General features: G+C 41.5%; 74 protein-coding genes. 9 read left to right on the top strand and 65 right to left on the bottom strand.

Translation table 11 applies throughout. From position 1 onward, the window contains the following. Window positions 1-204 precede the first annotated feature (204 nt). The 13 genes from JWH17_RS11180 to JWH17_RS11240 all read right to left on the bottom strand — a co-directional run bounded on the left by JWH17_RS11180 (window position 205) and on the right by JWH17_RS11240 (window position 15,591). The gene (locus tag JWH17_RS11180) at window positions 205-915 is read right to left on the bottom strand and encodes a Bax inhibitor-1/YccA family protein (protein WP_205222706.1); all 711 of its coding nucleotides are present in this window, start codon (window positions 913-915) and stop codon (window positions 205-207) included. Window positions 916-1,102: 187 nt separating this feature from the next. Continuing rightward, window positions 1,103-2,533 (bottom strand): sugar transferase, encoded by a 1,431-nt coding sequence (locus tag JWH17_RS11185; protein ID WP_205222707.1) that lies wholly within the window; start codon window positions 2,531-2,533, stop codon window positions 1,103-1,105. 17 nt (window positions 2,534-2,550) lie between these two features. After that, complete coding sequence (locus tag JWH17_RS11190; RefSeq protein ID WP_205222708.1) at window positions 2,551-3,468, bottom strand: glycosyltransferase family 2 protein; 918 nt, start codon at window positions 3,466-3,468, stop codon at window positions 2,551-2,553. Between the two features lie 27 nt (window positions 3,469-3,495). Further along, entirely contained in the window at window positions 3,496-4,320 is an 825-nt protein-coding gene (locus tag JWH17_RS11195) for a glycosyltransferase family 2 protein (RefSeq protein WP_205222709.1), read from the bottom strand. Between the two features lie 8 nt (window positions 4,321-4,328). Next, complete coding sequence (locus tag JWH17_RS11200) at window positions 4,329-5,381, bottom strand: glycosyltransferase family 2 protein (RefSeq protein ID WP_205222710.1); 1,053 nt, start codon at window positions 5,379-5,381, stop codon at window positions 4,329-4,331. A gap of 12 nt (window positions 5,382-5,393) precedes the next feature. Further along, a complete protein-coding gene (locus JWH17_RS11205; protein WP_205222711.1) occupies window positions 5,394-6,353 on the bottom strand; it encodes a glycosyltransferase family 2 protein in 960 nt (319 codons plus the stop codon). A 71-nt stretch (window positions 6,354-6,424) separates the two neighbouring features. Beyond that, the gene (locus tag JWH17_RS11210) at window positions 6,425-8,500 is read right to left on the bottom strand and encodes a lysylphosphatidylglycerol synthase domain-containing protein (RefSeq protein ID WP_205222712.1); all 2,076 of its coding nucleotides are present in this window, start codon (window positions 8,498-8,500) and stop codon (window positions 6,425-6,427) included. Window positions 8,501-8,542: 42 nt separating this feature from the next. Continuing rightward, a complete protein-coding gene (locus JWH17_RS11215; protein WP_205222713.1) occupies window positions 8,543-9,520 on the bottom strand; it encodes a lysylphosphatidylglycerol synthase transmembrane domain-containing protein in 978 nt (325 codons plus the stop codon). Then, window positions 9,517-10,275, bottom strand: coding sequence for an acyltransferase (locus JWH17_RS11220; protein WP_205222714.1), 759 nt, complete (start codon window positions 10,273-10,275; stop codon window positions 9,517-9,519). The genes JWH17_RS11215 and JWH17_RS11220 overlap by 4 nt, the downstream gene beginning before the upstream one ends. Window positions 10,276-10,340: 65 nt before the next feature. Continuing rightward, window positions 10,341-11,369, bottom strand: coding sequence for a hypothetical protein (locus JWH17_RS11225; protein WP_205222715.1), 1,029 nt, complete (start codon window positions 11,367-11,369; stop codon window positions 10,341-10,343). 467 nt (window positions 11,370-11,836) lie between these two features. Then, complete coding sequence (locus JWH17_RS11230) at window positions 11,837-12,841, bottom strand: SGNH/GDSL hydrolase family protein (protein WP_205222716.1); 1,005 nt, start codon at window positions 12,839-12,841, stop codon at window positions 11,837-11,839. Between the two features lie 43 nt (window positions 12,842-12,884). Then, window positions 12,885-13,652, bottom strand: a complete 768-nt coding sequence (locus JWH17_RS11235; protein WP_205222717.1) for a sialidase family protein — start codon at window positions 13,650-13,652, stop codon at window positions 12,885-12,887. Between the two features lie 49 nt (window positions 13,653-13,701). Further along, complete coding sequence (locus JWH17_RS11240; RefSeq protein WP_205222718.1) at window positions 13,702-15,591, bottom strand: hypothetical protein; 1,890 nt, start codon at window positions 15,589-15,591, stop codon at window positions 13,702-13,704. Window positions 15,592-16,858: 1,267 nt separating this feature from the next. Between JWH17_RS11240 and JWH17_RS11245 the strand changes: the two genes are divergently transcribed. Then, window positions 16,859-17,071: a hypothetical protein gene (locus JWH17_RS11245; protein WP_205222719.1), complete on the top strand. Its 213-nt coding sequence runs from the start codon at window positions 16,859-16,861 to the stop codon at window positions 17,069-17,071. Between the two features lies 1 nt (window position 17,072). Here JWH17_RS11245 and JWH17_RS11250 read toward each other — a convergent pair whose 3' ends face one another. The 8 genes from JWH17_RS11250 to JWH17_RS24080 all read right to left on the bottom strand — a co-directional run bounded on the left by JWH17_RS11250 (window position 17,073) and on the right by JWH17_RS24080 (window position 30,055). Beyond that, entirely contained in the window at window positions 17,073-18,581 is a 1,509-nt protein-coding gene (locus JWH17_RS11250) for a glycosyltransferase family 2 protein (protein WP_205222720.1), read from the bottom strand. A gap of 316 nt (window positions 18,582-18,897) precedes the next feature. Further along, on the bottom strand, window positions 18,898-20,952 hold the full coding sequence (locus JWH17_RS11255; protein ID WP_205222721.1) for an HAD family hydrolase: 2,055 nt from the start codon (window positions 20,950-20,952) through the stop codon (window positions 18,898-18,900). A 22-nt stretch (window positions 20,953-20,974) separates the two neighbouring features. Further along, window positions 20,975-23,353, bottom strand: coding sequence for a spermine/spermidine synthase domain-containing protein (locus JWH17_RS11260; protein ID WP_205222722.1), 2,379 nt, complete (start codon window positions 23,351-23,353; stop codon window positions 20,975-20,977). A 54-nt stretch (window positions 23,354-23,407) separates the two neighbouring features. Then, window positions 23,408-24,310: a glycosyltransferase family 2 protein gene (locus JWH17_RS11265; protein WP_205222723.1), complete on the bottom strand. Its 903-nt coding sequence runs from the start codon at window positions 24,308-24,310 to the stop codon at window positions 23,408-23,410. A 148-nt stretch (window positions 24,311-24,458) separates the two neighbouring features. Beyond that, complete coding sequence (locus tag JWH17_RS11270; RefSeq protein WP_205222724.1) at window positions 24,459-25,943, bottom strand: alginate O-acetyltransferase AlgX-related protein; 1,485 nt, start codon at window positions 25,941-25,943, stop codon at window positions 24,459-24,461. A 368-nt stretch (window positions 25,944-26,311) separates the two neighbouring features. Then, a complete protein-coding gene (locus JWH17_RS11275; protein ID WP_205222725.1) occupies window positions 26,312-27,766 on the bottom strand; it encodes an MBOAT family O-acyltransferase in 1,455 nt (484 codons plus the stop codon). 18 nt (window positions 27,767-27,784) lie between these two features. Continuing rightward, window positions 27,785-29,722: an asparagine synthase (glutamine-hydrolyzing) gene (gene asnB, locus JWH17_RS11280; RefSeq protein ID WP_205222726.1), complete on the bottom strand. Its 1,938-nt coding sequence runs from the start codon at window positions 29,720-29,722 to the stop codon at window positions 27,785-27,787. Window positions 29,723-29,923: 201 nt separating this feature from the next. Beyond that, window positions 29,924-30,055 carry a hypothetical protein gene (locus JWH17_RS24080; protein WP_269755845.1) on the bottom strand — a complete coding sequence of 44 codons (132 nt, stop codon included), beginning with the start codon at window positions 30,053-30,055 and terminating at the stop codon, window positions 29,924-29,926. A gap of 156 nt (window positions 30,056-30,211) precedes the next feature. Here JWH17_RS24080 and JWH17_RS11285 point away from each other — a divergent pair, with 156 nt between their 5' ends. The 6 genes from JWH17_RS11285 to JWH17_RS11310 all read left to right on the top strand — a co-directional run bounded on the left by JWH17_RS11285 (window position 30,212) and on the right by JWH17_RS11310 (window position 37,543). After that, window positions 30,212-30,889 carry a hypothetical protein gene (locus JWH17_RS11285; protein WP_205222727.1) on the top strand — a complete coding sequence of 226 codons (678 nt, stop codon included), beginning with the start codon at window positions 30,212-30,214 and terminating at the stop codon, window positions 30,887-30,889. 30 nt (window positions 30,890-30,919) lie between these two features. Beyond that, window positions 30,920-32,101, top strand: a complete 1,182-nt coding sequence (locus tag JWH17_RS11290) for a glycosyltransferase (RefSeq protein WP_205222728.1) — start codon at window positions 30,920-30,922, stop codon at window positions 32,099-32,101. After that, window positions 32,101-33,978 carry an asparagine synthase (glutamine-hydrolyzing) gene (asnB, locus tag JWH17_RS11295; RefSeq protein WP_205222729.1) on the top strand — a complete coding sequence of 626 codons (1,878 nt, stop codon included), beginning with the start codon at window positions 32,101-32,103 and terminating at the stop codon, window positions 33,976-33,978. The genes JWH17_RS11290 and asnB (JWH17_RS11295) overlap by 1 nt, the downstream gene beginning before the upstream one ends. A 57-nt stretch (window positions 33,979-34,035) precedes the next feature. Beyond that, window positions 34,036-35,562 carry an FAD-dependent oxidoreductase gene (locus JWH17_RS11300; protein ID WP_205222730.1) on the top strand — a complete coding sequence of 509 codons (1,527 nt, stop codon included), beginning with the start codon at window positions 34,036-34,038 and terminating at the stop codon, window positions 35,560-35,562. 189 nt (window positions 35,563-35,751) lie between these two features. Next, on the top strand, window positions 35,752-36,561 hold the full coding sequence (locus JWH17_RS11305) for a class I SAM-dependent methyltransferase (protein ID WP_205222731.1): 810 nt from the start codon (window positions 35,752-35,754) through the stop codon (window positions 36,559-36,561). Further along, the gene (locus JWH17_RS11310) at window positions 36,554-37,543 is read left to right on the top strand and encodes an NAD-dependent epimerase/dehydratase family protein (protein ID WP_205222732.1); all 990 of its coding nucleotides are present in this window, start codon (window positions 36,554-36,556) and stop codon (window positions 37,541-37,543) included. Before JWH17_RS11305 ends, JWH17_RS11310 begins: the two co-directional genes overlap by 8 nt. On the opposite strand, the gene JWH17_RS11315 is transcribed toward JWH17_RS11310, so the two are convergent. The 36 genes from JWH17_RS11315 to JWH17_RS11490 form a co-directional block, all read right to left on the bottom strand. Continuing rightward, entirely contained in the window at window positions 37,530-39,131 is a 1,602-nt protein-coding gene (locus tag JWH17_RS11315) for an alpha/beta hydrolase (RefSeq protein WP_205222733.1), read from the bottom strand. The genes JWH17_RS11310 and JWH17_RS11315 overlap by 14 nt on opposite strands. 558 nt (window positions 39,132-39,689) lie before the next feature. Further along, the gene (locus JWH17_RS11320; RefSeq protein ID WP_205222734.1) at window positions 39,690-40,289 is read right to left on the bottom strand and encodes a hypothetical protein; all 600 of its coding nucleotides are present in this window, start codon (window positions 40,287-40,289) and stop codon (window positions 39,690-39,692) included. Window positions 40,290-40,411: 122 nt separating this feature from the next. Beyond that, complete coding sequence (locus JWH17_RS11325) at window positions 40,412-41,548, bottom strand: nucleotidyltransferase domain-containing protein (RefSeq protein WP_205222735.1); 1,137 nt, start codon at window positions 41,546-41,548, stop codon at window positions 40,412-40,414. A gap of 12 nt (window positions 41,549-41,560) precedes the next feature. Beyond that, a complete protein-coding gene (locus tag JWH17_RS11330) occupies window positions 41,561-42,406 on the bottom strand; it encodes a hypothetical protein (protein WP_205222736.1) in 846 nt (281 codons plus the stop codon). A gap of 29 nt (window positions 42,407-42,435) precedes the next feature. Next, the gene (locus JWH17_RS11335) at window positions 42,436-42,711 is read right to left on the bottom strand and encodes a PqqD family protein (RefSeq protein WP_205222737.1); all 276 of its coding nucleotides are present in this window, start codon (window positions 42,709-42,711) and stop codon (window positions 42,436-42,438) included. A 61-nt stretch (window positions 42,712-42,772) separates the two neighbouring features. Continuing rightward, window positions 42,773-46,474, bottom strand: coding sequence for a glycosyltransferase (locus JWH17_RS11340; protein ID WP_205222738.1), 3,702 nt, complete (start codon window positions 46,472-46,474; stop codon window positions 42,773-42,775). 347 nt (window positions 46,475-46,821) lie between these two features. Then, the gene (locus JWH17_RS11345) at window positions 46,822-47,166 is read right to left on the bottom strand and encodes a hypothetical protein (protein WP_205222739.1); all 345 of its coding nucleotides are present in this window, start codon (window positions 47,164-47,166) and stop codon (window positions 46,822-46,824) included. 120 nt (window positions 47,167-47,286) lie between these two features. Continuing rightward, window positions 47,287-47,862 (bottom strand): hypothetical protein, encoded by a 576-nt coding sequence (locus JWH17_RS11350; RefSeq protein ID WP_205222740.1) that lies wholly within the window; start codon window positions 47,860-47,862, stop codon window positions 47,287-47,289. A gap of 96 nt (window positions 47,863-47,958) precedes the next feature. Continuing rightward, the gene (locus JWH17_RS11355; RefSeq protein WP_205222741.1) at window positions 47,959-48,918 is read right to left on the bottom strand and encodes a UDP-glucuronic acid decarboxylase family protein; all 960 of its coding nucleotides are present in this window, start codon (window positions 48,916-48,918) and stop codon (window positions 47,959-47,961) included. Between the two features lie 44 nt (window positions 48,919-48,962). Beyond that, on the bottom strand, window positions 48,963-49,937 hold the full coding sequence (gene galE, locus JWH17_RS11360; RefSeq protein ID WP_205222742.1) for a UDP-glucose 4-epimerase GalE: 975 nt from the start codon (window positions 49,935-49,937) through the stop codon (window positions 48,963-48,965). Between the two features lie 23 nt (window positions 49,938-49,960). Continuing rightward, the gene (locus JWH17_RS11365; RefSeq protein ID WP_205222743.1) at window positions 49,961-51,058 is read right to left on the bottom strand and encodes a glycosyltransferase family 4 protein; all 1,098 of its coding nucleotides are present in this window, start codon (window positions 51,056-51,058) and stop codon (window positions 49,961-49,963) included. Between the two features lie 11 nt (window positions 51,059-51,069). Then, window positions 51,070-52,446 (bottom strand): hypothetical protein, encoded by a 1,377-nt coding sequence (locus tag JWH17_RS11370; protein ID WP_205222744.1) that lies wholly within the window; start codon window positions 52,444-52,446, stop codon window positions 51,070-51,072. A 235-nt stretch (window positions 52,447-52,681) separates the two neighbouring features. Next, window positions 52,682-54,109: a surface carbohydrate biosynthesis protein gene (locus JWH17_RS11375; RefSeq protein ID WP_205222745.1), complete on the bottom strand. Its 1,428-nt coding sequence runs from the start codon at window positions 54,107-54,109 to the stop codon at window positions 52,682-52,684. 86 nt (window positions 54,110-54,195) lie between these two features. Beyond that, window positions 54,196-54,894, bottom strand: coding sequence for an acylneuraminate cytidylyltransferase family protein (locus JWH17_RS11380; protein WP_205222746.1), 699 nt, complete (start codon window positions 54,892-54,894; stop codon window positions 54,196-54,198). 11 nt (window positions 54,895-54,905) lie between these two features. Next, a complete protein-coding gene (gene neuC, locus JWH17_RS11385) occupies window positions 54,906-56,033 on the bottom strand; it encodes a UDP-N-acetylglucosamine 2-epimerase (RefSeq protein ID WP_205222747.1) in 1,128 nt (375 codons plus the stop codon). Window positions 56,034-56,505: 472 nt separating this feature from the next. Then, window positions 56,506-57,582 carry an N-acetylneuraminate synthase family protein gene (locus tag JWH17_RS11390; protein ID WP_205222748.1) on the bottom strand — a complete coding sequence of 359 codons (1,077 nt, stop codon included), beginning with the start codon at window positions 57,580-57,582 and terminating at the stop codon, window positions 56,506-56,508. Window positions 57,583-57,658: 76 nt separating this feature from the next. Beyond that, a complete protein-coding gene (locus tag JWH17_RS11395) occupies window positions 57,659-58,588 on the bottom strand; it encodes a putative nucleotide-diphospho-sugar transferase (protein WP_205222749.1) in 930 nt (309 codons plus the stop codon). A gap of 143 nt (window positions 58,589-58,731) precedes the next feature. Beyond that, the gene (locus JWH17_RS11400) at window positions 58,732-59,571 is read right to left on the bottom strand and encodes a hypothetical protein (protein ID WP_205222750.1); all 840 of its coding nucleotides are present in this window, start codon (window positions 59,569-59,571) and stop codon (window positions 58,732-58,734) included. Window positions 59,572-59,599: 28 nt separating this feature from the next. Next, a complete protein-coding gene (locus JWH17_RS11405) occupies window positions 59,600-60,451 on the bottom strand; it encodes a lipopolysaccharide kinase InaA family protein (protein WP_205222751.1) in 852 nt (283 codons plus the stop codon). A gap of 331 nt (window positions 60,452-60,782) precedes the next feature. After that, entirely contained in the window at window positions 60,783-62,588 is a 1,806-nt protein-coding gene (locus JWH17_RS11410; RefSeq protein ID WP_205222752.1) for an ABC transporter ATP-binding protein, read from the bottom strand. Between the two features lie 646 nt (window positions 62,589-63,234). Continuing rightward, window positions 63,235-64,398: a glycosyltransferase family 4 protein gene (locus JWH17_RS11415; protein ID WP_205222753.1), complete on the bottom strand. Its 1,164-nt coding sequence runs from the start codon at window positions 64,396-64,398 to the stop codon at window positions 63,235-63,237. An 87-nt stretch (window positions 64,399-64,485) separates the two neighbouring features. Beyond that, entirely contained in the window at window positions 64,486-65,601 is a 1,116-nt protein-coding gene (locus JWH17_RS11420) for a glycosyltransferase (RefSeq protein WP_205222754.1), read from the bottom strand. Between the two features lie 36 nt (window positions 65,602-65,637). Then, on the bottom strand, window positions 65,638-66,594 hold the full coding sequence (locus tag JWH17_RS11425; protein WP_332468407.1) for a glycosyltransferase family 2 protein: 957 nt from the start codon (window positions 66,592-66,594) through the stop codon (window positions 65,638-65,640). A 26-nt stretch (window positions 66,595-66,620) separates the two neighbouring features. Next, on the bottom strand, window positions 66,621-68,735 hold the full coding sequence (locus JWH17_RS11430) for a hypothetical protein (protein WP_205222755.1): 2,115 nt from the start codon (window positions 68,733-68,735) through the stop codon (window positions 66,621-66,623). A gap of 17 nt (window positions 68,736-68,752) precedes the next feature. Further along, complete coding sequence (locus tag JWH17_RS11435) at window positions 68,753-71,275, bottom strand: glycosyltransferase (protein ID WP_205222756.1); 2,523 nt, start codon at window positions 71,273-71,275, stop codon at window positions 68,753-68,755. Window positions 71,276-71,292: 17 nt separating this feature from the next. After that, a complete protein-coding gene (locus JWH17_RS11440; RefSeq protein ID WP_205222757.1) occupies window positions 71,293-72,753 on the bottom strand; it encodes a glycosyltransferase family 4 protein in 1,461 nt (486 codons plus the stop codon). A gap of 48 nt (window positions 72,754-72,801) precedes the next feature. Beyond that, window positions 72,802-73,899 carry a glycosyltransferase gene (locus JWH17_RS11445; protein ID WP_205222758.1) on the bottom strand — a complete coding sequence of 366 codons (1,098 nt, stop codon included), beginning with the start codon at window positions 73,897-73,899 and terminating at the stop codon, window positions 72,802-72,804. 56 nt (window positions 73,900-73,955) lie between these two features. After that, window positions 73,956-74,339 carry an IS1595 family transposase gene (locus JWH17_RS24620; protein ID WP_205222759.1) on the bottom strand — a complete coding sequence of 128 codons (384 nt, stop codon included), beginning with the start codon at window positions 74,337-74,339 and terminating at the stop codon, window positions 73,956-73,958. A gap of 60 nt (window positions 74,340-74,399) precedes the next feature. After that, window positions 74,400-75,740 carry an O-antigen ligase family protein gene (locus JWH17_RS11455; RefSeq protein ID WP_205222760.1) on the bottom strand — a complete coding sequence of 447 codons (1,341 nt, stop codon included), beginning with the start codon at window positions 75,738-75,740 and terminating at the stop codon, window positions 74,400-74,402. A 237-nt stretch (window positions 75,741-75,977) separates the two neighbouring features. Further along, window positions 75,978-77,846 (bottom strand): polysaccharide biosynthesis protein, encoded by a 1,869-nt coding sequence (locus tag JWH17_RS11460; protein ID WP_332468408.1) that lies wholly within the window; start codon window positions 77,844-77,846, stop codon window positions 75,978-75,980. A gap of 133 nt (window positions 77,847-77,979) precedes the next feature. Next, entirely contained in the window at window positions 77,980-79,104 is a 1,125-nt protein-coding gene (locus tag JWH17_RS24345) for a glycosyltransferase (RefSeq protein WP_205222762.1), read from the bottom strand. Between the two features lie 9 nt (window positions 79,105-79,113). Beyond that, entirely contained in the window at window positions 79,114-80,247 is a 1,134-nt protein-coding gene (locus JWH17_RS11470) for a glycosyltransferase family 4 protein (protein WP_332468410.1), read from the bottom strand. A 2-nt stretch (window positions 80,248-80,249) separates the two neighbouring features. Continuing rightward, window positions 80,250-81,155, bottom strand: a complete 906-nt coding sequence (locus tag JWH17_RS11475) for a GDP-mannose 4,6-dehydratase (RefSeq protein ID WP_369125056.1) — start codon at window positions 81,153-81,155, stop codon at window positions 80,250-80,252. 2 nt (window positions 81,156-81,157) lie between these two features. Next, window positions 81,158-82,192 carry a GDP-mannose 4,6-dehydratase gene (gene gmd / locus JWH17_RS11480; RefSeq protein WP_205222765.1) on the bottom strand — a complete coding sequence of 345 codons (1,035 nt, stop codon included), beginning with the start codon at window positions 82,190-82,192 and terminating at the stop codon, window positions 81,158-81,160. A 566-nt stretch (window positions 82,193-82,758) separates the two neighbouring features. Beyond that, window positions 82,759-85,020, bottom strand: coding sequence for a glycosyltransferase family 4 protein (locus tag JWH17_RS11485; protein ID WP_205222766.1), 2,262 nt, complete (start codon window positions 85,018-85,020; stop codon window positions 82,759-82,761). Continuing rightward, window positions 85,017-85,682 (bottom strand): hypothetical protein, encoded by a 666-nt coding sequence (locus JWH17_RS11490; protein WP_205222767.1) that lies wholly within the window; start codon window positions 85,680-85,682, stop codon window positions 85,017-85,019. Before JWH17_RS11490 ends, JWH17_RS11485 begins: the two co-directional genes overlap by 4 nt. An 811-nt stretch (window positions 85,683-86,493) precedes the next feature. On the opposite strand from JWH17_RS11490, the gene JWH17_RS11495 reads away from it, so the two are divergent. Continuing rightward, the gene (locus JWH17_RS11495; protein WP_205222768.1) at window positions 86,494-86,859 is read left to right on the top strand and encodes a hypothetical protein; all 366 of its coding nucleotides are present in this window, start codon (window positions 86,494-86,496) and stop codon (window positions 86,857-86,859) included. A gap of 136 nt (window positions 86,860-86,995) precedes the next feature. Next, on the top strand, window positions 86,996-87,721 hold the full coding sequence (locus JWH17_RS11500; protein WP_205222769.1) for a hypothetical protein: 726 nt from the start codon (window positions 86,996-86,998) through the stop codon (window positions 87,719-87,721). A gap of 145 nt (window positions 87,722-87,866) precedes the next feature. Here the strand turns inward: JWH17_RS11500 and JWH17_RS11505 are convergent, their stop codons facing one another. The 8 genes from JWH17_RS11505 to JWH17_RS11540 all read right to left on the bottom strand — a co-directional run bounded on the left by JWH17_RS11505 (window position 87,867) and on the right by JWH17_RS11540 (window position 96,549). Next, the gene (locus tag JWH17_RS11505) at window positions 87,867-89,072 is read right to left on the bottom strand and encodes a glycosyltransferase (protein ID WP_205222770.1); all 1,206 of its coding nucleotides are present in this window, start codon (window positions 89,070-89,072) and stop codon (window positions 87,867-87,869) included. Next, on the bottom strand, window positions 89,069-90,118 hold the full coding sequence (locus tag JWH17_RS11510; protein WP_205222771.1) for a class I SAM-dependent methyltransferase: 1,050 nt from the start codon (window positions 90,116-90,118) through the stop codon (window positions 89,069-89,071). Before JWH17_RS11510 ends, JWH17_RS11505 begins: the two co-directional genes overlap by 4 nt. A 213-nt stretch (window positions 90,119-90,331) precedes the next feature. Then, entirely contained in the window at window positions 90,332-91,237 is a 906-nt protein-coding gene (locus JWH17_RS11515; protein ID WP_205222772.1) for a sulfotransferase family 2 domain-containing protein, read from the bottom strand. Continuing rightward, a complete protein-coding gene (locus JWH17_RS11520; protein WP_205222773.1) occupies window positions 91,234-92,559 on the bottom strand; it encodes a sulfotransferase family 2 domain-containing protein in 1,326 nt (441 codons plus the stop codon). The genes JWH17_RS11515 and JWH17_RS11520 overlap by 4 nt, the downstream gene beginning before the upstream one ends. A 20-nt stretch (window positions 92,560-92,579) precedes the next feature. Then, on the bottom strand, window positions 92,580-93,257 hold the full coding sequence (locus JWH17_RS11525) for an ABC transporter ATP-binding protein (protein ID WP_205222774.1): 678 nt from the start codon (window positions 93,255-93,257) through the stop codon (window positions 92,580-92,582). Next, window positions 93,254-93,979 (bottom strand): ABC transporter permease, encoded by a 726-nt coding sequence (locus JWH17_RS11530; protein ID WP_205222775.1) that lies wholly within the window; start codon window positions 93,977-93,979, stop codon window positions 93,254-93,256. The genes JWH17_RS11525 and JWH17_RS11530 overlap by 4 nt, the downstream gene beginning before the upstream one ends. 141 nt (window positions 93,980-94,120) lie before the next feature. Next, window positions 94,121-95,239 carry an alginate O-acetyltransferase AlgX-related protein gene (locus tag JWH17_RS11535; protein ID WP_205222776.1) on the bottom strand — a complete coding sequence of 373 codons (1,119 nt, stop codon included), beginning with the start codon at window positions 95,237-95,239 and terminating at the stop codon, window positions 94,121-94,123. Between the two features lie 2 nt (window positions 95,240-95,241). After that, window positions 95,242-96,549: an MBOAT family O-acyltransferase gene (locus JWH17_RS11540; protein ID WP_205222777.1), complete on the bottom strand. Its 1,308-nt coding sequence runs from the start codon at window positions 96,547-96,549 to the stop codon at window positions 95,242-95,244. Between the last annotated feature and the right edge of the window lie 621 nt (window positions 96,550-97,170).

Genomic DNA, 97,170 nt, shown 5'->3' on the forward strand with positions numbered 1-97,170 from the left:
ACCTCCGCCACGGATTGCAGCAGACAAAGCGGCCTGTAAAAAAGCCGTGTAGTGCCGACCTAAAATTGTCGATTATGGAAAAACAGCAAGTTACACGTCCACATGGTCGCGAATTGCGAAAGTCGGGCTAGTGCTCCGCCCTCCAAAAAAAAAAGGCAGGCCTGAGAAATCAGACCTGCCTTTTTTTCTGAATAATTAAAATACCTAGTCGCGGCTACCGCCAAAAAAGCGAAGCAACATAAGGAACAAATTAATAAAATCGAGATACAGAGCAAGAGCACCTATAATGGCACCTTTTTGTATGGCAGATTCTCCTTGTTCCATGATGCCCTGCTCGCCCATCGTTTTAATCTTTTGTACGTCATAGGCTGTCAATCCGACAAACACAAGCACACCGATAACGGAAATGGCCCAGTAGAGGCTCGAACTCTGCAAAAATATATTGACGACTGAAGCCAATATAATCCCAATCAACCCCATAAACATAAACGATCCCATACCGGAAAGATCCCGCTTGGTAACCATGCCGTAAACAGCCATAGCGCCAAACATACCAGCTGTAATAAGGAAGGTACTGCCGATGGAAGCCCTGGTGTAGGCGAGAAAAATGGTTGAAAGGGTGAGCCCGTTTAATACGGAATACCCTATAAAGAGCGCCGTAGCCGTTCCGGACTGAATTTTTTCAATTCTGGCAGAAAGGTAAAAAACCATTCCCAGCTCTGCAAGGATCAGCACAATAAAAAGCGGGCTGGCGGCAATGGTCAGAGCAAGCCCTGTCTGGGCTGTGAAATAGGCCAGAACCCCTGTCACAGCCAGCCCGATCGCCATCCAATTAAACACCTTGGCAAGAAAAACGGTTGAAGCTTCTTGCCTGGCCCGGGCCATGGTCATTGTATTATTCGTTTGCGTTTGCATGTATTCCAACTCCTTTGCTACTCAATTTACACAGTTTATTTACTTGTTAACATCAAGCTTTATCACCCAGCAGGGGCGATTACTAATATTCATCTGTTAGGGTAACCATTTTACGGTAGAAAACAATGCTATCCTCCTCGTTACAGGCATAGAGTTTATATACACATATCGTCTTACCTGCAGTATATCAATACGCGCCCTTACCGCTGAACATGCATTTGATGGTTTTGGCAATGATAACCAGATCAGTCCGCAGCGAATAGTTTAACACATACCAATCGTCGAGTTCCACCCGTTCTTGATAATTTTCAATATCACTGCGCTTCATAACCTGCCAGGGACCTGTAATGCCCGGTTTCATGGAACAGTAGCGACCGGCACTTTGTTCTCCATTGCCTTTGTAATATGCCTGCAGTTCCTTGCCGACTATTGGACGAGCACCAACCACACTCATTTCTCCCTTCAGCACGTTAAAAAACTGGGGCAATTCATCCAGACTTGTTCGCCGTAAAAATTTGCCGATCCGTGTGATTCGAGGATCATGCTTCAACTTATAATGCTGTTCCCATTCGGCCTTTGCAACGGGATCATCGGCCAAAAGACGTTCCAACTGTTGCTCTGCATCGGATACCATGGTTCTGAACTTTAAACAGGCAAAACTGCGCCCAGTCGCCATTATCCTTCGGTGTCGGTAAAAAACAGGCCCCCGACTGTCCAATTTGATCGCAACGGCCAATAAAAGAAACAAAGGACTGCCAATGATCAAAACCAGCGATGAAAAGATAACATCAAAAGTTCTTTTCCACTGTCTTTCAGGGTTGAAATTAAGAACAATCATTTCCCCTAAAGATTGAATCTCCGCATGATGCAATCCAAAAATATAGAGGTCAGGCACCAATAAAATCTGAGCCCCCAGATCGCGGCAATTTTGTAAAATATCAAATATCTTCTTTTCCGCTCTCATAGGGAGAGCGATATAGACATAATCCACATCATGCTCGACCAGAAAGGTCTCGACATCTCCTATTTTACCTAAAAGTGGTTTTTTCAGGGGAGCAAGGACTTCCTGTTTCTCTAGTTTATCATCAAAAAAGCCGATAATTTCAATACCTGCCCAGGGAATGTTTTCCAGATCTTTTGCCATCCGTATTCCCAAATCTCCGGCACCGACAATCACCGCATGGCGAATATTCTTCCCTTGTGTCCGGTAAAAACGAAGCAGTTTTCTGACCAAAAAATGGCTCAAAAAAATCAGGATCGGGGTGGAGAGACTCAGCAGGATGAAAACAGTTCTCGAATAGGCTATGGAGATTTTAAACATGAAAAAATAAAACAGGAGAAAGCCGATAACCGCACCCCATGCCTGTAAAATCACCATAAATTCACGGTAATATTTCCAACCTCGCCACGAACGATATAGCTGAAAGTAATGAAAGCTGAAAAATGAACTGAGAAAAAGCAGGATCTCCAGGTGGGTATAATAGGGTGACCAAGGCACATTATATATCCACACATAGAACCAAAGAAAAAAACAAACCAGCACGCAGTCAAAGATGTGCAGGAATCGATAAATCACAGAGCTGCGTTCACGCAGGTTCCAGGAAAGAATTGGTGACATGTATCAGTAGCAGATGGTTATTTCCACCAGCGATGGTGCATACTTAAGGTACGCGCCAAAGATCGCGGCAAAACTGAATATCTTCGGCCAAGCCCATATGCGAAATATTTCAAGATGTTACGCAGGAGACTTGGGAAAATGAGTATATATTTTTTTCGCTTGAAAAGAAAGGAAATCTCAGAAAGAACAAAGCGTTTACCCGCGCCTGTAGGGGAACCAAAATTGGACACTAACGTCTGCTCAAGGGTATGGAGCACCCCGATATCAAAATAACGTTTAACATCCTGTACAAAGGTATAATTGTGGGAGTGGTACACTTTGGCATCACTTACATATTGCACACAAAAACCATGTTGCAACAGCTTGGCAAGTGTACAGGTGTCCTCACCAAAAAGAACATTATCTGGGAAAAATCCAACTTCAGCCAAAACATCCTTTCGATAGGCTGCACAAGAGTTTGAAATAAAAATGGTTTTAAAACCATAGACTTTGCGGTCCTGCCAGCAACGGATATAGCCCTGTTCGGGATAATTATAAAAACGCAGATGCTTGCTTAGCGGTGTTGCATCAAAATGAGGCAATTGTCGAGCATAGGTCACGGCTATTGATTCATCCAGCAAAAGAGGGGCGACAAGCTTTTCAAGAGTAGATGCATCCGTTGGTACAGCATCCTGGGTCAAGTAAACGAGAATATCTCCTTGAGCGTGCATTGCTGCCATGTTTCGAGTGCCGCCATGGTCAAACTCTTTGTTGAGTATACTGATAAGCCGCACACCATGACGTTGACAAACAGATACGGTCTGGTCAGTAGAACCCGAATCGACGACAAGCACCTCGTGGATTGATAAAGATTGCGCATCCAGCATAGTGAGAACATCTTCAATCCAAGGTTCACCGTTAAAGGTGGGTATAATGACCGTAACCAAGCATTGCATTGTCAACTGATTAGCCATACAAATAAACTAAATCTTAAACACTCTAACCAAAAGCCACTTAAAGACTGCCCATACAACGTACACTGAAGGGTGTTTTTGATATAAAACAATTTCATTTCTGGCTGACATTTCTCTTAAAGAATAAGCAATATCAGCTCGTTTTTTACTCCATCCTCGACAATGGTAGACAACTAGACGAGGATCATAAAAGATTCCCCAACCATGTTTTCGTAAACGTAGACTCAGTTCAATATCTTCTTTGTATAAAAAAAAATCCGGATCAAAGATGCCGCCTTCAGGTAAAGCCGCCTCTAGCAACGCCTCTCTGCGACACACGAGAAACCCACCACAAGCGGCGGGGAGAAAGGTACTGTGATCATACTGTCCCGCATCTTGCTGACCGAGCCCTCTGTCATACCAACGACCATAAAATTTTCGAAATATACCAGTAGAGTCAATGCGCCCTGTCGGGAGATTTCGTTCTATGTCATATTGAAGTAATTTTGCTGTTAAGCATGCCACCTGAGGCATTTGCTGTAGACGCAATATTGCGTGTTCCAGGGTTTGCGGCTGCACAAAAAGATCAGGATTGATAAATGCAACGAACTTAGTTTCCAAAGGACATAAGGTAAATCCAATATTGTTAGCTGCGGAAAACCCTATGTTTGATGTCCGATAAAGAGTAACACGAACATTATCTGTATACTTATCCAGATACTTAGAACATAATGATCCTGAATCTACAATTATAATAGATAACGTGACACCTGTCTGCAGCAAAAGTCTATCGACACATTCATGAATAACTGCCTCTGAATTATGAGTTACAATTATTGCGGCGACTGCTTCCATACGCCAGCTCAAGTAAAAAAACGTTTATACAAATTGAAGCAGCCATTTCCTTTCCCCAATGCACGTCGCCGACGCATGATAGAATCAAGCACTTCAATTTCACTTGTTTTCAAAATCTTATCGAGATCACTTATAGGCTTTCGTAATTTTTCAGGGTAAAGCAACCTATGTTTGCGACGCATCGCGTGAGCACTTCTTACAGCCTGTACAACTCCATGTACATAAGGAATAAATTGTCTTTTTTTGACAACAAAACAAAACCACATGAACTGATATAAAAAAAGCTGTGAAAAATACTTGAAAAACAATGACAAAGGATAATTTTTCAGTAATACAAAAAATGTATTACGGGTTGAGAGACGAATCGTAAGTGCATTAATTTTTGAACCTGATGTAGCACTTCCGATGTGATAGACAGCAGCCGCAGGAACATACAAGCATTTCTGACCTTTAAAATTAGCCCGTAAATTAATGTCTACATCTTCCAAATAAGCAAAAAAATCATTATCAAAAAGGCCAATTGTATCAAAGAACTCTTTTCTATATAACGCTGCCCCTGCGCAGGCACCAAAAACGTGACGCATGGTACTGTAAATCGCAGCATCCGCTTCCATTGTTCCGAGTCTATAGCCTACACCACCTCGAAGAAAACCGTCTCCAGCACCATCTAGAATATCTCTATGAAAATAATTCAGCATTTTTGGAGAAAAGAAGGAATAGTCGCTATACTGTTCCGCGATGTTGATCAATTGCTCCAGACAATTTTCATCCAGCTCCGTATCATTATTGAGAAGAAAGACATAAGGGTAAACATTCTGACCTATACCTGCATTGACAGCAGCACTAAATCCTCTATTTTCTGCAAAGGAAATACTTCGAACCCAACTGTAATTATTGTTAAGTAGTTCTAGAGAATTATCCACAGAACCATTATCAACAACCGTAACAACAAAGTCTGAAAAGGTTTGCGATTGAAGGGAGTCAAGACAAGGGCCAAGAAATTTTTTTCCATTCCAATTGGGAATGACAATATTGACTAAAGCATCAGAAGAGGTCTTCACGAAACAAATACTCTACCCTTCAATTTTGCCAGAATTTTCATAAATATCCCGCACAAAATAAATCGGTTTCCGTTGAGATTCATGATAGGTACGTACAACTAACTCTGCCAAAAGCCCCATTGTAATAAATTGTACCCCCATAAAGATAAGTAATACAGCCATGAGCAGCAGCGGTCTATTCGCAAGACCGACCCCTAAAAACTGCCGTTGAATAATCATTACAAAGGCTATACAAAAGCCTAAGAAAGAGGAAGCCACACCTACTGTTCCAAAAACATGCAGTGGACGTGTCGCATAGCTCAGCAAAAATTTGACAGTCATAAGGTCAAGGACGACCCTTATGGTTCTAGTAATGCCATATTTAGATGTTCCAAACCGTCGTGCACGGTGGTTGACCTTCACTTCAGTAAAGGAGATGCCCATCCCGCTGGCAATTGCGGGGATAAAGCGGTGCATTTCACCATAAAGATTGAGATTACGAATAACAGTCTTCCGGAACGCTTTGAGCGTACACCCGTAATCATGCAAACTGACTCCGGTTACCCAGGAAATAATTTTATTGGCAATCTGGCTGGGAAGTTTTCGAGACAAAAACGGATCTTTTCTATCATATCGCCATCCGGTTACAACGTCAAACCCTTCCTTAAGCTTGTCAATCATCGTAGGGATATCATTGGGATCGTTTTGTAAATCACCATCCATTGTCACAATAATTTGTCCCGAAGCATTATCAAAACCTGCACTCATCGCTGCAGTTTGACCAAAATTCCGGCGGAGACTGACCACTTTAACTCTGGGATCTCCGACTTGTATCTGAACAAGAGACTTCAGGGTTGTATCTGTGGAGCCATCATCAATGAAAATAATTTCAGATTGGTAGTCCATTTTTGACAAAACACTGCTGACTTCGTCATAAAGTAAACCAACATTTTCTTCTTCGTTAAACAACGGGATAACAAGTGAGATATCCACTCCAACTCTCCATTCGTTTGTATGTAAACTTATTGTACCTACTCTGTTTATCTATCAATATAATTCAGCAATTATTGTGCAATATAGACATCAGGCCAACAATCATTTCCTGTGTGATGTGTAATTCGCTGAACAGACTCCCAGGGTGTTCCTATGACCCATAAAAAAATCTCATAGTCGGCCGAATCATGCTCATGCCCTCCCTTACTGGCACCAAAAACTAATACATCACCGTCATTGGATACTTTAGGGAAATATTCGTGACTGTAACTGCTTGGAGAGTCAAACCATTTCTTTATATCAAGGGTTACTGAATCTATAAAAAAAATTGCATTCTGCTGTTTACCACCGTGGTCAATTTTATAGAGATAATCCCCTGTCGGAGACCAGCTCAACTGACACCCCTGACCAAGCTTAGTAAGCTTTCCATCAGGACCCATTGTAACCACAGCCCGTTCGCTACCACGTAATGTCAGAGCAACCAGTTCATCATGCGGCTTAACTGAGGGAGTTTCCAACCGTACTGTTTCCGGCAACACACTATTTTCACCGGTCTGCAATACCACAGTTTCATGACCAGACGCAATATCCAGCTCAACTACCTTATACCCTTCCCTTAAAAAATATACTGCCTGCCCATCCTGAGACCAGGTAGGAAAGGTACCGTTTCGTGCAAGCAATGATTCCACCCCATCTACCAAATTCAACACATAAACATCCCAGGCATAATGGTTACGCTGCGATACCCATGGAACATTTGACCTTGCAAAAACTATTTTTTCACCGCCCGGTGATATTCGGGGAAAATACTCTGTATGTGCGTGAGAAGTAAGCTGTATTATTTGTTTATCCTGGAAAGAATATTTATAAATATCATGGTTCCCGTTCCTATTTGAACTCCACACAATGAATCCATGTGTTCTGTCGAGCACTTCTGCAACAGGCTCATCATTTTCACGTTCTACAATCTGTCCAGTATCGGGTGGTCGAATCGCCCCCAGCTTTTTTACCTTTCTCAGTTGTGGTACTAACAGCAATAAACCTGTCGCAAGGACAATCGCTGCAACAAGGGCAGCACGCTTAAAAAAACGATTTTCTAAAACCGAATCCGCCACAGCAATGCTGGTCGCTGTAAGAAAAAAAACAACTAGAGCAATACCGCCAAAAATATAATCGACTATTTGACTGACTATATGCAAGGCCAGCATCATAACAAGGGAAACAGATTTAGTTGCTCCAAGGGCAACCATTGCCAAGGTACCACCAGCCTCGTATGCCCCAAATCCCATAAAAACAGGAAGAGGCAATGAAGCACCCGCCTCTGCACTGATCAAAGCAATAACAGCTGCTGCAGGATCATTCTGCACCATCGGAAAACTCACTGCAACGCCAACGAACAAGGCGTATAAAGCAACATATTTGCCGACTCTTATACCAATTGATAAGATTAACAGGCGCCATCCAATCGCTGCTTTCTTTGCTTCTTCCAATGCGACAACGATTTTTTTTGCAAAAAGATTACACTTTTGTCCAATCCCCTTTTTAAAAAAAACATACTGACCAAGTCTATCAGTAATTAATCGAAGGGCAGGAAGAAAAAACATATAAAAACATATCAGAACTGCACACAACAGACACAGAATGGGCACAAGCCATAAAAAATTCCCAGTTCCAAGCATCTGTACAAGAATAAGACAAACAATGAGTAATGTTAAAGCGATAAGATCAAAAACAAAACTAATAATAAGTGAGGAAAAACAGGTCGGAGCTGCAACAGCATACCCTCTGTTTAACATCGCGACATAACTTAGCTCACCAAGTCTAGCAGGCAGCATATCTACAAACATGTTCCTTGATGCTGTCACCAGAAAAAAATGAAAAAATGAGGGAACGTGTGTTTCGGAAGCAGCCACAATAACTCGATACCTGTAGGCTCTCAAGCTTGTACGAAAGATCGAAGCGGCAATATACAAAGCAACACAGCTAAAAGGTACTGCAGCAATAACAGCTAAAAGTTTTGGTAAAAATGAGAGAGATATAGAGGACAGACTGCCTTGAATAAGGATAGCCAGAAGCACCGCTGAAACTCCCATGGACAAAGCAACACGGTAAAAATACTTATAATAATCACCTCGCAATGTTATCACCCCTCTCGCTCAGCCGCGATATACAAAAAAAAACAATCACAATCACTGTTGCATTTCTCCATTGGTCCCATTGTGCGAGGCCCAAAGACGAAAAAGGAGAAAAAATCCACCAACAAGGGCATACAACAAGGTCATAAACAGAAAAAGTAATGCAAGCGACCGAGTCTCCACTTCAGACATACCGGCAAAACTAAAGAAAAATACATACCCTATGTCTCGAATTCCCAAACCATATATTGATATCGGCAGAGCCTCCATAAGAGTAATTAACGGAATAAATGCCGAAAAATAAACGAACGGTACAGTCGCTCCTAACGCTTTCGCCATAAGGTAAACAGCAACGATAAGCAAAAATTGGAAGGCAAAAGAAATGAGCATTACCTTCAATACGACCCTTGATTGAGATCGATACTTGGCAAAAGTTACCAGCACCTTCTCACTGGTATTGGCAATAAAAGCTACTCTTTCAAGCCTTGTCAAGGATAGTAGAAACCGTATGGGCTTCTCCGTCCATATCATATACAGGAAAGAAATAAGAAGTATAAAAATAGAGGCTGGCAGCAAAATGAGAGCAGCATTGTCGAGTTTACCGGCCACAAACACAGAAGAAATAAGACTCAGCGAGACAAGTGCTACAAAACCGGTCAATCGATCGGCAAATACTGAAATTACAGACCTAAGTCTCTCTTTGCTTTTTTTCGCGACATCATACATGCGATATGAATCACCGCCTATATTAGAGGGAAGAAAAACATTAAAAAAACCACCAATTAAATAACTCACGACCAATTTTAACAGTGGAATATTGATATTATCACTGCAGAGGAAAATGCGCCATTTCCAGGCACTGAGTGATGTATTGATAACAAAAATTAAAAAAACAAAGGCCAATAAAGTATAATCACACCCAGCAAAAGCCTTTTGAATTTCATCAAGTGGTGTCCTTCTATATAAAACAAAAATAAGCCCACCACTGACAGCAAGCTTAACAATTAATAAAATTATATTTCTAACTTTCATGAATGACGGTTGGAAGAATCCTCGTCTCTTCTATTTTTAACAACTCTGGCAGGAACTCCAACACAAACGCTGAATTCAGGAACTGACCTGGTCATAACTGCACCTGCAGCTACCACTGCCCCTTGCCCAATCCTAACACCGCCGACGACAGTAACCTTTCCACCCAACCAAACATTTTCTTTGATCATAACCCCACCATCATCAGCAATAGGTTGCTCTCTGGTAAGGGTATCAATCGATCCAAGAGTATAATTACCTCCCCCAACGATGAAACAGGCCTGACCTATGATTGTATCATCTCCTATAACCACCGGGCAAGAGTGGGTTGATTGAATGATCGTCTGGGCATTTACGCCCACATTATTGCCGATACTTATCGATCCATCCTTACATGAAAGCATAACGTTATTGGATAAAATAACATTATTGCCGATGGTTATGGCAAACTCTTCCTTATCGCTCCGGCCATCAAGAATACAGCCCTCACTTATCACCACAGAGGTGCCCAAACGAATACTTCCGGGGCGACGCAGTATTACTCCCTGGGCAAACACAGTATTCTTACCGCAGCAAGCAAAAAGTCGGGGCCAGAATATTTTACGAGCAGCAAGCCCAATGGCTCCAGGTATAATGCTCAAAAAGCAGCACCACTCAAAATACAGAAAATCAAACAATGACAATGAGCCGACAATAACCTCTTGGTATTTTTTCAAGGCCCCTTTTTTTCTGGTAATTGCAGTATGCGTCTTTTGCATATGGTGTAATGCCCCTTGACTAAAAAAAACTTAATTAATCGATGATGTAAAAAACAGGTAAAGATCTATTCTTCGACAGGACAAATGTATTGTGAATATGGGAAATCTTGATTTAAATCATCTATTTGCAATTCACACCTATCAGCACCATGGTATCCGACATAAACACGGGCAGCCAAAAGTGGATAGGGGTGGTTAGCAACAGTTAAACACACTTGCTGTTTTTTCTCCTTCAGCTGCAAGGATTCAACAAAGGATACGGCCTTGGTAAACTCATAAACATCCGGGACAGGCTCGACCCACCCTCGCTTAGGATATTTCAAGTTATCTCTTAACACAATGCCCGAAAATAAAACTAAAAAGATGGATAAAACCACTACACGATATTGGTTTCCCGCAGCAGTGATGAGTTTGTCACTGGTAAAGAGAAGAAAAACGAGCCAGAAAAAAACAGAAACGACACGATGGCAATCACTTGTATACAAATACAAAGGAAATTTGATACTCAAAAAAAACAGGCTTAATGATATTGTAATCGCCGCAAAAAGAACCACAGACGCCTTTATAAAAAAAGCCTGATGTCTGAAAAAGTAAAACAATAATAGTATAATAGCTAAGACTATCAACCCTGCATACAAGGGTACATAATCAAACAACTGAAGAAAAACTACCTTTTCCAACAGCACCTGAAAGTATCTTTTTATCACCCAAGGTTGGGTAAAATGCGACAATCGAATAGTACTGCCACTGACAGTCAATAAATATATCAGAGTGGAGCAGCACCCTAATAAGATAACCTGTACTTTAGCCTTATCATGAAAAAAGAAAATATAGAGAGTGGCTACAGGTAAAAACAAAACGGAATATGGGCCGCTCCAAGGCAGAACAGCAAAGAAAAACGCCTGTACAAAGTAACCTATCGCGGACCTTGGAGGAGGAAAAAAAAGAAGGATAATTAGAGCTAAAACCCCGGTATACATGACGTAAATTAGGGTTACGTGATAGTAAACGTGGTTAAGGCCAGTAAGTCCAAGGATTAACGGGCCCATAACCAGAAGTGCCTTGCTGCGAATAAAGCCGGTAAAAAAAATCAAGGTCGCGGTAATGGCTGCACATATATTGCCAATCCACAGATAAGCTACAGGCTGTATTCGTACATCTAAGAATGCAACAGACCAGGCAAAAAAATCGATTACCGAGGTGAGGTAGGGCTGGCCTGTATGGCTAGAAAAAATACTCTTTAAAGGTCTGTCATGTCCGTAGTAATACCCAAACAGAAGAGCATCTTCCATGTGCAGACCAGGAACTGACAAGGTTGCCCATGAGCGCAGAAAATTAAAAACAATTAAAAGGATGATCCCAAAAGAGGGCCATATCCATTGAGGGTACGCCTTATTCCGCATAGAAAGAGTTGACTGGGGTTTAAGGTAATTAAAAATCATCGGGCATCGGCCTTCAGAGCCAGAGAACCCCTGATGTATATCTACGCCGTCCCCAAGCTATCCTGCCGGCCTATTAACCCAATACGAAAAGAGGAAACCTCTTACAACTAAAAACCGAGCTAACTCACTTTAGCAATCCGCATCCTCCGATATAACAATCGTGCGAAGAATATAGAGATAGCAAACGATCCAGTCAACACAAACATACCGAACAAGCTAGTCATTTGGACCATCGCCACCATACAGTAACTCAATCCAACAAGCGGATACAATAAAACACGGACAACAAATCGCATCCAAGCATGTTCGTGAATGGTGTCTGCAATCGGTGGAGAGTATTTATAGTACGCTTGAACAAATTCCTTACCAAGCCATGTTTTTAACAAAATTTGATCACGAAACCGTTTAAGCTCTACAACATGGGATTCAAGTGGTGATCCAAAGGCTGCTGTGGCTATAAAACAACCACCACCTCCACTATCGCCGCCACTGCTAGATCCGCTACCACTTCCCGTACCCTGACAAATGGGTAGCGCTCCATAGAATAAATTTGCTAAAACCTGTGCACCTTCCTCATTTGGATGGACACCATCAACGGTCAAAGAAGCCCAATTAGGGAAGACATTGTTATATGAATCGACAAAAGTGACTCCCTTTTCAGTCGCTAACGTGCTAATTTTATTGTTATAATTTGGAATAGCCAGCCCCTGACCTTCATTACGCGTATTAGGTGTAATATTTGACAAGATAGGAACAGCGTTATAAGCCCTTACTTTATCAATCATACTCGCTAGGTTAAATTTAACCGTTGAAGAGCTTTCTTCCCAAAAGGAATCATTTGATCCTTCCATAATGATTACATAGTTCGGTTGGTATGCTTCTAGCACCTCCTGTATTCGGTTGACACCACCACTGGTTCGCTCCCCTATAACACCTTGATTAACGACAGAAGCACAACTGCCTACCGCATCCTGCAGATACGTAGAATAGGGAGTAACCCCTTTTCCTTCAGTGATAGAATCACCAAACGCGACAATGACCTCTGCAGCATCTGTAACACTGATCAATCCCACAAGGCTGACAAATACAATAGATATTATGGCGCCAACACATTTCACATTCATTATCAAATTCCCAGAAAATATAGCTGTAAACCCCTCAGCCTAATCATTCATAAGTACGAATACATATCTGACTGTCCGTGTTAATAAAATCAGGTAATGGTACGGGTGAATTCTCTTCTGTTATTTCTTCAGGATCTGCAACCTCAGCACTAATATCAATCTCTTCACTCCACTTCCCATTACTCCATGTTGACTGCAGATTCGAGTAAGCATCACCTCGAAATCCCTTCCAACTCACCACAGGGTTTCCTTGATCATTTATAACAACAAAAGGTGTAATATCAGGAACCGCATTATTTGCATGCAAAAGTTGAGGGGTCTGCTTTTCCTCCTTTGTATTTAAACGTAGGAAATAGATATCATCGTCATCGTCGTCATCAACATGTCCTGCAAAGACACACCATATACTACCATTTTTGTCCACAACCACACTCGGTGTTATCGAAGACGTAAAAGAAGGTGCAAGAGGCTTTGTCTCAGACCACTCTTGACCGTTATATACAGCATATTTAACAGTGGTCCCGTCCTCATCGATTGCACTCCAGAAGAGATATTTATTTTCATTCTGGTCTATGTCGATAGCGGGATGAACATTACTGGCATTATCGTTGGTTACCTGCTCTGGTTCTGACCATGTAAGACCATTGTAGGTAGATGTAAAAATCTCGTTGCGCATACCATCTGATGCAGAAAAAGCTATTTCAGCTTTTAGAGCAGCAGTCTTATTACCTTGGGCTGTTGCCACCAATAAAAGCATCAGCAATGCGTGCACGACTGTATACCCTAAAAATTTAATAGTGCGATTTTTCATAACTTCGTTTCTCCAACCACAAACAGTAGCGATGATAGACTGCTAGTCTTCAAATGATACCAAAGCAACATTTTTCAATCCCCAGTAACCCTACAAAGACAAAATTATAAACAGAAAGTCCATACATACCCAAAAGCAGAAAAATAAAAACCGGGTTAACCAGATAACGTCTTGTATGTATCAATAAAACACCTAGCATGCCGACAATCGGCAGAAAATAGCGCCCTTGAGCTTGAAAGTCAACAGTCCAGGCATGGTAAAATGCAATTACGATTAATCCTAATGAAACCGATAAGGTGATAGATAAGAGAGAGATACCTTCTATATTTCCCTTATAAAAAATGACCACCATCACCGTTGCCAACAATAACAGTCCTAAAATGCGGACTAAATCATAATAGGCAAAAGATGCTGAAATAGAAGTATAACCATAGACTCCAAATGAAGTCCTAAAGGACTTCTCTCCCCAACGATCCAAATCTATGAAATGAGAAAGTGTCGTCCCCCTTTCCTTCATTTGCAGATAGATATGTTTTTCGTGTAGAGGAGTACTAGGTTTATACATTTCAAGTGCAATATTTTCTCTGGCCTCAAGAAGTTTATCAGCTTTAGCGAAATCGTTAATTTTATAGTCGACATATCGAACACCTGAAAAAATTGAAATACCAACTGCTAGCACACACAACAGTTTCAACAAGTAACTCCAACTCAATATCGATTTTTTGAAGTACACTCTCCATAAAAAGTAAAAAAATATAAAAACATAATAGAAATAGAAGTTTTTCTTCAAGAGCAACAAGAGTGATAACAGAACACCACATACAACAAAAACCAATATTGATTTCCAATTAATTTTACTTGAGCAAAGGGTTTTATTCAGCATTGATTGGTCAGATGAAAGCTGGTAGCCTGATAGAATAACAACAAACAAAGCGAATGCATCGGAATTGAAATAACTAAAAACGTACCAAATCTGAGGCGAAACAAGTAAAGGGATAAGCAAAACTCGAAAATCATATCTAGATATAGATAATAGAATCAAACTAAGTAAAAGAAACACATTGAACATCCTCAATGAAAAATAACTTGAAAGATGAAAATTTTCGAGTATCTTCCCAAACTTTCCGGCAAATAAATACACGATTTCTCCAGAATGAAGACGTGAAACACCATAATTGCTGTATGTATGTGAAATGTCTGGATCACCTATTGCAGGCGGAATATTATGGTCATAATAATATTCACCAGCATATATGTGCACAAATTCGTCGGGATGACGATTAGGCTTACTGATACTCGCCATTACAAAAACCAAGGCCAATACGAAAACTAAAAAATACGTCACATATTGGTCCGTTGTGGTTAGTTCTTTTGCAAAATAAGCAATACCAATAATAATTAAAGTAAGAGAGAGTATTACAAATAGTTCAGCCCAAGCTTTCCCCTGTTTATTTAAATCAGAGATATTGAAAACCAATTGAGGATCATCGGTAGATGGGACAACAGTAAGACCGTTTTCATCAATAGTTGAATTTTCGATACCTGCCACAGGGGCTAATTTTTGAAAGTCTTCCTTCTTTTGGAAGAGTATACTATCATATCCCGTTTGGCTTATCTTGATGGATTGCAATTGCACAGTTGCAGGCCGCTCTGAAGTATCAAATCGTAATTGCTTAATTGATCCAAGATCGCCGATTTTAAAGCTATATTTAGAGACACTGGGATACAGATTAATTTTACCAACATGGCGCTCCGACCACTGTCCAGCAGATTTGGCCCAATAAACTTTAAATATCGTAGCGTTATCAGTCTGAACCTCAAGTTCAACATACCCTCGCTGGCTAACCAAAAAATAGTACAACAAGGCTACTGCGACACAGAGGACGACAACACCGCCATAATAGCGTGTCGTTCTGCTGTTTTGAATTAACGAATCCATAAAGGCATGCCCCTTTTGTAAAAATACATTAAAAGAGAATCAAATATGAGTTCTCCTCATGTAGAATTCAACGATACACTTTTACTAACACTTCAAAATGTCCGTTCTAAAAAAACCATTTGATTACTGCACCTCCTGGCGAGTTCCCTATGAACAATTGAGGAGCACTACCTCACCCAGCGCCTGGATCTATGTCGCTGCTATCTTACTCTATGTCAGTGCCCTGTTTCTCAGATCCTCTGATAATTTACTGCACCCAGGACTTTATATGGAAGATGCAGTCCACTATTTCAATGCCTACTACGGAGGGAAACGATATTTTTCTACAATTTTCCAGCACCCTAACGGCTATTACAATGTACTCAACAATTTCGTTGCATGGCTGAGCTCAAAACAAGACGTACGATACCAACCTCTTCTTTACCATTTGTTTTCACTGACCACTGGAATTACAGTTGCAAGTTGCCTGCTTTTTAGCAGACTGATCAAGACACCTGCCATCCTCTTCGTAATGCCTTTGACTCTTGGCCTGTCAGGGATGAATCATATTTATTACCACGTATCACTTACCTTCCAAATGTACAACGTGGTTATTTTGTTATTAGCCTTATTGTTTTTTCCACCACCGAAAACATGGGCCGGCTGTTTTACGTTGAGCCTATTGGCAGCACTTTTAATCTGGTCAGGTCCCTACTCAGTGGTAGCATTACCCATATCACTGCTACTCATCACCTTTTTTAAGGATTGCAAAAAAAATGTTTTTCTCTCAATCGTAATAATTACTACTCTTTTCTATCTTTTGTCTGTTGAAGGAGGCATGTTACGACTTGGAAATATTTTTGACCCTTGGCTTCGCCACACACTGTATACTGTTCTTTTCCAAAAGATATTTTTTCTTGATTTACTGGGCAGTCTTAATCTTTTCAAAGTATTCTTTTTTCTAACGGCTTACCTGTTCGTCCATTTTTACCTAAGAAAAGACTATTTTTTTTTAAAGATGAGCCTTATTCTGTTGGCTCTAATTCTAGCATCACTGGCTCCTCTATTTCTTAGTAAAAAGATACTTTTATATCGCACGTACTTTCCTTGTCATATTTATATCGGACAGTTTTTCTGGCTATTTTTTATTTTATTCTCACTAGATCGAATTGCGCTAAATAGAAATTTATTCACCAGCAAAATGAGTTGGTTAGTAATAGTTTTATTTTTTTCAGCAGTGACACTTTACGATCAGAAACTTCACCCCGAGAAAGGGTACAGAAAAATAATGGTAACAATACCAGGATTTTTAGATGCTATTTACCAGGCAGAACAGCTTAATCTCGGCAAAGAAAACACCTATGTCGTTATAAAAACGGACAATATTGTACCAGGTACCCTGCACCCAATGGTCAGGGTTGGAAGTCTACGTCACGATGCGGTTCGACTAGGTAGAAAAGATATACCCTTTCAACACGGCAAGGAGTTTATCATTAAATAATTCAAGTATTGCATTCCTCGCAATCAATGTCGTCTTTCTTTGTACTGGACACATGAACGGCCTTATCAAGAAGATATGGTAAGGAAGGTAGAGGCTGTACTATTAATAAAAATTGATATGCAAATAATGCGGCCCAGACCTTAGCAAGAAAAGTATGCGTATTTTTACATACAGCGGCAAAAGTCTTCCAAGAGCAAAAACGATTATATGGTAAAGGCATGCCCTGTATTGAGCAAATAGAAAACCCGTTCTGGACAAAAAGTTTACGCAAGGAGCGCAAAGTAAAGAGCCTTTTTTGTTTAAAATTAACCAGCCCTTTCCTTGTATAAGAAAAGCGACCAAGGAGCAACAATACCCTGGTAAGAATAAAGGCGATATTTCCTGCGTGAAAAATAATTTTTATTTGCGGAGTATGGCTGCATATCTTAAGGAGATAGCTTACCATTTCCTCCGGATGTAAAGATAGAGCAACTTCATCCGCTACAAAAAGATAATCATACCCCGACACATTGACTTCTTCATCGTTCAAAATCACATCGGCCGACACCACCACAATATCATGCCCCTCTGCCCTCAAGGTTTCCTCAAAAATGGGATCAATCTCTCCTAATACAAGAAGAGAAGCCTTAGGGGCTAGACTTTCAACAACAGCTGCCTCTAAATATTCGAGTGTTGTTCTCGGCTCATCTTCTTTTGCCCTGCAATCAAATTTTCTATCATAAAATATATGATATTTTTGGACCCTGGACTGCATTGTTGCTAGGCAAACATTTGCGGCATACTGCAAGCCATTGACATGACAAATTTCATCCCCATAAAAAGTAGGAATGGGAAGTTCTTTAATCCGGTGCCCCGCTCTCAGGAACTGAATGATTATTTCAGTGTCAAAATGGAAATCATTGGAATTCAAAGAAAAAGGTACCTTAGCGAGTGCTTCTACGGCGTAAAGACGATACCCGCTATGAAACTCACTTAAGTCCGATTGTAGAAGGGTATTCTGAAATTTGGTTAAAATTTTATTGCCAACATACTTATAAAACGGCATTCCCCCACGAAGTGCAGAGCGATTTTCAAGCATCCTTGACCCAAAAACCGCTTCAGCCTTTCCAGCTGCCAACGGCTCGATAAGCTGAGGCAGGCATTCCGGAGCATATTGACCGTCACCATGAACAAGAGCAACCCAATCAAATCCATTTTCCAGGGCATAATAAAAACCAATTTTCTGATTTCCACCATACCCTTGATTGACCGGGTTAAAAAGTACTGTCATTTCATAGGGGGCAATACCTGCCCGTCGGGCCAGTTCGCTTCGAACAAAGGTATTGTCTTGTGAAGAGTCGTCAATAATCAAAATTTCTACATCAAACTGATCGCCAAGCTGTTGCGGAATCCTTTGCACAACGCTTTCAATGGTAAGCTCAGCATTGTAGGCGACTATAAAAATAAGCAAACGCCCCTTTGGATTTAAATTCCTCTGGCTTACCACTTCCCCCCCCATATTACTCTTCATTGTCGCCTTGTTTGTTATGTAGTGACGCTAAGAACATCGGAGCCACGACCTCCTCTGCCCTATACACGGCATCATCCCTTTAATTTTTTATACAATCTTGTTAAAGGGTCTTCGTATCTAATGAGTAAACGAAACGGCAATGCTCCGAACCTATGTAATACCGTCAAAATTAGTAATTCTCGAAATCTGGTCATCCCTCCGAGATTACCAAGAGGAACAAATCTATTTATCAGATAAAGCTTAGAGACTCGACCGATCTCATTACCGGGCAGGTCAAACGATTTACTCACAAGCTGTTGTTTCATGTCATACCTATTTATTCTCGTAATCTATCCCGGATCAATCGCAAAAAGAATTTCAATCGAAGTAGCGGATTCCACCTGAGCATATTTCTGGAATTATCCCATAACGCTTTCCGGCCTTTTATTTTTTTATTACTTGGAGAGTGGTGACCATGAAAATCATCAAGGTGATGTTTATGCCTGATAGTAGCGACTTCATCAGCTTTTGGAAAGGCGAGGCGACTCACCAGCAAATAATGCAGCCACGGCTGAATATCCTTATACTTAAAGCCAAGGATACTTGCAGCAATACCATATTGACGGCTCCCCTCTTTTATGCCTTCTTGTAATTCTTTATAGAACTCGTCCTGCTCTTTCTCAGCCTTTCCCGTTGCATCATGCTGTTCACGAAATACGAGAGTAAAGCCTTCTGGAGTGAGTTGATAGCCATTTAGGGTCGGATGAGGCGCTCGACAAGCTTCTTCAAATAAATCCTGTGCATATAAGATGGTCGAACCTGCCAAGTTAAACCGATCACGGTCATACAGCATTCCGTGGATACAATTTTTATGGGTAGTGGGGTATTCTATGCCACGAGTTGCTCCTAAAAGATATCCTTGACATCGAGGAGTCTCCTTTCGGTGATTTACAGCCTCAAAGAAAAATCGTTGTATGGTACCAAGCCATCCTATATCCACCAACGCCACATGTTCATGTTCAAAAAAACTCTGCTCCTGCAAATATAACTGCAAAGCTTTATTGGCGTCAGTTGTTTGTCTTTTTACTTCTACCTGAAACTCGTCATCTTCAAGTAAGCGGTGAAACTGCTGAATATTTTGGGGAAGATACCCTTCATGATGATCAGAAAGGACAGTGTCCACCTGCAGATCAAAACGATGTAGGATTTCTGTAAAGCCTTCTGGCTTAAGACTGAAGACGCGACAAACATCACGAAAATCACGATTGCCAGTTGGGAGGAAAACTATATCCGCATTCTGCCGAATTAACCCCTGATGTGCACAACTTGCCCCAGCCAAAGCCATCCTGCTCACATACAGGTAACTCGTCTCCGGAACTGGCAGCTCTGGAAAAAGAAAGGGTACAATTTCATCCCAAACTTTTTTTAGCATCCAGCCTTCTCGGGAAAAAAAATACAACCGCTTAATACCCTGTCTGAGGCAGTCCTCGGCTACACCTTGGAGAAACCCTGCAAGTAAAGGTGCAAGGACGTTGTAGCCATAGACTCTCATTGGGGAGAATGCGTTGCTTTCCTTTTCCATGGGCAGCATCAACTGCTGGACGGTTCTCCCTTTCCAGAAAGGCTGCCCCTGCGAATAGTTATAATAACGTTTGACCACAGCCTTGCGAAATTTCTCGCTGCTATCTCGCAAAACGAGCGCTTTAATACCCTTTTCACTTGGCCGTAATCCATCGGAAAAAGGGTTATCTCCTACATGCAGCCAACTTTCATAGTGCAGATGATACCGGTCTTTTAAGAGAGGGAACGCCAATCCTGACGCTTTGGCTAAAAAAGAATCTGCTGAAGAAATAACCTCGTCGACACTATCAAGGAAACCAGCATGTTCGATTAACCTTTTCAAATGACTGGCAGGCAAATACACATCAGAAAGTACATAGATTTTCTTTCCCTGCGCATGCAAAGCAGAGAGCCACTCCACCACTTCTGCTCGAGGTACAAGCATGCTGTTTTCCATCATCAGCTCATAATCAGTGACCTCTGACAAAAGGTCCGCATCAGCCTTTTTCTGAAAAATCTGCTTGAGTAATTCGCCCATAAACTGAGGATAACACGCTTCATGGTCCTCAAATCTTTTGCCTGTTTCCTGCCGCTGACCGGCTTCTATCTCATCTCGCAGTGTCTGTACCTGTGGCCAGGTCCAATCCAACCCATTGCGTTGTGCCTTATTGGCAACAAAACGGGCGACAGAAGGTTTAACAAGATCGGGATCATGGATACGCCTTACCAGTAGGGTATCAAAAAGATCAAAAGTTATGACCTCACATTGCTTTGCAAGCTGCTCTCCTTTCTTTAGAAAAGAGTCCAGAGTATAACAAGTTTGCCATTTCATAAAATACTCTAAGCCAAGCCCCTTAGACCACCGCTGCCCGTAGTCGGGCGTATACAATAAAAGCTAAAAAATAGATTAAGATAGCCACGACAAGAGTGATATTAAAGCCATAATATATCGACAATACAACGCTTGCCAATCCGCCGACAACCGTAAAAAGGCCATTCATCGCCCATGCCCATGCAATTGAGCCGTTAGGCTTATCGGCAATGGTAAGAATTCCAAGTGGAAAAGCCATCCCAAGAAAAAGGCCAACAGGAAAAATCAATCCAAAGGCTGCAAGAATTCTGACAATAGTTGGAGACTGTAAAAACAGTTCAAAATACTGCTGCTGTACCAGCAGCAATGCAATACTGCATATAAAGATACCTATAAAAGGCATATACCACAGCCTCTTCGGTGTTACGCCAAGCCTACCGGAAAGCAAGCTTCCCACACCAGACGCAAGCAAAACGGCAAAAACCACGGTTGAATATGTATAAAGAGGGTATCCAATCAATTTCATGAATATTTGAATAAACACCAGCTCAAAGATGATAAATCCGGCCCCTAAGCAGGAAAAATAAAGCAAACTGCTGATCTTCCCGTTCCATTTCTCTCTACCGGCTTTGGAAAACAACATGGGTATACCAATAAAGAGAAGGATAAAGAAAAGAGAAGCCCCACCAGTTACAAACAAATGGACAACATCACTTGGAATCCACCCATTTTTCAACTGAGAATTAAGAAGAGCCGCAGTTGAATAATTCATAAAATTATCAGGGTCGGCATCCAATTTTTTGATTGATTTCCTTAAAAAATTGAAATATGGCCGATTATCGGTAGATGCTTCCACCTGATAGGCTACGTTGTTTGCAGTAGCTGCTGTCAGATTGCCATTAAAGAATTCAGCTGAGAGCATATTGGTTGAAGGATCAAGAGGGTTGACCACTAACTTAAAAACATGGGAAAAGTATGATTGTACTTGTTGGACTTCTTCAGGAGTCCACGGACTCTCTTTGATCATCATTGTAGGCAGATTATCCTGAAAGCCTTCCTTTACAGCCTCTATCACAAGGACATGTTTTTGAAAATCACTCCGACCTAGCCTTTTCCATGCAAGGGCTGCGGTGCTTATCATTTTGGGATAAACATGATGATTTACGTGGAGGATGCCGTCAGCCTTTAAATGAGTTAAATATTCTTGATAGGCTTCTGCTGTCTGAAGATACGTGGTAGCCATTGCTCCTGTGCCGGCAGCAATACTTGAGCTCGTATGATTACTGAAAATCTGGATTATATCGTATTTCTTATCTGTTGAACGAAGAAAGCTTCTCCCTTCCCCCTTTTGAGCATTCACTTTTGGGTTATTAAAAATGCCTCCATTATACTTGGCATATTTTGTTTTCCCGAGGTCTACAACGTAGCCTACGAGTTCTACGGCATCAACATGGGACGCACCGAAAGTGAGGGCTGCTTTTATTTCTGAACCGCCTGCGGCTCCGATGACAAGTACATCCTGATCAGTATCCTGTTTCAGTGCGTGAGAAACATAGACAAAACTGCCGTAGAAATGATACCCCCTGCCCTTCTTTATATCCTCACGAAGTTTTACAAAGTTACCATCAAAAGGAATAATATAAGTAGACTGAGACCCTCCATCATAGGCAACATGCTTCATTTTACCAAAATCAATTACATCAATTTTTGATATAGGGTCCCAATGTGAATCTTCTATAAGATTCTTCTCCATGGCCGACTTGACACCACGTTTACTAACGTGTGATTTAAATTCGAAATAATCACTCTTTAAAAATGGAACAAGGGCAACAACAACAGCCAAAACATACGCTGCAATGGAGAAACTTTTCTTAGCGGAAAAACACCCTGAGGCAACGAGACCCAAGCCGGCTGAAAGGAACAGAATCCCTCCTGGACCGATGGGAGGCAAAAAAGGTATGAGCAGCAGGCACCCGATTGCAGCACCTGTCAAATCCCAACAATATAATTTTTGTATTCTCCCCGCATAAGCAGAAAAGACAGTAGTAAAAATCAGGCCTGCCAGGAAAAAAGGCATCACCAAGAAGAAATACATGATGAGAAAATAGCCACTTGCCTGCAGAGGATCTGAGTACAAAAGATTAAAATCCAAAGGCAGCAGGTTCAAGGCAGGCAGGATCAGCAAACTGAAAACAGCAAACAGAAAGGCCAGAACGGAAAGATACCTGTTGATATCTGTAGTTTTCTTTATCGGGCGCAATGAGCAATAGACCCCTGAAAGTCCAAAGCAAAACATGGCAAGTGTAATAATCATATACGCCATGTTCGAATACCAGATAACATCAAAAACACGCACCAACGTTAACTCAAGCATGAGTGTTGTCGCTGCAATACAAAGAAGACCAGCACCAATTTTCAACATATTTTATTATCCTTTGGCAAGGTTCAAGACCTTGTTACTTTAACCAATTTAATTCTAAGTAAAGTATTTCCGCTTCACGCTGCGGAGCAAGCTAACACCTTGCTGTTTGATTCCCCTTTCTTCAACTGGAGGGGTGAGCTGAGCTCGCACATCAGCTAGTTCCTGTTCCAGTTCAACTAATCGCTCAGAACCTGCTGCAACTAAAGCACGTAATTCTTCGGGCACTCCAGCCAGTAAATATTTTTTTATGACATGCTGATCCTGTTCTCTGCCGAGAATTGCGGCTTCACTCAATGTATTACCGCTATGGATTCTATAAGAGAGTAACTGTTGATCATGGAGATAAAGAACCTGGTTAGGAAATTCGAGCATAACTCTAAATATATAATCATAGTCATGCAGATACCTGAGTGAGCAAAATTGCCCGACCTTTTCAGCAGCCTCTCGGGTAAGAAACAGATTAGAGGTGGTTACCATGAAGTTACCCTTGAGAAACGCGGTGTACAGATCTCCACTTTGGAAATAAAAATGTCTATTTTTCTGATGCCACTGGTTCCATCCAAAATTGGGGTCGGAAAAAATGTTACCAAAATCATCAATTGGGATGACATCGGTAAAAAGGCAGTGTGCACCGCTCCTTTGTTGAGCTTGAATTAAAATTTCCAGCCTTTCATCAGCATAGACATCATCAGAATTCAAAATCGCAACATACTCACCACTCACCATTTCCAAGCCACGGTTTAGGGCATTAAATGCATCTTGATTTTCCTGGTAGATGTATAGAAGACGTGGATCCTCTATACGCTTAAGGATATCACCTGTTGAATCTGTTGAGCCATCATCAATGACTATCAACTCAAAATTCTGGTGGGTCTGTTGAAGAACACTGTTTATAGTTTGCTGTATAAATAGCTCGTGATTATATGCGGGGATAACCACGGAAACCTTGGTACTCATGTCAGCAGCAATACCTAGTTGGTTGAGAAGGAAAGAATGCTAGAATCTGTCTAGCTATTTTCATATCATTTAAAAAAGGTTACAAGCCTACTGTATTGTAAAGGCTCATACAAGTGGAAAAAATCGATAGCCTCTTCGAGTGAGCACGTTACCGCCTCCCCAAGTGTCGATCCGAATGTACCTCTACATCAGAAATCCATACAGAGTCGAGCCCGCCATCTGAAACAGTAAAAACCATTTCAGTTCCCTCCTCGGGGGGGAGTTCAAAATAATAGTCTGACGCTGTCACTTCAAAACGATGCTCCCATTGGCCCACGATCGCACCATTCTCACCTAGCAACTTTAAATGCAATCGAGCGTCTTTCGCTATCTCATTAAAACGTATCCTTGCCGTCCGGACTTCACCCAACCCCGGCGCAGACAACTCTTTAAATTTCAAAGTTAAACCTTGAGTGTCGTGTAACAAAGCTTGTTGTTCTTGAGTGAATTCGTAATGGACAAGAGTGTTGTCAGCACAGTCGGCAAACTTACCTCGCAAATAACTCTCTTTAAAACCAGGAGGATTCTCAGGTGGCGGCCTCAAAATAAACATGTTGAGAATTTCTTGAATAACAATATCCGGCTGTTCATAAAAAAAGATTTTTTGTGGGAAATTCACGACTGTACGATAATTAAGAACTCGCTGGGCATTAGCACTGAAAAAGTAGACACACTTTTCAAGAAATGAATCACCAAGCAGCGCTAATGATCGTATAGGTGCTTGCGGATTTAAAATCATGCGAATGTCCATGGATGAGCCGTCAGCAGCAATAATTTTTCGTTTCGGCGGATACACATCATAGATACCTCCTGGAGGAATATCAACGGCCGCATCATACAACCCGCCTTTTTCCGGGACAAAAGTAATATAATGTTCGTTTTTATGCATAAACACCGGAAGTCCGATCATATCCATAAACCGATGATGGGCCCAATGCCTATCGATCTTTAATGAAAAATCAGTGTACGCAGGTAATGGAAAGCTGTATTGCGGGAAAAATCCCTTGAGTTCTTTTACGATTGCATCGTACACAATGTACGCACCATAAAAGTTCCAGTGAAAATCTGTTTTGTAAAAAAGATCAGGATATTCCCGTTCCTTTTTTGCTGCAAGAAGAGGAGGAAGAACGTCGATAAACGGGAGATCAGTGAATTTTTTAAGATACCCAGACAACTGTTCATATCGTGTCCGTCCCTTGATATTTTGCAATTTATCCGGCAAAAACTCTGGATAAACAAATGCCTTTGTTGGGGCTAGCACAAAGACATAGTTACTCCCTTTTTCCTTCAACCAGTACCGTCTTTCCTCAAGTGTTCTTTTCCATTTTCGCAACTCTGCGTCACTAAATGGAATTTGCCCCATGTAATCAGCAATATTGTCAAAATTTTCGACAACACCTTTCTCAACTTTCCGCGCTCCCCATCCCTCGAAAAAATACCCATTTTTTCCAACAGCCACATTACTATTAGGAGAAACACCAAGAATATAAATTTTTATAAGGGCGTCAAGATGAACGAAAAATTTAGGAAGGGTAAAATGCTGTTTAACATATAATTCGTAGGTTCCTGGAAATTGCTTTACAAAATTCGTCAACCGATGACCACTAGATTGCTGGTCCTGCAAAATATGGCGTGAAACGTCTTGAACACTTTTCCTAAAAAAATCTAATTGGGTAACAGCTGGATAAATCAAAATAGCCAGAAAAAGAAACACAAGGCCACAGCGGAAAAATGACCGTGGCAGCAGCCTTGCTAAAAAATGCCTCAATAACACTGCGACAATACTACAAGCCCCAGAAACAAGAACAATTCTTGTGGTCAAGCTCTGCCATTGCCCCGAAGTAAAGTCAGCTACTATTTTAGAACTAATACAACAAAGAAAAAACAACGTAGTTCCAATCGCAAAGAAGAGACTACCCCTTGTGATATATGGCTTTTCGGTCAACGTTTTTAAAAATTTCATTAAAAACGGAAATAAAGAAATGGATTATACGCTCCCCCCATAATGGAAGCGATAGAATAGAGGAAAATTCCGGCCAGAGCAAAAAACTCTCCCGCTACAACAACTGTTTGCCCAATAGATGCCGCTCCTGTTCCACTTCTCAGTGACCTTTCTAGATACGCATACAGATTTTTTGTCGTTGGGGTAGCCCCTACAACAGCGAGAACAAAAATAAGATAATATTCCTGGTTCATGTTCAAGAAAAGTTGGGAGTTATACATTGACGGCGTTGAAAAGGTCACCATTGCCTTCAGGTAGCCTAAAGCGTAAGAAAATGACTCAGCTCGGAAAAACACCCACCCAACAATAACGACAAGCAGCACATACATATGGACGACTGCCCTCGGAAGTATTTGCAAGAGACGCGTAACAGGTCGCCACCTCTCGATTATAAGAAAGCTCCCGTGATACAGCCCCCAAACAACAAAGGTCCAGCTCGCTCCATGCCAAAGACCACATAAAAAAAAGACAAGAATAAGATTGACATATGTCCTTGCAGTAGACTTTCTACTTCCCCCTAAGGGAATGTACAAATAGTCACGAAACCATGAGGAGAGTGAGATGTGCCAACGCCGCCAGAAGTCTTTGATGGAAGAAGCAAAATATGGATAGTTAAAATTTTCAAGAAATTTAAACCCAAAAATCCTGCCTAACCCTATGGCCATATCTGAATAGCCTGAAAAATCATAATAAATTTGCAAAGAATAGGAAATCGCTCCCATCCAGGCAAGATAAGGGGGGATGGTTTCGGCGGGCAAAGAAAAAATATAGTCTGCAGTACGCCCCATGACGTTAGCTATCAACACTTTTTTCCCCAAGCCAATAATAAAGCGCTGAATACCGGCAACCACATCAGGGGAGCGAACTACTCTGTTGGTAATCTGGTTGGCTATGTCATGATAGCGTACAATCGGCCCGGCTATCAATTGCGGGAAAAGCGATATATATAGGGCTATATTTATAGGATTTTTTTGAACTTTCGCCTCTTTCCTATAGACATCAATAACATAAGACATTGCCTGAAAGGTGAAAAAAGAAATACCAATGGGTAAATGAACGTCACTTATTTGGATCGGCTGCTGCTGCATGAATAAAAGCAGTCGATTAATGTTCTCCACAGCAAAATTACAGTACTTAAAAAAAGCCAGTAATCCAAGGTTTGCTGCAATAGCCAGAGTTAAAGCGATTTTGCCGGTCTTACCAGACTCCTGGGACTTGCCAATACTCAAACCAAATAAATAATTAAGCCCGATGGAAAACAGCATCAGCAAAACAAAAATATTTTCCCCCCAGGCATAGAAAAGAAGGCTGGCCAGCAAAAGAATGCTGTTTCGCCCTTTAGTGCCTGTAAGAAAATATACAACCAATACCAACGGCAGGAAAAAAAACAAAAAAATAGTTGAACTAAATACCATTGAAGCTCATCTACACCGTTAATATTTTACGCCGTTTGCCGACTGACTAAGAGTTTCACTTACAGAGGCAGGATCTCGCTGTTCGATGTAGAGTTGGTGCCAAACTTCCATATTCAAAAGCATCCAGAGCCGAACATGGTTGTCCTCCTTGTTGTTGCGATGGTCTTCAACTAAAGAGCTCACATAATCTTTTTGAAACAGCCCTTCTCGGACAAAAAAGGAGTTCTCTAGCTGGTCGCGAACAAATGGATACAACTCATTTCGAAACCAATAGGCAACCGGAAACATAAAGCCTTGTTTCTGCCTACTGGTAATCTCCTTAGGCAGCTTCCTTTCGGCAAACTTACGCAAAATATATTTTAGCTGCCTCCCTTTAATCTTGATATTACTAGGAAACCTTGCCAAATATTCGACTAATTCATGGTCAAGAAAAGGTGAGCGTGCCTCAAGACTGAAAGCCATATTCATCCGATCGGTCAACATCAGTGTATGTTCTGACAGGCGAGTCATAAAATCGGCATAAAGCATTTTGTCTATTGAGTCTGTGGCGTTAGGTTTGTTATAATGCTCAACAATCACCTGATTTGAATCAATGTCAGCCAGTTTGCCCCACAGTTTTTCTGAAAAAAGCTGCTGTTTCTGGGTATGACTAAACCGGAAGAAAGCTGTAGCCTCTGCATAACGCTCTCCTTCATCAAAGTCTGACAATTGATCCATCCATCGTAATTTCTGCACCAGACTTTTGTAAGTAAAGCTGTCTGGAATAGTATGAAAAAGTGGGTGTAAGAGCTTTTTCCGGACAAACGATGGAAGCATATTATAGTAATTGATATACCCCACTCCCATATACCTATCGAATCCGGCAAACAGTTCATCGCCACCGTCTCCACCCATAACTACCTTCACATGTTGTGAAGCTAGTTTGGCGGCCTGAAACATACAGGCTGCAATTGAGTCGGACGGCTCGTCGAGGTGCCATACCATTTGTGGCATAAGTTGGATGAGATTTGCAGAAACGACCTCTTCTACATGTTGGGTGTGAAAAGTATCCGCAACCACTTTAGCAAAAGGCAACTCATTAAAATCCTGTTCTTTTACACCAATAGCAAAAGTTTTAAACACATCCGGATGAGCCTCTGCCATCAAGGCAACCACCGTACTGGTATCCATGCCCCCGCTAAGAAAAGCACCGACAGGCACATCACTAATCAAATGCGAAGTAACTGCTCGTCCAAGTTGTTCTTCTAGACCGTCTAAAAAATCTGTTTCTGTGTGCTGCAGCTTGTCGGTAAAGGTAAGATCCCAGTACCTTTTTACAGTGATTTTATCTTCTTTAACGAGGAGTGTACTCCCTGCCGGTAGTTTTTGGATACCTTCAAACATGGTATGAGGAGCAGGTATAAAACGCAGGGAAAGGTAATGATGGATGGCTGTATAATTGATGTTTCTCTCAACATTATCAGCAGCAAGTATTGCTTTTACCTCCGAACCAAAAAGGAACTCACCATTGACGTGACGATAAAACAGCGGTTTTTGCCCGATACGGTCACGAGCAAGAAATAACTGTTTTTTATTATCATCCCAGATTGCAAAGGCAAACATCCCATTAAGCTTTTGGACACAATCTTGTCCCATTTCCTCATAGAGATGAACAATAACCTCAGTATCTGTATTGGTGCTGAATTGGTGGCCTTTCGAAAGCAGTTCTTTTTTTATTTCAGGAAAATTATAGATCTCACCGTTAAATACAATCCATATGGTTTGGTCTTCATTGGAGATGGGCTGCTTTCCAGAGGCCAAGTCGATAATGCTCAACCGCCTGTGGCCCAAGCCCACTTTACCCTGCACCCAGTACCCTTCATCATCAGGGCCTCTGTGAGCAATGGAACGTGCCATACTCTGCAGCTCGAGTAAAGAAACATTGGATCTGCCTAATTTACCAACAATACCACACATATTTTATTCCGATTATCCCAAACACTTTGAGCAAAAACATTAAAAAGAGATGTACTTCGAACAATTCAGCATAGTCCAGCTTGAGGGTGAGGACTTAACAAACTGCTTTATGTCAGTCAACTGGAACTTTTAACGCAACTTACCATGGAAATGCCAAACATCAAAAAAATTTCATCAAAGCACCCCCGTCAACCCACCCAATTAGTCACGAATAGACAACGTACCATTTCTTATGCCTAAAACAGAAAAACCTTTTGCCCCCTCAACTAAACCATTGTTGATACGGTTAATCGCTTGACACTTCGACCCTTTTTGTTCATATTTCCCTGCCATTAAACACTCCCATTTACCGACATACCAATCATGCTATCTCAAAATATATTCGTTGATGCTCATGTACATATTCACGATCACTTTTCACTCAGCCGCCTTTTCCTGATTAGTTTACAAAATTTTCGAAAATATCATGATGCAAACATCACAGGCATAATGCATGGCTTTTTACTGCTAACAGAGTCATGCGGGGTAAACAAATTTGCTGATCTCAAAGAACATGGCGATCAATCAGGTAATTTTTCCATACACGATACAGGTGAAAGGGAAACCCTTAAAGTCACAACCCTGGGTGGACAAACGCTCTATGTAGTTGCAGGACGACAGATAGTCACAGCAGAGAAATTAGAAGTGCTTGCATTAGGTCTCGACGTAGAATACCCTGACGGCAATACTTTAAAAGAGACCCTTAAAGATCTCAACTCTACCAAATGCCTGCGTGTCCTCCCCTGGGGTGCGGGGAAATGGATAGGCAAAAGAGGCAAGATCATACAGTCACTTATCTCTACCTGGTCAGACGGACCGCTTTTTTTAGGTGACAATGGCAACCGTCCCTCTTGTTGGCCGTTACCACCAATATTTAGCGATGCTAAAACAAGAGGAATTTTCAACTTACCAGGCAGCGACCCGTTGCCATTCTCTGAACAGGAGAAAAAAGCAGGCAGTTTTGGCTTTAGCATTCCAGGAGAAGTTGACCCATCCAAGCCGTTTTCGTCGTTAAAGGAAGCCATCTTCTCCGCCCCAAATACTATTGACCCTTTTGGTACCCCCGAATCCTTACAGCCATTTATGAAACATCAAATCACAATGCAGATTGTCAAAAGGCGTCGATAATTCCTTCTTCCACAACCATTTCCAATTACCATGAAACTACTTGTCGTTGCACCACAACCTTTCTTTTCTCCGCGCGGAACCCCGTTCAGTGTCTATTACCGGACTCTTATAAGCGTAGAGTTGGGTTGTGAGATAGATTTCCTGACCTATGGACAGGGTGAGAATGTAGACATACCAAATGTACGTTTTTACCGTACTCCCCCTTTCAGTTTTTTAGGCCCCATTAAGCTTGGCCCGTCAGCTCTCAAACTGTTTCACGATATTTTCATTTTCTTTTGGATGCTCTGGCTGCTCATTCGCAATAAATATGACGTTGTCCATGTACATGAAGAAGCCGTTTTTTTCGCGACCTTTTTAAAACCTCTCTTCCGCTTTAAGCTCCTGTATGACATGCATTCAAGCCTTCCTCAGCAGCTCACTAACTTTAATTTTACAAAAAGCAAATTTCTCATCAATACCTTCCGCTGGTTGGAGGATAAAAGCTTAGCAAAAAGCGAAGCTATAATTACCATCTGCCCAGACCTTTTCGACTATGTCAACAAGGTCCTTCCTGGTAACAATAAAAACTTTCTTATTGAAAATTCTATCCTTGAACCGGTTCGTATAGCAGGCTGCTCCACGGGACAGAATGAAGAAGCTAGTGCTCTCCCTGTTGCAATACCAGCTACATTCAAACACATTGCCGTATATGCTGGGACTCTTGAATCGTATCAGGGAATAGATCTACTTATTGATGCGATACCGTTGATTAAAGAAAAAAATCCTGATATCGGTTTTGTCATTGTTGGGGGGACCCAAGAACAGGTTGAAAATTTCCAAAGGCAGGCCAATGCATTAAATGTAACAGACAATGTCATCTTCACAGGTCGAGTTACACAAAATATTGCCAGAGCATACAGTAATCTTGCTACAATCTTGCTCTCTCCACGAAGCAGCGGCACTAATACTCCATTAAAAATATACGAACAATTAGCATCCTCAATCCCTCTGGTAGCCACTGCAATATATTCCCACACCCAAGTGCTTACAGATGACGTAGCATTTTTAGTAGAACCAACGCCACAAGATATCGCCCGCGGTGTCCTGGAAGCAACGAATCCCAACGGTGCTGGTAAAGAAAAAGCGATTAATGCTCTCAATCTTTACAATAAAGAGTACGCCCGCCCGGTCTATGTTAAAAAGTTACAAACCGTTTTGGAGTACCTCTCCTAATGTGCGGCATAGCAGGCTTTGTTCGCTTTTGCGGCGAAAATAAAACATCGGACACCAACTGCTTAGAAGAAATGGTGCAAACTCTCTATCACAGAGGGCCGGATGAAAAAGGTTTAGCAATACACCACGGTGTAGCAATGGGAATGCGACGCCTGGCAATCATAGACCTCAGTGGTGGAACTCAGCCTATTTATAACGAAGACAAAAGCATCTGGACTGTTTTTAACGGTGAGATCTATAATTTTCCACAGCTAAAAAAAGAACTCCAGCAGTATGGGCATATTTTCCGTACTGACAGTGACACCGAAGTAATTGTTCATGGATACGAACAGTGGGGAGCTGATTTTGTAAAACGCCTTAACGGTATGTTTGCTATCGCTCTGCACGACATGAATAAAAAGTGTTTCATTCTAGCACGCGACCACCTGGGAATAAAACCCCTCTACTTCTCCTTTCAGAAAGACCGATTACTGTTTGGATCAGAAATCAAGGCATTACTTACTACGCCCTGGGTTCAACGATCTCTCAACATGGAAGCTCTTGCAGAGTTTCTGGCGTGGGAATATACTCCAGGTACAGCTACCCTCTTTAAGGATATAAAAAAGTTGCTGCCTGGGCAGTTGCTACACATAAACCTGAACGCACCCCAATGTTCACCAAAAAGTTTTTGGGACATTCCTCTTTCTTCTCCTCTATCACCATTTCTTTCTGAACATGAGTGGGAAGAAAAAATTCTCGCCCAGGTTCAAGCATCCACCCAGATGCAAATGATCAGCGATGTTCCGCTTGGTGCCTTTTTATCAGGTGGTGTCGACTCCTCACTCATTGCCGCATGCATGGGGAAAGTCCAAACATTCAGCATAGGCTTTGATGACCCCACATACAACGAACTTACGTGGGCAAGAAAAGTCGCAGATCATATAGGCGTTGAACATAGAGACGAGATAATCCGCCCTGATATTGTCAGCCTTTTTGATCAACTGATGCACTTTATGGATGATCCTATTGGTGATTTCTCTATTTTCCCGACCTTTCTCGTCTCTCAGCTTGCGAGACGTCATGTAACGGTTGCCTTGAGTGGTGACGGTGGAGATGAGCTTTTTGCAGGGTATGAAAGCTACCTTGCTCAAGAAAAAGCCCGCATATACCAGCGAATCCCTGCCTGGATGCGCCAAAGCCTTATTGAACCGATTATTTCCGGCCTCAAACCAAGCCCGCAAAAAAAAGGCCTGGTAAACAAAGCAAAAAGGTTCATTGAGGGTGCTGCCTACCCAGAATCCCTCTCTCATGCGAGATGGCGACTTTTTGTCAGCGACACCCTAAGAGAAAATTTACTTTCCCCTGATGCTCTGCAACAGGTGAAAAATCCTGCAGCACACCATATTGAACAACTTTTTCAACAGGCCGGCAACAGGGGAGAACTTGACCAAAGTCTCTATGTTGATGTCAAGAGCTACCTCAGCGACAATATACTCACAAAAGTGGACCGTATGTCCATGGCTGTCAGCTTGGAAACGAGAGTCCCTTTACTGGACAAAGACCTTGTTGAGATGGCCTTTCAGGTACCTGAAAACTTCAAACTTTCAGGCAATGAAACCAAATCCATATTAAAAAAGGTTGCCAGTCGACTAGTACCCAAAGAGTGTATCTATCGTCCCAAAGAAGGCTTTTCGATTCCTATAAAACATTGGCTGAATACTGAGTTCAAGCCATTAATGGACGAACACCTCAATAAACAATCAATTGACCAGGGCGGCATTTTCCAATGGCCGACAATTAAACGTCTTAAACAGGAGCATAGCTCCGGACAAGCCAACCACAGTCATATTCTCTGGGCACTTATCGTTTTCCATGACTGGAACAAACGTTGGTGTTGACCATGATAAACCAACTACTGTAACCAACTTCCCTCCAACCCTTTTAGCAACTCCATTATGGCTACTATCACTAGAGAACCACGCTTAGCAACCCAGACTCATTATGACCTTATTATTATCGGAGGGGGTATATACGGCGTTGCGCTTGCCTACACAGCTTCTCAGATGGGGTTAACAAACCTGGTCATCGAAAAAAAAGATTTTGGATGGTCGACTACATACAACCATCTGCGAACAGTGCACGGAGGACTACGCTATCTCCAGACTCTTGATTTACACCGTTTCAAAGAATCTGTAGCAGAAAGACACTGGTTCCTCAAAGAATTTCCAGGCCTGGTTAGGCCTTTACCTTGTCTCATGCCTCTATACGGCAACGGTCCGTACCGACCATCTGTTTTTAAGATGGCTCTTCTTGCTAACGATTTCCTCTCTCGAAAAAGAAATGAGTCTGTTGCACCCGGCCAAGAACTGAATAATGGCCAAGTTATATCTCCTGAACAAGTAGTTAATTTTTTCCCACAGGTAGACCGTGAAGGTTTAAAGGGTGGAGCAGTTTGGTATGATGGAGGCATGCCATTTTCTCAACTGCTTATTATGGAAATGCTTCAGAGAGCATGCGCCAATAAAACCACAGCCCTTAATTACATGGAAGCTGAAGACATCGTTGCCAGCAAGCAAAAGGTATGCGGAGTCAAATGCCGTGACCAAGAAACCGGTGCTTTTTTAGAATTTAAAAGTCCTCGCATCGTTAATGCGACAGGTCCCTGGTGCAGAGATCTTGCTGCCAAATTTCATGATGACGACCCAGATCTTTTCAAGTATTCCATAGCCTGGAACGTTCTTTTTGATCGTCCTGCACTTTCAGACCATTCTTTAGCCATCAAGCCCAAGCGTCCCAACAGCAGCATGTACTTTGTGCACGGTTTTAACGGGAGACTCATGGGAGGCACTATCCATTCCCCTTGGGATAAGGTATGTGATAATCCTCAACCGTCATTACAGGATGTTGCAGCGTACATAGATGACCTTAATTTGACTGTCCCAGGTCTAAAGTTAAAACAGAAAGATGTCCTTCAAATCTATTCCGGCCTGCTACCGGCTCAAGAACAGGGTACCGCTAAACTCGCAAATCGCCCAATCATTAAGGATCATGGCGCATCCGGCGGTCCTCAAGGAATATATACTGTCTCCGGCGTTAAATTCACAACAGCCAGGCTCGTTGCAGAGCAGGCCTTGCGCACAATTTTCCCTCATTTCAAAAAAGATGCGGCTCAACCGGACTTTGCCTCATCTATTCAATCACCGGCGGAACCAGATGGGCTTTTCAGCTATGACTGGTATCCAGAAGCAGGTGATGAGCAATGGCAAGAAAGACTCAGCCGCATCATATGTAACCAATCCGTACACCATCTTGAAGATCTTATACTTCGCAGGACTACCCTTGGTGACAATCCCCACAGGGCACTCGACATCGCTCCACGGATTACGGCTCTTTTTCCATGGGACGCAGAACGGAAAAAACAGGAATTAGAAAACATGACGACCTATTTTCAGTCGAGAAACACAAAAAGTTATGGCTCGTAAAGTTAATTTCCCCTTTTTTTCTTAAAAAGCATCCACACTCTCTAAACTCCTTCTAGCTTTTTCTTTACGACAATGTTTGCCTTCTATTACGGTGATATGTTAGCAATACTGACTACATTGTTATTTTTTTCGATAAAAATATCGCCTTTATCCACTCTTTAAACCTTATTCTATTAAATGAGCGCAGCAATGACGGATACACTTCCTTGGCAAATTCGCATGTTTCGAAAAACACTCAAGAAACAAATGCGGTTACGTGAGCTGACAAATCTTTTAACCCCCATTCAAAACGATGAAAAATGTCTTTTAGTCACATGCGGTGATAACAATGGAGCAATGAACTATTACCTCCGGGAACTTGGCGGTAAATGGTCATGGGCAGAGCTTGAGGAACAGTCGCTTGAAGAGATGAAAGAACTACTTCAAGAAGATGTCCTTCGAGGCAGCTATGAAAAACTCGACTATGAAGACCAATATTTTGACCGTGTTGTTTCCATAGATTGCCTGGAACATATTGAGGACCCTGTACTTTTCACAAATGAACTCCACCGCATCACAAAAATTGGTGGACGGGTTATTATAACAATTCCAGGGGGGGATCAAAGTAAGGTTGTCAATAAACTTAAAAACGTAGTTGGTATGACCAAAGAATCATATGGTCATATCCGTGACGGCTTGACCGTTGCCGAGCTTCAACCTATCATGAAAAATGCAGGATACACACCGTTAAAAAATGTCACCTTCTCACGTTTCTTCACTGAGATGGTCGAACTCATCATCAACGTCCTGTATGTGAAAATACTTTCTAAAAAATCGGAAGCTAAAGTCGAAGAAGGGACTATTGCCCCGGCGACCAAGGATCAATTGAAATCAGTTGAAAAGTCCTACAAAATGTATGCGATTGCCTATCCATTTTTCAAGGCGATTTCTTCATTGGATGTTCTACTGTCCTGGTCGGAAGGTTACGTAACAATGACAGAGGGGAAACGGGATGCCTGATGAGGTTAAAAAAATTCTAGTGACTGGTGCCGGCGGTTTTCTTGGGTATCACATGGCCAACTTTCTCAGTGATCAAGGATACACCGTTACAGGGATGGACGTTCATTTTCCAGAAACCACACCCGACGGAAGCAAGCCGCGATTTCAAACTGTTCATTCAGACTTCAGAAAATGGGAGGTTACCAAAAAAGCCCTTGAAGGTGCTGACATAGTTTATCACTTTGCAAGTGCTCACCTGCAGATCAGCCTCGATGAGGCTGAGTACTGGGATATTAATGTCCGCAGCATGCCAACCTTGCTCAAAGCAGCCAAAGCAGCAGGATGCAAACGGTTCATCCATGTAAGTTCTGTGGGGGCCTATGGAAAACTTACAGAAATTCCTGCAAACGAAGAAACCGTTTGTCACCCCCAATCCACCTATGGAGAAACAAAACTGGCCGGCGAGCAGGAAGTTATTTCCACCTGCAAGGAACTGGACTTACCGTTTGTCATCCTGAGACCGGCATGGATATACGGACTGGGGTGTCCCCGCACAGCAAAACTACATCGCATGCTTAAGAAAAAACGTTTCATTATGATTGGCAAAGGCCTCAATAAAAGGCATCCGATGTATATAAAAGATATGCTGAAGGCATTCCGGCTTGCCATGGATAGTGACCCGGCCCTTGGTGAAACGATGATAATAGGCGGAGATCAGATTATTACCACCAAAGAGCTCGTCGAAACCTTTTCCAATAAACTTCATATTCCAGGGCCGCTCATTACCCTTCCCTATCAGGTTGGAGTAATTCTGGCAACTGTAGTAGAGACCCTGTTTGGGATCTTAGGCAAAGAACCGCCACTATCAAGAAGAACCCTCGAATTTTTTGACACAGACAATGGATTTGATGTCTCAAAATCAAAAAGACTACTCGCCTTTACACCGCAGTATTCTTTTAAAGAGGGTGTTGAAGACTACGCCGAGGAATTCAGCAGGTTGTAAACCGGGTCATACCAAAAAGCCAATCAAGGATATTGCGCAGATAATCAGACCAACGTGGTTTACCTGTAACCGTTTCCACATACCAGTTATCCACAAGTGTTGTCAGTTGTTCCATTGTAGAAGGGTTATAGAGGATCTGTCCGTTGCGAGCACTGACATTACAATTATGATCAGCCTTGTATAACGTCTTGTATTTTTTGGGAAAACTACTTTCTTTAGCATAACAACGCAAAAAATTCTTGTCAGCTGCAGGTTCCCTCTGTCCATCGATAAATAACACAGGTTTATGGTGCCAGCTCCTCAATTTTGGCCGCATGTGCACCATATCCCTCGCCAGAATACTCTCCAGCCATACCTCTTTTGTATACCAATCAGGAAAGGTTGCTCGTCCGTACTGTTGTTGGCCGATATGATGCGCCCAATGCCAAAAAAAATCACGATCCGGAGGATAGTGAAATCGTTCCCACACCCGCCGTGGCGGACCTACAAGGACAACAGTACTTACTTGATCGGACTCCATGCCTACCCTTAAAGCCGGATCGGCGCCCATGGAATGCCCTATCACCCCTATCTGGTCTGATTTAACCAAAGGAAGATCTGCCAAATAGGTGATGGCCGCACGGGTTTCCACCTCCAAATCAACCCTTCGAGCTACCTCCCCAGCAAAGGGATCTTCAGAATGACCGTAGCCTGCAAAGTCTATTGTCATCACCAAATACCCTTTTAAAGCCATTTCCTGCGCCATTACCTGATACAAAGGAAACATCTGACCTGCCGGATAATTCCCATGAAGAAGCAGTAATGCTGGTATTTTTCCTTTTGTGTCTTTTGCCCTATATACTCTCGCACTAATTTTCAACCCATCCTTTCTTTGAAAGGAAAGTGCCTGCCTGTCAAAATCTTTTTTATATGCTTGAATAACCTGGTTACCTTGGTCACCAATCAAAGATTTTTTTCCTACCACTTCCAACCAACAATACAGCCCTGCGCAACACCAGATAACAATCGCTAAAACTATACAGACGCAATGTGCCCATAATTTCCACAAGGTTGGTCGTGCAGACAATATTACCTCACGCTGCCCTCTCATATTGGCAAGATTCCATGAAAATCGAGATTGAAAAACCACCAGAGGGTACATCATAAAAACTAAGGCAAACACAAGCCCTGGAGAAACAGCAATGCTGGAAAGTAATGAACGGTTTACATTCACCAGAACCTGTGGATCGGGCTGTTGCCATGTTACGAGAGCACTCCCTTTACTATCAACTGTTAATAAGTTGATATCTCTCAATTCTTTGAGTTTATCTGGCTCTATAACAACAACTTCATCCTTGGTATCAACAAGAGCAAGGTGCTCTATGTTTACTTGATTTCCCTTACCCTCAAAATCTACTCTTAACTTACGCACTCGTGTGGATGGCAGGGAATAACGAATAGACTGGCTTTGAAACCCACCGCGGAGCTGCTGTTTTACACTGACTTGCTCTGAGAACCCACTGCCTGTATCAAAGAACACTTGAACAACCGTCGGAGAATCTGCGGCAGCTTGCAACAAAAGATAGGATTCTTGTTTAGGTGGGCTCAAAAAAACTGCGAGAATTAAAGCAATAGCAGTAGAGAGAAAAAAACACCACACGAGTGAAGGAGGATGAAGAAATAACTTATTTTTCATTGCACTAGTAAATAACACCGCCAGCTATTGACACAGTAAAAAATGTGCCCCAAAAGCGTTAATCACACTTTAGACATCTACTCACTGGTCTACCTAAATTTTTGAGATAAGCTGCACTTTAAACAAAACGATAGGTTTGAGAAATAAATATCTTTGCAGCACCCATGGTGATAGATGATTCGCGAGCAAGATTAATTAATTAAAGGGTGTTGCTAACAATATAACGTGAGTGAAAAAATCTCCCGGGGGGGGGGGGCATCGATGTAAAAACAGGCTAACCCGACTTCGCGATACAGCTCACTTAAAAGTCAGCCTCACGCTTAAGACAAGAACAGACGAGATGTTTACATAACAATACAAGGATATAAGGAAATAAACATTACTTGACCAACTGCTAGGAGTGACTACTAATTTTCTTCATATAACCGGGCCCCCAAAAACCTTATGAGGACCCAGTTAATCTATTAAAGGTTAATAGTAGATCGTTATAGATCTAGCGGAGCTACCTGGCTTAGCATAGACTTCCATCTTGTGGACGTCTTTATGATACGTGTAGTTGCCACCAGGCCTATAGCCCATCCCTCCTTGATTAACGTCTTTTTTCGTATCTGGAACGTACAGCACTTCGCCAGAGTCAAACACTATCTTAAGAGACGGTCCGTATTGTGGACCGAGTTTATCGGAAACAAACTTTGACCTGATCACACCATCGATATAAATGGGTCCGGTTCGGCTAATTGTTTCAGAGTTACTGCTTTCAGGCTCTTCTTCAGCTGCTTCATCTGCCCCAGTAACTCTTTCAATTTCTGCTTCTACGTCTTCAACAGCTGCTTGAAGAGTTGCTTCAAGACCACTCGTTGTTGCATGTGCTGGTAGAGAACCAAATTCTACCAGTGGTGTCGTCCATTTGTCAGGGATAACACTGCAACAGGCCAGCGCTGTAGATCCCACAGCAATTTTACGAACAATTTTCCTTCTCTTGTGATCTACTTCTGCCGATCTATCAAACAATACCTGCTCTTCTGTATACTCTTCTGGAACTGTTGGCACTTTGTCAACATTTCTACTCATCAGCTACCTCATGCATTAAAGGAATAGTCAATTTTTAAAGACCATACCAATCTACACAAAAAACACCAATAATCAAGGTATTTCGACATGTTAAAGAATACTTATTGAAACCATTGCCTTTTTCAACGATCCCACTTTGTAGTAGCAGAAGAATGCCAAAATGTTTTCGCCCAACGCCAAAGAGTACGAGGATGATCAACAAATCGAATTTTGTAATATTCAGGACCAGTTAAGCAACCATAGTACATCTGTACCCACCACTGTGAAGGCCATATTGTATCTTTGGCATATTCGACTAGGCCATGAGCAGAAGCTTCCTTTACCGCTCTTAACGGCCACCCTGCATAAGGTTTTCCCACATTATCTGGTTTTTTTTCGACATCCATGGATAGGGCTTCCTTCACTACAGGGTCCCAAGGAGTCAAAAAATGCAAGCGCGATAAAACAATAAATACCGAAGGGAAAACAACCCGGACTTTATCCCAGTCAATTAGTTCATAACACTGTTCAACAAGAGAGACGAGATCAGCAACATGTATCAGCCGGAATGGTTCGTACGTCAGCGGTGAGCGAAAACCATGCAAGTAAACATAATACAAGGTGTCTTCCAAGCTGAGACTAGAAGCACTGAACCCATTAATTGAAAAGTTCATTGCCGATTCTTTCAACTTTTCATAGGTCATCCATTGATGATGCAGTTGTTTGGGCAGCAATTCACGATGGATCTCAATAGATATCGGCAAACCTTGAACAACTTTGACCAAAGGTACAAGGTGGTGATGGTCATCCCCTATTGCCGGATGTGCAGCAGGCAAAAATCCGATTTTAAACAATAAGTGTTGCGCATGATCAACATCTTCTCTTTTAACCAGAATGTCTATATCCCGCATAGGTCGGTAACATGGATCTTGATAAATAACATGACCGAGAGCACTCCCTTTGAGTAGAAGCGATTCAACACCGTTTTCATGAAAAATCGTCAGGATTTCAATTAGAGTATTATTGCGGATTGCAGTAGACTTTTTCTGCCTCAGATAGAGGCTTTGGAGCAGACGCCTAGCGTGCAAAGGAAGAGTATAAGTTGTCGAAGCAAGATGCTTGTAAAGAAGAGGAGCTATACCCTGTCTTTCCGCTTCACAAATCAACTCTTCCCAATTCCACAATTCGCCATCAGCACTATCTAGAAGACCCGTTAATCTACGGTATATTTGATCATGGCCAACATCACGTGAACAGAGTGCAAGTATCGTACGAATCATGGGCTATGGATTTCACTTACGTCCAAGAGTGCTAAAAAGATCTTCGACCACTTTACCGAACTCATTAAAATTACTGTAAGTAATCTGATAAGCTGGTAACGATCGAGCCATATTAACTATTTCTCTAAACCCGTGCCCTTTCAAATTGCGAGCATTTGCACAACAAGCCATGAGCCGGGTACTAACCTGTGCTCCTGAAAGTTTCTCTAAGCGTGCTGGTATATCATTTTTATAGGTGGGGAATACTATCAAACCCGGTGACAGTGAAGAGACGGCATAATCAGCATTAAGGAGTCGATGAGGAACAATTGCCCCCCATTCATCTTTTAAAATAGTATGCTTAGGCCCGGTAATTTCGGCAATAATTGGTTCAACAGACCCTTGTTTCAAACAAATGGGCCGTGTAAAGGAAACAACTCTGGATAGATCACATTCATGCAAAAATACGAGTTCATCCGTAGCATAAGAAAACCCATGAGCAGTAAGCCAAGCAACAGCTGAACTTTTCCCTGCGCCACTCTCTCCAGGAAGTAAAATGAATTTCCCCTGGTAGGAGATAGCTCCAGCATGCAGGGCTATTCCACTATTGTTATAATTAAGCAGGTTAAAAATAACCACATCATAGAGAACCGCGGCCGCCTTTACCCCTAGAGTCCCTTCAAACAAAAGCCCTTTTGTTGAAAAAATCGCATACGTATTGGGCTCACTTCTACGAACAAATGTCAACTCTAATTCATACTCCTCAAAGAGCTGCGACGACAAGTCACTAAACAAAAAATCAATAAATGCAGCGACATCACCGGAATCATAACAAATTTTAACATGGCGTCCGGCAAAACCGACTCCGAATATCTGCATATGCACAAACTCCAACTGTTGAGATGCAATCAATCTTCCAAACAGGCAAGCCCATGGTCAACGAGCTGACCAACAACTTTAATTACATCTTTTTCTATGGTGGAGCTGTGATCAGGGTAAGCCTGTTTAAGCAGGTCTATAATATCGGCAACCCTATGAGTTCCATCGCATAATTCCCAAATCAACGCACCACTTTCATTCAGGTACAGTGATGTGGTCAAAGAAGGGTGATAGACCGTAATATCGTTATCAATTCGCTCTAATATGAAATCCGGCTTCAGGCAAACACGCTTGCAAACATCCATACAACCTCTACCTGTAGTATAGTTTAGTTTAAATTAATAATTGATAGCAATCAAACGACGATTATTTTTCAAGGGAGTCTGCCCCAGCATACCACTCTAAAAAGGAGGACAAGTTGATTCCATGTTCACTCAAAATATTTCTATTATAAAAAGGATCACCTTCCAGTAAAAACGTCTGCCACTGTTTTTGAAAATGTTTCTTATCCTTCTGGCCGGACAAAACGATAGCAACATCGGTTAGCGGCGTTTCTTCTCTTTCGACGTTACAATAGGGTGTGTAATAATGCGTTTTCCCTTCATGATATAATTGAAAGCAGAGGTCAAGATGAGCAAAAAGCACATTTTTATAGGTACTCTTATACCCTCCAGCATCGATGAATACCTTGCGTTGAATCAATGATAATCCTTCATGGGTTGCAATAAGATTCTGCGGACAATGTATGCCATTATGGTGGATGCTGACATCTCTAACAAATGACCCATAATAGAAGGGAGAAGGATTATCTAACCGAGGGACTGACCCTTGATGACTGTCATCAAGGCTCGCAGACTTCAATAACCCTCCTATAAATCCAACGTCTTTGCATTGTGCGTACTCTAAGATAGATTCAAGCCAAGTATTATCAAATAACCTACTTCTCCCCTCAACAAAGCATATATTCTCACCGCTTGCCTTCTCAACAGCTCTATTTCTCCAGATGACTTCACTTTCTTCGTATTTTTTTTGTACATGCTGCACAGAAATTTTATCGGTATCAAGGTATTGTGTACCCAAGCTATCTGGTACTATCATCTCAATCTGTATATTTCCCGGCAAACGTAAATATTCACAATAATTAGACAATGGGCAGGGGAAAAAATCATATACAACAAGGGTCACAGTTGGAAGACGGAAAAGTTTTCGTTTGGGACGATAAAAAAATTTAATATCTGTAGTTTGAGCAACCCCAGCAATATCCCGACGTTGCAATGCATCAGCAACGGCCTTCCTGCCAGCCTCATCGGCATACGACTTTTCTTGATGATTAATACTGGTGGAGGATTTATGCACACGCCAATGGTACAGTACTTTGGAAATATGAAAAATATTTTGGCTCTGCTCAACCAACCTAAGGGCCAAGTCAAAATCCTGAGCTCCGTCATATCCTTTACGGAAGCCTCCACATTGCTCAAAAACTTCTCTTTTTGTCACGAGGAAATGGGTAATATAATTGTGTCCCAGCAACAATTCATCATTAAAAGATGGTTTATAAAAAGTATCCAGATACCTGCTCTCCAGGTTAATCAAATCCTCATCACTGTAATAGATATCAGCCTGTTGCTCATTGATCGCTTTGGCCACCTCATACAAGGCATCATCTGCAAGTTCATCGTCATGATCCAGAAAAGCGATATATTCCCCAGTGGCGCTTTCGGCGGCCATGGATGACGCAATACCGATGCCATTATTATATTGAGACCAAGTAACCTTAATCCGAGGCTCATTTCCGGTGAGCATCTGCAATGTTTCCGCGACGGCGGTTTCGTTGCTGCCATCATCAGCTATACAGAGTTCCCAGTGGGGATAGGATTGAAACAGGAGGGAATGAATACACCTGCGAAGCTGCCAAGGTTCTGTATTATATGTTGGCACCACAATGGAGATAACAGGTTTATGCTGCAACGCAGCAACCTCAGGACATGGATAATAACCTTTATTCACGCCAGAAAGCTGATACTCTACCAGAGGGTGCCGATCTTCCTTTCCATATGGCTGCAAATAAGAAGCCTTGTAATAGGAAGGGTCAAACAACGCATTTGGACGGTTTTCCCTATGATGAGCATTCGAAATATAATGGAGAAATCCATCAAGCAAGCTCCCCTTACCCTGCATGTATTGTTGGCGGTAATAATGAGGATCGAAGAAACGATTCGGGCGACATCCTTCTTCTGCACCAAACTCCAGGTAATGAAGAACAGGAAAATCCCATTCTTTTGCGACTGTCGGGTTTGCCTCACAATAATAATCAGCATCAAATAAAGGATGTATACTTCTACGTCCCTGCTGCCCAGCATGTAGGTAGTACGAGAGGGGGTCGTAACCTGAAGTGTATATTTCCGGAGTCTGTTCCAGGTAATACTGTGTATCGAAGATGGGATTCGGTTGCACCCCTTGTTGCCAGTTTGTTTGATAATGGTACAGAGAGGTCTTTCCTGGAGGTATCATATTTCCATATGCCACGAGATAATACGCTCCTGAAAAGAGGAAGGTTGGCCTGTACCCTTTTGCAGAACCATGTTCTATATAATGAACAAGAGGGTTGCTCTTCAAACTTTCAGGGTAGGTCTTTCCGTACCAGCGCACATCAAAGAGTGGGTTGGGGTCTCTACCTTCACGCCAGCCACTGTCAACAAAGTGTGCCAACAAATCCGTGGCAAAGGGATCTATATCTGGGTTCTGTAGAACATAATACCTAGCATCAAAAAGGCCGCTGCTTTTTATAATTCGATATTCACGGTGCAACAGATAACTTTTCAAAGTTTTCAAGGTTCTTTTACCCAATAACGATGCGACAACAGACCATGAATATGATGTTGTTTCCTTCAAAAAACTTCTATCTTCCGCACTCTTATTTTTGTTTTGCTGTTTGTCTTCAGTCCGTATTAATGTTGAAAAATGAGGCAGGCATTGCTGACCAAAAGAAAGATATTTTACACAAATAACGACAGAAGCAACGACCCTATCACCATATTCCCCAGGCAAGGGAGTCAATATGATTGAGGGTTTTTCAGTACTAAAATAATAAGAATCACCTTTAACTACATCAGCGTTAGACTGCCATAGAACAGGAGTTTGCCCTTCACTGGTATGTAAAGCGATTGAAAGTATCTGCAAAATAACGGGTTCATCAGCAGGTGTAAATTGCCAGTTCCCAGTCTGTGGCATATCACAGTTAACCTCATACTCTAGCCGACAAAGGCCTGGGCCAACTTTACGAATGAATTTCTCTTCCGCGATGCCTGAACTATCCAACAAGAGCTTGGCTTCATGATATTTTTCCCTTGTATCGATCAAGGTGTCCAGCCAGCAATCAATATGCGTGTCAAAAAGCTTGTTGTGTTTATGGTATAGTTTAACAAAAGTATCGAGCTTATTTTTTCTGGAACAGGTCCGCACCATAGAATTGTTTGAAACACGGTAGTAAAAATGGACAGAAGGAAGCTTATACACCTTACGCCCACGTTCTACGAGACTCAGCCAAAAATCGTAATCTTCCCAACCATGAATAAATGTTTCATCATATCCACCTGTTAATCTCCAGTCACATCGCCGAAAGATAGCTGTACAAAATATGATATTATCATGAAGCATTTCCTTGAGCGAGTATTCTGGAAGAACCCATTCTCCCTCAGCAGCCCCAAAAAGTTCGGCCCGGCAATAGACTATGCCAACATCTGGATGTGACTCCAGGTAGTCAACCCCCTCTTCAAGGTAGCCAGAACCTATTCGATCATCAGCATCCAGCGGTAAAATATATTTACCATTGGACGCATTTATACCATTATTGCGAGCAGCAGCTAATCCTTGATTATCAGTGGTTATAATCGTTGTTTTAGGTCGATTATAGTGTCGAAGGAGCTGGCCAGTAAATTGATCGGTTGAGCCATCATTAACGATAATGATCTCAAAATCTTGAAAGGTTTGTTGAAGGACAGAGTCAACTGTTTCATCAAGGAAAACACCCTGATTAAAACAGGGAATAATTACAGAAACAAGAGGCATGACGACACTGTGATACGTAGAAAAAACAGAAAGGACATAAATAAAAACACATTAAGGTTAAACAAAGGTAACTATTCAGCAAAGATCTGAAGACTATCAATCTACTCCGCACTGTAACTGTTTAGCAGTGTTCCAAATATTCACCAGTTGACCTCTAAGCAGATAGGCTCCGACTTCGATACATCGGTATGCTCGGCGGGCAGATCGTGGAGAGTTGGGGTACTGAAGAATAATTACAAATAAAGAAGTGATAGAGTTTGCAACTCTTGAACGGAATATGATTCTGTTTCCGAACGGTGATATGGAGATAAAATAAATCACCTATGGAAAGAGAAATAAATTAAAAATCAGGTAACCTGAAATTGCTGGCGTACAACCAACTGCCCGTTAACATACACTGCCAAGTGCCACTCCCCAAAATAGTTATCATTGAATTCTCTGCCAGTAAAGGACCTTGTGAGAAATCCGTTTTTCCAAAGCTTGAGCCAAGAATATAAGCGGAAATGATCCTTAGGATCTTCCAGCAATAAAGAGTGGCTACTTTGTCGCGCTATCTGGCCAGTGGGATTCTGCCAATCAATTGTTATCAGATATTCACCAGGAGGTATTTCTGTCAAATCAATAACAGCAAAAAATTTCTCTTCAGGGGTAAAGGTATACTTCTCTACTGTAAAATCAGACTCACCATACATCACGCACGTTGTTTCAGTATCTTTGGCATTCGCAGAACACAGACCCAACAACGACAGACAAAAAAAAAGTACGATATATTTAACCATTATAAACAAGCAGGGTATATATTAATTTAGTAATTACGGGGATAATATAATTTGATGCCATTTGGCATATGCCCCGTGGCTGCTCCCGCAAGGGTATGTTTCTTGACCGTAAAATTCAATGGTATCACCATTATTCACTTGAAATCGCCCGACACTTATCATTTTGTTACTATCACGACATTGCTCATATGGGGTATTGCACATCAGACTACCACATGCATACGGGTAATTACCGGACTGGACCGTATTTCCATTTATAGATAAACTATAAGCAGGAGAACCATCCCTTTCTGCCTGTACTTTGATCTGTATACTATACGACCCGGATACACCAGGAAACTCAGCAGTACACGTTCCACTCCCGCTGCCAGCACGTAATCCTAGAGCACCATCTCTATTGGTCCATCCGGAGGTACAGCTGAAATCGGAAAAAGCATTTAAAGTTACAGTGGAAGGTGAGGTACTCCTTGAGGCTGTTGTGCTGGTTGCAGTAGAGGATGGAGCGACAGCAGAACTTTCTCCATCATTATCACCCTCGTCGCCACCATTATCGCATCCCACAATTATACTAAGACACAACATGCCCATCAGAATTACATTTTTTTTCATTTTAGCTTTCCCCTACGATAAAGAAATCTAACACTTTAATTTTACCAATCATTATAGCCATACGAAAAAATACCATTCCCCTGACCATTCCTCAAATTACCGAGCAGCTTTTGCCAATAAAGTGTCAAAAAAATCAATAGTCACCTTAAGCCCATCTCTTAGCACTGTTTCAGGGTTCCATTTGAGTTTTTGCCGAGCTAAAGAAATATCGGGCTTTCGTTGAACCGGATCATCGCTTGGCAATGGTTCAAAAACCAGTTTGGAGCTAGATCCCGTCAATTCAATTATAATTTCAGCAAGTTCTCTAATCGTAAATTCGCCAGGATTTCCCATATTCATAGGACCTGTGAATGAGTCCTCTGTAGCCATAATGCCGACAAAGGCATCTATCAAATCACTGACATAACAAAACGACCGGGTCTGACTCCCATCACCATAAATGGTCATCGGCTTACCTTGCAGGGCCTGCACTATGAAATTGGAGACCACCCTGCCATCATTAGGATGCATCCGCGGTCCATAGGTATTAAAAATACGGCCAACTTTTATACGAAGGTTATGCTGCCTATGATAATCAAAAAACAAAGTCTCTGCACACCGTTTGCCTTCGTCATAGCATGACCTGTGCCCAATGGGGTTTACCCGACCCCAGTAGGACTCAACCTGTGGATGGACTTGGGGATCACCATACACTTCGCTGGTCGACGCCTGAAATATTTTTGCTTTGACCCGTTTAGCCAAGCCCAGCATGTTTATTGCGCCATGGACGCAGGTTTTGGTAGTCTGCACAGGGTCAAACTGGTAATGAATCGGAGAGGCTGGACAGGCCAAATTGTAAATCTCATCCACCTCTACATAAAGCGGAAAGGTCACATCATGACGCAAAAGTTCAAAATTAGGATTATCCATTAAGTGGATAATATTTTCCTTGGTACCTGTAAAGAAATTATCAAGACACAGGACATCATTCCCCTGCTCTAACAATCGCTCACAGAGATGTGAACCAAGAAACCCGCTGCCACCAGTTACCAATATTCTTTTTTTTGAAAACCTCACAGTGCCTCCGTGGCTACCGAGTATATCATTATTGCGATTTTAATTTACTGCCGCTTATGCCAATCGTAGGCGCTTTGTATAATCGTCGATGTCTCTGAAAACCGGGGTTTCCATAATAAAATTCTTTTGGCCTTTTCGGCATTTGCCACCAAAAGCGGCGGATCGCCATCCCTTCTTGGTCCATATTCAAACGGCACCCTTGTATCACTAACCGACGCTGTGATATCAATTATCTCTTTAACAGAAGTGCCAGTTTCTGAGCCAAGGTTAAACTGATCGCTGGTTCCTGTTGCTGCGAGCAACTCAAGTGATTTAACATGCGCATCCGCAAGATCCATAACATGGACATAATCACGGATTGCCGTACCATCGGATGTTTGATAATCGTTACCATACACAACGATCTTCTCACGTTTTCCCAAGGCTGCTTCGAGCACAAGTGGAATGAGGTGGGTTTCAGGGGTATGATTTTCTCCCGTCTCCCCATCAAGGTCGGCACCCGCAGCATTGAAATAACGAAGCGCCACATGTTTAAGACCATATGCTGTATCATAATCGGCAAGGATCTGCTCGATCATAAGCTTGCTCCATCCATAAGGATTAATCGGCCGCTGGGGTGAGGCTTCAGTCAAAGGCAAAGCGTCAGGGATACCAAAAGTAGCACAGGTACTTGAAAATACGATTTTTTCACACCCAACGCTTCGCATGAGTTCAAGCAAGTTAACGGTTCCCGCGACGTTATTGGTATAGTATTTTCCAGGATCAACCACCGATTCACCAACATATCCGAATGCTGCAAAATGAATAACCGCAGAGGGCTTATACTGTTCAAAAACTTCCCGCAGGCGATCTGAGTCAAGTATATCGCCTTCTTCAAAAGGTCCCCACTTCACCGCCTCTTTATGGCCATAGACCAAATTATCATAGGTAACAGGCAAGTAACCATTACCTTTAAGCACCTTACAGGTATGACTCCCTATATACCCGGCTCCACCGGTAACTAATATAGAATTATTCATATTATACATCTCGACATTCGTTGTCACCTATCTGAACTGAGTAGTTGTTCATAGAGTTGTACATACTCTGCAATCATCCGTTCGAGTGAAAACTTCTCACGGATGGTCTGCTTTGCTTGATTTGCCAAACGTTCGCACTTAGCTTCATCGGAGAGCAGCGCAAGCAAAGTACGGCTGATTTCCAATTGTGAATGGCTCTCAAGTAGAATACCCGAAACCCCATGCTCAATAATTTCCGAATTACCGCCTAAATTGGTTGCCACCACCGGCTTTCCCAAAACACAGTATTCCATCACCACATTCGAAAGTCCTTCACCATCAGGACTTAACAGGATGCAGACTGCAGCACCCTTAATGTACGATTCAGGCGCACTGCAATCATTGATTATAACGACACTCTCTTGTAACCCAAGGTAACCTATAAGATCTTGACAAGCTTTTTCCAACTCCCCTTTACCTATCAAAAAAAGGTGGTAATGTCGAAACCTCTTCCTTATTTCAGGAAAAGCCTTAATCAAGGCCTGATGATCTTTCTTTGCTGTAAAATTCCCAACCATGCACAGATAGGGCGCACTATGGAGGAAAGGCTTCACCGTATCAAATCTACGCTGGTCCAGCCCATTGTAAATCACTGATACCGATCTCCACTTTTCCACCCCAAAGGCCCGCAGTCCGGCTTGTGAATTGGCCACGACCCTGTCTGCAAATCTCATGGCAAACTTGCTGAGGCGATCACGCCGTGTAAGACGCCTCCTGGCAGATCGTATCGAGCCATTGACCAACTTAGCCCCTGTCAATTTGGCGGCAACCACACCTGCTAGATCAGAGATACTGCCAAAGGTATGTATGATATCAATTTTATGCTTTTTGACCAGCCCTGTTACCGACCAGGCCATGGAGATATCCAACTGATGGGACTGAGGAATTGAGACAACCTCATTGGCCCAAAAATGTGCTTCCCCCTCTCTCGCTCCACCCTTTACCAGTACACCAAAAAGAGTGTATATATGGGGGCAATGCTCCTTGAAACCTTTTAGCAGAGCTACGATCTGCCGCTCGGTCCCTCCTGCCGGCATACCATCAGCAAGAATAAGAACTGCTCTATTACTAGTCGTAGCCATCAGTCAAAATATTACTTATCCGCATGGATTTTTATATACACGGCAATCGCTAAGTTCGCTGCGCCGATAAAAAATCGTTCCTCCACAGCAACACCATAGCCCAAGGATTGCAATATCGATTGCCCCCCTGAGGCAATTTTATTCTGATGAATGATTACCACAAAATCATAGTGCAACAGCCCTGCTGTATTTTCAATAAATTGCGCCATGCTGCCATCGCAAATTAATCCAATGGAGCAAGAGGCAAAACGATGAGCCTTATTAATATTATCTGTAAGATATTGCGCCGCTGTACAACAATCAAATCGACTAGCCCCAGAGATGTACAGCCAGGATTTCAACAACGAACAGTCTGTTTCAGGGCGAATCACATACCCCCAATAAAGACCGTGGCTCAGTAAGCAGCTCAACGCTGTGCCCACACCATAACAGGAATCGAGGACCACGCTGCGCTCAACAGAAAAACCACTCTTCTCAATCATAGTGGCAAGAGTGCTGCCAAACCGAGCAAACAGGCTCTCTCCCGTACGAGTCAACGCCTTTGTACTCAGGAACAAGTCGGAAAGTAGATCGCCATGATACCTGGCTTGAATAGCATGCTCAAGTTCACTTATCTTGTTCAGATCAGACAATATAAAATTCTGAATATCCACATAATACGTCCGGTTATTGTCACGAACGATATTATCCCGAAACAACGGTGCTCTTAAATCGCAATGCTCAGCTATACTTACCGTTGCTAACCCTTTCTGTTTGAGCACATTTTTAAAACCCTTAATAAAAGTGGTGCCTTCAGAACCGTGAACCACCGGTCCCTCTATATGCTGGACCACCAACGCAAAGTAAACAACGTTGTCCACACTTTTCAAGGTGATTATATCATATACACGAGGAGCCACTCCCTCCTCATGAAGCAAATTGGAAACAATGCTTTTTTCGAAAACACTACCAATGGCTCGCATGCTCCAGTTGGTTGATGCCGGGGCCAGCAACTCAGAAGTATAGTAAGGTGAACCATCCGGCGACAACTGTCTACTCTTGATAATTTTCAGGCCAAAGGGTTCCGGGTAGCGACCAGTCAGGGCCTGATTGATTTGAGCCAAAGCTTTATGACCAGACAAGTAGGCACTGTGCCGTCCACTCTTGTAAGCAATATTATACTTGTCCAAAGAGTTGGTAATATCAGCTGCAGGAGAAGAATCAAAGACTATATTTGTCGGAAAAATTGGCAAGGACTGCTCAATAATGCGAAAAGTATTGAGTCGTTTCCGGGCGGGTAACAGCTTTAAAACAAAAAAGCCATACATCAGGTTGATCAGGTATTTATCGATCCACCTAAACCAAGGCCATAACCACTCAGGAATAATCTTTTTGAGTATTTTTCTCATCACTGCAGCAAAATGATTTCAACACTGTCTTGAGGCTCTAACGACGAAACCCAAGAGAGCCGGATTGCTTTACCAGGCCTGCAACCAAAGCTGCCCACCATAACCACCTTAATAGACCTTTCCAATTCGGCTGGGTGAAATCTTGTCTCTGTAACCAAGCAAGAAGCCTCCTTGGCTATCTCAATTAACGGAAATCTGCCTTAGAAACTACCCTAAAGAAATACACGGAAAGCATTTATGGCTGAACAATTTCAAAGCAGCCATCTCCGACCTCATAAACCTCGACTTGCTCAAAACGTCCCAATACCGATCTAAAATTTTCTACACTCTGCTGAATTTCTTGAAGAGTGAGCTCGGGAATCTTTTGTTTATGAACTTCTCTACTTAGATCAAAGACTGTTTTACCATCACCCTTTGCCCCTTTTTTCATCTGTGCGAGCAAGGTACCAAGGCTCGATTTGAGTTCATTGTAAAATCTCTTGGAAAACGGCAAAATTTCCCTGAACGCCCTGTGTGCCAGCTCACCACCTTTCAGCTTCGGGCCAACTTTTTCTATAGCGATACCATTCAGGCAAGCAACAATTTTCTCGGTTGCCAAGGTGCCATCCATTGCCGCGATATATTTACCAGCAAGAATGCGTTTTTCGTCCAAAGAAGTAGATTTTGATTGTCCTCCATCAAGGCTCTTCTGGAGCACAGATAATAGTTCCTCGCTCTTAGTGACACCGATACTCAACAAGTTTGCCAGATAAGACTCGTAGTGCTCAGAAATAATAGGCCGATAGGCAATGACAGGCTTATCCAATAAAAAAGCCTCCACACCTGTAGTACAGTTAGAATGAATGACTGCCTTGGAAGCCAGGAGCCACTCGATAACATTGTTTTCATGTACTACTTTAACATTCTTAAATTCTTTTGCCACCTCATGCCAAGTGCTGTGTTTTTCTGCGGGATGAGGCCTTATGACGATCGTATGATCTGGAAATTTCTTTTCTAATAGAGGTAACAGCTCAACAAAGGACTGAAAAATAGTTCGTTGGTAGTCGATCCAACCATCTACAAATTGCTCACCCATTTCAGGATGATTCTTCAGAAAAACCTTCTTCCCTAAAGATGAGTCCATAAAATGGTTATAAAAGCTAAAATTTGTATTGATGAGAATAATGTTTCCATATTTCTGCTTAATCGCATTTGCCTGGGAATTGTAATATCCACGCACCTCTGGCCGCAGCATGTCCATTCTGGGGTTACCCACAACAGCCACCATCTCAGCTCGATCTGAATAGCGCTGCTTTATCAATCCAGCCTGACAGTCACCCCATGCAAAGAATGTTTCAAGCATACGAAACGATGTACCTGAAAAACGCCGATCAAGATAAGTGTCTTCATGAATGATCAACCCTTCTTCATCCCAAGCCGCCACCTTGTGTCCCAAACTTCTAAAGAACTTGAACCATTTAACTTTTGTAGCGGCGGCACTCTTATCCAAATAGATCCCCCTCGGCCACCAGGTTACCTGCCTACGCAACTTTTTTTGATCCCCGAAAACCACACGATACCCATTTTCAGCCGCGACAAGAGAAAAAAATAGTTTGGCATCAAATTCCCTAACTTTTATCTCTATAGGAACATAGATATGTTTCGCTTTTTTTCCTGTTCGCATAATCTAGTCACAAACTATAAGTATATATTATGATAAGGAGGTGCTTGGTGCTAAAGCTCTCCATAAACATCCAGAGATAATTCATTTTATGTGCATTGAGCTGCTTCTTGATGAGCAAGCACGCTTTCGCAAAGGGCTAGGTCGTCAGCGCTGTCAATATCGATGCTCTCAGCCATTCCCATAACATATGGGACAACCGGCTTAATAAAAAAAGTTTTCTTTACAATAAAATCCCTACAGGCAGCAAGATACATAGCACCGTTATGTCTATAAGTCACGGGAAGTTGCTGACGTGGTTTATCTAGCTCGTCCCACGTAAATAGAGGAGTGAGCTTACCCTGAACAGTTTGAAACATCTTAAACGGACTATGTTCAGAGCGGGTGACACTGACACAGCTTCCGCCCCCCTCTGCAAGGAACTGCTGGATGCAAGCGTCTATATGACAAGCAGTGCGTAAAGGTGAGGTGGGCTGCAGCAGGATAAAGTACTCTGGTAAGGCCCCTTGCCTTTCTAGAGCTTGAAGGGCATGGAGAACTACATCTCGACTCAGGCTTCCGTCTTCAGCTAACTCGACAGGCCTGTCAAGGACCTTTGCTCCGGCGGCTAAACTCACCTGTTTAATCTCAGCATCCTCTGTCGTCACCAAGCAAGTTGTTACATAACGACTCTGGAGTGCCGCCTCAATAGTATGCACTATCAAAGGCTTGCCTGCTAACTTTCGCACATTCTTTCTAATTAGACCTTTTGAGCCGCCTCTTGCTGTAATTATGGCTACAATGCTCATATACTTATCACTTAGAAAAAAATATCTAAAAACTGTTTTTGTTTTTCTGTTTCCCAGATCATCTCCTCCCCCAAAGCAAGCATAAAATTCTTTACACTATTTCCATAACCAAAATGGTGACTCGGTTTTACATTATCCAGGGAAAGGGCCTTTTCAATCGATTCCAATATGGCCGCCTTCCCCATGTTAGCATTAAGGATAGAAGAATACCTGTAACGATTATGTTGCCTGGTTCCGAGATTTATTGAAGGAACAGCGAGGGTCGGTGTCTCACGCACTCCCGCGCTTGAGTTGCCTATAAGAAACTGGGAATGCCTCAACAATGTTATAAAATACTCAAATCGCATCGATGGAAATATTCTAAAACAAGAAAGTCCTTCCATTTTTTTATAAGCATGGAATATTTCTTCACTGCCGGTGTCGTTGTTAGGATGGATAACCACATAATTATTCCCTGATTCCAACAATGATTCTACCAACACTTCAGCATTCCTTCGCTGGTCTTTGACTTCGGTAGTGACCGGATGATAAAGCACAACTCCATACTCATCAAACCCAATATCATAATAGGATTTAACCTCCTCAATTGTTGGTAAATCATCAGACAACATGATGTCTACATCAGGAGAACCAATCACATAGATAGACTTGTCTTGCTCACCAAGTTGCCGCAGCCTGTCAGCAGCCTCCTCATTGGCCACAAAATGTATATGTGACATTTTGGTAACCGCATGCCGAATCAGTTCATCAACGGTACCTGAGATTTCACCGCCTTCTACATGCCCAACGAGTACATTCCTTAAGGCGCCTGTTATAGCGCCGGCAAGAGCTTCAACCCGATCGCCATGAACGACCAGCATATCTGGGACCACCTCGTGCATATACCTGGACAGCCCTTTGATGGTGTTGGCTAAAACCATCTCCATAGGCTCCCCTTGGACTTGATTCATGAAAGTAAAAATATTATGAAAACCAGCCTTTCTCACCTCGTCCACAGTAAACCCGTATTGGTAGAGTAAATGCATACCGGTAACGAAAATTGTATACTCATAATCAGGGTGTTCATGAACAGCCCTGATCAAGGGTTTTAGCTTGCCAAAATCAGCACGCGTGCCTGTAACAAAAACTATTTTACGCATCCTTTTCAATCCATAAACTCTTTACAAGGGAATACTAAGAACAGCTTTAACCCGCTCAACCTTGCAGGTCACCAGTAAGCGCTGAACAATTAACCGCTTCAGTTTTCTAATATTTGGATTAGGAAAAATTCTTTACGGATCTGTTCATCAATAACAACAGAGGAGGGGCAGGGGATATCAAAACTATATTAAGACAATAGCTTCAGGATAGGACAGTAACTCTTCTTTGATATGCTTTGGAACGTAAAAGGGGTATAAATAAATTCCTGTTGCGTTATCTCCGACATCGCCTCACCATTAACTAAAAAAACGAAAGTACTACTCAATGATTCTCATAACAACGAGAAATTAGCTATACTAAACAGAGGCCTGACCGTCAACAATCCCCTCACCCACCAAACTGTTAAAAAAATTACGATAGACGCAACCAACTGGATCTACAGGCTCTGGAGCCCGAAAAAACGTCACCAGCTTACCCCTTATCGAACCCTTCTATATCTTCAAACTGTAGGTGCTGATCTACTGGAATATTTCGAGCAGCTCTGCACCCCTCGACTTTATCGAAAAGATCGGCCGAAATCGGGCCGGTCCCCGGTCGCTTTACCCATATATTTTCCAAAGAAAGTAGTTCTCCTTCTTGTATATCTTTAATAGATACCACGGTGGCAAAAGCGAAATCTATAGTCGACTGCTCCTCACTTGCAGCCTCTTTCCTACCACCACGCATTTTCGCGATTTCCTGACTTCCCTCAATCAACGCTTTAAGCTCAACGGGATCCATGGAGTTGACAATATCTGGACCGGGACGGTCTATTCGGTCTGTAAAATGCCGCTCTAAAATCGAAGCACCCATTGCAGTCGCCGCAAGGCAGGCCAAATTTGAAGTTGTATGATCAGACAACCCAACTACGGCATCAGGAAAAGATTGCTGAAGCTGTTGCATTCCCCCCAGCCTTACCAAATGGGATGGCGTCGGATAGACATTAGTACAGTGCAACAAAGCATAAGGCACACCATGCCGCCGAACAATATCAACAGTTCTCTCTACACTCTCAATCGTATTCATGCCAGTGCTTATGATCATCGGCTTGCCAAAAGCTGCAACATGCTCAATCAAAGGGTAATTATTGCATTCTCCAGACCCTATTTTATAAGCACAGACCCCCATTCGTTCTAACCGTTCGGCTGCTGCCCTCGAGAAAGGTGTACTGATGAATATCGCTCCTTGCTTTTCCACATAGGATTTGAGCTCTATTTCTTCTTTTTCCGACAAGGCGCAACGTTCCATAATTTCATATATAGAAACATCCGCATTTCCTGGAATCACCTCCCGGGCAGCAGGACTCATCTCATCTTCGACAACATGGGTCTGATGTTTTATAATCTCAGCACCAGCAGCGATAGCCGCATCCACCATCTCACAGGCGACCTCCAGTTCCCCCTCGTGATTAATTCCAATTTCAGCTATAACCACTGGTGGAAAGTCTTCACCGACAACCCTATGACCAATATTAATTTTCGGTTTCACAACTTTCTTCCTATTGATCATAAATTACACGAAACACTACGCTCATACACTTGCCCTACCCCGATCTTAGGAGATGTAAATTGCTGCTACTGCTCGCTCATCTATCAAGATATTTAAATTTAGCTCCTTCCTTATAACGAACCCGCTTGAGCTTCCCCTTAAAACTAACTCCCATCGCTTCCAACAGGTGACGTAAAAAAGTATACACACTCCGCAATATTTTATTTCGATAATAGAAAGAGGTAAGTATCTTATATTTTTCGTAAATGGTAAAGATCTCGTCTTCTACCTTTTTGTCTTTATAGTCAATCGCCCCCTTCACCTCTTCAAAATATCCAAAAATCCTTATTGCCACTTCTGGAAAATGCCTAGGATCACGGTAGTGCCATATTCTGCATTCATTCAACATTTTCTGTTTTTTCAACAACTGCAAATCAATTTCAAATGTATTCCAAATACAACCTAAAGACAACATACGCAGATCAGGATTTTCATATATAGCCTTGGCAAAACCAGGCTGATCGCTTCTTTTTCCCAATGCATCATAAAATTTTTTCCAATCACGAAAAAAATGTTCTATTCTATTATTTTTACGAAAAAAAATCACGCCACTATTCCATTGAGGAAAAACACTACCATGGACATGGTTATCTATCTCATAGTCTTTTCTTGTTGGAAGAGAGGTAAGCTTAGCAGCGATATCGTACCTCTCCAGGCATTTCACAACTGGTAAAAGGTCACCAAGAATTTCAACGTCACAATCAATAAACGCACAGTTAGATTTACTTACAAAATCAATGACACTAGTTTTAATATCTCTATTTTTGTTGTTTTCTAAATCGACACAAACAATTGTATCAAAAAAATTATAAAGAGAAGAGCCATCTTTAATAGGCAAATTAGTTACAACCGTACAAGTTATTTCTGGATTATGCTTCTTGGCAGTTTGAGCAGAATGGGTAGCCATTAGTAAATATTCAAAACCAAATGCTACATATACCAATTCAAGTCCACTATACTTATTCATGAGCATGACTCATTATAAATTTTGTACAAACAGAGATTTGAGCTCACATCGATATAAAAAGTGCAACCTCTTACAGGTAATTTGCATGTATACTCAGAATAAAAATCATAATACTTTCAGGAGGGATGTTTTTACTTAATCATTCAATCAGAGAAGTCATACGTATGCACCCGCTTAAAAATCCTCTTAATCATTTTAGCTTCAAAGTTCTGTTCTATTTTCTTAAAAACTGGATCTTTGACGATAAGTTGAAGTTTTCTCATGCTCGCTCTAAATGACTTCGATCTAAAGCGTCTTTTTTTGACAAAAAAGTCTCTAAAAACTGCAAGATGTACACCGTGAACAGGTCGGAAAGAAGAATCAGCAGGATCAATCCATTCACCGGCTATTGCTCTTGGACACAATCCCAGACCAGATTCAGAAATAATATCGAAAAGCATATATTCATCGTTTTCATAATGATGCAGCTGATTATCATTGTATAATCTTTTGTATTTCTCTAAGACAGGCAGCATACTTTCCAAATAAGCTTCAGTTTTAATAAAATGCAAGCCTGAAACTCGCTTACCATTGGTACGCCTTCTAACATTACTGTAATCTAAATTTATAGCTTCACAGTGCCTCAAGTGCTGCTCATGTATTGGCATTTCTTCTGGAAGGATGAACACATCAATATCACCTATATACAGATACTTATATTCTTTAAATTTTTGAGAATAAACAAACCATCTCCTACAAGCAGCAGAATTCCTCTTATCAAAACCAGAAGGAACATGTTTTAGATACCCTTCCTCTACACTGAATGCCCCCATTCCTTCAATGTAACTTAAACTATTTCTTATATTATCAGGAAGATTTTCAGCACAAAAAATAACGACTTCATAATCTGGGTATGACTTTAGGATAGAATAGATATAAACAGGTATAAACTCAAGATATTCTCGTCCGCTTGCATAGGTTGCAATACACAAACTCTCTTTCATAATAAACTTCTCAAATTAACCTATTCTATTACGCGCATATTGATTCTTTATGCACGGGATCAATATCATTTTTATATACCCTATATAATACTTTAAATTGCCTTTTAACATCTAGAAACATCTCTCTAAAAAATATTTCTTCTTTTACATTTAAAAACTTAAGATATACCCTCAAAAAGGATCTGACTTCTTTTGCTGATGGGGCATCAACATAAATAAAAAATCTAATTAAAATTGAAGCTAAAATACTCGCGCCTTTGGCTGAAGAAAATTGTTCAATCGTAAGCGGTCCCTTTTCTCTATCAATTACCATCAACTGGATATCTTCCCATGAACCGTCTATCGATGAGACGCAAATGAGATCAGTCACTCGCACAATACTTGTAATGAGTCCTTTTGAATGTAACTCTCCGACAAGTTTTCCGTAGGCTTTTAGCAGTTTAATCCTTTCTTCTTGAGAGCCCTCTTTCATAAGATCGATAAATTCATGACCAACGACCTCTTTCTGAATAAGAAAGCCATAAATTGGTATACCAAACGCCCTTCTTTCCCCTAGTGCAACCGGCTCAACGACAGCAAAGCCTTTCTTCTTGTACAACTGAATAAGATCAAATTCGTGTTGGGTGTTAAGCTTAAGAAAACTCAGCTTTCTTAGTAAAGATTTCAGATGAGAAACAAAGGTAGCATTCTCTTTTTTAATATAATATCCAGAGGTTGAACCGTTATGATGAACTTCAAAATAACGTATAGACTTCTCCGACTCTTGTCTAATCAGCTGTCCGAGCTTCTCGCTATATAAAATTTCAAATTGGTTCAAGGAAGCACAATTGAAAATTTCTCTATACTTATCACTAATCCAAAGGTGATCCTTAATAATCATTTAGCCTCTTCCAAAGAATCTATGAGGGATTCCAGGTATAACCATACTATGATAGACACCGGAGTTATTGTAAATTTAAGACCGCTGTGTTAGCTGAGACACATTTTTTAAACGGCAACCAAATAAGGCGTGCATCTTCCTTTAGCAACTGGTCGGGAGGACTTGAGAAAAAGAGAGACTCCATCACTTCTTACATTTATTTCTAGTTAGAGGAAACAAAGAAACAAACACCGTTAAGAAACTACCCCTGGAAAAAATTGGATTTTTTTAACAGCACTTATCCGAATTAAAGCCACAGATATCTACAGTAGTAGGAAAAATGCAATAAAACCTAGCCTTCAAGTTTTTTAATATCTTGAAAATATTTTGAGTTTTCAGCTAGTTCATTGTAGGTACCATGAGCTACAATTTCCCCCTTATCCAGAACAAAAATTTCATCGCACTTCTGTAAAGTAGTTAGCCTGTGTGCTATCATTAATATTGTTTTCTTGCTGGACAGGTTATCTATAGCCTGCATAATAGCATTCTCAGTGAGACCATCCAATGCGCTTGTTGCTTCATCAAGAATCAGGACCTCTGGATCGTGATAAAGTGCACGTGCCAGACCAATACGTTGCTTTTGCCCACCACTTAAACGGATGCCGCGCTCACCAACAACAGTATCATACGATGCTGGTAATTCTGTCATTACGAAGTCATGTAAATTCGCTATTTTTGCGACTTCAATTACCATTCCCATGTCAATATCTTCTTCCGGAACTCCAAGCGCTATATTTTTAGCAACACTCTCATCAGTTAAAAAAATATCCTGAGGCACATAACCGATCTTTTTTTGCCAAATTTTGACGTTTGCCTCACAAATCAAAGTATTATCAACAAGAAGGTTACCATGCTGGGGAGAAAGAAGGCCAAGTATGATATCAATGATTGTGGTTTTTCCAGATCCGGTAGGTCCTGCAAAGCCAACTGTTGTTCGGCCTGGAATATAAAGATTGAACTGCTTTAAAACTGGTGAATCCTGACCAGGATATGCAAAGTGTACATCATCCAAACGTATACTCTGTCCCCGCAAGCAGAGCATTTCTTTCTCATTACCTGAAGTGATATTGTCTCTCGCATCAACTGAACGTGAAATATCCTCGTGTAGAATATCTAGCGCAGGTAAAGCATAACGAATATTCGCAGCCTTGGTAAAAATAGTTTGCATGGCCGGCATCAAACGGTAACCAGCAAAAGCATACAAAGAAAGGATTGGTATCACCTGTTCCAGATCTTTTTTAGTGGCCAGGAAATAAAGAATAATGATGAGAACACCACCAAAAGCAATGATCTCAAAAGCATATTTCGGCAATTGTGCGACGATAGCTTTTTTTGCAAAATTATATGAAACACGATAGGAGTGTATGGAAAACTGATCTAAAAAAAATTTTTCCCTCCCCAGTACTCGTAAAACCTTAATACCACTCAAGGCTTCACTAGCAAACCTGAAACGTTTTTTATTGGCTTTCGCTCTTTCCCACCCTATCCTGCTTAGCATCTTTCCACTAATCAGGAATAAAGTACAGTATGCACTACCTAAAGTGATTGAAACAATAATAGCCAATGTTGGTTCCATGGCTACCAAAAATAGAAAAATAAAAAGTATGACCACTCCATTTTTGACAATCATCAAAAGCGGATTGAGAACACCAACAATAATAAGTTGCACCTCGTCCAAAATATTTTTTTCCAACTCTGCTGTGTTACGATTCAGAAAAAAAACATATGGTTCGTATAGATACTTGGCGAACAATCGTCTCGCAAGACTATGATTACGCATCCATGAAAAACGAAAAATCCACCAGGTTATCACCGCAGTACTAAGATTACTGACAACCAACACAAAAAGTACGATCCCCCCTAGTGTCAGCAAAAAGGCATTATCAGATTGAAAATGAAGGACAGAATAGAACCAGGCCAACCAGTCATTACTCACTATGACATCTGGGTTTGCGACGACGGTCACAAAAGGCATGATTGAGCCGATACTAGCTACTTCGATGCAGGCAAGCAAAATCATTGCAATAAATAGCCAATACATCTCCCTTCGTTCAGCCGCAGAGAGCAGCTCAAGCATTTTAGTTACGAAAACAAACATATCTCCTACAAGACCTTTCTCTTTATATTACCAATAATAATCTTGGACATCGACTCACTTAAATTAAATTTACAGCTAATATCAACGTAGCATAAAGCAAAGCAAAGTTTACTACGACTTCAACGTTAGGCACAGGACCTTCTGTGCCTACTCACCCTTAAATCCTGGCTAAAATGTTCACAAGCGGAACAATTAGCAGATAAGCTCCGACTCCGATACATCGGTATGCTGAGCGGGCAGATCTTGGAGGGTTGGGACTCTGCTGAAAAGACACTCTGCCGAGGTATTTATATCGTGAAATGGTGGGCAACATTACCAGCATCGTTCAAAAAATACCAAGATAAACGCGACGAGTCCCCAGCGTGACACAATTCGTGCAACAACTCGAGGCTGTCCGCTCCGTATCGGTTCTTCGCAGGTACACCTACCAGACAGGAGGGCTAGTTTAAATTTCCGGAATCCAGCTTTTAATACACCACTTTATTGAAACCAAACAGATGACAAGAAATAACAATTGGACAAGCTTATAGGATGTAAGTTTAGTCTTATTTTTTCAAAATCTTGCTCAAAAATACGAATTGACACTATTGATTTATAATTTCTCCTATGCCGCTTCCATTTCCGACCTTCATAGAAAAACGTTTTGCTATCTTCGGAAATAGTACTCCATCTCTCCATACACCCGCTCATATAAAGCGGCAATGGTTTCAAAAGAGTAGCGTTTCACCATTTCTTCCCTTGCCCTTTTACCCAACCGAATTCTCAGTTGACGATCAACAATTAGTTGCTCCAGGCTCCCAACAAGGTCCGAAAGATTATCTTTCTCAAATAAAAGACCTGTCTCATGGTCAACAACCAGATCGCAGTTTCCTCCGATATGTGAGGCCACCACCGGCAATTCTGCGGCCATGGCTTCCATGAGGGCATTGGGAAATCCTTCTAAACGGGAAGGAAAAACAAAAACATCACAATTAGCTAAGAAAAACTGCGGCCTATCGCTTTCTCCCAAAAAGAGAACTCGCTCCACCCCCTGTTCTACGACCTGGTTCTTGATTTCCTCTTCAACAGAATCAATTTGGCCAGCCCCACTGCCCAGAATAAGCAAGTACCATTCAGGATTTTGATTGTACAACCGCTGCCATGCATCGATCAGCAAATCAACGCCCTTGCGCTGAACCAAACGACCACTAAATAGCACCAGCTGTGCCGTTAACTCCACCCCTATAGACTCTCGAAACTGTTGGCGTTTTAAAGGGTTAGACTCCCTGTAAAAACGTTTACCGTCGACAGCATTGGGAAGAGAGACCATTGCTTGTTTAGGGAAACCGATACTATCGAGCTCTTCTCTAATTTCACTTGTCATGCAAACCACAGCAGTGGACTGCTTAAACAACCATAACAAGCCTCGACCAGAGAGAGTTCTCTGCAGAGGTTTAACTTTACCGGCGGTGGCGATCTTGGCGATATTTTTCACGCCACTGAAAAAAGCCGCAACCCTACAGAGGACACCCATATTTACCACCCCGTGAGAGTGGAGCCAGTCAAACTTTCGCCCAGAGACAATCAAGAAAAAAAGCAATTCTATGATAAAGAGCCCCGTAGTTAGGGGATAACGGCCAGGAACTCCTAGGCGGTGAACAGGCACCTGATCCACCTCCTCGTATTTTGGAAGATCATCAGACCAGCGACGAGTTACCACAGTTACCTCGTTGCCACTGCGGACTAAATGAGGGATAAGCTGACGTAGCTGATTTTCAGCACCACCCCAAATCGGGATATAGCGCTCGGTAACCATCAAAATTTTCTGCATCCCCTATCTAGTCTCCAGTCAAACTACACATTCTCTACAACCACCTCTTCTACTCTTCTTCCTAACCTGGAGTAGGCATTCAACAAGCTAACCTATCGCCTGCAACAGCTGGTTACCTATAGAACCAGGCTTAATTCGTTCTTTGATTCCTTTGTACAAAGGGGCGGCAGGCAACTGTTCAGGTGCCTTGGCAATCTCTCTTATCACCTCAGCCAAAGCCTTGGCCGACCCTGACTCAACCAAATATACTCCAGGAACATCTGAATCCAGCAACTCACGGATGGCCTGAGAGTCTCTAGTGATGAGCGGTTTTTCTGACTGGAGCACCTGAAAGACCTTATTAGGGATGACCCGACCAGCCTTCCCTGACTCCCCGAAGATTCCGAGACAGATATCAGCCTCTGCAATGAGTTGATGCAATCGCTCATACTCCACCCAGGCAATACAACGAATCGAGGGCAAGGGATGGGCCTCAAGCATTTCTTTTATATGAGCCTGTTCCTGACCACTGCCTACTAAAGTAAATTCAACGGCAACATCTTCAAGCAGACGAGCAGCCTCGACAATGATGGATATGCCATGCAGGGGAATACACTGACCATAAAACAACACAGACAAAGGTCTCGTAACCTCTTGGTGGCTGTGGGTTTTAGAAGGTCGAAACTTTTCCGGTTCTACTCCAACAAAGACGCTCCCGGTTTTCCCAGGGGCAAGCCGGTAATGATGCTCAAAAAACTTTGCATGCGCATTGGTATCAAGAATCACCCTGTCTGCTGCTCTGCATGCCAGCCACTCCCACCAATACAAGAAACGACCAGTTATGCTTTTGGAGCTACACAATTTTCTATCATTGACGACCGTGTCATGTAGTGATAAGAAAGCATCCCAGACAATTTGCGCACCTCGAAGTTTGGCAAAAGGCCAAAGAATTAAAACATCAAGCTGTCCCAGATAGCCGACCATAACGACAGTATGTTTTGGCAATCGTAAATAACGAAAAACCAAGATGGGATAGGCGGTCAACCAGCGTAATAAAAAACTGATCTTTGCCCACGGACTACGCAACCCGCTTTTATCCTCTACTCCAGCCCAAACATGCTGATGACATTCAGTAACCTCTACCTGATTCTCTCGTAGTCCACGTAATAAAATCCGATTACGGGGCTTACCGATATCATATGTGCCCCAAAAAACGATGTGCATGTTCAATTGCACCATATTGCAGGAAGTACAACGATTTTAAACATTATTGCCACCGTCGTATTCCTGTTTTTTTATCCTATACTGCAGATCTTCTAAAAGTCTCCTGTTAACAGAAAGTAAATCAGAAAGAAAAGCCACTAAAATTACTTGAAACCCTCCGCCGATCAGAATAGAGGTAAGAATCAACGACTGAATATGTCCGGCACTGTTACCCAAAAGGAACTGAACGAGGAACCGAGCGCCCAGTAAAAAACCCAAAAACAACAATAGAGAGCCTAGACTCATAAAAAAACGAAAAGGTTTATACACCACAAATATACGAATAATCGTTGCGATCGATTTCCGTATATAGGAAGAGACGCTCGACATAAGGCGAGAAGGACGTAGATAACCGTTAGTGCCTATGTCTACAGAAGCAACTGTCATCCGCTTCTGACCTGCCTGGATAAGGGTTTCAAGTGTGTAAGTATATTCATTAAACACATTCATACGCATGGCCGCATCACGACCGAAAGCACGAAATCCGCTGGTTGCATCCACGACATTGGTCTTGCTGGCAATACGTACTACTTTGCTACCAGCTCGCTGCAGCATTTTTTTCAGCGAGGAAAAATGTTCAATCTCGTTGATAGGCCGCGCCCCGACCACCATATCTGCCTCGCCTGACAATATAGGTGCCGTTAATTTTGGGATATCGCCGGCATCGTACTGATTATCGGCATCCGTATTGACAATGACATCAGCCCCTAATCTCAGACAGGCATCCAACCCAGCCATAAATCCTTTAGCCAGACCATGATTTTTGTGAAAATGAACAACATGGTCTACACCATTTTCCAGAGCAACCTCTACGGTGTTGTCCGTACAGCCATCATTTATTATTAATCTTTCAACGACGTCGAACCCCTCGACCTCTGTGGGGAGTGCCGCAAGCGCAATGGCCAGCGTCCCCCCTTCATTATAACAAGGTATTTGAATTATTAATTTTTTCACAATTCCCCTTCTACAAAAACTGCTAATTAACCTATGGTTTTTGGGACATTTGGCTTAACTTCAATATCTTGAAAAAATAACAACGGTAAAAATAATACAATTCCCAAAAGAACAATAGGGTAATGATAGCGAAAAATAGATTTGTGGATAACAATCAGAAACAATGGCAACGAATTGACCAAGGCCGGGAAAAGCACCAGGTACATTCTTTTCCGAATACGAAAGGAGACAACCAGGGAGAGAGCAACCAGGGCATAGAGATACACTGCTGGGCGCCACATCCAAAACAACCAAGGATTATGCAGGGACTGGTTAAATGCCTTGTAAAGCCAAGGGGTAGCTTGGGGCCAGAGAGGACGCTCTTTGATATTATAGGGATTGCCACACACATACCTGACCTGGGCTCCTTCTCCATACCCCTCCTGCCAAAGATTGATTTGTTCGATCCGCTTATGAAAAAAATTCATTGGCATCACCCGCCACAGGGCTGAAGCAGAGTAGATTCGCTCAATAATCTCAGTGGTGAACCAGTTTTTTCCATGATCAGGGTTCGGCTTCTCGCTACGACTTCCTATAATGACCTGTGGTTTTTCTGAAGCACCCTTGTCCTTGCCCTGCAAAAAGTCGTTGCGTAACGCTTGGATTACCTTCGCCACCGGACCTCCCATCCTGACGTCAAGCGAACTATACAGAGGTCCCTTGATCAAACCGTGGCAAAGTATAGTTAGCACCAACACCGCAATCACCCTCCTCCAATGACGTGGATAAAATGCCACCAGCATCAACGGTGTCAAAAGAGCGGGAACGATGCCGTTATGCCGGTACAGAGAGACCAGCAACAAAACCAGACCCAACAAAAAGAGATTTCTGACAGAGCACAGCCACTTTCCTCTTTCCAATACAATTTGAAAAATATAGATAGAGAGAATTAAGAGCACCACGCTGTATGCCAAATCTTTCCAAAGAATCACCACCATGAAGCCATTGACCGGCCAAAGGGCACAGAGGAATGCGGCTACCCACAAAACCCGGCGGTTGATGCCATACTTGCCAAGCACACTCAAGGCCCATCCCACAGTGGACGCCAAGGTAAATATTTGCACTACTGCAACCAAGGCTGGCGAAAGATAAACCCTAGTTATCAGCCATAGAGTCATGGTGTGAAAAGCTGGATGCCAATCTTTCCAACGACCATTCAAAACCTGCTTCCACTGGTCTAAGGAATCCGGACTCATAGAGCCAGGCCAAAAGGCTAACAGATACATGGACCAGACGACCACACAAGGGAGTGCAAACCAAAGCCATGCATAACGGCCAGGATTCACTCCTGCCACCCGATGAAGTGGTCGAGTTACCAACCAAAACAGAGGGACAAAAAGCACTGCCCCAATCACATAGGCTACGGCTATCCAATGGAGTATCACCCACTGATTACCAGGCACAACAGGCAGAACCAGAGTAAAAAACAACCCGGTAACCAATACCACGCCACCCCAAATCCACCATTGGCCAATCTTATAGGGATAGGTATCATGTGAGCAACTAAGGTATCTCTTGCCGGTAAGTAAATGGAGGAAACACCAAAACAAGAGAGTAGCCCCTAAAGCAGCTAAGCAGTTCTTCATCTCAATTTTCCACCAATGAGAACGCACCTCTGTCTCGATATCCAGCTCAAAATAGGGATCAATTCCTGTGGTGGAGAGAACAGAATTTTGCTCGCTTGCATCTGGGACAATAGAAATTTGATGCTTCAACGAGGCCATATCAAAAAGCTCATCGCCTGAAATATCAACAAACACCTCACCGTCCGCTGCCACCTGAACCCTATAGATAGTGATATCGAAATCTTTTTGGGTTGCCGGATCAACTCGCAACTTGCGCAGCCTGCCATTGACTGCAAGTTGAAGGTGATACTCATGGTTTCCCGGATGCAGCGGGGCAATAGAGCTTTTTTCTGGAACGTAGGAATGCTTAGTGGTCGCCCAAAAGACTTGGAGGGCATCCGAGGATTCGGTGCCAGCGCTAATTGTCATCTTAGTGTGCTGATCATGACTACCGGGATGAAACAATGCCCACAAGGCCAGAAAAAACAGCACCACTATTGGAATTTTTGCCTTGATCGGCAAATCCCTTTTCATCATAACCACGACCACCGGAGCTAAAAAGTACCGAACAAACGGCTCGCTAATTTGCGCAACCCACCCTTGACTCGGTTCCGAAAAAACAGACGTAGAACAGCCGCAATATCACAATCCGATTCTGGAGTGTAATAGAGACGGGTATCCAAAAGCAGACCAGCTGCATTAGGAAGATTAGGGAGGAAAATTTGAGGATCATCGTCATGTGCACGCAAGACCAGAAAGCCATTTTGGCGAAAATGCTCTACCTTTCCAGCCATGGTACATCTACTGAATCCGTCACCTGCAGAGGCCTTAAACAGGGGTCGACCAAACCTCTTTTCCCGCACAATAATATCCTGAATAATTATGGTTCCGGGGCAGTTGGCAGGATCAAGCCGATAGCCGGCTTGGCTACCAGCAAAAGGGAGATTCAACCTGAGGTCCAGCCATTGCTGCTGTGGGTAATCGACAAAGACCGATTTTTCATCTCCGCCCTCGGAATAGACCTGAAGCCGACTACCACTGCCTGATTGTGCGGCGCTAAGCCGCGATGGCCTGAAGTAGGCATTTTGTAGTTGCAGTTCCAACAACTCGGCCTTCATCTCTGTTTCTTTCCAAAGCCGCGCAAGCATAATTGCCATTTTGGCAGCATGAGGTGCAAGGGCCTTCTCGTGCTTTATCATCATATACTGGATGAGATCGGTCCGCTGGCGGTTCGCGGTTACATACACCATGGAGTCGTAGTGCCTTCGGTAGCGAAACATTTCATCGGGTAATACATCCCCCTCAACACCATGGTCATGCAAGGTGAGCAAATAATCCCAATCTTCGTATGATGTCATTACTTCATCATACCCGCCATACTCGATAAAGAGAGATTTTCTATACAAATTACTGCATTTTCCATGCGTATTGATATACGGCATCAATTCAGGAACATAGCCGATGGGGATGTAGGCGTTGTTCATTTCGCCAAAGTTCTGGGCATGGCAACTAACGTAACCAAGTTCAGGATTGTTAGAGAGTGCTTCTACACCTTTACGAAGATAGTCTCTCTCAATCAGGTCGTCAGCATCAAGCGGGAGAACGAAGTCTCCTTTTGCAGCTTGAATCCCAGCGTTTCTGGCTGAGCTGAGGCCACCGTTCTCCTTGGAGATTTTAACCACACCAGACAATGCCCCAAAAACTTCCTCGGCTTCCATGGTCGAAGAGCCATCATTGACCACAACGATTTCAATATTGGGGTAATCGGAGGCCACAACCGATGCCACAGTCTCAGCAAGATATTGAGGCTGATTGTAGTATGGTATGACCACTGATACTAGTGGCGTATCGTTGCCCAGTTTTTGCGGTGCCCTTTTCAGCAAATCGAGACGATAATTATTTTCAATGGCTTCAGCCGCCCTTTGTGGATCACAAATTTCACCACTTCTCAACACAGCACGGTGAGAAATTGCCTCCAAAAGATTGCTCTCCTTGTAATGGCCCAAGATAATTTCGGCAATATCGCTTGGATCCAGCGGATCAATAACAAAGCCGCTCTGCCCATGCTCAATCATCTCGCTCATTCCGCCGTTTTTCGAGGCAAGCACGACGCAACCATAAGACATTGCTTCTAAACAAACGTTGGCCCAATTTTCCCACCGGGAGGGGTACACACAAAAACAAGAATCATTAAAGAGGGCAGGAATCTCACTGTAGGGCACCCCACCGGCGAAAACTATTTTATCCTGTAGTTCTTCGGGGATGAGCCGAGCGGCAATCTCGCTATAGGTTTTACCAAAGAGGAGAGCATTACGATCTGCGCCCCAGATTTCAAAGAGAAAGTTCTCATCCTGCTGCAGCACTTGTACGGCAGCGCGGATAAAGGTATCTATACCTTTTCTTACCTGGATTGAGCCAATCAAACGGACCCGACGCACCTGCTGGTCGGTAAAGGCTCGCCCTTTTCCTTTGGTGGGTAGCTCCATAGGATAAGGACATTGCCTGATATCCTCCCTACCTACTCGCTTGGCAAAATAATCCCCCAGTGATAACGAAGGGGATGTCACCATGTCTGCATGACTAACGCAGTAATCTTCCATGGTGTAATCACACAGGCTATCCACATGGAGTCGCCGGTCTTCATTGATCTGATAGAGCAGTGAACTGGGGGTATGCAGCTTGACCACCAGCTTGCTGTCCGCGAATTCTCCCAATAGCCGCTTGCCACGGATCGTAGCAAAACCTTCAACACCGAATTCGGCAAATTCAATCACATCGAGCTGTTCTTTGCCAGCAAGCTCTTTAAGCGTATCATAGACCCTGTAGCTATATTCATGGTGGGGCGAGACAAAGCTGCCGATTCGATTTTCCCTGGTGGCAAGCGGGGCAACTAATTGTATTCCCTTGGGCAAAAGTTCCAGGTTACCGTCATGAAAACAGTCGGTCAGTAGAAAGACGCCATGCCCTCGTGCCGCCATAGCCATGCAGGCATTATAGATATAGGTTCCGATGCCGCCCCCGGTTACAGGCCCGAACTCACGGCACACATAGACAATATTTAAACGCTTATTTTTCACGATACTTATGAGGATATCTAATTGCTAAAAAAGGGAATTCGGTCCAGAAACGAAAAAAAACGCTTTTCCCGGCACTGGACAATACCTTTCACCTTGTCTTCAGATGGTCCGTAATACTCTATAATGCGGTCCATGTCTTGCTCTAATGAGCGGGTTATATCATTCATGGCACCAAGAAGCGTCGGAATCTCACCGAAAGCCGACTGGCACGCAGCCTCTTGCTTCTTAGTGACCGAAGCTACATCTACAAGACCGGCATACCCCACCTCACCGCTTTGAACGATGTCAATGGCTCGCTCCCTAACTGCCTTGCGGGTCGCCTCATGGCTGGCAGTATCCGACAAAAATCCATCTATAGCATCCACTACAGTTTCTGTATCTGAAAAATCCACTGCAAATTGCGCAAGCTCCTCACCGATCACCTCTTCAAGCCCAGTGCCCTGAGCGACAAACACCGGCACTCCGGCAGCCATAGCCTCCAGGCAGACATTACCAAAGACCTCCCAGCGTGAAGGAAACAGGCAGAGGGTCGCAGTGGCCAGATACTCTTCCACCTGGGCGTGGTCTACCTGTCCCTTGAACTCTATGGCCTGCTCATAGCCTTGCGGAATCCCCCCCTCCCACTGTTCGAGGAAAAAGCCTTCATACTCTTTCCAGTAACAATCTCTGCCAAGAAGAACCAGCCTTGCCCCAGTTTGGTATTTCTCCAAATAGCGAATAAACACCTGAAGCAGCCGGTCCGCACCTTTATGGCGATCAAGCCTGCCAATGAATAAAAGTACAGGCTCACGGTCCCTTGAACTTTGTGGCAGCTGTTGAGGATGAATTTCCCCTGCAAACAGATTTGGGATCTGGTGGACTACCTTGTCGGTTATCTTAAGACGCTGGGCCACTTCTAGCCAGGCAACCCTTGTTGGGGTCACAATTTCATCGACCAAGCGCAAACACATATTTTCCATGGAACAACTGAGGCGATTTTGAGGCTCCAGGAGCTCACTGGAAAAACGTTCTCCAGCGCCTCCCTCATAAATCGAAAGAGATTCATGCAGACCGCCGGAGAGGTGAAGCAAAAACCTGGTAGAAGGATACCGCCCAGCAGCCTTTTGGAGCAGCAAGACCAATGCTTCCGCCCCAAAGTCAGGAGCAATCACCAAGTCTGGACGCACCGTATCATAAATCCGCTCAAAGGTTGCAGCAACGGCTAAAGAATAGGAAAGGTTGAAGGATGAAATATTACCACCGCTGGGGGAGTACCTGGCCTGGTTCCGAAAATCTACTTGCTCCAAGAAAAAAAGAGCTACATCATCATAGTACGCATCAAAACGTTCACGATCAAAATCTTCAGGACGAAGGGTGAGAATACCAGTACAATGCCCAGACCGACGAAACAGATTAGCCATCGACATAAAGAGCGTGCCTATCCCTCCGTAGTAAAACGGCACAATCTCCCGAGTAATCAGCAGTATGTTCTTCGACATGAAAAACGCTTCAACAAAAGTGCATCTGGGATAAAAGAGACCTGCCCCTTATATGGAGCCCGTCATTTTGTTCAGGTAGTATCGTATTTTTTTTTCGATTCTATAGCCAAGAGATCTTTCTGCCTGTTGCAGCTGCTCTTCGCTCTGGACATACATCGCATGCAGCTTGTGCCACTCCTGGTAAATCTCTTCCCTTGCCTGCCAGCCGTCATGATAGTTGCAGATAAAATCCCGCCCTGCTTTTCGAAAAGGGTGATCAGGGTCGTCCAGGATCGAAAGAAACAGTTGTTCTTTATCCCCCATATAGCCAGCAAAAATGGCAAAGACGAGCATGACCCTTTCTGCGCGATGGGTATTTAAAGAATTAAGAAGCTTACTCATTGAATCGGGTAACTCAGGATCAATGATTTTGGATAAGTCGTGGTTCATCAAAAAATTAGAGATGACCAGAGCACATTCAAAATCCACTGCAGCCTGATCTTCCTTCAGGGTATTCCCGGGATGAACTCTGTACTTCAGCAGTGGCTCTTCTATAAACTTTACTTTACACTGAGAGGATAACCTGAGAAAAAAATCATAGTCATGGGTGTAGCGCAGATTCCGAAACAAACCAACTTTGTCAAAGCACTCAGCTCTGCAAAATAAATTTGAGGTGGTTTTAATAAAGTTACCTGCTAATAAATCCAGAGTTAGCTGGCGGCTTGACGCAAAAGAGTTTCCAGCCTCCTTTCCTTGCCAATTTTCTTCAGCACCAATAACGGTATTTAGGTACTTGCTTTTATCATCAATATAATCGACACTTGAAAAGACAGCATCAATAGATGTGTCACATTTTATACTCTCAAGACATTTCTCTATTCTACTAGGATGATAAACGTCATCGGAATTGATTATGGCAATATATTTACCCTTAGAGAGCGACAATGCTTTATTTATTGCATCATGCGCACCTTTGTTCTCTTGAAATACATACTTTACCCTAGAGTCATTATTTTTTTTGACAATTTCCCCTGAATTATCTGACGATCCATCATCAATTACAATTAGCTCAAGGACAGGGTAATTTTGATTAATCACAGAAAAAATAGACTCCTCAACATAACACTCATGATTATACAGAGGCATAACGACACTAACACTATCCAACGATCAACCACTCCACGTAAAAACTTTATCTGATTGCCCACAAAGCTCAGCCACTTTTATGAGCTTCTGGGGGAAGGGCGGCACCCTGAGTGCCACATAGGCGAACTTAGGTATATTTGTCGCAAATCAAATCTGCGATTGGACCAATAGCAAAATTCAGCGAGGTATCTAGGGAAATGTCTCTTGCTAATTGCATGAAAAGTACCAAGCACCGATCTTTTGACATTACTGATAATCGTATTTACCCATTTGAAATCTTCTACCTCGACACTTTTGGCGCCTCCGCCTGTGATTATGATTCTGTGGCTAAAACCTGCGTCGCCAAAACCATTAAAACAGTTAAGGCCATCAGAAACGACCTTATCTCCTTGGCAAAGATGCTTGGATGAGCAATCTTTAATGCCCTCCGTAGAAAAAGCTTTTACTTGGCTCAGGCGCATTTGAATTGGAAGGCCCTCTTCATTGGCTGAGCTTTATCCGTAATCAGAAAACTTTATATGTCATAGAAAAAACAAACTGTTAAGAATATAACACAAAATGCCAAAAGAGGTACTCACTATTAAAAAGCGTTGAATGTTGCATGTAAAAGCTGTTCCACCAATCATCGCCCTTGATTCATTACCAACACAGACACGCAACAAAACAAACAGCATTGTATAGATCATAACGACATCAGCCTGCCACATATCAAAACTCAAAGAAAATATAACCTGTGCACTAATCAACATTGCCCAAATAGCCGGTCCTTCCCTTCTATTCCAAGTTTTGGTATAAACATAATTAAACAGTAAACAAAGCACTCCCAGCAACCATAAAAAACCAAAGAGCCCCAGCTCAAGAAAAAAAAGAAAAATTATATTATGTGGATGCCCCCCAGGAAAGATACTACTACCTGAAAAATTGTTAGGATCCACAGGGACGGAAAGGGAACTCCCAAACCCGTAGCCCAAAAAAATATTATCCGCAATGAGCTGTGAGCATGCATTATAGTAAGGAACTCTACTACCAATCCCGCCATGAAAATTACTAAAAAAATCAAAAAGGAAAAAATCCGGAAAAATCGGACTTACTTGGACGAACAATAACCAAAGAAGAGGCGGAAAAAAAAACAATAAGAAAAAAAACAGATGGACAACATACCGATACTTTTTGAAGGGAATGTGGCAAAATAAAAAGATAAAGAGACTTACTACCAAAGCTAACTGGGCTGATTCCGAACTTGTTAAAAAAACAGACCAAAAACCGAAAATTAAGACAACCAAGGAAAACAAAGTAGCGCCCCTACCCTGCCTCCAGTTCAGTGCAACAATGCACCACATCATATAAACAAACCAGAATGCATAATATTTATCATTCCAAGGAAAACGTACAACTTCCATGGGAGATATCATGCCAAAAACACCTTTGTCTACAATCCCATAAGAAACAAGAAGAGCAGTAGCATACAAGACCAGAGCGAACACCCCTCCGCCCCAACGTATAAACAATTGATCTAAACGGCTAACGCGTGCCACTGTTAAAAGTACGCCTATGGAGACAAACAACCTGTAAAACGATCTCGTCAACCATCCTGAATCAGCATACAGCGAAGGTGGAAAAATCACACTAGCCAGGGAAAGACTTACAAAAGATAAAAGCACAAATAATAAAGTATTTGATAAATGAATTTGTTTATACTGAGCACACCGTGGTGCAGCAACTAGCAGCATAACGACGAATGCCAAGTCGGCATATTTATCAATATTACGGGCGTTTAAAAAAGAATAACAACTATACAGTACCAGCAACAACACTAATAAAAAGGAGTAACAAAAGTCATAGCGCAAGTAACGTACAATCATTTTTAAAAATCAAGGTTGATAAGAGTTTACAGGAGTACGACCTAGCACCTCCGATAGCCCAATTCTGAGAAAATGGTCCCCCCGTGATCGCTCGTCAGGGGAATTAGAACTGTGGAGCACTGCCGTTTTCGATTGCTGAAGCGCAATTCTTTCGTTTCATTTTCATCACCCTATCCTTTCATTATGCATGATTACCTCAAACGAGGGTAACCTCTAATTTCCACTGAACCAACACGGTTAATCATTCACAACTTTTTTGACTAGGGGGACAGAACTATATTCAGGCACAACGGAACAAAGGCGTGCTACAATCTGCCCGACATCTCTAAAGGTAGCTGCCTTGCTTAGCGCTTCAATTTCATGGAGCAACCATTGCCACTCCACCTGACGGCTAGAGGCCAAAAGTAGTTTTGGGTGAGGAGTGTTTTCCAAATTTTCATTTTCATGAAACCACTCCTCAAACAATTTCTCGCCAGGCCTTAGCCCTGTATAGGTAATATGTATATCCTTGCCCGGCTCCAAACCAGCGATCCGTATCATCTGTTCCGCAAGATCTCGAATAAGTACAGGTTCCCCCATATCCAACACAAAGATCTCCCCACCTTTACCTATCGCCCCGGCATGGAGTATCAAGCTCACAGCTTCTTGAGTTGTCATGAAGTACCTATTAATTTCAGGATGGGTGACGGTAATCGGTCCCCCCGATTTTATCTGTTGCTCAAAAAGAGGAACAACAGAGCCTGTCGAGCCAAGAACATTTCCAAACCTTGTTGTTAGAAATATCGTCTCCGACAATTCATTAAAATTTTGGCAAAAAAGTTCTGCAACCCTCTTGCTCGCCCCCATGATATTTACAGGATTGACCGCCTTATCGGTTGAGACTAAGACAAATTTTTCAACGCCGTATTTATCTGAGGCCTCAGCAACGACTCTAGTACCATGAACATTATTTTGCACCCCCTCAGCGGGATTGAGTTCAACCATGGGAACATGCTTATAAGCCGCTGCATGAAACACTACCCGTGGTAAAAACTTCTCAAAGACCCAGTTTACCCTTACTCTATTCTTTATATCTCCCAAAACCGAGATTACCTGCACGTCTGGAAAATTGCAGCGCAATTCACGATCAATATTGTATAAGTTGAATTCACTTTGCTCTAGAAGTATAAGCATGGCTGGATTTGACAGGGCTATCTGGCGACATAACTCTGAACCGATGCTACCACCTGCCCCTGTCACAAGAACATTAACACCTTTCAACCAGGTGGCAACCTTCTCGTTTTCTAACTGAACCACCTCGCGACTCAATAAATCCTCAAGCGTGAAGGGGCGAATATCGCTCACCTCAAAAGAACTTACAATTCGTTCGGTTAAAGTGGGTAAGGTCCGACATTCAACACCAATCTCTGAGCACACTTGAATTACGCTCGCTACGGTTGACCGACTCGCTGTTGGAATCGCGAACAAAACAAGATCGATATTAAGTAATTTAACCAAATCAGCTATATGAGAAAGATCCCCATAAACACGTACGCCATGAACCTCGCGCCTAAATTTACGTGGATCATCATCTAATATAGCAACAGGCTGATATTCCTGGCAATTAAGGAACTCTCGAACAACCTGTTCTCCAGCATGTCCCGCCCCAATCACCAGGGTCTGTTTCCCTTCAGCCTTTAACAAGCTTATACTTTTGTCTTTAATGACACGGTAGAGTAGACGGGGACCGGCCAGCCCACTTGCCAAAATCATTGGAAAAACGAACAACGTTGAACGTGGTATACCCTCGAATCGAAACAATATCCCCACCAACAAAGAATAAAACAGTGTTCCCATTGCTACTGATTTTATTATACGTACAAGATCAGGAACGGAGGCGAATCGCCACATTCCTCGGTACAGCCCAATCTTCCAAAAAAACACTGCAAATACGGGAACGGATATCATTGCAATATTTATAAATTGGGGCACATATTCTGGTGGAATACTATTTAAATTAAAGCGTAGCCAATACGCTAAAAAAAGAGACAATGGAACCCACAGTAAGTCATGCACAAATGCAGACCATCTATTTAATAAAATATCACGAAGACCCCTTCGAATCATGCTTCCACCTAACCGCCCACTAATATTCTACTTGTTAATATTCAACAGATTCCACACAACGAATGAACCCATTCAAATTCATGAGAAATAGCTTTACCCACACATCACTTAACCGTACACAAAGAAAACATCTTCACTCCCCAACGACCTCATTAAACAGTTGAGCATATGCTTTTCCCAAAGCTTCACCTGAAAAGAGTTGCTCATACCTTACACGGGCAGACGCGCCCATTTTCAAAGCTAAGTCATTATCATAGAGTAAAGTATTCATAGCACGAGACAGTGCATCCGGAGATTGAGGAGGAACAACAAAACCTGTCTCCTCGTGAGAATTAATAAAAGACGTTCCAGTACCTATTTCACAAGAAATGAGTGGTTTTGAAAACATAGACGCTTCGACTAAAACCATACCAAACGCCTCAGAACGTAAATGTGAAGGCAGGACAAGGGCTCGACATTTTTTAAGTAAAGCAACTTTCTCCGAATTACTCACTTGACCGGCAAAAATCACATTCTTCAATCTAAGATCTTCGCATTGCTCCTTCAAGCGCTTTTCTTCAGGTCCAGTACCAGCAATTACGATTTGACTTCTTACTTTTTTTGCTGCTTCTAATAAAAAGTGTAACCCTTTGTAATAGCGAAGTACTCCTATAAATAAAAAATAGTCTTGCGCTCCTTCCAATCCAAGGCGCTCTAAAATATGCTCTTCACCATTTACAGGATATGATCTTTCATCAATCCCCAAAGGAATAACACGCACTTTATCTCTCACTGAAGGGTGAGAAAGAACCGGGCTCGTTTCAATATATGAAGGTGCAATTGCGACAATAGCTGAGACTTTTTTCAGCATTCTCCACATTAAAGGGGCATAAGCAGTTCCCAAATACCGCTGTCTCACTACATCAGAAATATATGTCAACACCGCAGGGACTGTTGACCGTGATGTTAAGTGTAAAACATCTGCAAAAGGCCATGGAAACAAATAATGCAGAACATCTGTTTTTTTGCTTAGGGAGTAAAATGTTTTAAAAGCCTCATATCCACCCAAATCACACGAGGCAGGAGCAGCCCAAGACCTGCAACGAACAATCTTCGCCTCTGGCCTCTCTAAAACAGAAGGATTACTCTGAGGGCTTAGTGTGAAGATGGTATTTTCAATCCCACACCCCTTGGTGGCTAACGAAATCTGACGAATCCCCTCCTGTAACCCCCCAGGCGGATCAGGAAAATAGGTTCTATAAACATGGAGAACTTTCACAGTATCTCTCTAAGAAACAACATCTTGATACACCAATGCCGTTTCCTTGGCACATCGTTTCCAGCTAAAATGAGATGCTCTGACAAGTCCTTTCCTCCGTGCATCCTCACGCCATTGATTGTCTTCAAGGCCAACCCTGATGCAAGAAGATAGTGCGTCAACATCACTGGGGTCAAACAATGCTGCGGCATCACCAGCGACCTCAGGTAGGGAAGCTGCATTAGAACAGACAACTGGAACCCCGGAGGCCATCGCCTCTACGACAGGCAAACCAAACCCTTCATATAAAGAAGGGAAAACAAACATCCTTGCACCTGCAAAGAGAATCGACAATTCATCAGCACTTACAAACCCTAGATAATATAACCACCCTTCATTTTCTGCTTGGCGAAGACGTTGATGCAATTTTTCACTGTTCCATCCCCTATATCCAACAATCACCAATGGCCAGTGACGCCGAACGGCTTTGGGCAATAACTCATAGGCTTCCAGTAGGGCTAAGATATTCTTCCTAGGCTCGATGGTTCCAGCAAACAGACAATACCCATCGGGCACCACATTATAACGCGTTTGTAATATCTCAAGTTCATTCTCATCACGAGGAAAAAAATCTCCAGAACTTGCCAAAGGAACAGCTCGAATTTTATCCAGAGGCCAACCAAAATACTCAACGACCTCCTTACGTGTATACTCGGAGTCTGTGATTATCATTGAGGCTCGCTTTAATGACAGCTCAATTTCATCATGCATATACCGCACACGCTCTGGCGGGTGGCAATCAGACATGGCATACACAGAAAGGTCGTGTATTGTTACAACACTTGGACCACCAAAACGAGGGAGATAAAAATTGGGACCATGATACACATTATCTTCCTTACCTCGAAGACACTGTGCTTTTAGTGGTGAAGAAAATAGCTGATAAAATGCTACAGCCAATCGGCTTTTTAGAAATAATCCTCGCACCGACCTAATAGGACTCGACGATTCACCCGGAACAGGTAAAGACTGGACAAAATGATGTCCACGCAGGAAGCATAACCTCTCAACGAGCTCATCCTCTAACAAGTGTTTGGCCAATTCATAGGTGTAACGACCGATGCCAGTTAAAGGATACTTTATCGGATCAATCGACAAAATCACTTTCAAGGCAAGTCCTCAAACAACATCCACCTTAAAGTCTCTTCCAGGGTAAACATTTCCGTATCTCCAATCAACCGCTTCAACTTGGACGGATCACCACACAACGTTTTAACCTCATTGGACCTTACAAATGCTGGATTCACCTTAACAGACATAGAATGTGCGGTAATAGTTTCTGCTAAAGTTACAATTTCCTTTAGGGAAACAAGCTTTCCTGAACAGACATTAACAGTCTCCCCTATCGGCTGCTCCTCTAACAACCTGCGATAGATTCGCACCACTGATCGCACATCGGAAAAATCTCTAGACACATCAAGATTCCCCAACTCTATCTCTGTCGACTTATTGCGAAAATGTGAGACAATTTTAGGTATGAGAAAAGATTCACTCTGTCCGACCCCTGTGTAATTAAAGGGCCTGACAATCACAAGAGGTAACTCCTCTGACCACAATCGTGCCATAAACTCCATCGACAACTTGCTCACAGCATAATCATTTGCTGGATTAGGCCGCATGGTTTCACTGAGCATTCCATCGGTAGTGTTTCCATACACATTTGCACTACTGGCTAACAAAACACATTCAGGCTTTTTCTTACTTTCAGCTAAAGCAGATAAGAGATTACGGGTACCCAGCAAATTAACGTGGTAAAAATCATCTACATTGCCATGACCAACAAAAGCGACTGCAGCTAGATGGACAACAATGTCAGGCTCGAGTTCATTTACAGCAGAACGAACATCATTCAGACTCGTCAAGTCTATGCAACGGTAGTTCGCACATCCTTCATGAGTCGAGCTGCCTGCACCAAAGACATCCCACCCCTTTCGTTCCAGCTCTGACACCAGATATTGCCCGGTAAAGCCACAACTTCCCGTCACCAGCACGCGTTTGTTCACGGTTGTCACCATCAAAAAGAAAAACCTGTTTCATTTCTACGGATATCGGCTTCAACCATCATGCCACAAAGTTCCTCCAGTGTAGTTTTGGCGACCCACCCTAATTTCTGCCTCGCTTTTTCAGGATTACCGATAAGAAGGTCAACTTCTGTAGGACGGTAAAATTTAGGATTAACCCGAACAATAACTTTACCTGTAGCAATGTCCGTTGCAGTTTCTTCTGAACCTTCCCCATTCCAGGCGATTCGTATATCAGCAGCCTTACAGGTCATGGAAACGAAATCACGCACACTCTCAGTACGATTGGTAGCTAATACATATGTATCAGGTTCATCAACCTGCAGCATGAGGTGCATACCCTCAACATAGTCTCGGGCAAACCCCCAGTCACGCTTGGCATCCATATTCCCCAATTCAAGTACATCTAGCTTTCCCAGCTTAATTTTTGCGATGCTGTCAGTAATTTTCCTAGTGACGAACTCGCGGCCACGTAATGGGGATTCATGATTAAACAAAATTCCGCTCGACCCAAAAATACCATATGATTCTCTATAATTAACAGTAATCCAATGAGCATACAACTTTGCAACCCCATAAGGACTGCGTGGATAAAAAGGGGTCGTTTCTTGCTGAGGCACTTCCTGAACTTTGCCAAAGAGTTCAGAGGTAGATGCCTGATAAAACCGAATCTTTGGGTTTACTATTCGAATAGCCTCCAGTAGATGGAGGGCTCCGAGCCCAGTAATCTGTGCGGTTGCAATAGGTTGATCAAATGATACCGCAACGAAGCTCTGAGCTGCTAAATTGTAAATTTCATCTGGCTGAACCTCACTGACAAGACGAATATTGGCAGACTGGTCAAGGAGATCATATTCCAATAGGTGTAGATTTGGGTGCCCGCCAATGCCTAACTCTTCAATACGCCAGAAATTTACAGAACTACTACGACGATAAGTCCCATAAACCTGATATCCTTGTTCCAACAACAGTTCGGCCAGATAAGCTCCATCTTGGCCAGTAATACCGGTTATAACAGCTTTTTTCACTATGTTACCTCATCCAAGGATTAAATTTTGTAAGAATATTTCATAGTCTTTTCTAAAAAAATCAAACAGCCTTTTTAATACACAGGTTCTATCGTTATACGAATGCTGTTGCAAGCCTACTCAGCCTAAACAGCAACCTTAAGAAAAAAGAATTATCAAGAATAAAGCTCAATTTCAAGCAGGCCAAAGATTACCCTGATTTTGGGGCTCATAGGAGACAGGAGAACAATGCCTAGGCACTCTCTTTGTCTTTCGTTGGCCAATAGACTTTTATTCTTTAGTCTACTGCCACACAAAATATGGCTTCATACCTAAAAAAAAGTCGTACCAGTGCAGACAATGTAAATCACAAGCATCTCTGCCAAGGCCACTTCAAGATGAAACACAAACTGCACCAGACAAAGAAAAACCAAGAGATAATACACTATTAATCGATATCACCCAAAGGAAAGATGCCTATCTGGGCGCAATAAGCATGAGAGCAGACACAGGTAGAACACCTTTTTATAGCGAAATTGGCGCAACCTTGTACTCTTTAGGAAGGAGCGGGCAGGTATTCAAAAAAATTATTTAAAAAAAATTGGTACTTTGACAGAGTCCTTCTGCCCTGTTTTGACAAAAGTAACAATCACCTCAAATTCCCCAGCCACCTCTTTTTTGAAGATATCCGTTGGGATCCGAAAAAACCTGGGGAATAAATTTGCACGTGCACTATCTCGAAATCGATCGGAGTAGCCCCCATACCGACATTCTATTTCAAAATCTGTGCAGTGAGCGACATATTTGATAAATAATCGTATAGAACGATCACACCGAACAGCTTCTGCATTAAACGTAACCTGACCATCATTTATATGAATTTCTGGATGGATTGGTTCTACACGTCCCCTAAGATCACAGGCATTTTTGTAATCTTCCAACCATTTATTAGCGTATTCAGAATATTCAACCTCAGAAGCATCCTCATCTAAAGAAGATTCATCGTCATAATAATTTTCAAAAGGAACACTGGAAGGTGGGCCACAACCTAACCAAGAATCAAAGTTGGGAGGCCAGCCCATGGCGATATATTTAGTATCAACAAAAAACTGAGGATAAAGATGCTTCCCTATATTAAAATAAGAACTCCATTCATCCAAACCAAGAGCAACAGAAGTATCATAGACCGACAACGCAATATCCTTATTAATAATCTGCGGCATATGGGAATTGTACAATCGCACATCAAAACCAGAGGACGACAAAAATTTAGCCGTCCTCCAAAGACCGCGATCAAAACTTGTAGGTATTGGATACGCCCCTAGCCACTCCTTACCGTCTTCAAAAAAATAATATCCACGATGCTTTCCATGTTCAACAAAGACCTCCCTTTCCACAGGACATCTCACAAGATAATCGTCATCAAATGCTATAAAATTTGGATCAATTTTCTCGTGAAAATAGAACATTTTACGCAAATATGTATTCCTCTCTTGATGGTCATCAGGTAATTCAGTAATACCTAATGATTCTTCACTTATAATAGATAATTGTAGCGGTATTTTTTCCGCTATTTTCTCCATTTCCGGCACACAAGAAGCGGGCGTTAAAACGACAGCCTCTGATATAAAATTCATATAGTTAACAACCGACTTAAAGGATCTCAAGAGAGCAGCGGGCCTAATGGAGATGTACACTGCCTGTTTTGGTGGAAATAAGATATTAAGAGGAGTTTGAATTTGAGTAAAAAAATGCTCTACCTGAAGGCAAGTTTTTTCCCATGTCGGTGGTTTAAATTCTTCCGCCTTGCACTTCCATTTCAAGTACTCAGACTTATCAGATAAACTGTTCAAAGCTTCTACTATTAAAGGGGCAGACAACTCAACGCATATTGCGGCACCGCAAGATACCTCCTCCATAGCACCACCTTTAGTGCAGACAGAGATACAATTATGGTATAAAGATTCTATGATCGGTAAACCATAGCCTTCATAATATGATAAATTGATACTCAAATACGCTTTTTTATAAAGATGTGCTACTTGTTCATCTGTTGCGTCTGTAAGCCAAAAAATTCTTGCGTTATAGTGCGGATGATTAATTATACGTTCTTCAATGGATTCTACATTCCATCCTTTTTTACCAACAAGCACCAAATTGAAGCCTGTGCCCTTCTCTAGCATCTGCTCATAGACGTCCAACAACAAGGAATGATTTTTTCTTGGTTCTAACGTCCCGACACATAGAAAGAATGGGTCCTCAATATACCCCTGAAAAAAAGTGGTATTTTCAGCTAGATTAGCTGATTCAAAATCTGCTCCCAAATCAATAACAACAGCCCGAGGTTGTCTGACAGCCAATTTTGAAGCAATTGTCTCCAGATCCTTTTTCACCGTATTTGATATACAAACCCAATAATCAGCAAATTGAAGAGCAGTGGAAAAATTGTCAGTATAGTTAAAAACAGTGTTCACATGAGAATATTGAGGGAAAAGCACAGGAACGGCGTCATAATGCATTTTAATGAGAATAACACCTGCTTCTTTTAATGCGCCATATAGACTATAAATACAATATTGATCCAACCACGAGGCATCTAAATCAAAAAAACAGTCCCCAGGGTTAAAATTCTCTAAAGCCATTTTGACATCGGGATAGAATTCTCGACCTTCACAAAAAAAACCAAAATCCGCTTTCTCAGTAATCAGGTAAAAATCATCACGATACCAAACTAAGAAATAAATATTATCTCTCTCACTAAGCCTGGAAACAAGCTCTCTTACAACACGTTGAATTCCTGATTTACCTTTGAGCCTATAAGTATTCGCAACATTGATATATATATTCATTTGTATACTACTCGATACCCACTGACAGCAAATTCGTCTGTATCAAAAATTGATTTAAACACTATATCAAAACTACTGTCTCTTTTAGCTAAATGTATATAATGCTGAGTATTGTAGTTTTCAGGAACTCTTTTCAGGAATGCCAAAAAAATATGCACAATTACTTTTTCAATATAATCGTCTTTGTCCAAATAAGGGGTCGCCAAACTCGCTTTCTTCCGGATAAGGTAAATTAACTCAAAATCAATATCCAAATTATAGCTTACAGCTAATGAAGATGCTGTTAATGGATAAAAATAGTCGACATGATTTAAACTTAACTCACTGTTATCCGATAGATATTTACTGGACCCGTCAAAGGAAATGCTCTCCCTCGAAGAAGCGCAGCAAAAAAATAATTTTTTCAGTCTTTCCTTAACTGAAGGAAATTTAATTAATATTTTTAATATAGTTTTTTTATATTTACTTTTTTCTACTAACAAAAAAAAAGTCATTATTAAATTGATTAATCTTTGCCTTTCACCTTTTACTAGAAGCCAAACACCACAAAACGATCTTTTAACCAAATGAAAAAATTTCCTTAAAGGATAAGTTAAATGCCAAGCCTTGCTCCTTAGACCAACCCCTTGATTTGTTTTAGCCTCCCGTTTCTTTTCTTCCACTTATCGAATCCTTGCTTCCACTTGTTGTGCCAAGACCTCAAGTTCAATAGATTGCTGCCCTTGACGTTAGCCTTTGATTTGCCCGTTTAGGTATTGTTCTAAAAAAGGGATCAATTAAAAACACATAAGACTCCTCGCTATTCCAGACAAATACCTGAATCAGTGACGAATGACCTGGTGTGTGCATGGTAGGATACGCCACCATTTTTTCACCTATTTAGCCACCATAATTTTAAAAAGGTTCTGGCATATCATCTTGTGCATATGATTCGGCTTACCTTGCGAAAGGCAGGTATTGTGAGCAGCTGGACAAGTATACGAGAAATTCTTTCTACCCTGTACAGAATAACAATTTCCATGCAATGCAAGAACGGGAGTACCGTTCATGTGAGAAAAAGTACCCGCCCTGAGCCACACCAACGTGAAATATTGACAGCCTTGGGAGTGCAAAGCATGCCAGGCCAGGCAAACAGCTAAAGACCACAATATGAATAAAATCAAAAGAAGTAGAGCCATAACGGCACCTGTAAAAATGGCAATTGTCTGTATTTACGATAAATTGCAACCTCTCATCACAAAGTTGGGTTAGGAACACCATCATTCGAAACGACTTAGTTAAAAAGACAAAAAAGTACACCACAAAAACAAAATTCCAGCTAGATAAGAACGAAACAGGTAACATTTTGTTACAATAATTATTCAAATACTAAAGAACGAGACTTGATAGTTATCCATATAATTGCTAGCTTACCATAAAGAGTATTCGTTTCTGTTTGCGTACGTCAGTAGATTAAAAAGAGGAGAAGTTACCATGAGAACGACCCGCTTGATAACTATTGGATTTATTTGCTTTTTTGTCTTAGGTATTGCTGGACAAACTTTCGCAGCTTGTACTGGCTATTTTAAAGTGAATAAAATTTATTCTCGTACCACTGGAAGTTATGACTATAGCTACTTCTACCTTACTCCACGTGGCGCCGGCCCGTATGTGGGTAATTATTATTACGGCCGAACTTCAAGTTTAACTGCTGGTGGTGGTGAAGCTAGTTCTACATTGAAAACAGCGTATGCCACCAACGACACTGTATATGTATATGGAACAGCTAGTACATGCCCAACTGGTACAGCTCGTTATATGGGCGATATCAGCTATACATACGTGTATAAAAATTACTAGCACTACGCTTATAACATAAGGAAAAGCGACGAATACTCTTTCTATTTGCACTAGGATATAACTATATAAAACATCTAAACCGAATCTTGCTTTGAACAAAATTTAAAGTTAATTCTTATCAAAATGGACTCTTCATATGAAAAAAAACATTGTTTATTTATGTGTTACTTTTTTTATAGGAATATTTATTGGCTCATTTTTAAATTTATCGCATATTAAAAAAAATGACAAAAACATTTTACTAAATAATTCTACCGAAGATTTATCAACCACTGATAACCATCAATTACAAATTGAGAACAAAACTCCACTATCTCAAAACAATAAAAATCACAACAAGCAAAGTTTGAACATAGACGATAACCAGACTAACAGCGAAGTAAATCAACAAATTTTTACCAATAAAAAATTGGAAAAATCTCCTTCCGAGGACGAGCTAGATGCCTATAATATCCTTCTCGAAACCCCTCCACCCCACCTCTCAGAGCCCAACTTTTTTGGAATGGATCCAAACAGCGAAGAAGTCCTTCAGGCAAGAGAAGAAGCGCTGAATGAGTTTGTCACATCAATGGAAGAAGCAGGGTTACCAGAAAGGGATGTTGAAGCTGCAATCGAGCCATTCAGACAGGATATTAAAGACCGGCGTGCCATCACCGAGTCATCTCATTTAGATGACGTAGAACAACAACCTCTTACCCCTGAAGAACAAATTGATGATTTCAGATTAAGCCTCCTACAAGATACCGACGAGCCCTTTGAGGATATAGAGCAAATGGTAGAGGATATGACCAGGGACAAGGAAGCCATACAGGCAGAAAATGAAATGTCTGACCCTGACCATTCTGATCAAAATCCTGAATGACTTTCACGCTTTAATTCCATTCCATATTTGTTGCTAAAAGAGTAACGGGAACCAGTTAATTAACTTTTTCCGCTAGAGATGACTTTATACTTTTAAAGTTGGAAGTATTCTCTTGTTTATTTTTAAGTCTATTCTGAGAAATCATTTACATCGACATTACTTTTTCAACGAAACTCAAAAACATTTCAGCACTTATAGAAGCTTTGTGCTCAGTTTCAATCAACCATTTTGCATTATTTCCAATTTTCCTTACCCTATCTCGATCTCCAGATAACAACAAGAGTTTGTCTTCAAGTTCATTAGTATCAAAAGTGTTAAGCGAAATTTTTTCTACAGCATCATCCCTGATGTCTGAATATGATGAATAATCGAATACAACACAGCATGTTCCCAGCCCCATCGCCCTATACAATACTGCTGATGTCTCTCCTGCTGAAGGATAACGCAGCGATAAAGCTACATCGCATGCTTGCATATAATGATGCATTTTTTCAAACCCAACATAGCCAAAAACTTTCACTTCTTTTTCAAGGTTATATTTACGCAATATTTGCTTCAACGGAACAGCTTCAGCAACCTCACCAACGACCCAATATTCGAATTTATCAAACTTATTTTTCAAACTGGACAATGATTTACAAATAAATTCAATTTGTTTTGGCGGTGTTGCAAAACCAAAAGAAGCAAAAATTAAAGTATCATTTTCTATCTCCATTTCCCTCTTTGCTGCATCCTTTGATTCATACAAATTGAGGCCTGGAAGTATTTTGAAGGGAAAAGGGATTTTTATTGCAGGCTTAGAGGGAACGAGATCTTTTATTTTATAATATGAATCGTTAGAATGTACAATCGTTGCTTTTGATGAATCAACTACACTTTTATTGAGTGGCAAAATAAACTGTAAAATTTCATTAAAATATCCTTCATTTCTCCTGCGTGCAATCTTCACTCCCAAATCGCCATAGTTATATTCCATCAAATCCTCGTACAATTGGTGCTCACCATTAGCCAATGTCAACTCAACCAATAAGTGATGCACAGAGAAATCATGCATAACAACAATACCAGGTCGATTAACTAACGAACGAAAAATATACTCATGCTGAATATTGTTACCTAAATGATAGATTAAAGGTAATGAATGCAAGCACTCGTTCCTTTCAAATTCTGCTATAGTAATAACTTTCCCATTAGAGGGTATATACGATGTGACTGGTGCCTCATTTGCTATAACATAAATCACATAAATGAGTTTTTCTATCTCGAGCCCAATTTCAACCATATAATCTGCAATACCAGTTTTGGAAGGCGGTAATGGTGAAAATATTACGATTTGCTCAAGAGTCATCATTTCTCTCCTTCGAACAAAATATTACCTGAGCCTGAATACAAAAGATCATACATATGTTGTAAGTGACTATTAATATCAGATGCTAGACCTCTTGAGCTGTTATCAAATTTCTCAAGGTCGAGTTGATATTCTTTCTTTTCATCAAAATCCACCAAGTATCGCATTTCTACATTTCGAAATCCAATATTTTTCAAAAGCTCATTGTATACTGCTGGATGCCTCGGTAACATGTGAGTTGGATCGGAAAAATAGTACCTAGAAAGCGTGACGAGTGATTGTATATTTGGTGTCTCTAAATATATTTTCCCACCTTTATGTAGAATGCGGTAACATTCTTCGATTGTCCGACGAAGTTCACTTGATGAAAGATGTTCAATGACATGGAAAGAAAAAATATAATCAAATGATCCAGGAGAATGATGGTAAAGAACCTCAGGCACCATGCCAAGTTCAAAATTATCTTGACCAGCATATCTCTTATTCATATCTATACCTAACCCAACTCGATTCGACATAGTCACTTTCTTAATGAACCGCCCCTTTCCACAACCAATATCGAGAACACGTGCACCTTCTTTGCACTCTTGAATTAAAGTATCATAATAGTCATCTTCCTTCTTTAATCGGCCTTTCAAAATTTCAGATTCATACAAATCATATTCTTTATCTGAAAAGATGCCACCAGAGCCTAGTATTGTCCGATCTATTAATGTTCGATACTCTTGATATTGATTATTTAGGAACTCAAGTGTATCTTTAACTTCATTTATTTCAGATTGTATAAGATCCAATTGAACATATTTTTTTTGAATTTCATTATCTGTTCTTTGAACCCGTTGATCGAAAATTTCCATGCATTGAGAACAGTCTATTTTCTTTTGCAATGATAACAGCTTACTTTCGAGTGAACAATATTGTTGAACTAAAAGAGCATTATCGACCATATATTCGGTTGGGAGTATCTTAATCACCCCTTTTCTCAACAAATTTTGCACCTTAGCTCTAAGTGAATAGGGCAAAATACGCTTTATATTATTCCATAACATATTATTTTTTCTTTTTCCTAGCTGTTGCCTGCGCAAACGATTGACTTTAACAACACTTAATACCTACCGGCCTTACAGCTTAAGCAGGCCTCACTCCTATTTTATTTTTTCTTTTTAGTCGATCTTTAAAAGTTCCATTATCACCGTCAGATCAAATGGATAAGTTGATTGGTAGTTCATTTACAGTCCATTTTATATCAAACACACCGCCTATTATTCTCCAAGTAGCCAGGCAGGAGAAGAATGTAACTGACAAATTTCTGGAACAATTTCTTGAAAAACAGTCCAATTTATTTTTTGTAATTGGAGGAAAAAAAGTGACTTCGCATATTCATAAAGTTCAGAGTCCATACTATTTTTTCGTAAGATTTCTTCTCTGACTCCAGTATTGATATCGTACTTTGAGCTTCTAGCTTTCAGCTTATTGAGGTTTTTTGTATAATTTTCAAGATTCACTTGATCTATTGAAAATATCAGGGAAAACAAATCGACAGAAAGAGTAAAGTATTCTTGAATGCCAATAAAACAAAACTTATTCTTCAGATTTTTTTTGGCAGTTTCTACTAATTTCTTGTCATAACAGGACCAGTCACCCACCAATAGTCTTTGCGAATCTGGAATAAAAGCTTGTGTCTGCCGGTTAGATGTTAAACGCTTAGCTTTTGGATTGGTACAGCTCAAAAAGGAATTTATGTCCATCCCCTGTACCGTTTCAAAATATTCTCGCCACTCTTGATCTGCATTATAACGATTAATCCAGTGGGCAGGAACACGATCTTTGTTAGTTACGTTATAGTAATAAGAAATAAGCCTTTCAACAGGACTACGAAGAAAGGTAATCCATATTGCGTCATTCAAATAGCTTTCTATGGATGAATAGGAAAAGTGACCAGCAAAGAATAAATACTTTGATTTGTCAGATATATCCCAGTAATTTGCTAGTTCCCCAGGCACTTCAGCTGGACAAATCTCATCTGCTTGATAAAAACTTTCAAGCAACGTTCTAAATGTAGAACCAGCAGTTTTGGGAATATGATGAAAAACCAATTTTCTTGCCAAATCCTGTGTAACATATTGGCAACTAGCTTGATCAAATACATTCAAAAATGGATTTTTCAACTTACACTCAGTCCTTTTATTGCAAGACCTAAATCCCTAGCACCCTCTCCTTCACGTTCTTTAAATAAAGGTGAAGTGATCTTAATCTGGTGAAAAATACTCTTGGCTAACTCTTCTGTAACCTTCACTTTAAATCTAATATTAATTTCATTTCCTTTATTAACAACTTCATGTAACACAATTTGATCATCCAGGCTAATTTCTAATCCTTCTATTACATCATTGGCCATTGATGCTATTGCTTCGATTTCAAGTATGTATTTCTTTTCTTTTTCGAATCTACAAAGTACTTCCAGGATTGAAGGTGAATCATATCCAGTCCACCTAAAGACTGTTTGGCTACTAATCTCTTCGGCATAAAAACCATATATTGCAAAAAAAGATTTGATATCGACATGAAAAGGTGGGGATTTAATTTCAGCCAAATCGCTACCACGTTTATTTAACATCTCTTCTATTACATGCTTTCTATTGAATGACAATATAGGCTTATACAACAAGTGGAGACGTTCGAAAAAAAGTGCCTCCACATATTTATACAGCTCAAGGTCCATACTATTACGTTCTTCAAGAAGTAAAAGTTCGGTTTTTGATAAATCATATTTTTTTCCGAAACTTTTCCCTTTATTTATATTTGTAGTGTACGATGAGGCATTTATTGGATTAAGTCCGAATGTCATACAGAATAAATCAATAGAAAGATCAAAATACTCCTGAATTCCTATAAAGCAGAAATTTGATTTCAAGTTTCTCTTTGCTAGATCAAGAAAAGTTTCGTTATACACCCCCCAATCTTCAACTTCTTTTCGAATTTCATCAGGTAGAAAAGACTGTGTTTGAAAATTGCATGAAAGGCTGTTAACCTCTTTATTTCTATTCATGAGCCATTCAGACAAAGAACTTCCTTGAACATCATTTATATATTGTTTTAATTCCGGTCTACCATCGAGACGTTTAACCCAACTAGGGGGGATACGGTCAAGGTTCGCATGATTATAGTATTGCGATACTACCCTCTCAACCGGATCTCTCAAATAAGTAACCTTTACAGAATCACCTACGCACTTGAGTATTGAACTGTACCTGAAGTGACCTGCATACAACATGTAATTGTTTTTATCAATATCAGAAACAGATTGCAACTCTGGTGAAGTTTCTGCTGGACACACTTGAGAGGGGTGATAGAAACTCTCCAACAATGCCCTAAAAGTTGACCCAGCAGTTTTTGGAATATGGTGGAATACAAATCGTACACATGGTTCAATTTCTTTATAAGAACTTTTATCATAATCAAAGATGAATTGCGGAAAATTCGTCAGCATATCTATATTTCCTCTATTGGTTACTCAGGTATTAAATCAAACTTTGCAGCACTTAGTATATCTTTAATTTTGCCGCCTTCTAAAACAATAATTCTATCTGAGAGATGCTTGAGTTGCTTAATGTTATGCGAAACAAGTACAACTGTTTGGTTAGATTTAATTTTCTGCTTCAATGCATAATTTGATTTTCTTTTAAAATGCTGATCACCCACACCAAGCATCTCATCAATTAATATCAGGTCGGTATTCAACTGATAGACAGTAGAGAAGCCTAAACGAGCCTTCATACCAGAAGAATAGGTGTAGACAGGCTCATCAATAAATTCTTTAAGTTCTGAGAAATGGATAATGCTATCTATTTTCTTTTTAATCTCGCTAGGTTTAAACCCTAGGAATAAACCGTGCAGAAAAATATTTTGTTTACCGGAAAGCGCATTATCGAGCCCAAGATTTAAATTCAGCAGTGCAATGGTACTCCCAAAAGTTTCTATCTGACCACTATCAGGGGCCATCACTCCAGCAATAACACTAAGCAGAGTGCTCTTACCGGCCCCATTACCACCATAAACCCCTATAGTTTCATGTGAAAAAATATCGAAACTAATATCCTTTAGAATAGTTTTTGTTTTGGAAAACGGCCGATTACGTGTTTTGTAGCCAACACTAACAGCATTCAAAGATAAAACTTTTTTTTTCATTTCATTAAAATTTTAAGATAAAAGTTACCCACTTTTTTCTCGAGTAAAAGAGTGAACATAATTACAGCTGTAGAAACTATAGCTAAGAGACCTAAATAATAAATATCTCTTAATGTAATCACCCCATCAAAAATCAGAATTTTTCTATAGCAATCAAGCAAATAAGCAATAGGATTGTAGCAGAGATTTTCTTGTATAAACTCAGGAAGGTTTTCTATAGGGTAAAAAATGGCAGACGCAAACATTACCCCTCTTAAAACAAGGTCTACAAGCACTCGCAGATCTGGAGAGAATGGAATAATGAGTGAAAAAAAATAGGCAATGGCAACTGTAAACAAAAGTTGTACAACGAGGACTATTGGCAGCCATACATATTGCCATGATACACTGTGATTGAGTGTAACAACCACCACAATCAATACACTTATAGCCACAAGGCTTTTAATCAGATCAGTATAAACGGCTACCGTAGGAAAAAAGAGTTTGTTAATATTAATCTTCGAAATAAATCCGCCAGATTGATTTATCGAATTTAAGCTACTATTAACACTTTTATGAAACCATTGCCAAAAGGTTAAGCTTACGAGAATATAAAATGCAAAATTTTCAGTTCGAATATTCAAAAAGCTGCTAAATACTATATAATAAATCAGCATCATGGCTAATGGTTCAAGTATCCACCAAGCAAAACTCAAATACGTTCTTTTTGATTCAGAAATCAAATCAAAATAACTCTTATAATGAACCAACGTAACGAAATGTGATACTTTTCGGAACAATATATTTCACCACTTAGTGTTAATTTTCGATAAAAACCTATAATTCAGATTACTTTTACCATGCTTATTCTAAGCAGGTTTTCCTCAAAAATATCGCTCCAGGGTTTGCCAGACAAAAACATCAGGTTGAAACTCCTGTTGAACCTTATCAAACTCTGTTGAGTTTGAGGTGAACATACAAGCTGAAAACGTATTTACAAGGTAAGGTATCATGTCTATCGCAAAAGAATCTCTCATCATAAGGATTCTTAAATCATTTTTTGCATCATCTGTAGTAACAACGGAATCAAAAGCGTTACCTCGCCACCACTTAGATTGCTTTACTTTTTCCCCATTTCGGTACAGGTCAATTTTAAAATTTGCTTGTTTAAAAACAGGTTTATACCTCTGGTCAATCATATATTCCGACAGATAAAGCATTCTGGATAAGTCTCTACCCACTGTTTCTTTCTTCTTAAATTGAACTTGACGAGGTGTAAGACATTCAACGTCGGGATACATTTCTTTCATCCTATCCATCAGTACATGATAAGCAACATACGCGCCATATTCATTCCAGTGACTATCCGTTTTGTAATAGGTTGGCAACAAATTCCTGTCGGCTTTTAGTGCTGGTCGCAACTCCAAAAAATTGAATTTTTCTTTTTGGAATGCTTCCACCATTTGATCATACCTCGATGGTCCTAAGGGGACGACCCAGTCAGGAAGATACTCCGGGTAAACTGATTGTTTATCGGGGACAAGCATAAAAATAGTCTTCACTCCTCTTTTTTCCATCAAGTCTCTCACCTTGCGGAACGGCCTCATTCTTAGATCAATATCAGCTTCACTAAGAGGCTGGACGCCTCTAAAATCTGAAATAACATCTAAAGCGGTATAGTAGAGCCATCCGTCTTTACCGACGAGCACTTTCCCTTCTGTTTTAAAACCAAGCTTGACTCGCAAATAGTTATTTACAGTAATAAACAGGCGACGAAATCCAAACCTGTCATTAAGATATGCTTCAAGCTTTGATGGCACTTGTTCTAAATCATTAACAGAGCGAGGAAACTCTGGAAACTTTGCAGGATGGCGCAATTCATTTAAATTTATATAGTTAATATTTTCATGAATTAAAAAATGGGTTACTCCTGGAGCTATTAGGAGAAGAAAAAATAGCAAGAAAAAATATCGATTAACAATTTTTCTCTTAAATAATAACATGGCTAAAATTGGAAATATATAAAAGGATTATGAGCCCCAGATGACAAGGAAAGTATACATAAAAAAAATAACAGCACGACGATACTATTACTACAAGTTTGGTACAGCACGGTATGCCTAGCTACAGTTTTAACACTAAACAGTTTTTCCTGTAAAAACTGCCACAAAGGCGCTGAAAATATAATCCCAAAAATAAACGCTAGGGCCACATCATTTGAAACAAATGATGCTACAGGCCAATTCAAAGAAGATGCGCTAGATCCAAAAAACATGACACGAAATATTGTCACGCTTTGCTCCAAGGTCTCTGCACGAAAAGGAACCCAACATATAAGAACAAAAAAAAGACAATATAGATGTCTAATTAAACGAGGACATTGGTTTATGACTCTTAATACACCTGCCCTTTCTAGCACAAGAAGAGCTCCATGAAAAGCTCCCCACAGGATGAAATTCCAGCTAGCACCATGCCATAATCCACATAAAAGAAAAACTACCCATAGGTTAAAATAGGTACGTAATTTTCCATGCCTATTCCCGCCTAGTGGAATATACAAATAGTCTTTAAACCATCGGGATAGAGACATATGCCATCGTCTCCAAAACTCGGTGATTGATTGAGACCAATAGGGGTAATTAAAATTTGCCGGGAAATGGAAACCAAAAATGAGCCCTAGACCAATGGCCATATTAGAATAACCTGTAAAATCAAAATATATCTGTAAAGCATAACCAACTGCTGCTATCCAGGCTAAAGGGGCAGTCATTTCTGCAAGAGGAATATTATATATACCATCTACGGCAACAGCAACAGTGTTTGCAATCAGCACCTTTTGCGATAGTCCAACGACAAATAGACTTACCCCGCCAGTTAGTTTGTCCCAACTTATGGTCCGTTGGCTTAGCTCCTTTGCTATAGAATTAAAACGGACTATAGGGCCAGCAACTAGCTGTGGAAACATTGCTATATACAGAGCTACATTGAGAGGATTTTTTTCTACTGGAGAGTCTTGCCTATAAACATCAATCAAATATGAAATAGCTTGAAAAACAAAAAATGAAATTCCAAGAGGAAGATGGACATTTTCAAAGTTCACAACAAAGCTCTGGTGAACTTCGGCAAAAAACGGTACAGACTCCCCTATTACTCTAAAGAAAAAAGATGAATATTTAAAATAAACAAGCAAAAAAACATTACACGAAATACCTAAAAAAAGTAAAAATACAGAATATTTCGTTTTATCCTTTAACAGATAACCAAAAATATAAGTTATAAAAATGGAAGCTAGCAAAACTAATGTATACTGCATTTCACCCCAAGCGTAAAACACTATGCTAAACAAAAGGAGCATAAGATTACGCCAACGCCCAGAAAAACTGTATACTATCAAAAGAATAGGCAGAAAATAAAAAATAAATATAATTGAGCTAAATACCATATTAAAACGCTAGCTTGTTACAGAGAGTTTAGTCCCTTTTGATATTATTTGCATTACAAGAGAAACTCACACCTCTGATTTTTTCTATAAAATTAAGTTCAGATCGTAAACTATTGCAAAAAAAATATTTAATTGTGAGCTGCAACTACTATACAACCACTGACTAGAAGTCAATGAGGTTAAACGCGCGGACTGAAAGTCCATCAATACCGGCCTGCCGGTTTACTCGATATCAATTTGATAATCAGGGCCATTTTCAAAATGATGAGACAAGTATTCATAAATCATGTCTTTGGTTAGTTCTCCACGCGACACAGAAGTAACCGCATGCTCTCATGTGTCGCCCCATGCTGAGCAAAAAAATCGGGTGCATCCGACGTTTATGGAATCATTTAACACGCCGAATCCTCTTCTCTCGTGAGACCCTTTTTTCCTGCGCACTTTTCTCATACTGATCAAAGAACGAATCAAATTTTGAGTTATACTTGGCGC

The organism is Desulfogranum marinum (genome assembly GCF_016918565.1).
Taxonomy (GTDB): domain Bacteria; phylum Desulfobacterota; class Desulfobulbia; order Desulfobulbales; family Desulfobulbaceae; genus Desulfogranum; species Desulfogranum marinum.

Coding starts and splice junctions, on each gene's coding strand:
- JWH17_RS11180 (WP_205222706.1), bottom strand. CDS start 915: ATGCAAACGCAAACGAATAATACAATGACCATGGCCCGGGCCAGGCAA.
- JWH17_RS11185 (WP_205222707.1), bottom strand. CDS start 2,533: ATGTCACCAATTCTTTCCTGGAACCTGCGTGAACGCAGCTCTGTGATT.
- JWH17_RS11190 (WP_205222708.1), bottom strand. CDS start 3,468: ATGCAATGCTTGGTTACGGTCATTATACCCACCTTTAACGGTGAACCT.
- JWH17_RS11195 (WP_205222709.1), bottom strand. CDS start 4,320: ATGGAAGCAGTCGCCGCAATAATTGTAACTCATAATTCAGAGGCAGTT.
- JWH17_RS11215 (WP_205222713.1), bottom strand. CDS start 9,520: ATGAAAGTTAGAAATATAATTTTATTAATTGTTAAGCTTGCTGTCAGT.
- JWH17_RS11220 (WP_205222714.1), bottom strand. CDS start 10,275: ATGCAAAAGACGCATACTGCAATTACCAGAAAAAAAGGGGCCTTGAAA.
- JWH17_RS11230 (WP_205222716.1), bottom strand. CDS start 12,841: ATGAATGTGAAATGTGTTGGCGCCATAATATCTATTGTATTTGTCAGC.
- JWH17_RS11235 (WP_205222717.1), bottom strand. CDS start 13,652: ATGAAAAATCGCACTATTAAATTTTTAGGGTATACAGTCGTGCACGCA.
- JWH17_RS11240 (WP_205222718.1), bottom strand. CDS start 15,591: ATGGATTCGTTAATTCAAAACAGCAGAACGACACGCTATTATGGCGGT.
- JWH17_RS11245 (WP_205222719.1), top strand. CDS start 16,859: ATGGTAACAATACCAGGATTTTTAGATGCTATTTACCAGGCAGAACAG.
- JWH17_RS11250 (WP_205222720.1), bottom strand. CDS start 18,581: ATGAAGAGTAATATGGGGGGGGAAGTGGTAAGCCAGAGGAATTTAAAT.
- JWH17_RS11255 (WP_205222721.1), bottom strand. CDS start 20,952: ATGAAATGGCAAACTTGTTATACTCTGGACTCTTTTCTAAAGAAAGGA.
- JWH17_RS11260 (WP_205222722.1), bottom strand. CDS start 23,353: ATGTTGAAAATTGGTGCTGGTCTTCTTTGTATTGCAGCGACAACACTC.
- JWH17_RS11265 (WP_205222723.1), bottom strand. CDS start 24,310: ATGAGTACCAAGGTTTCCGTGGTTATCCCCGCATATAATCACGAGCTA.
- JWH17_RS11275 (WP_205222725.1), bottom strand. CDS start 27,766: ATGGTATTTAGTTCAACTATTTTTTTGTTTTTTTTCCTGCCGTTGGTA.
- asnB (WP_205222726.1), bottom strand. CDS start 29,722: ATGTGTGGTATTGTTGGTAAATTAGGCAGATCCAATGTTTCTTTACTC.
- JWH17_RS24080 (WP_269755845.1), bottom strand. CDS start 30,055: ATGGCAGGGAAATATGAACAAAAAGGGTCGAAGTGTCAAGCGATTAAC.
- JWH17_RS11285 (WP_205222727.1), top strand. CDS start 30,212: ATGCATGGCTTTTTACTGCTAACAGAGTCATGCGGGGTAAACAAATTT.
- JWH17_RS11290 (WP_205222728.1), top strand. CDS start 30,920: ATGAAACTACTTGTCGTTGCACCACAACCTTTCTTTTCTCCGCGCGGA.
- asnB (WP_205222729.1), top strand. CDS start 32,101: ATGTGCGGCATAGCAGGCTTTGTTCGCTTTTGCGGCGAAAATAAAACA.
- JWH17_RS11300 (WP_205222730.1), top strand. CDS start 34,036: ATGGCTACTATCACTAGAGAACCACGCTTAGCAACCCAGACTCATTAT.
- JWH17_RS11305 (WP_205222731.1), top strand. CDS start 35,752: ATGACGGATACACTTCCTTGGCAAATTCGCATGTTTCGAAAAACACTC.
- JWH17_RS11310 (WP_205222732.1), top strand. CDS start 36,554: ATGCCTGATGAGGTTAAAAAAATTCTAGTGACTGGTGCCGGCGGTTTT.
- JWH17_RS11320 (WP_205222734.1), bottom strand. CDS start 40,289: ATGAGTAGAAATGTTGACAAAGTGCCAACAGTTCCAGAAGAGTATACA.
- JWH17_RS11325 (WP_205222735.1), bottom strand. CDS start 41,548: ATGATTCGTACGATACTTGCACTCTGTTCACGTGATGTTGGCCATGAT.
- JWH17_RS11330 (WP_205222736.1), bottom strand. CDS start 42,406: ATGCAGATATTCGGAGTCGGTTTTGCCGGACGCCATGTTAAAATTTGT.
- JWH17_RS11335 (WP_205222737.1), bottom strand. CDS start 42,711: ATGGATGTTTGCAAGCGTGTTTGCCTGAAGCCGGATTTCATATTAGAG.
- JWH17_RS11340 (WP_205222738.1), bottom strand. CDS start 46,474: ATGCCTCTTGTTTCTGTAATTATTCCCTGTTTTAATCAGGGTGTTTTC.
- JWH17_RS11345 (WP_205222739.1), bottom strand. CDS start 47,166: ATGTATGGTGAGTCTGATTTTACAGTAGAGAAGTATACCTTTACCCCT.
- JWH17_RS11350 (WP_205222740.1), bottom strand. CDS start 47,862: ATGAAAAAAAATGTAATTCTGATGGGCATGTTGTGTCTTAGTATAATT.
- galE (WP_205222742.1), bottom strand. CDS start 49,937: ATGAATAATTCTATATTAGTTACCGGTGGAGCCGGGTATATAGGGAGT.
- JWH17_RS11365 (WP_205222743.1), bottom strand. CDS start 51,058: ATGGCTACGACTAGTAATAGAGCAGTTCTTATTCTTGCTGATGGTATG.
- JWH17_RS11370 (WP_205222744.1), bottom strand. CDS start 52,446: ATGAGAAAAATACTCAAAAAGATTATTCCTGAGTGGTTATGGCCTTGG.
- JWH17_RS11375 (WP_205222745.1), bottom strand. CDS start 54,109: ATGCGAACAGGAAAAAAAGCGAAACATATCTATGTTCCTATAGAGATA.
- JWH17_RS11380 (WP_205222746.1), bottom strand. CDS start 54,894: ATGAGCATTGTAGCCATAATTACAGCAAGAGGCGGCTCAAAAGGTCTA.
- neuC (WP_205222747.1), bottom strand. CDS start 56,033: ATGCGTAAAATAGTTTTTGTTACAGGCACGCGTGCTGATTTTGGCAAG.
- JWH17_RS11390 (WP_205222748.1), bottom strand. CDS start 57,582: ATGATCAATAGGAAGAAAGTTGTGAAACCGAAAATTAATATTGGTCAT.
- JWH17_RS11395 (WP_205222749.1), bottom strand. CDS start 58,588: ATGAATAAGTATAGTGGACTTGAATTGGTATATGTAGCATTTGGTTTT.
- JWH17_RS11400 (WP_205222750.1), bottom strand. CDS start 59,571: ATGAAAGAGAGTTTGTGTATTGCAACCTATGCAAGCGGACGAGAATAT.
- JWH17_RS11405 (WP_205222751.1), bottom strand. CDS start 60,451: ATGATTATTAAGGATCACCTTTGGATTAGTGATAAGTATAGAGAAATT.
- JWH17_RS11410 (WP_205222752.1), bottom strand. CDS start 62,588: ATGTTTGTTTTCGTAACTAAAATGCTTGAGCTGCTCTCTGCGGCTGAA.
- JWH17_RS11415 (WP_205222753.1), bottom strand. CDS start 64,398: ATGCAGAAAATTTTGATGGTTACCGAGCGCTATATCCCGATTTGGGGT.
- JWH17_RS11420 (WP_205222754.1), bottom strand. CDS start 65,601: ATGCACATCGTTTTTTGGGGCACATATGATATCGGTAAGCCCCGTAAT.
- JWH17_RS11430 (WP_205222755.1), bottom strand. CDS start 68,735: ATGATGAAAAGGGATTTGCCGATCAAGGCAAAAATTCCAATAGTGGTG.
- JWH17_RS11440 (WP_205222757.1), bottom strand. CDS start 72,753: ATGTCGAAGAACATACTGCTGATTACTCGGGAGATTGTGCCGTTTTAC.
- JWH17_RS24620 (WP_205222759.1), bottom strand. CDS start 74,339: ATGCGCCTGAGCCAAGTAAAAGCTTTTTCTACGGAGGGCATTAAAGAT.
- JWH17_RS11455 (WP_205222760.1), bottom strand. CDS start 75,740: ATGATTGTACGTTACTTGCGCTATGACTTTTGTTACTCCTTTTTATTA.
- JWH17_RS11460 (WP_332468408.1), bottom strand. CDS start 77,846: ATGATTCGAAGGGGTCTTCGTGATATTTTATTAAATAGATGGTCTGCA.
- JWH17_RS11485 (WP_205222766.1), bottom strand. CDS start 85,020: ATGAATATATATATCAATGTTGCGAATACTTATAGGCTCAAAGGTAAA.
- JWH17_RS11495 (WP_205222768.1), top strand. CDS start 86,494: ATGAGAACGACCCGCTTGATAACTATTGGATTTATTTGCTTTTTTGTC.
- JWH17_RS11500 (WP_205222769.1), top strand. CDS start 86,996: ATGAAAAAAAACATTGTTTATTTATGTGTTACTTTTTTTATAGGAATA.
- JWH17_RS11505 (WP_205222770.1), bottom strand. CDS start 89,072: ATGATGACTCTTGAGCAAATCGTAATATTTTCACCATTACCGCCTTCC.
- JWH17_RS11510 (WP_205222771.1), bottom strand. CDS start 90,118: ATGTTATGGAATAATATAAAGCGTATTTTGCCCTATTCACTTAGAGCT.
- JWH17_RS11520 (WP_205222773.1), bottom strand. CDS start 92,559: ATGCTGACGAATTTTCCGCAATTCATCTTTGATTATGATAAAAGTTCT.
- JWH17_RS11525 (WP_205222774.1), bottom strand. CDS start 93,257: ATGAAAAAAAAAGTTTTATCTTTGAATGCTGTTAGTGTTGGCTACAAA.
- JWH17_RS11535 (WP_205222776.1), bottom strand. CDS start 95,239: ATGTTATTATTTAAGAGAAAAATTGTTAATCGATATTTTTTCTTGCTA.
- JWH17_RS11540 (WP_205222777.1), bottom strand. CDS start 96,549: ATGCAGTATACATTAGTTTTGCTAGCTTCCATTTTTATAACTTATATT.